99 protein-coding genes and 2 riboswitches (1 of these 101 only partly in view) are annotated in these 113,700 nt (G+C 70.4%); of the genes, 57 read left to right on the top strand and 42 right to left on the bottom strand.

Annotated features, from left to right (window positions below):
* Together Ahu01nite_RS42680 and Ahu01nite_RS42675 are read right to left on the bottom strand one after the other, a co-directional pair.
* Positions 1-130 carry the 5' portion of a hypothetical protein gene (locus tag Ahu01nite_RS42680; protein WP_203842473.1) on the bottom strand. 182 nt of this gene lie to the left of the window's left edge, so 130 of the gene's 312 nt are visible here — the first part of the coding sequence; its start codon is at positions 128-130; the stop codon falls past the left edge of the window.
* A 17-nt stretch (positions 131-147) separates the two neighbouring features.
* Positions 148-573: a hypothetical protein gene (locus tag Ahu01nite_RS42675; protein WP_203842472.1), complete on the bottom strand. Its 426-nt coding sequence runs from the start codon at positions 571-573 to the stop codon at positions 148-150.
* Positions 574-594: 21 nt separating this feature from the next.
* Here Ahu01nite_RS42675 and Ahu01nite_RS42670 point away from each other — a divergent pair, with 21 nt between their 5' ends.
* On the top strand, positions 595-873 hold the full coding sequence (locus Ahu01nite_RS42670; protein WP_203842471.1) for a type 2 periplasmic-binding domain-containing protein: 279 nt from the start codon (positions 595-597) through the stop codon (positions 871-873).
* Here Ahu01nite_RS42670 and Ahu01nite_RS42665 read toward each other — a convergent pair.
* Positions 823-1,911 carry an Acg family FMN-binding oxidoreductase gene (locus Ahu01nite_RS42665; RefSeq protein WP_203842470.1) on the bottom strand — a complete coding sequence of 363 codons (1,089 nt, stop codon included), beginning with the start codon at positions 1,909-1,911 and terminating at the stop codon, positions 823-825. The genes Ahu01nite_RS42670 and Ahu01nite_RS42665 overlap by 51 nt on opposite strands.
* 73 nt (positions 1,912-1,984) lie before the next feature.
* Positions 1,985-2,377, bottom strand: coding sequence for a nuclear transport factor 2 family protein (locus Ahu01nite_RS42660; protein ID WP_203842469.1), 393 nt, complete (start codon positions 2,375-2,377; stop codon positions 1,985-1,987).
* A gap of 135 nt (positions 2,378-2,512) precedes the next feature.
* Here Ahu01nite_RS42660 and Ahu01nite_RS42655 point away from each other — a divergent pair, with 135 nt between their 5' ends.
* The 5 genes from Ahu01nite_RS42655 to Ahu01nite_RS42635 all read left to right on the top strand — a co-directional run bounded on the left by Ahu01nite_RS42655 (position 2,513) and on the right by Ahu01nite_RS42635 (position 8,710).
* Entirely contained in the window at positions 2,513-4,309 is a 1,797-nt protein-coding gene (locus tag Ahu01nite_RS42655) for an immune inhibitor A domain-containing protein (protein ID WP_203842468.1), read from the top strand.
* A 76-nt stretch (positions 4,310-4,385) separates the two neighbouring features.
* Complete coding sequence (locus tag Ahu01nite_RS42650) at positions 4,386-6,377, top strand: bifunctional copper resistance protein CopD/cytochrome c oxidase assembly protein (protein WP_239159590.1); 1,992 nt, start codon at positions 4,386-4,388, stop codon at positions 6,375-6,377.
* A gap of 31 nt (positions 6,378-6,408) precedes the next feature.
* Positions 6,409-6,993 carry a copper chaperone PCu(A)C gene (locus Ahu01nite_RS42645; RefSeq protein ID WP_203842467.1) on the top strand — a complete coding sequence of 195 codons (585 nt, stop codon included), beginning with the start codon at positions 6,409-6,411 and terminating at the stop codon, positions 6,991-6,993.
* Positions 6,994-7,010: 17 nt separating this feature from the next.
* Positions 7,011-8,162 (top strand): Dyp-type peroxidase, encoded by a 1,152-nt coding sequence (locus Ahu01nite_RS42640; protein WP_203842487.1) that lies wholly within the window; start codon positions 7,011-7,013, stop codon positions 8,160-8,162.
* Entirely contained in the window at positions 8,159-8,710 is a 552-nt protein-coding gene (locus Ahu01nite_RS42635; RefSeq protein ID WP_203842466.1) for a copper resistance CopC family protein, read from the top strand. Before Ahu01nite_RS42640 ends, Ahu01nite_RS42635 begins: the two co-directional genes overlap by 4 nt.
* Positions 8,711-8,884: 174 nt before the next feature.
* Here the strand turns inward: Ahu01nite_RS42635 and Ahu01nite_RS42630 are convergent, their stop codons facing one another.
* The 3 genes from Ahu01nite_RS42630 to nicT all read right to left on the bottom strand — a co-directional run bounded on the left by Ahu01nite_RS42630 (position 8,885) and on the right by nicT (position 12,255).
* Positions 8,885-9,460 (bottom strand): hypothetical protein, encoded by a 576-nt coding sequence (locus tag Ahu01nite_RS42630; protein WP_203842465.1) that lies wholly within the window; start codon positions 9,458-9,460, stop codon positions 8,885-8,887.
* Between the two features lie 98 nt (positions 9,461-9,558).
* Entirely contained in the window at positions 9,559-11,007 is a 1,449-nt protein-coding gene (locus tag Ahu01nite_RS42625) for a PepSY-associated TM helix domain-containing protein (RefSeq protein WP_203842486.1), read from the bottom strand.
* Positions 11,008-11,079: 72 nt separating this feature from the next.
* On the bottom strand, positions 11,080-12,255 hold the full coding sequence (gene nicT, locus Ahu01nite_RS42620; RefSeq protein ID WP_203842464.1) for a Nickel transporter NicT: 1,176 nt from the start codon (positions 12,253-12,255) through the stop codon (positions 11,080-11,082).
* 331 nt (positions 12,256-12,586) lie between these two features.
* Between nicT and Ahu01nite_RS42615 the strand changes: the two genes are divergently transcribed.
* Genes Ahu01nite_RS42615 through meaB form a run of 3 tightly spaced genes read left to right on the top strand, consistent with a single transcriptional unit; the run spans position 12,587 to position 17,651 of the window.
* Positions 12,587-14,404, top strand: a complete 1,818-nt coding sequence (locus Ahu01nite_RS42615) for a methylmalonyl-CoA mutase subunit beta (RefSeq protein ID WP_203842463.1) — start codon at positions 12,587-12,589, stop codon at positions 14,402-14,404.
* Positions 14,401-16,608 carry a methylmalonyl-CoA mutase gene (gene scpA / locus Ahu01nite_RS42610; protein WP_203842462.1) on the top strand — a complete coding sequence of 736 codons (2,208 nt, stop codon included), beginning with the start codon at positions 14,401-14,403 and terminating at the stop codon, positions 16,606-16,608. The genes Ahu01nite_RS42615 and scpA overlap by 4 nt, the downstream gene beginning before the upstream one ends.
* Positions 16,608-17,651, top strand: coding sequence for a methylmalonyl Co-A mutase-associated GTPase MeaB (gene meaB / locus Ahu01nite_RS42605; RefSeq protein ID WP_203842461.1), 1,044 nt, complete (start codon positions 16,608-16,610; stop codon positions 17,649-17,651). Before scpA ends, meaB begins: the two co-directional genes overlap by 1 nt.
* 115 nt (positions 17,652-17,766) lie before the next feature.
* Here the strand turns inward: meaB and Ahu01nite_RS42600 are convergent, their stop codons facing one another.
* From Ahu01nite_RS42600 to Ahu01nite_RS42590, 3 genes are all read right to left on the bottom strand, one after another.
* On the bottom strand, positions 17,767-18,186 hold the full coding sequence (locus Ahu01nite_RS42600) for a hypothetical protein (protein WP_203842460.1): 420 nt from the start codon (positions 18,184-18,186) through the stop codon (positions 17,767-17,769).
* Positions 18,187-18,349: 163 nt separating this feature from the next.
* On the bottom strand, positions 18,350-20,602 hold the full coding sequence (gene metE, locus Ahu01nite_RS42595; RefSeq protein WP_203842459.1) for a 5-methyltetrahydropteroyltriglutamate--homocysteine S-methyltransferase: 2,253 nt from the start codon (positions 20,600-20,602) through the stop codon (positions 18,350-18,352).
* A gap of 118 nt (positions 20,603-20,720) precedes the next feature.
* Positions 20,721-20,927, bottom strand: a riboswitch (cobalamin riboswitch).
* A gap of 47 nt (positions 20,928-20,974) precedes the next feature.
* Positions 20,975-21,181, bottom strand: coding sequence for a helix-turn-helix transcriptional regulator (locus Ahu01nite_RS42590; protein WP_239159589.1), 207 nt, complete (start codon positions 21,179-21,181; stop codon positions 20,975-20,977).
* A 171-nt stretch (positions 21,182-21,352) separates the two neighbouring features.
* Positions 21,353-21,562: riboswitch (cobalamin riboswitch) on the top strand.
* Between the two features lie 151 nt (positions 21,563-21,713).
* Here Ahu01nite_RS42590 and Ahu01nite_RS42585 point away from each other — a divergent pair.
* The 4 genes from Ahu01nite_RS42585 (at position 21,714) to Ahu01nite_RS42570 (ending at position 28,398) form a co-directional block, all read left to right on the top strand.
* A complete protein-coding gene (locus tag Ahu01nite_RS42585; protein WP_203842484.1) occupies positions 21,714-24,044 on the top strand; it encodes a ribonucleoside-diphosphate reductase subunit alpha in 2,331 nt (776 codons plus the stop codon).
* Between the two features lie 41 nt (positions 24,045-24,085).
* Positions 24,086-25,081: a ribonucleotide-diphosphate reductase subunit beta gene (locus tag Ahu01nite_RS42580; RefSeq protein WP_203842483.1), complete on the top strand. Its 996-nt coding sequence runs from the start codon at positions 24,086-24,088 to the stop codon at positions 25,079-25,081.
* A gap of 62 nt (positions 25,082-25,143) precedes the next feature.
* Positions 25,144-26,745, top strand: coding sequence for a diguanylate cyclase domain-containing protein (locus Ahu01nite_RS42575; RefSeq protein ID WP_203842458.1), 1,602 nt, complete (start codon positions 25,144-25,146; stop codon positions 26,743-26,745).
* 36 nt (positions 26,746-26,781) lie between these two features.
* The gene (locus Ahu01nite_RS42570; protein WP_203842457.1) at positions 26,782-28,398 is read left to right on the top strand and encodes a methyl-accepting chemotaxis protein; all 1,617 of its coding nucleotides are present in this window, start codon (positions 26,782-26,784) and stop codon (positions 28,396-28,398) included.
* On the opposite strand, the gene Ahu01nite_RS42565 is transcribed toward Ahu01nite_RS42570, so the two are convergent.
* Positions 28,386-29,744 carry a pyridoxal phosphate-dependent decarboxylase family protein gene (locus Ahu01nite_RS42565; protein WP_203842456.1) on the bottom strand — a complete coding sequence of 453 codons (1,359 nt, stop codon included), beginning with the start codon at positions 29,742-29,744 and terminating at the stop codon, positions 28,386-28,388. The genes Ahu01nite_RS42570 and Ahu01nite_RS42565 overlap by 13 nt on opposite strands.
* Positions 29,745-29,843: 99 nt before the next feature.
* On the opposite strand from Ahu01nite_RS42565, the gene Ahu01nite_RS42560 reads away from it, so the two are divergent.
* Both Ahu01nite_RS42560 and Ahu01nite_RS42555 read left to right on the top strand, forming a co-directional pair.
* Positions 29,844-30,497 (top strand): helix-turn-helix transcriptional regulator, encoded by a 654-nt coding sequence (locus Ahu01nite_RS42560; protein WP_203842455.1) that lies wholly within the window; start codon positions 29,844-29,846, stop codon positions 30,495-30,497.
* The gene (locus tag Ahu01nite_RS42555) at positions 30,494-31,588 is read left to right on the top strand and encodes a threonine synthase (RefSeq protein WP_203842454.1); all 1,095 of its coding nucleotides are present in this window, start codon (positions 30,494-30,496) and stop codon (positions 31,586-31,588) included. The genes Ahu01nite_RS42560 and Ahu01nite_RS42555 overlap by 4 nt, the downstream gene beginning before the upstream one ends.
* A gap of 267 nt (positions 31,589-31,855) precedes the next feature.
* Here Ahu01nite_RS42555 and Ahu01nite_RS42550 read toward each other — a convergent pair whose 3' ends face one another.
* A complete protein-coding gene (locus Ahu01nite_RS42550; protein WP_203842453.1) occupies positions 31,856-32,563 on the bottom strand; it encodes a TetR/AcrR family transcriptional regulator in 708 nt (235 codons plus the stop codon).
* A gap of 137 nt (positions 32,564-32,700) precedes the next feature.
* On the opposite strand from Ahu01nite_RS42550, the gene Ahu01nite_RS42545 reads away from it, so the two are divergent.
* Together Ahu01nite_RS42545 and Ahu01nite_RS42540 are read left to right on the top strand one after the other, a co-directional pair.
* Positions 32,701-34,935, top strand: coding sequence for an MMPL family transporter (locus Ahu01nite_RS42545; RefSeq protein ID WP_203842452.1), 2,235 nt, complete (start codon positions 32,701-32,703; stop codon positions 34,933-34,935).
* Positions 34,936-35,288: 353 nt separating this feature from the next.
* Complete coding sequence (locus Ahu01nite_RS42540; protein WP_203842451.1) at positions 35,289-35,651, top strand: LiaF domain-containing protein; 363 nt, start codon at positions 35,289-35,291, stop codon at positions 35,649-35,651.
* A 48-nt stretch (positions 35,652-35,699) separates the two neighbouring features.
* On the opposite strand, the gene Ahu01nite_RS42535 is transcribed toward Ahu01nite_RS42540, so the two are convergent.
* Complete coding sequence (locus Ahu01nite_RS42535; protein WP_203842450.1) at positions 35,700-36,341, bottom strand: MBL fold metallo-hydrolase; 642 nt, start codon at positions 36,339-36,341, stop codon at positions 35,700-35,702.
* A gap of 173 nt (positions 36,342-36,514) precedes the next feature.
* Between Ahu01nite_RS42535 and Ahu01nite_RS42530 the strand changes: the two genes are divergently transcribed.
* Positions 36,515-37,111 carry a MarR family winged helix-turn-helix transcriptional regulator gene (locus Ahu01nite_RS42530; protein ID WP_203842449.1) on the top strand — a complete coding sequence of 199 codons (597 nt, stop codon included), beginning with the start codon at positions 36,515-36,517 and terminating at the stop codon, positions 37,109-37,111.
* Positions 37,112-37,117: 6 nt separating this feature from the next.
* Here Ahu01nite_RS42530 and Ahu01nite_RS42525 read toward each other — a convergent pair whose 3' ends face one another.
* The 3 genes from Ahu01nite_RS42525 to Ahu01nite_RS42515 form a co-directional block, all read right to left on the bottom strand.
* Positions 37,118-38,953: a serine/threonine-protein kinase gene (locus Ahu01nite_RS42525; RefSeq protein WP_203842448.1), complete on the bottom strand. Its 1,836-nt coding sequence runs from the start codon at positions 38,951-38,953 to the stop codon at positions 37,118-37,120.
* Between the two features lie 170 nt (positions 38,954-39,123).
* The gene (locus tag Ahu01nite_RS42520) at positions 39,124-41,931 is read right to left on the bottom strand and encodes a response regulator (protein ID WP_203842447.1); all 2,808 of its coding nucleotides are present in this window, start codon (positions 41,929-41,931) and stop codon (positions 39,124-39,126) included.
* Positions 41,932-42,063: 132 nt separating this feature from the next.
* The gene (locus Ahu01nite_RS42515; protein ID WP_203842446.1) at positions 42,064-42,648 is read right to left on the bottom strand and encodes a DoxX family membrane protein; all 585 of its coding nucleotides are present in this window, start codon (positions 42,646-42,648) and stop codon (positions 42,064-42,066) included.
* A gap of 189 nt (positions 42,649-42,837) precedes the next feature.
* Between Ahu01nite_RS42515 and Ahu01nite_RS42510 the strand changes: the two genes are divergently transcribed.
* Positions 42,838-45,219 carry a phosphoketolase family protein gene (locus tag Ahu01nite_RS42510; RefSeq protein WP_203842482.1) on the top strand — a complete coding sequence of 794 codons (2,382 nt, stop codon included), beginning with the start codon at positions 42,838-42,840 and terminating at the stop codon, positions 45,217-45,219.
* Positions 45,220-45,243: 24 nt separating this feature from the next.
* On the opposite strand, the gene Ahu01nite_RS42505 is transcribed toward Ahu01nite_RS42510, so the two are convergent.
* Entirely contained in the window at positions 45,244-45,420 is a 177-nt protein-coding gene (locus Ahu01nite_RS42505) for a hypothetical protein (protein WP_203842445.1), read from the bottom strand.
* 497 nt (positions 45,421-45,917) lie between these two features.
* Here Ahu01nite_RS42505 and Ahu01nite_RS42500 point away from each other — a divergent pair, with 497 nt between their 5' ends.
* From Ahu01nite_RS42500 to Ahu01nite_RS42480, 5 genes are read left to right on the top strand one after another with little or no spacing between them, the layout of a single operon-like run.
* Positions 45,918-47,618 (top strand): ABC transporter substrate-binding protein, encoded by a 1,701-nt coding sequence (locus Ahu01nite_RS42500; RefSeq protein ID WP_239159588.1) that lies wholly within the window; start codon positions 45,918-45,920, stop codon positions 47,616-47,618.
* 2 nt (positions 47,619-47,620) lie between these two features.
* Positions 47,621-48,610, top strand: coding sequence for an ABC transporter permease (locus Ahu01nite_RS42495; RefSeq protein ID WP_203842444.1), 990 nt, complete (start codon positions 47,621-47,623; stop codon positions 48,608-48,610).
* Positions 48,611-48,639: 29 nt separating this feature from the next.
* Complete coding sequence (locus Ahu01nite_RS42490; RefSeq protein ID WP_239159587.1) at positions 48,640-49,518, top strand: ABC transporter permease; 879 nt, start codon at positions 48,640-48,642, stop codon at positions 49,516-49,518.
* Positions 49,515-50,357 carry an ABC transporter ATP-binding protein gene (locus Ahu01nite_RS42485; protein WP_203842442.1) on the top strand — a complete coding sequence of 281 codons (843 nt, stop codon included), beginning with the start codon at positions 49,515-49,517 and terminating at the stop codon, positions 50,355-50,357. Before Ahu01nite_RS42490 ends, Ahu01nite_RS42485 begins: the two co-directional genes overlap by 4 nt.
* Positions 50,354-51,136 carry an ABC transporter ATP-binding protein gene (locus Ahu01nite_RS42480; RefSeq protein ID WP_203842441.1) on the top strand — a complete coding sequence of 261 codons (783 nt, stop codon included), beginning with the start codon at positions 50,354-50,356 and terminating at the stop codon, positions 51,134-51,136. The genes Ahu01nite_RS42485 and Ahu01nite_RS42480 overlap by 4 nt, the downstream gene beginning before the upstream one ends.
* Before the next feature lie 112 nt (positions 51,137-51,248).
* Here the strand turns inward: Ahu01nite_RS42480 and Ahu01nite_RS51555 are convergent, their stop codons facing one another.
* Entirely contained in the window at positions 51,249-52,409 is a 1,161-nt protein-coding gene (locus tag Ahu01nite_RS51555) for an ROK family transcriptional regulator (protein ID WP_275411824.1), read from the bottom strand.
* Positions 52,406-54,631 carry an alpha-galactosidase gene (locus Ahu01nite_RS42470; protein ID WP_203842440.1) on the bottom strand — a complete coding sequence of 742 codons (2,226 nt, stop codon included), beginning with the start codon at positions 54,629-54,631 and terminating at the stop codon, positions 52,406-52,408. Before Ahu01nite_RS42470 ends, Ahu01nite_RS51555 begins: the two co-directional genes overlap by 4 nt.
* 92 nt (positions 54,632-54,723) lie before the next feature.
* Here Ahu01nite_RS42470 and Ahu01nite_RS42465 point away from each other — a divergent pair, with 92 nt between their 5' ends.
* The 7 genes from Ahu01nite_RS42465 to Ahu01nite_RS42435 all read left to right on the top strand — a co-directional run bounded on the left by Ahu01nite_RS42465 (position 54,724) and on the right by Ahu01nite_RS42435 (position 66,562).
* Positions 54,724-57,159, top strand: coding sequence for a glycoside hydrolase family 2 protein (locus Ahu01nite_RS42465; protein ID WP_203842439.1), 2,436 nt, complete (start codon positions 54,724-54,726; stop codon positions 57,157-57,159).
* Positions 57,144-58,001: a LacI family DNA-binding transcriptional regulator gene (locus Ahu01nite_RS42460; protein ID WP_203842438.1), complete on the top strand. Its 858-nt coding sequence runs from the start codon at positions 57,144-57,146 to the stop codon at positions 57,999-58,001. The genes Ahu01nite_RS42465 and Ahu01nite_RS42460 overlap by 16 nt, the downstream gene beginning before the upstream one ends.
* A 92-nt stretch (positions 58,002-58,093) precedes the next feature.
* The gene (locus tag Ahu01nite_RS42455; RefSeq protein ID WP_203842437.1) at positions 58,094-58,705 is read left to right on the top strand and encodes a YwqG family protein; all 612 of its coding nucleotides are present in this window, start codon (positions 58,094-58,096) and stop codon (positions 58,703-58,705) included.
* A 28-nt stretch (positions 58,706-58,733) separates the two neighbouring features.
* Entirely contained in the window at positions 58,734-59,654 is a 921-nt protein-coding gene (locus Ahu01nite_RS42450; protein ID WP_239159586.1) for a cyclase family protein, read from the top strand.
* Between the two features lie 142 nt (positions 59,655-59,796).
* Positions 59,797-60,834 (top strand): alcohol dehydrogenase catalytic domain-containing protein, encoded by a 1,038-nt coding sequence (locus Ahu01nite_RS42445; RefSeq protein WP_203842436.1) that lies wholly within the window; start codon positions 59,797-59,799, stop codon positions 60,832-60,834.
* Between the two features lie 69 nt (positions 60,835-60,903).
* Entirely contained in the window at positions 60,904-61,779 is an 876-nt protein-coding gene (locus Ahu01nite_RS42440; protein WP_203842435.1) for a helix-turn-helix domain-containing protein, read from the top strand.
* A gap of 52 nt (positions 61,780-61,831) precedes the next feature.
* A complete protein-coding gene (locus Ahu01nite_RS42435; protein WP_203842434.1) occupies positions 61,832-66,562 on the top strand; it encodes a diguanylate cyclase in 4,731 nt (1,576 codons plus the stop codon).
* 28 nt (positions 66,563-66,590) lie between these two features.
* Here Ahu01nite_RS42435 and Ahu01nite_RS42430 read toward each other — a convergent pair whose 3' ends face one another.
* From Ahu01nite_RS42430 to Ahu01nite_RS42415, 4 genes are read right to left on the bottom strand one after another with little or no spacing between them, the layout of a single operon-like run.
* Entirely contained in the window at positions 66,591-67,100 is a 510-nt protein-coding gene (locus Ahu01nite_RS42430; protein WP_203842433.1) for a hypothetical protein, read from the bottom strand.
* Between the two features lie 28 nt (positions 67,101-67,128).
* Entirely contained in the window at positions 67,129-67,428 is a 300-nt protein-coding gene (locus Ahu01nite_RS42425) for a hypothetical protein (RefSeq protein WP_239159585.1), read from the bottom strand.
* Entirely contained in the window at positions 67,425-67,811 is a 387-nt protein-coding gene (locus Ahu01nite_RS42420) for a DUF1801 domain-containing protein (RefSeq protein ID WP_203842432.1), read from the bottom strand. The genes Ahu01nite_RS42425 and Ahu01nite_RS42420 overlap by 4 nt, the downstream gene beginning before the upstream one ends.
* Entirely contained in the window at positions 67,754-68,092 is a 339-nt protein-coding gene (locus Ahu01nite_RS42415) for an MmyB family transcriptional regulator (protein ID WP_203842431.1), read from the bottom strand. Before Ahu01nite_RS42415 ends, Ahu01nite_RS42420 begins: the two co-directional genes overlap by 58 nt.
* Between Ahu01nite_RS42415 and Ahu01nite_RS42410 the strand changes: the two genes are divergently transcribed.
* Both Ahu01nite_RS42410 and Ahu01nite_RS42405 read left to right on the top strand, forming a co-directional pair.
* On the top strand, positions 67,989-68,489 hold the full coding sequence (locus Ahu01nite_RS42410; RefSeq protein ID WP_275411823.1) for an SDR family NAD(P)-dependent oxidoreductase: 501 nt from the start codon (positions 67,989-67,991) through the stop codon (positions 68,487-68,489). The two genes, Ahu01nite_RS42415 and Ahu01nite_RS42410, sit on opposite strands and share 104 nt — an antisense overlap.
* Positions 68,486-68,656, top strand: a complete 171-nt coding sequence (locus Ahu01nite_RS42405; RefSeq protein WP_203842429.1) for a Rossmann-fold NAD(P)-binding domain-containing protein — start codon at positions 68,486-68,488, stop codon at positions 68,654-68,656. Before Ahu01nite_RS42410 ends, Ahu01nite_RS42405 begins: the two co-directional genes overlap by 4 nt.
* A 43-nt stretch (positions 68,657-68,699) precedes the next feature.
* On the opposite strand, the gene Ahu01nite_RS42400 is transcribed toward Ahu01nite_RS42405, so the two are convergent.
* The 7 genes from Ahu01nite_RS42400 to Ahu01nite_RS42370 form a co-directional block, all read right to left on the bottom strand.
* Positions 68,700-69,893, bottom strand: a complete 1,194-nt coding sequence (locus tag Ahu01nite_RS42400) for an LLM class flavin-dependent oxidoreductase (RefSeq protein WP_203842428.1) — start codon at positions 69,891-69,893, stop codon at positions 68,700-68,702.
* A 111-nt stretch (positions 69,894-70,004) separates the two neighbouring features.
* Entirely contained in the window at positions 70,005-70,748 is a 744-nt protein-coding gene (locus tag Ahu01nite_RS42395; protein ID WP_203842427.1) for an ABC transporter ATP-binding protein, read from the bottom strand.
* Positions 70,745-71,536, bottom strand: a complete 792-nt coding sequence (locus Ahu01nite_RS42390) for an ABC transporter ATP-binding protein (protein WP_203842426.1) — start codon at positions 71,534-71,536, stop codon at positions 70,745-70,747. The genes Ahu01nite_RS42395 and Ahu01nite_RS42390 overlap by 4 nt, the downstream gene beginning before the upstream one ends.
* On the bottom strand, positions 71,523-72,326 hold the full coding sequence (locus tag Ahu01nite_RS42385; protein ID WP_203842425.1) for an ABC transporter permease: 804 nt from the start codon (positions 72,324-72,326) through the stop codon (positions 71,523-71,525). Before Ahu01nite_RS42385 ends, Ahu01nite_RS42390 begins: the two co-directional genes overlap by 14 nt.
* Positions 72,323-73,279 carry an ABC transporter permease gene (locus Ahu01nite_RS42380; RefSeq protein WP_203842424.1) on the bottom strand — a complete coding sequence of 319 codons (957 nt, stop codon included), beginning with the start codon at positions 73,277-73,279 and terminating at the stop codon, positions 72,323-72,325. The genes Ahu01nite_RS42385 and Ahu01nite_RS42380 overlap by 4 nt, the downstream gene beginning before the upstream one ends.
* Positions 73,280-73,292: 13 nt before the next feature.
* The gene (locus Ahu01nite_RS42375) at positions 73,293-74,789 is read right to left on the bottom strand and encodes an ABC transporter substrate-binding protein (RefSeq protein WP_203842478.1); all 1,497 of its coding nucleotides are present in this window, start codon (positions 74,787-74,789) and stop codon (positions 73,293-73,295) included.
* 33 nt (positions 74,790-74,822) lie between these two features.
* Positions 74,823-75,500: a DUF1684 domain-containing protein gene (locus Ahu01nite_RS42370; protein WP_203842423.1), complete on the bottom strand. Its 678-nt coding sequence runs from the start codon at positions 75,498-75,500 to the stop codon at positions 74,823-74,825.
* 198 nt (positions 75,501-75,698) lie between these two features.
* Here Ahu01nite_RS42370 and Ahu01nite_RS42365 point away from each other — a divergent pair, with 198 nt between their 5' ends.
* A complete protein-coding gene (locus tag Ahu01nite_RS42365; RefSeq protein WP_203842422.1) occupies positions 75,699-76,181 on the top strand; it encodes an NADPH-dependent FMN reductase in 483 nt (160 codons plus the stop codon).
* Positions 76,182-76,236: 55 nt separating this feature from the next.
* On the opposite strand, the gene Ahu01nite_RS42360 is transcribed toward Ahu01nite_RS42365, so the two are convergent.
* The 4 genes from Ahu01nite_RS42360 to Ahu01nite_RS42345 form a co-directional block, all read right to left on the bottom strand.
* A complete protein-coding gene (locus Ahu01nite_RS42360) occupies positions 76,237-77,580 on the bottom strand; it encodes an APC family permease (RefSeq protein WP_203842421.1) in 1,344 nt (447 codons plus the stop codon).
* A 61-nt stretch (positions 77,581-77,641) separates the two neighbouring features.
* On the bottom strand, positions 77,642-78,562 hold the full coding sequence (locus Ahu01nite_RS42355; protein ID WP_203842420.1) for a methionyl-tRNA formyltransferase: 921 nt from the start codon (positions 78,560-78,562) through the stop codon (positions 77,642-77,644).
* Positions 78,559-79,770: an argininosuccinate synthase gene (locus tag Ahu01nite_RS42350; RefSeq protein ID WP_203842419.1), complete on the bottom strand. Its 1,212-nt coding sequence runs from the start codon at positions 79,768-79,770 to the stop codon at positions 78,559-78,561. The genes Ahu01nite_RS42355 and Ahu01nite_RS42350 overlap by 4 nt, the downstream gene beginning before the upstream one ends.
* A complete protein-coding gene (locus tag Ahu01nite_RS42345; protein WP_203842418.1) occupies positions 79,763-80,518 on the bottom strand; it encodes a HalD/BesD family halogenase in 756 nt (251 codons plus the stop codon). The genes Ahu01nite_RS42350 and Ahu01nite_RS42345 overlap by 8 nt, the downstream gene beginning before the upstream one ends.
* A gap of 365 nt (positions 80,519-80,883) precedes the next feature.
* Here Ahu01nite_RS42345 and Ahu01nite_RS42340 point away from each other — a divergent pair, with 365 nt between their 5' ends.
* Genes Ahu01nite_RS42340 through Ahu01nite_RS42330 form a run of 3 tightly spaced genes read left to right on the top strand, consistent with a single transcriptional unit; the run spans position 80,884 to position 83,419 of the window.
* Positions 80,884-81,684 carry an ABC transporter ATP-binding protein gene (locus tag Ahu01nite_RS42340; protein ID WP_203842417.1) on the top strand — a complete coding sequence of 267 codons (801 nt, stop codon included), beginning with the start codon at positions 80,884-80,886 and terminating at the stop codon, positions 81,682-81,684.
* A complete protein-coding gene (locus Ahu01nite_RS42335) occupies positions 81,681-82,673 on the top strand; it encodes an aliphatic sulfonate ABC transporter substrate-binding protein (RefSeq protein ID WP_203842416.1) in 993 nt (330 codons plus the stop codon). The genes Ahu01nite_RS42340 and Ahu01nite_RS42335 overlap by 4 nt, the downstream gene beginning before the upstream one ends.
* Positions 82,670-83,419, top strand: a complete 750-nt coding sequence (locus Ahu01nite_RS42330; protein WP_203842415.1) for an ABC transporter permease — start codon at positions 82,670-82,672, stop codon at positions 83,417-83,419. The genes Ahu01nite_RS42335 and Ahu01nite_RS42330 overlap by 4 nt, the downstream gene beginning before the upstream one ends.
* A gap of 3 nt (positions 83,420-83,422) precedes the next feature.
* Here Ahu01nite_RS42330 and Ahu01nite_RS42325 read toward each other — a convergent pair whose 3' ends face one another.
* The 4 genes from Ahu01nite_RS42325 to Ahu01nite_RS42310 are packed head-to-tail and all read right to left on the bottom strand — an operon-like array spanning position 83,423 to position 86,641.
* Complete coding sequence (locus Ahu01nite_RS42325) at positions 83,423-84,352, bottom strand: ABC transporter substrate-binding protein (RefSeq protein ID WP_203842414.1); 930 nt, start codon at positions 84,350-84,352, stop codon at positions 83,423-83,425.
* The gene (locus tag Ahu01nite_RS42320; RefSeq protein ID WP_203842413.1) at positions 84,349-85,020 is read right to left on the bottom strand and encodes an ABC transporter permease; all 672 of its coding nucleotides are present in this window, start codon (positions 85,018-85,020) and stop codon (positions 84,349-84,351) included. Before Ahu01nite_RS42320 ends, Ahu01nite_RS42325 begins: the two co-directional genes overlap by 4 nt.
* Positions 85,017-85,652: an ABC transporter permease gene (locus Ahu01nite_RS42315; RefSeq protein WP_203842412.1), complete on the bottom strand. Its 636-nt coding sequence runs from the start codon at positions 85,650-85,652 to the stop codon at positions 85,017-85,019. The genes Ahu01nite_RS42320 and Ahu01nite_RS42315 overlap by 4 nt, the downstream gene beginning before the upstream one ends.
* A complete protein-coding gene (locus tag Ahu01nite_RS42310) occupies positions 85,649-86,641 on the bottom strand; it encodes an ABC transporter ATP-binding protein (protein WP_203842411.1) in 993 nt (330 codons plus the stop codon). Before Ahu01nite_RS42310 ends, Ahu01nite_RS42315 begins: the two co-directional genes overlap by 4 nt.
* Positions 86,642-86,698: 57 nt before the next feature.
* Here Ahu01nite_RS42310 and Ahu01nite_RS42305 point away from each other — a divergent pair, with 57 nt between their 5' ends.
* Positions 86,699-88,138, top strand: a complete 1,440-nt coding sequence (locus Ahu01nite_RS42305; RefSeq protein ID WP_239159583.1) for an aromatic amino acid lyase — start codon at positions 86,699-86,701, stop codon at positions 88,136-88,138.
* A 210-nt stretch (positions 88,139-88,348) separates the two neighbouring features.
* Here the strand turns inward: Ahu01nite_RS42305 and Ahu01nite_RS42300 are convergent, their stop codons facing one another.
* Genes Ahu01nite_RS42300 through Ahu01nite_RS42290 form a run of 3 tightly spaced genes read right to left on the bottom strand, consistent with a single transcriptional unit; the run spans position 88,349 to position 91,927 of the window.
* Complete coding sequence (locus Ahu01nite_RS42300) at positions 88,349-89,413, bottom strand: saccharopine dehydrogenase NADP-binding domain-containing protein (protein WP_203842409.1); 1,065 nt, start codon at positions 89,411-89,413, stop codon at positions 88,349-88,351.
* A 52-nt stretch (positions 89,414-89,465) separates the two neighbouring features.
* Positions 89,466-90,926 (bottom strand): aromatic amino acid lyase, encoded by a 1,461-nt coding sequence (locus tag Ahu01nite_RS42295; RefSeq protein ID WP_203842408.1) that lies wholly within the window; start codon positions 90,924-90,926, stop codon positions 89,466-89,468.
* The gene (locus tag Ahu01nite_RS42290) at positions 90,923-91,927 is read right to left on the bottom strand and encodes an ornithine cyclodeaminase family protein (protein ID WP_203842407.1); all 1,005 of its coding nucleotides are present in this window, start codon (positions 91,925-91,927) and stop codon (positions 90,923-90,925) included. The genes Ahu01nite_RS42295 and Ahu01nite_RS42290 overlap by 4 nt, the downstream gene beginning before the upstream one ends.
* Positions 91,928-92,042: 115 nt before the next feature.
* Between Ahu01nite_RS42290 and Ahu01nite_RS42285 the strand changes: the two genes are divergently transcribed.
* From Ahu01nite_RS42285 to Ahu01nite_RS42255, 7 genes are read left to right on the top strand one after another with little or no spacing between them, the layout of a single operon-like run.
* The gene (locus Ahu01nite_RS42285; protein ID WP_203842406.1) at positions 92,043-93,080 is read left to right on the top strand and encodes an ABC transporter substrate-binding protein; all 1,038 of its coding nucleotides are present in this window, start codon (positions 92,043-92,045) and stop codon (positions 93,078-93,080) included.
* Positions 93,077-93,823: an ABC transporter permease gene (locus tag Ahu01nite_RS42280; protein ID WP_203842405.1), complete on the top strand. Its 747-nt coding sequence runs from the start codon at positions 93,077-93,079 to the stop codon at positions 93,821-93,823. The genes Ahu01nite_RS42285 and Ahu01nite_RS42280 overlap by 4 nt, the downstream gene beginning before the upstream one ends.
* A complete protein-coding gene (locus tag Ahu01nite_RS42275; protein ID WP_203842404.1) occupies positions 93,816-94,571 on the top strand; it encodes an ABC transporter ATP-binding protein in 756 nt (251 codons plus the stop codon). Before Ahu01nite_RS42280 ends, Ahu01nite_RS42275 begins: the two co-directional genes overlap by 8 nt.
* Positions 94,568-95,464, top strand: a complete 897-nt coding sequence (locus tag Ahu01nite_RS42270) for an ABC transporter substrate-binding protein (protein ID WP_203842403.1) — start codon at positions 94,568-94,570, stop codon at positions 95,462-95,464. The genes Ahu01nite_RS42275 and Ahu01nite_RS42270 overlap by 4 nt, the downstream gene beginning before the upstream one ends.
* On the top strand, positions 95,461-96,807 hold the full coding sequence (locus Ahu01nite_RS42265; RefSeq protein ID WP_203842402.1) for a TIGR03618 family F420-dependent PPOX class oxidoreductase: 1,347 nt from the start codon (positions 95,461-95,463) through the stop codon (positions 96,805-96,807). Before Ahu01nite_RS42270 ends, Ahu01nite_RS42265 begins: the two co-directional genes overlap by 4 nt.
* Positions 96,804-97,298 (top strand): nucleoside/nucleotide kinase family protein, encoded by a 495-nt coding sequence (locus tag Ahu01nite_RS42260; RefSeq protein WP_203842401.1) that lies wholly within the window; start codon positions 96,804-96,806, stop codon positions 97,296-97,298. The genes Ahu01nite_RS42265 and Ahu01nite_RS42260 overlap by 4 nt, the downstream gene beginning before the upstream one ends.
* 25 nt (positions 97,299-97,323) lie before the next feature.
* The gene (locus Ahu01nite_RS42255) at positions 97,324-98,700 is read left to right on the top strand and encodes an LLM class flavin-dependent oxidoreductase (RefSeq protein WP_203842400.1); all 1,377 of its coding nucleotides are present in this window, start codon (positions 97,324-97,326) and stop codon (positions 98,698-98,700) included.
* Here Ahu01nite_RS42255 and Ahu01nite_RS42250 read toward each other — a convergent pair.
* Complete coding sequence (locus Ahu01nite_RS42250) at positions 98,686-99,762, bottom strand: LLM class flavin-dependent oxidoreductase (protein WP_203842399.1); 1,077 nt, start codon at positions 99,760-99,762, stop codon at positions 98,686-98,688. The two genes, Ahu01nite_RS42255 and Ahu01nite_RS42250, sit on opposite strands and share 15 nt — an antisense overlap.
* Before the next feature lie 99 nt (positions 99,763-99,861).
* Here Ahu01nite_RS42250 and Ahu01nite_RS42245 point away from each other — a divergent pair, with 99 nt between their 5' ends.
* The 12 genes from Ahu01nite_RS42245 to Ahu01nite_RS42195 are packed head-to-tail and all read left to right on the top strand — an operon-like array spanning position 99,862 to position 113,645.
* The gene (locus Ahu01nite_RS42245; RefSeq protein WP_203842398.1) at positions 99,862-101,577 is read left to right on the top strand and encodes an ABC transporter substrate-binding protein; all 1,716 of its coding nucleotides are present in this window, start codon (positions 99,862-99,864) and stop codon (positions 101,575-101,577) included.
* A 4-nt stretch (positions 101,578-101,581) separates the two neighbouring features.
* A complete protein-coding gene (locus tag Ahu01nite_RS42240) occupies positions 101,582-102,529 on the top strand; it encodes an ABC transporter permease (protein WP_203842397.1) in 948 nt (315 codons plus the stop codon).
* Positions 102,526-103,335, top strand: coding sequence for an ABC transporter permease (locus Ahu01nite_RS50985; protein WP_239159582.1), 810 nt, complete (start codon positions 102,526-102,528; stop codon positions 103,333-103,335). Before Ahu01nite_RS42240 ends, Ahu01nite_RS50985 begins: the two co-directional genes overlap by 4 nt.
* A complete protein-coding gene (locus Ahu01nite_RS42235) occupies positions 103,332-104,924 on the top strand; it encodes a dipeptide ABC transporter ATP-binding protein (protein WP_239159581.1) in 1,593 nt (530 codons plus the stop codon). Before Ahu01nite_RS50985 ends, Ahu01nite_RS42235 begins: the two co-directional genes overlap by 4 nt.
* Positions 104,921-106,159, top strand: coding sequence for an LLM class flavin-dependent oxidoreductase (locus tag Ahu01nite_RS42230; RefSeq protein WP_203842395.1), 1,239 nt, complete (start codon positions 104,921-104,923; stop codon positions 106,157-106,159). The genes Ahu01nite_RS42235 and Ahu01nite_RS42230 overlap by 4 nt, the downstream gene beginning before the upstream one ends.
* The gene (locus tag Ahu01nite_RS42225) at positions 106,156-107,220 is read left to right on the top strand and encodes an LLM class oxidoreductase (protein WP_203842394.1); all 1,065 of its coding nucleotides are present in this window, start codon (positions 106,156-106,158) and stop codon (positions 107,218-107,220) included. Before Ahu01nite_RS42230 ends, Ahu01nite_RS42225 begins: the two co-directional genes overlap by 4 nt.
* Positions 107,217-108,410 carry an acyl-CoA dehydrogenase family protein gene (locus Ahu01nite_RS42220; protein WP_203842393.1) on the top strand — a complete coding sequence of 398 codons (1,194 nt, stop codon included), beginning with the start codon at positions 107,217-107,219 and terminating at the stop codon, positions 108,408-108,410. The genes Ahu01nite_RS42225 and Ahu01nite_RS42220 overlap by 4 nt, the downstream gene beginning before the upstream one ends.
* 8 nt (positions 108,411-108,418) lie before the next feature.
* Positions 108,419-109,453 (top strand): aldo/keto reductase, encoded by a 1,035-nt coding sequence (locus Ahu01nite_RS42215; RefSeq protein ID WP_203842392.1) that lies wholly within the window; start codon positions 108,419-108,421, stop codon positions 109,451-109,453.
* A gap of 25 nt (positions 109,454-109,478) precedes the next feature.
* Positions 109,479-110,462 carry an aldo/keto reductase gene (locus Ahu01nite_RS42210; protein WP_203842391.1) on the top strand — a complete coding sequence of 328 codons (984 nt, stop codon included), beginning with the start codon at positions 109,479-109,481 and terminating at the stop codon, positions 110,460-110,462.
* Positions 110,462-111,523, top strand: coding sequence for an LLM class flavin-dependent oxidoreductase (locus tag Ahu01nite_RS42205; RefSeq protein WP_203842390.1), 1,062 nt, complete (start codon positions 110,462-110,464; stop codon positions 111,521-111,523). The genes Ahu01nite_RS42210 and Ahu01nite_RS42205 overlap by 1 nt, the downstream gene beginning before the upstream one ends.
* The gene (locus Ahu01nite_RS42200) at positions 111,520-112,848 is read left to right on the top strand and encodes an NtaA/DmoA family FMN-dependent monooxygenase (RefSeq protein WP_203842389.1); all 1,329 of its coding nucleotides are present in this window, start codon (positions 111,520-111,522) and stop codon (positions 112,846-112,848) included. The genes Ahu01nite_RS42205 and Ahu01nite_RS42200 overlap by 4 nt, the downstream gene beginning before the upstream one ends.
* Positions 112,848-113,645 carry an NADPH-dependent oxidoreductase gene (locus tag Ahu01nite_RS42195; protein ID WP_203842388.1) on the top strand — a complete coding sequence of 266 codons (798 nt, stop codon included), beginning with the start codon at positions 112,848-112,850 and terminating at the stop codon, positions 113,643-113,645. Before Ahu01nite_RS42200 ends, Ahu01nite_RS42195 begins: the two co-directional genes overlap by 1 nt.
* Positions 113,646-113,700: the final 55 nt, after the last annotated feature.

Genomic DNA, 113,700 nt, shown 5'->3' with positions numbered 1-113,700 from the left:
CGACCGATCCCGGCGTGTTGCCCCGGGCGACCAGCAGCGCCACCATCACCGCGGGAACCACCCCGAACAGGACCACGGTGAGCCCGGCATACCAGCGCAGCGATCGGGTCGCGTCCGTCAGCTTCTCCACCGGCCGATGCTATCCGCTCACCCGCTGACCTCAGCGAGGGCCACGGGAGCCGGCGTCCTCCACGTCGCGACGACCACGATCGTCGCCATCGCGAGGATGGCCGCCAGGGCGTCACCCCCCGCGGCCATGACGCCCACCCCGACCGCGAGCGGCGCGATCGCGAAACCGGTGAGCAGCGTCGAGTACCCCTTGACGTCCTGCAGGTACTGCGCGTTGACGCAGCGCGTACGCGATGAAGACCGCGACCAACCCCACACCCAACCCGAACCCGCCGAGCGGGCGCAGGCGGTCTTCACCCCGCCCGGCCCGCCGGATCTGTCGCGCCTTGAGCGCACGTTCGCGACCCTGGCCGAGGACGTCGCGATCTCCTTCGGCCCGGAGCTGCTCACCCGTCTGCAGGCCGACGCCCCGCCGCCGGAGATCCGGGTCGAACCGCTGTTCACCGACTGCACCGTCAAGTGGCGATGGCCGTCCCGACGTACGCCGCCGCGGTCCTGGTCTGCGCCCGCACCGACCTCGTAGGACTCCTGCCCGCCCGGATCGGCCGCCACACCCGCGACACGCTGGGCCTGGTCGCCCTCGACCCGCCGATGGACCTGCCCCCGCTGGAGATCTCCCAGGCCTGGCACCAGCGCTACGACGCCGACGGCGCCCACGGCTGGCTGCGTGCCTGCGTCCGCGAGGTCGCCGGCTCACTCAATGGTGATGACCTCGCCGGCGTCGCGGCGGGGGACCGGGGGTAGCGGGCCCGCCGTCGCGGGGTGGCCGAGGCGGACGGCGAGGAACGGGATGCCGCCGTCGCCGAGCAGCTCGCCCAGCAGGCGGCGCGGCCAGGCGACCTCTGCGGCCTCGCTGAACGGTTCGGTGGCGAGACCGTCGCTGGTCGCCAGCAGTAGCAGGGCGGAGAGGGCCTCGCCGGCGCGGAGCAGGTCGAGCGGGCTCTCGGCCGGGCCGTAGAGAATCACGTACGCCGCACCGCGGTCGTTCCCCCGCCCCGCCGTCAGCCCCGCGCCACCCAGCGGTGCCAGGTCGCGGACCGGGACCCGGCGCAGCGTCTGCCGGACGGCGACCCCGGGTGGGACGCCGTCACCGTGCCCGGCCGGCCGCGACGTCCAGCGGATCAGCTCCTGCCGGAACGCCGGGTCCTCGGCCTCGGTCTCGTTGGCCAGCTCCCCGGCGAGTGCCAGCAACGGGATCTGCTCACGCGGCACCAGCCGCAGGTGCGCCCCCTCGTGCTCCACAGCGCGGCGCAGCTGGTCGATCAGGTCGTCACTGACGGGCTCACTGCTGAAACCCCGCCTGTCGGTACGCCGCAACGGGATCGCCGCAGCCAGGTCCCCGGCCCCCGGATCCGCAGGCACCGCCGCGCCGAGCCGCAACCGGGCCAGCGGCACCTGCTCGCCCAGCTCCGCCGACGGGGAGATCAGCGACGCCGGGCGGGAGATCAGCGATGCCGGGCGGGAGATCTGCGATGCCGGGCGGGAGATCAGCGACGCCGGCCGGGAGATCAGCGCCGGCCACGCTCCCGCGGGGATCCGTTCGACGACGACCTCGTGACCGGTCGCCGCCAGGGCGGTGCGGGCGTGGTGCAGGGCGGTGCCGCAGCTGATCAGCAACCGCCGGGCGTACGGGTCGGCGATGCTCAGCTGCCGGCCGACATCGGCGTACAACTCGAGGGTGTCGGCGGTGATCCGCCACCGCCAGGGCTGGGTGTTGAGCACCGACGGGGCGCGCAACGCCGCCCGCGCGGCGGCCTCGAACTCACGTGTTGATGGCGACATGACCCCATCGTCGGCCGGCGCGCGCCGGCCGGGCAGGGCGTGAGGTCCCGAACCGGCGGGCCCATCGCCTCTTCTACGAGCCGGTCGCCTCGCGCTGGATCCGGGGAAATTCCGCTGCCATGGCCGCCGACAGGGCCTGGGCCGCGGACAGGGGACGCACCATGACCGTCAGCTCGTCGATCAGGCCGTCGGCGTCGAGGTGCAGGAAGTCGCAGCCCTCGACGCGTACGTCCCCGACCCGGGTCTCGAAGACCAGGGCGTGGTCGCGGCCGTCGTCGCCGCTCAGCTCGCGCACGTAGCGGAAGTCCTCGAAGACCCGCAGCACGCCGCGCAGGATCGCGGCCGTGAGGGCCCTGCCCTGGTACGGCTTGAACGCCACGGGACTTTGGAACACCACGTCGTCCGCGAGCGCTGCCTCGATGGCCTCGGCGTCACGCGCTTCGACGGCCTTCCTGAATGCGGTCATGCAGCCAGGTTAATGCCGCGATCCCGGTGGCGCGTCCGGACAAATCGGACTAGTGGTGGCGCGTCGCGGCGGGTGGCGGGTCGCGTACCCGTGAGAATGATGATCTCCAAGTGCGTACAAATAGGAGTTATCTTCTTGAAAAGGCATCTCAGTGTCGTGCTCGCCGGGGTCCTGGTGTTCGCGCCGGTGACGGCGATCCCGGCCGCAGCCGCACCCGCCCCTCTTTCCGGTGAGGCGTCGCTCGGCGAGGACGACCTGCCGCACCCGCTCGGGGAGCAGTTGGCGGCCGAGCGCACCGAGGCTGTCGGCAAGCTCGTCGCCGGCACCGCGAAGACGCTGCAACGCACGGGCTCCGAGGTCGTCAAGCTCGGCGACAAACGGTACGTCGAGTATCGCAAGAAGGCGGCGAAGACCGACCCGATCCTCAGCTTCCTGGTCGAGTTCGGCGAGGCCACCACACCGGAGACCGCGGGTACGCCCGGCCCGTCGCACAACCGCATCCCGGCCCCCGACCGGAACTGGGACGGCAGCGCGACCGACGACAACTCCACGCTCTGGGCGCCCGACTTCAGCCCCGCCTACTACCAGAGCCTGCTGTTCTCGAAGCTCAACGAGTCGATGACGAGCTTCTACCGCAAGCAGTCGGGCGGAAGGTACACGGTCGGCGGCGACGTCTCCAGCTGGGTCAAGGTCCCGTACAACGAGGCCCGGTACGGCAGCAACGCCATCGGCGAGGACGACGGCTACTGGAACTTCGTCAAGGACAGCGCGACCGCCTGGTACGGCGCCCAGGCCGCCTCGGGCAAGCGGCCCGCGGAGATCAGGAAGTACCTGTCCACGTTCGACGTCTGGGACCGCTACGACTACGACGGCGACGGCGACTTCAACGAGCCCGACGGGTACATCGACCACTTCCAGGCCGTTCACGCCGGCGAGGGCGAGGAGGCCGGCGGCGGTGCCCAGGGCGACGACGCGATCTGGTCGCACCGCTGGTACGCCTTCGCCGATCAGATCGGCGGCACGGGTCCCGCGAACAACCGGGCCGGCGGCGTGCAGATCGGCGACACCGGGATCTGGATCGGCGACTACACGACCGAGCCCGAGAACGGCGGCCTCGGCGTCTTCGCCCACGAGTTCGGCCACGACCTGGGCCTGCCCGACCTCTACGACACGGCCGGCGGCGAGAACGGCACCGGCTTCTGGACGCTGATGTCCTCCGGCTCGTGGCTCAACCGCGGCGGCTCGTCGATCGGCTCGACGCCGGGCTACCTCGGTGCCTGGGAGAAGATCGCTCTCGGCTGGTCGAACTTCGTCACCGTGCAGCCCGGCGCGACCAAGATCGTAACGCTGAGTCCGGCAAGTGGCGGTGACGGACGGTTGCCGGAGGCGGTGGTGGTGCCGCTGAGTGACGGCTCGTACTACGCGGCCGAGTATCGCGGTTACACCGGCTTCGACGAGACGCTCAAGCTGGGCCCGTACAACTTCGGCTGGCGCGACTCCCGGCCCGACTGGGTGGAACGCTTCCCCTACCAGGATGGACTTCTGGTCTGGTACGTCAACCCCGCCGCCGGTGACAACAACACCAGCCAGCATCCGGGTACGGGCCTGACGTTACCGGTCGACGCCCGCCCGGCCCCGATCGTGTTCCCCGACGGCACCGTCCTCAACAACCGCCGCCAGCCGTTCGACGCCACGTTCGGCCTGCAGAGGACCGACCCGGTGACGTTCCACAGCAACGGGACCCCGGTCACCGTCCCGCAGCAGCCGGCGATCCCGGTCTTCACCGACGCCGACCCCCTCGCCTACTGGAACGCCGCCAACCCGGAGAACTCGGTCCAGGTCGCCCGCGCAGGCGTCCGCATCGAGGTCCGCTCCCAGCTCACCGGCGCCGTCCCGATGATGACGCTGAAGGTGACCCCGCCCGCGGTGTAGCCCGGATCGGGAGTCGTGGGTCACGCCCGGGAACTCACCGCGTCCCGTCACCGACTGTGCTGAGGTGCGTGATGCGGTGAGGACGCCGTCCGTGGTGGCGGCGGCCATGGGTACGACCGTGGTGGCCCTCGTGGCGGCCCTGCTCTTCGGCGGGGCCGTCGACGACAGCGTGCTGCCCGGCATCCCGAGCCCCGGCGCCGTCACCGAGTGGACCCTCCCGGCGCTCACCGCCCTCGCGAACGTCCTCGGCGTGCTCACCGTGGGCCTGACCGTGACCGCGGCGTTCCTGCTGCCCGGCGACGGCACCAGCGTCGCGGCACACGGCTGGCAGCTGCTGCGCCGCACGACCTGGCTCGCCCTCGGCTGGGCGCTGACCTGCGCCGCCCTGGTCATGTTCACGGTGTCCGACATCCTGGGCGTGCCGCCGGGGCAGCTCAGCCGCCAGTCCGTCCTCAGTTTCGCGTTCTCGATCTCGCAGGGGCAGGCACTGCTGACCCAGATCGGGCTGGCGCTGGCCGTGGTGATCCTGTCGCGCTCCGGGGTCTCGCGGGGGACAGCCGCGGTCACCGCCGGCCTCGCGCTGGTGGCGCTGCTGCCACCGGCGCTGACCGGCCACTCGGCCGGCGCGGGAGATCATCAACTCGCGGTGACCAGCCTGGCCCTGCACGTTGCCGCGGCGTCACTCTGGGTGGGTGGTCTGGCAGGACTGCTGACCGTACGCCGTCATCGCCGATTTTCGGACACCGCTGAGCGCTACAGCCGGTTGGCGCTGGCGTGTTTCGGGGCAACGGCGATCAGCGGCACCGCGAACGCCATCGTGCGACTGGGTCAGTGGGACGCCCTGTGGACCTCCCGCTACGGCGTCCTCGTCCTGCTCAAGGTCCTGGCGCTCGCGCTGGCCGGGGTGATCGGCGCTGTCCACCGCTCCCGGACCCTGCCGGCGCTGCGCGCGGGGGCACCGTGGGCGTTCCTGCGCCTCGCGGCGGGCGAGCTCGCGGTGCTCGGCGCCGCGATCGGGCTCGCCGTCGCCCTGTCCCGCAGCCCCACCCCCGTCGTGGAACCCGATCAGCCGGACCCGCTCGTGGAACTGCTCGGCTTCGACCAGCCCGGCCCGCTCACAGCGGCGCGGCTCTTCGCCGGTTTCCTGCCCGACATGTTCTTCCTGACCGTCGTCGCCGCAGGCATCCTCGCGTACCTGGCCGGGGTGCGCCGCCTGCACCGGGCCGGTCACGCCTGGCCCATGAGCCGGACAGCGTCCTGGATCGGCGGCCTGCTGCTCCTCGGCGCGATCACCTGCCTGGGCGTCGCGAAGTACGCGTACGTGCTGTTCAGCGTCCACATGGTGCAGCACATGGTCCTGTCGATGGTCGTGCCGCTGCTGCTCGTCGGGGGCGCCCCGGTGACCCTGGCCCTGCGCGCGTTGAAGCGGCCGTCGGATCCGCAGGTGCGCGGCGCCCGGGAGTGGCTGCTGCTGGCCCTGCACAGCCGCGTCTTCCGCCTGCTCAGCCATCCGCTCGTGGCCCTCGGCATCTACGTCGTCAGCCTGTACGGGCTCTACATGGGCGACCTGCTCGGCACGCTGATGCGCTACCACCTCGGGCACCTGGCGATGCTGGTGCACTTCGTACTCGCCGGGTACCTGCTGTTCTGGGTGCTGATCGGCATCGACCCGGGCCGCCGCCGTGTCCATCCGGCGCTGCTCACCGTCGTGCACTTCCTCGCCATGGTCGCGCACGCGTTCTTCGGCTTCGTGCTGCTGCAGTCCACGACGGTGATCGCCGCGGACTGGTACACCGCCGTGCACCCCGCGTGGGCCTCGTCCCTGCTCACCGATCAGCACCTCGGCGCCGGACTGGCCTGGGCGTTCGGCGAGCTGCCCGCCGTGGCCGTCATGCTGCTGCTGGTCCGCCAGTGGATCCGCTCCGACGAACGCGAGCAGGCCCGCCTCGACCGCGCCGCCGACCGCGCCGAAGCCAGTGGCGAGGAGGACGACCTCGCCCGCTACAACGCGTTCCTGGCCCGAGCTTCTCAAGAAACCGGGAACTTCTCGCGAGGGGGTCGCGACTAACTATGCGAAACCCCTTCAACGAACGGATATCATGCGAAACCCCTCGATTCGCCGCCGTACGCTGTCCGTGACCGTGCTGGCCGGTGTCCTCGCCACCCTGGGACTCGCCGGCTGCGGCGGCGACTCCTCCTCCGGCGCGACTCCGGCCCCGGGCCCGTCCACTGTGGCGGCGACGCTGACCGTGAAGGACCCGTGGGTCAAGGCCGCCACCGCCGGGACCATGACCGCGGCGTTCGGCGTCCTGGTCAACGACACCGGCGCCGACATCACCATCACGAGCGCGGAGTCACCGGCCTCGCCGATGGAGCTGCACGAGATGACCATGAAGGACGGCAAGATGGTCATGCAGCCCAAGCAGGGGGGCTTTGTCATCAAGGCCCGGAGCACCCACGAGCTCAACCCCGGTGGCGACCACCTGATGCTGATGAAGCCCGCCGCGGCGATCGAGGCCGGCGACGAGGTCTCGTTCACCCTGAAGCTCGCCGACGGCTCGACGGTCCCGTTCACCGCGATCGCCAAGCCCTTCGCCGGCGCCGGCGAGAGCTACGACCCGGGCATGGCCATGCCCGGGTCCGCCCCCGCTTCCGCCATGCCGATGGGGAGCACTGCCCCGTGACCTCCCGACCCTCCCCGGTGAGCCGGCGGCGCCTGCTCGCCGGGGGCGCGGTCGCCGGCCTCGGCGCCGTTGCCGCCGCCGTCGTGACTACCGACCGCGAGACGCCCGTCCAGGCTGCCGGCCCGGACACGGGTACGGCGACTGTCCCCTTCTACGGCGCCCGGCAGGCCGGTGTGGCCCAGGACCCGCCCGCGCACGCCGCTTTCGTGGCCTTCACCCTGGCCGGGGGCACCGACAAGCGCGCGGTCGCCCGGATGATGCGCCTGCTCACCGATGACGCGGCGCGCCTGACCCAGGGGGAGCCCGCGCTCGGCGACACCGACGCCACCCTCGCGGTGCTGCCCGCCCGGCTCACCGTGACGTTCGGTTTCGGCCCCGGCCTCTACGCCGTGGCCGGGCAGCGATCCCCGGTCGCCGAGCTGCCCGCGTTCGCGATCGACCGCCTCGACAAACGGTGGTCCGGCGGCGACCTGCTGCTGCAGATCTGCGCCGACGACCCGCTGACCGTCACGCACACCCAGCGGATGCTCATCAAGGACGCCCGCCCGTTCGCCGCGGTCCGCTGGGTCCAGCAGGGCTTCCGGCGCAGCCCCGGCGTCCAGTCCCCGGAACACACCCAGCGCAACGTCCTCGGCCAGCTCGACGGCACCGCCAACCCGCGCGGCCCCGCGATCGACCCGGCGGTCTGGAACGCGGACGGCTCGACCCAGCTGGTCGTGCGCCGGATCCGCGCGGAGATCGAAAAATGGGATCTCCTCTCGGTCACCGACAAGGAGAACGCCGTGGGCCGCCGGATGGCCACGGGCGCCCCGCTCAGCGGCACGGACGAGCACGACGAACCCGACTTCACCGCCCTCGACGACGCAGGCCTGCCGAAGATCCCGGACTTCTCCCACGTCACCCGCGCGCACGTCACCGACCCGGCGATGAAGATCCTGCGGCGCCCGTACAACTATGACGGCGTGCCGAACGCTCTGGGCCATCCCGACGCGGGCCTGATCTTCGCGGCGTTCCAGCGCGACATCGCCCGCCAGTTCGTACCCATCCAGCAACGCCTCGCGGACAAGGACCTGCTGAACGAATGGATCACCCCGATCGGCTCGGCTGTCTTCGCCGTCCCGCCCGGCTGTCGCGAGGGCGGCTGGATCGGCGAGCAGGTCCTGGCATGAAAAAAGTCGCCGCCGCCCTCGCCGCTGTCCTCGTCGTGCTGCTGCCGGCCACCCCGGCCTGGGCCCACGCCCAGATGATCGCCTCCACGCCGCCCAAGGACGCCACCCTCACCACGGCACCCACCGCGATCACCCTGACATTCACCGAACGCCTCAACCCCGGCTTCACCACCATCGTGCTCAGCAACGCGGCCAGGCAACGCATGCCCGCAGCACCCCCGGCCATCGACTCGGCCACCGGCACGCTCACCCTCACCCAGCCCCTCACCAACGGCCCGTACACAGTGGCCTACCGGGTCGTCTCGGTCGACGGCCACACGGTGCAGGGCTCATATCCCTTCACGGTCGCCGACCCCGCCCTGCCCGCGGCCACGGCCACGGTCGCCCCGTCCGGCGGCGCGGTCGCATCGGAGCCCGGCTCCGGGGGCGTTCCCACGGGCGCGCTGATCGGCGTGGGCGCGGCGGGGGTGACCCTCGCGGCGATCGCGCTGTTCCTGGTTCTCTCCGCCCGGCGGCGCGCAACTGCCCAACGGGCGATCCAGCCCTGACCGGTGTGACTCCGGCGAGTGCGACGGCGGCTGTGGCTGTGGCTGTGGCTGCTGTGGCTGTGGCTGTGGCTGCTGCCGCGAGTGCGGCTGCTGCGGCTGCTGCCGCGGCGAACGTGGCCGCGGCGGTCACCCCGCGGAGGCGGCCGTGAGTGCGGCGGCGGGTTGGCCGGAGGATCAGCCCGGCGGCATTCGCGTGGTGAACGTGAGTGGCAGGCCCGTCCGAGGGACGACCGCGACGGTGATGCCGATGTGCCGGCCGGTCGGCAGGGGAGCGGCGGCGAGGGCTGTGCTTCCCGCGACCGGCTGGACGGCGACGGGCCGGCCGTCGATGCTCAGGGCCCACGTGCGTACCGGCCCGATCGCCGGATCGGCGCACAGGTGCAGGAGGGCGATGCCGCCGTGCGCGGGCTCGGCGCGTACCAGCAGCTCACGCCCGCCCGCGTAGGCAGCCGCCGACGTCCGCGCCGGGCACGGCCCCTTCTCCGCGGCGGCGCCCACCCAGGGACCAGTCACCAGGAGGGTGACGCTGACGGTGAGTGCGGCCAGAGCCGCGGCAAAAGCCAGCGGCCCGCGCCACGACCTGGGCGCGGGCGGCGGCACCGCGGCGGTGCGTTCCCGGTTCAGCACCAGCCCGTCAGCGCTGTGCCGGACGGTCAGGACGGCGCGGGGAACGGCCCGGCGGGAGCGTCGGCCCCGGCAGTAGCGGGTGCCGGTCGTCGGTGACGGGGGGTCGTACCCCTCGGATCTCATGGTGGGGTAGTCGCTGGTGGGCCGCCCGCGGTTCCCCGCTCCCCGGGTTCCGCGGGCGGCCTGACGTTCCGCGGGCGGCCTCACCAGGACCGGGGCGGTCAGCTTCCCGCAGGTGCGGGCGAGACCGGGGCGGGTGGGCGTGGACTGCCTGTCCGGTTGCGGAGCGCGCCGATGATGACGTCGGCCACCAGGAACGCGGCCAGCGGGATGCCGAACAGCGGCAGCGCCCAGCCCAGGGCGAACACCACGGGGACGCCGGCGATGATGCCCCACGTGGGCAGTTGCTGCCAGGCGCCCCGGGCGGGCGGGGCGCCTGCCAGGGCCCGGCGGTCGGTGCGGGTGGGGCGGCGTTGCCACCACATGCGGTAGCCCCAGACGATGACGCAGATCAGGCCGATGGCGAGGGCGGCGAGCAGAAGCTGGTTGACGACGCCGAACAGGGTTCCCATGTGGGCGTTGATGCCCCAGCGGGTGAGCTTGGACAGGACGGGCCAGTCGGCGAAGTTGACGCGATCGGTGACCTTGGCCGTGGCGGGGTCGACGGCGACGCTGTCCCGGCCGACCGGCCACAGGTTGCGGGTCTGGGTGACCGTCCAGGCGGTGGTGGTGTCGGCGGGGACGGCGAGTTCGACCGGGCCGTCGATGCCGTTGTCGCGGGCGGCTTTCAGGACGGCGTCGGCGGCTGCCGGGTCGGCGGTGCCCGCTGCCGGGGCCGGGGCCGCACCGCCGTGGTGGCTGGGGGCGGGTGCCGCTGCGGCTCCGGCGGTCAGCTCGGTGGCCACCGACGGGGTGCCCGACTTCAGGGAGTCGAGGGCCGCGGAGAAGTTACCGCCGGCGTAGCGGGACCAGGTCAGGCCGGTGGCGGAGAGCAGGAGCAGGCCGACGGTGAGCCAGACGCCGGTGGCGGCGTGCCAGCTGCGCGTACGGCGTACCCCCTTCTTGGCGGTGAGGTCGGGGGTGAGCAGTTTGCGGCCGCGCTGGCGGCGCCACCAGAGGGCGAGGCCGCCGAGGGCGATGACGCTGAGCCAGCTGGCCGCGAACTCGGAGTAGTAGCGGCCCGTGTCGCCGAGGTGCAGGTTGCGGTGCAGGTCGTCGAGCCAGGTCTTGAACGGGGTGGTGGCGAACCAGGTGGTCAGCTGCCCGGTCACCGCTGCGGTGTACGGGTTCACGTACACCGTGTGGGAGTGTTCCTCGTCGAGCTCCGGGGACGTGAAGTCGACCTGGGTGGTCGTGTCGCCGTCGCCCGGGCGTACCAGAATCGGGTCGCCCTGGGGGTGGGTGGCGCGGGCCGCCGCGATCTGCTCGGCCAGCGGCCTGGTCGCGGTGCCCGGGTCCGAGACGGTGAGCTCGTCGGCGTAGACCGCGCGTTCCATCTGCGGTGCGAATGCGTATGCGAGCCCGGTCAGCGCCGCGACCAGCAGGAACGGCGCGACGACGATCCCTGCGTAGAAGTGCAGGCGCAACAGCAGCGGGCCGAAGCTTCGCGTGGGCGTGGGGCGCTGGCGCGGTAAGGGTGGGGCTTCGGTCTGTGTTGCGGTCGTGGACATCGGCACCTCGGGGATGATGGGTCGGCTGTGACTCGCATCATTGGTCGCCCGGGGCCGCCGAATGGTTCCCGGCTACTCGCTGCTCACCGGGGCCAGGTCGCCGTCGGCTGGGGTCACGCCGCTGTTGGCTGGGGTCAGGCCGCTGCTCGCTGGGGTCAGATTTGCGGACCAGCGCTGTTCGATGTGCCCGAACCGCCAGATCGCGATGGCGGCGATCCAGGCGAGCACGAAGAGTCCGACGATGGCGTACCCGGCGTAGTCGAGCGGGATGTCACCGATCGCCGCGAGCGGGCCGGTGGTGATGTGGGCCTGGTCGTCGAGGACGCCGATCAGCTCGATCGTGCCGATGACCAGGGCCACCGCCACGGAGATGGACGTGATGGTGATGTTGTAGAAGACCTTGCGGACCGGTTTCGCGAACGCCCAGCCGTACGCGGCGTTCATGAACACGCCGTCGACGGTGTCCATCAGGCACATGCCGGCGGCGAACAGGATCGGCAGCACGAGGATCGAGTAGAACGGCAGGGCGAAGGCGGCGGCACCCCCGGCGAGCACGAGCAGGCCGACCTCGGTGGCGGTGTCGAAACCGAGGCCGAAGAGTACGCCGATGGGGTAGATGTGCCACGGTTTGCGTACCGACCGGGTGAGGCCGCCGAGGATGCGGTTCATGAAGCCGCGCTTGTTGAGCTGGTCCTCGAGCTCCTGCTCGTCGAAGCGGCCGCTGCGCATCCGGCGGAAGACGCGGATGATGCCGAGCAGCACGACGAGGTTCAGGATGCCGAGGACCCAGAGGAACACGCCGGAGACCGACGCGCCGATGACGCCGGTCACCGAGTGCAGGCCCGACTCGCCGTCCGACACCTGACCGGCGAGCGCCTTCACGCCGGCCGACAGCAGGAACGACAGCGTGAACACGATCGTCGAGTGGCCGAGGGAGAACCAGAAACCGACCGACAGCGGCTTGCGTACGTTCTCCTGCATCAGTTTGCGGGTGGTGTTGTCCACCGCCGCGATGTGATCGGCGTCGAACGCGTGCCGCAGCCCGAACGTGTAGGCGAGCACCCCGACGCCGACCGTGAAGACGGGATGGTCGCCGCCGAGGTGAAAGTGCCTGGGCACGACCAGCCCGAACAGGATCGCGAACCCGGCCACGTGCAGCAGCACGATGAACCCCGCCATACCGGCCAGCGAGCGCCGGTCCTCGCGGGTCAGGCTCTGCCGGAAGCGGGACAAGCGGGTGCCGGCCATGCGCCTTCTTCCCAGGGAGTAGCTGTACCAAGCAGGAACCTACTCTATTGCAACTCCTTGGCGACAGCGTGACCTGGGCAACTGAAGTGATCTTGGCAACTGCCCGGCCACGCCCGCCGGCCTCGTGCAACTGCTGAGCCCGCTCGACGCCTGGGAGCGGTCGACGCCGGACGAGAACTGGGCCGATCGGGTAGGGGTGTGCGACCGCTCAAAGGTAGGGGTTGTCCGGTACGTACCGTGGACAGGAGGATGCTGTCCGGGAGCGACGTTGCTGGACCGTGATGCTGGTGGAGCACGAGAGGGCGGGCTTGTTGATGGGGGAGGGCAGTCCATGACCGCACCGGGTGATGAACTCACGCTGGGGGCGGACTTTCCCCCTGCCACCGTCGAACAGTGGCGGAAGCTGGCGCTCGCCGCGCTGCGCAAGTCCGGGGCGGCGACCGAGGACACGGCTCTGGAGCAGGTGGACGAGCTGCTCGCCACCACCACGTACGACGGCCCGTCGATCGCGGCCCTGCACACGCCGGACAGCGCGCCGGCGGGGCCGACCGGTTTGCCCGGGCAGCGGCCGTTCGTGCGGGGGGCTCGCGCGTCGGGCGGGCTCGACGGCGGCTGGGACGTGCGGCAACGGCACACCGGCGAGGACCCGAAAGAGACCCGCGAGGCCATCCTCGGCGACCTCGAGAACGGCGCGACCTCGATCTGGCTGTCCGTGGGCGACGACGCGCTGCCGTTCGACGCGCTGCCGGAAGCGCTCGACGGGGTCTACCTCGACCTGGCCGCGGTGGTGCTCGACCCCGGAAAGGACTTCGCCGCCGCGGGTGACGCCTGGTTCGACCTGCTGGCCGCCCGTGGTGTCGATCCCCGGCAGGTCCGTGGTGGACTCGGCGCGGATCCCCTGGGCCGGCTGGCCCGCACCGGCTCGTTGGCCGGAACTGGCCTGGGTTCGGCCGCGGCGCTGGCGGGACGGTGTGTTGCTGAGGCGCCGGGGATCCGGGCTGTCACCATCGACGCGACCGTCTATCACGACGCCGGCGGGTCGGATGCCGAGGAGCTGGGGTGTGCCGCCGCGGCGGGGGTCGCCTATCTTCGTGCGCTCACCGACGCTGGTCTGCCGGTCGAGGCCGCGTTGAGCCAGCTCGAGTTCCGGTACGCCGCGACGGCCGACCAGTTCGCGACGATCGCCAAGCTGCGGGCCGCGCGCCGGATCTGGGCCAGGATCGCGGAGCTGTCCGGGGCGCCCGACGCCGGTGGGCAGCGTCAGCACGCGGTGACGTCGGCGGCGATGATGACCGCCCGGGATCCCTGGGTGAACCTGCTGCGCACCACGATCGCCGCGTTCGCCGCGGGGGTGGGCGGGGCGGACGCCGTGACCGTGCTGCCGTTCGACCACGGGCTCGGGCGTCCCGACGGGTTCTCGCGGCGCCTCGCCCGCAACACGCAGACCCTGCTCGTCGAGGAAGCCCACGTGGCGAGGGTGATCGACCCGGCCGGTGGGTCCTGGTACGTCGAGAACTGCACCGACGAGCTGGCGCGGGCCGCATGGGAGTGGTTCACCGGCATCGAGCAGGCCGGGGGCATCGCCGCCGCGCTCGGCAGCGGCCTCGTCGCCGACCGGCTCGCCGCGACCTGGCAGCGGCGGGAGAGCAACCTCGCGCACCGCCGTGACCCGATCACCGGCGTGAGCGAGTTCCCGAATCTGGCCGAACGGGTCCCCGAACGCCGCCCCGCCGCCGCTCCCGTGGGTGGTGGACTGCCCCGCCACCGGTACGCGGAGGCGTTCGAGCGACTCCGCGACCGCAGCGACGCCTATCTGGCCGAGACCGGCAGCCGTCCCACGGTTTCGCTGGTCACGCTCGGTTCACCCGCGGCGTCCGGGCCGCGTGTCACCTTCGCGACGAACCTGTTCGCCGCCGGGGGGATCGCGGTGACGTCGTCCCCGGGCCCGGTGGTGTGCTTGTGCGGGCCCGACAAGGCGTACGCGGAGCAGGCTGTTGATCTGACCACTGAGCTGCGTGCGGCCGGGACGCAGCGCGTGATCCTGGCCGGCCGCGGTGATTTTTCCGGCATCGACAGGTACGTCTACACCGGATGTGACGCCGTCGCCGCGCTGACCGCGACGCTCGCCGACCTGGGGGTTCCCGAGTGATTCCCGACTTTTCCACAGCGGAGCTGACGGCGCCCGAGGCGTCGCCGTCCTTCGACTCCTGGCGTGATGCCGTGCGGGCCGAGACCGGGCGGGACGCCGGGGAGCTTCTCTGGCACACGCCCGAGGGGATCGCGGTGCCGCCGCTGTTCACCGGCGCTGACCTGGAAGGCCTCGACTTTCTGGGTACGTTTCCCGGCGTCGCGCCGTACGTGCGTGGCCCGTACCCGACGATGTACGTCAACCAGCCGTGGACGATCCGCCAGTACGCGGGGTTTTCCACAGCTGAGGAGTCGAACGCGTTCTACCGCCGAAACCTGGCCGGCGGGCAGAAGGGGTTGTCGGTCGCGTTCGACCTGCCCACGCACCGTGGTTATGACTCCGATCATCCGCGGGTCACCGGTGACGTCGGCATGGCCGGGGTGGCGATCGACTCCATTTACGACATGCGGCAGCTGTTCGAGGGGATTCCGCTCGATCGGATGAGTGTGTCGATGACGATGAACGGTGCGGTGCTGCCGATTCTCGCGCTCTACATTGTCGCCGGTGAGGAGCAGGGCGTCCCGCCGGAGAAACTGTCGGGCACGATTCAGAACGACATTCTCAAAGAATTCATGGTTCGGAACACGTACATTTATCCACCGGCGCCGTCGATGCGGATCATCTCCGACATCTTCGCGTACACGTCGCAGCGGATGCCGCGGTTCAACTCGATCTCGATCTCCGGGTACCACATCCAGGAGGCGGGGGCGACTGCTGACCTCGAGCTCGCGTACACCCTGGCTGATGGGGTGGAGTATCTGCGTGCCGGGCGGGCGGCGGGGCTCGACATCGATGCGTTCGCGCCCCGGTTGTCGTTCTTCTGGGCGATCGGGATGAACTTTTTCATGGAGGTCGCCAAGCTGCGCGCGGGGCGGTTGCTGTGGGCGAAACTTGTGCGCGAGTTCGGGCCGAAGGACCCGCGGTCGTTGAGTTTGCGTGCGCATTCGCAGACATCCGGTTGGTCGTTGACCGCGCAGGATGTCTATAACAACGTGATGCGTACGTGTGTCGAGGCGATGGCGGCGACGCAGGGGCACACGCAGTCGTTGCACACCAATGCCCTCGATGAGGCGCTGGCGTTGCCGACGGATTTCTCGGCGCGGATCGCCCGGAATACGCAGCTGTTCTTGCAGCAGGAGTCGGGGACCACTCGTGCGGTCGACCCGTGGGGTGGCAGCGCATACGTGGAACGGCTCACGCATGACCTCGCCGCGCGGGCCTGGGAGCACATCGCCGAGGTCGAGGCCGCCGGTGGCATGGCGCGGGCGATCGAGGAGGGCATCCCGAAGATGCGCATCGAGGAGGCCGCCGCCCGTACGCAGGCCCGCATCGACTCCGGCCGGCAGACGGTCATCGGCGTGAACAAATACCGGCCGGACGCCGACGAACCCATCGACGTGCTCAAGGTCGACAACGTCGCGGTGCGCGCAGGCCAGGTCGAGAAGCTGCGCCGCCTGCGCGCCGAACGTGACGAGGCGGCGTGCCGTTCCGCGCTCGACGCCCTCACCCGGGCGGCCGGCACCGTTCTTCCCGGGGCCTCGGCCGGTGACGGCAACCTGCTCGCGCTGGCCGTCGACGCTGCCCGGGCCAAGGCGACCGTGGGGGAGATCTCCGACGCGCTGGAGAAGGTCTACGGGCGGCACACCGCTCGGATCCGTACCATTTCCGGGGTGTACCGCAAGGAGGCCGGCCAGGTGGCCAACATCGACCGGGCGCGTGCCGCCGCCGCCGCGTTCGCCGAGGCCGAGGGCCGCCAGCCGCGGATCCTGGTCGCCAAGATGGGCCAGGACGGCCACGACCGCGGCCAGAAGGTCGTCGCCACCGCCTTCGCCGACCTCGGCTTCGACGTCGACGTCGGCCCCCTGTTCGCCACCCCCGCCGAGGTCGCCCGCCAGGCCATCGAAGCCGACGCCCACATCGTCGGCGTCAACTCTCTCGCCGCCGGCCACCTCACCCTCGTCCCCGCCCTCCGCGACGAACTAGCCGCCCAGGGCCGCCCCGACATCATGATCATCGCCGGCGGCGTCATCCCACCCCAGGACTACGAAGCCCTCCAAGCCGCCGGCGCCGCGGCCATCTTCGCCCCCGGCACCGTCCTCGCCGACGCCGCCCTCAACCTGCTCACCGACCTCTCCACCCGCCTCGGCCACCCCACCCCCGCCTGATGCCCCCACCCCCCATCGACGTCGAGGCAATGGCCGCTGGGGTCCGCGCACGCGTTCCGGCGTGGATCGCGCGCGCCATCACCCTGGTCGAATCCACCCGCACCGACCACCAAGCCCTCGCCCAACGCCTGCTGACCCTGCTGACCCCGTCCGACCCAGCCGAGTGGCTGCCTGCGGCGGGCTCCTCGGCGGGCAGGTCGCACCGTATCGGCATCAGTGGTGTGCCCGGCGTGGGGAAGTCGACGTTCATCGACGCGTTCGGGAGTGACCTGACCGCGGCCGGTCATCGCGTTGCGGTTCTGGCCGTGGACCCGTCGTCGACGCGCACGCGGGGCAGCATTCTCGGCGACAAGACCCGGATGGCCCGCCTGGCCGCCGACCCGAACGCCTACGTCCGGCCCTCGCCCACCGCGGGCACGCTCGGCGGCGTTGCGAAAGCCACTCGCGAGGCCATCGTCATCGTCGAAGCCGCCGGCTACGACGTCGTTCTCGTGGAGACGGTCGGCGTGGGTCAGTCCGAGACAGCCGTCGCCGACATGGTCGACTCGTTCCTGCTGCTGGCCCTGGCCCGCACCGGCGACCAGCTGCAGGGCATCAAAAAAGGCATCCTCGAACTCGCCGACGTCATCGCCGTCAACAAAGCCGACGGCCCCCACGCCGCCGAAGCTCAGCGCGCCGCCCGCGAACTCGCCGGCGCCCTCCGGCTGGTCAGCGGCAGCGCCGACGATGACGTGCAGACCTGGTCAACTCCGGTGCTCACCTGCAGTGGCCTGGACGGCACCGGCGTACCCGAGATCTGGGCGCAGCTGACCGCGCACCGCAACCACCGCGAGAAGAACGGCGACTTCCAGGAACGCCGCCGCCGGCAACAGATCGGCTGGATGCGAGCGATGGCGGACGACGCCGTCCTGACCCGCTTCCACGCCGACCCGGCGGTCCGCGCCGCCACCACCGAGGCGGAGAAGCGCATCCTGGACGGCACCCTCACCCCGGCCCAGGCCGTGCAACACCTGCTCGCGGCCTACGACACCTTCAAAGGCTGACGGTCCGGCCCAGAACCCTGCTGAACTGCGTCAACCAGTACCGGACTTCACCTTCGACGTCTTGTTCAAGGTCGACGCGGTCCAGGTACAGGGCATCCTGACGGTCGCGTTCGGTTTACGCCACATCTGGGCCGTGCCTCGGGCGCGGGGTGCCGACGGTCCGTACGCCCTGCGACCTGGTCAGCGTCCGGATCGTATCGGCCAGCTGCCGGTCGTCGACATCGGTCGCGATGACCAGCGCCTGTGCCAGCCGGCCAGGCCAGTCACCCGCCGTGAGCCGTGCGACGACGTTTCCGTGCCGGATTTCGGCGGATGACATCATTACCAGGGCGAGCTCACGACGGCTTCGGGCGAACGACAGCACGTCACGGCCCAGCGACTGCAGGGCAGCTGCGTGGTCGACCACGACTCGGTATTCGAGATCATCCGCGACCCAGGTCACCCAGCCTCGGCCCAGCGACCGTGCCTCGCCCGGGAACAGGTTGTCGCGCAGGGCCGCGGTGACGAATCCACCCGGCGTCATCGCACGCGCCAATTTCTCTCCCGAGTCCGCTTGCCCGGGCGGTAGCCAACGCTGTGGGCCGGCTGAGCACGCCGGCTCAGAACACCGATCTTAAGGCGTTTCACGTGGATGGCCCGAATGGGGCCGGGCGGGCCCGAACTGAGGAAGAGGAGGCCCGCCCGGTGGGGGAGCAAGGTCAGTGGTTGCGGATCTCGGTGGCGGCTGCGGTGAGGTGTTGGAGGGTGGATTTGACTTCGGGGTAGGTGCGGGTTTTGAGGCCGCAGTCCGGGTTGACCCAGAGGCGCTGGGCCGGGACTGCGGTTACCGCGTGGCGCAGGGCGGTGGCGAGTTCGGTTTGCGTGGGGATGCGGGGGGAGTGGATGTCCCAGATGCCGGGGCCGACGCCTCGGGCGTATCCGATGGATTGGAGGTCCTGGAGGATTTCCATTTTGGAGCGGGAGGCTTCGATGCTGGTGACGTCGGCGTCGAGGGCGTCGATGGCGGTGATGACCTCGCCGAATTCGGAGTAGCACAGGTGGGTGTGGATCTGGGTGCTGTCGGCGATGCCGCTGGTGGCCAGGCGGAAGGCTCCGATTGCCCAGTCGAGGTAGGCCTTCTGGTCCGCCTTGCGCAGGGGGAGGGTTTCGCGCAGGGCCGGTTCGTCGACCTGGATCACGCGGATGCCGGCTGTTTCGAGGTCGCGGCACTCGTCGCGCAGGGCGAGGGCGACCTGGTCGGCGGTGTCGGCGAGTGGCTGGTCGGTGCGGACGAACGACCAGGCCAGGATGGTGACCGGGCCGGTGAGCATGCCCTTGACCGGTTTCGGGGTGAGGGACTGGGCGTAGGTGGACCACGCGACGGTCATCGGGGCCTTGCGGGCGACGTCGCCGTGGATGATCGGTGGGCGTACGCACCGGGAGCCGTAACTCTGCACCCAGCCGCGGTCGGTGGCGGCGAAGCCGTCGAGTTGTTCGCCGAAGTACTGGACCATGTCGTTGCGTTCGGGTTCGCCGTGCACCAGGACGTCCAGGCCGAGTTCCTCCTGGAGCCGGATCACGCGTGAGATCTCGTCGCGGATCACCTGCTCGTAACCGGGCTCGTCGAGGGTGCCGGCGCGTAGCGAGGCGCGGGCCCGGCGCAGCTCATCGGTCTGCGGGAACGAGCCGATCGTGGTCGTGGGCAGCGCCGGCAGCCGGAGGTGTTCCTGTTGTGCGGCGGCCCTCAGCGGATAGCCGGAGCGTCGGCGGTCGGCGTGGGACAATGCGGCGAGCCGGGCCCGGACCTCGGTGTTGTGCCAGCTCGCCGGTGGTGCGGGCAGTGGCCGGGGCAGGTGGGCGGTGCCGTCGCGCAGGGCCCTGCTCAGCAGGACGACCTCGTCGACCTTCTGCCGGGCGAACGCGAGGCGTTCCCGCAGCGCCGGGTCGAGACGGGTCTCGACGGACAGATCCACCGGCACGTGCAGCAGGGAACAGGACGTGGAGACGGCGAGGTGGTCGGCCAGGCCGTAGGCCACGGCTCCGGCGGTGACGGCGGCGGCCAGATCGGTACGCCAGACGTTGTGCCCGTCGACGAGCCCCGCCACGATCGTCCTGCCTCGCAGCGGACCGGAACCGGCGAGGCGCCGCAGGTTGCCGGGGCCCGCCACCAGGTCCAGGCCGAGCGCTTCGACCGGCGTGTCCAACAGGGCGGGCAGGGCGTCACCCAGCTCACCGAAGTACGTGGCGACGAAGATCTGCGGGCGCCGGTCAAGGGCACCCAGCCGGGCGTACGCCTCCCGCAGCGCGTCGATCTCCGCGGGGATCCGGTCGGCGACGTAGGCGGGCTCATCGAGCTGCACCCAGTCCACTCCCGCGTCGGCGAGCGCGCCGAGCAGCTCGGCGTAGGCCGTGACGAGGTCGTCGAGACGGTCGAACGGGTCGTAGCCGGGGATGCTGGGCTTGGCGAGCAGCAGGAACGTGGCCGGTCCGACCAGAACCGGGCGGGTACGCAGATCCAGGGCGCGCGCTTCGGCGTACTCCTGGAGGGCTTTGGCGGGGTCCGCGGTGAAGACCGTTTCCGGCCCGATCTCCGGCACGAGATAGTGGTAGTTGGTGTCGAACCACTTGGTCAGCTCGAGGGCCGGCTCGGCGTCCACCCCGCGCGCCATGGCGAAGTAGGTGTCCAACTCGGACAGTCCGAGCCGGCGGAACCGTTCGGGGACCGCGCCGACGGCGACGGCGGTGTCGAGAACGTGGTCGTAGTACGAGAACGTGTTGGACGGGATGGCGTCCAGATCGGCGTTGCGCAGGGTCAGCCAGACCTCGCTGCGCAGCCGGGCCGCGGTCCGCTCCAGCTCGGCGGCGTCGATCCGCCCGGCCCAGTACGCCTCGACGGCCTTCTTGAGCTCGCGGTTGCCGCCGATGCGCGGATAGCCGAGCACGGTGCTCTGGCCGAAGGTGGTGGTGGTCATGGTGTCCTTCCCTCGAGGTCCCCGACGGGTCACACGAGGGCACGGGAAGGCCGCAGCCGGCAAACGCGCGCCGCGGTCTCGCCCGGGCCCTCCCGAGAGGCCGTCGGCGGCGCGCACGGATGTGCACGCGGTGCGGGCAGGTCTTCGGACTCGTGGGCGCGTGATTCCTGCCTACCGGCCGTCGCTTCCCAGGCCGTTGCGGCCCAGTGCTCATTGACGGCTTTCGTTCCCACTCACCGCTGCGGGGCAGTCCCGGTATTTCACCGGGTTCCCTCTTACGACACTCCACCGTGAAGCGGAGTGAACCAGCACTGCCGCTCACTGTACGGGTACGCCCGGCCCGTTACAGGGCCGGGCGCCGTGCGAAATCGGTCACCCGTCCTTGTCGGCGGCGTCCTCGGGGCGATACGTCTCGATCCACGTCTCGATGTCGGTGGCGCGCCAGATCTTGCCCTGGGCCAGATCCGCCACCGCGGCGGGGAAGTCACTGCGCTGCGTCAACTGATACATCCGCTGCCGGCTCACGGCACCGAGCCGCACCCGGATCTCGTGGGATCCGAGAAACTCCAATTCATCCACCCGTTCATACTAGTCATGACGCAACTAGTCTCTACACCACCCCCAGGGTGGATCGGGGCGGGCCGGGGCGTTACTTGCGGCGAGCTTCGGGTGACGGTGCGCCGCGACACGCCGTACACAGCATCTGGTGTTGTGGATTCGGAGCCGTACCCATATATGGTGTTGATCGCAGCTGGTTCGGCCGTCCCTGGTCTTGTTGATCTTTCCTGGGCGGTCGAGGCAACAGGGAACCCGGTGCGAAACCGGGACTGCCCCGCAGCGGTGAGTGGGAACGAAAGCCGTCATCAAGCACTGGACCGGTCATGGTCCGGGAAGCGACGGCCGGTAGGCAGGATGGACGCGCCCACGAGTCCGAAGACCTGCCAGCGCGCCGTGCACCGACCGGTGTGCGGCGGTCGAAGGCCGCGTGGGACGGCCGACGCCATCAGCCGGTGTGCCGTCCTTGCGAGAACGGCGGCCGGCGGCGTCCTCCTGCGCGTCCGACGATCAACGGGCTCGCGAGGAGAGAGTTTTCGTGCCGGTAAAACAAGTGATGCGGGTGCTCAAGCGTAACGGCGACACCGAGCCGGTCGACGTGAACAAGATCGTCAAAGCGGTGGAGCTGTGGGTCGCCGACCTCGACGAGGTCGACCCGTTGCGGGTGGCGACCAAGACGATCAGCGGGCTCTACGACGGGGCGACCACGGCGGAGCTCGACAAGCTGTCGATCCAGACCGCGGCGGAACTGACCGGTGAGGAACCGCAGTATTCGAAGCTGGCGGCGCGGCTGCTGGCCGCCTTTGTGGACAAAGAGGTGCGCGGGCAGGGCGTGGCAAGTTTCAGCCAGTCCATCCGGTACGCGCACCAGCAGGGACTTGTCGGCGACAGCACCGCGGAATTCGTGGCACGCAACGCCCGCAAACTCGACGTCGCGATCGACCCGTCGGGGGATCTGCGGTTCGAGTACTTCGGACTGCGTACGGTGGCCGACCGTTATCTGCTGCGCCATCCCGACACGCGACTCGTGGTGGAGACGCCGCAGTACTGGCTGCTGCGCGTGGCGTGCGGGTTGTCGCAGACCGCGAACGAGGCGATCGGTTTCTACAGGCTGATGTCGTCGCTGGCGTATCTGCCGAGTTCGCCGACGCTGTTCAATTCCGGCACGAGGCACACCCAGATGTCGTCGTGTTTCCTGGTCGACTCGCCCCGCGACGAACTCGACTCGATCTACGAGCGCTATCACCAGGTCGCGAAGCTGTCGAAATTCTCCGGCGGCATCGGTATCTCGTGGTCGCGGGTGCGTGGCCGGGGCGCGCTGATCCGGGGCACCAACGGCAGATCTAACGGCATCGTCCCGTTCCTGAAGACGCTCGACGCCGGGGTGGCCGCGGTCAATCAGGGCGGGCGGCGTAAGGGTGCCGCGTGTGTCTATCTGGAGCCGTGGCACCCGGACATCGAGGAATTCCTGGATCTGCGGGACAACACCGGGGAGGACTCCCGGCGTACGCACAATCTCAATCTGGCGAACTGGATCCCGGATGAGTTCATGCGCCGGGTCGAGGCCGACGGCGACTGGTCGCTGATCGATCCGTCCGACGCGCCCGAGCTTCCCGATCTGTTCGGCGACGAGTTCGATCTCGCTTATCGGGCCGCGGAGAAGAACGCTGTCAAGACCGTCAAGGCCCGCGACCTGTACGGGCGGATGATGCGCACCCTCGCGCAGACCGGCAACGGCTGGATGACGTTCAAGGACCCGTCGAACCGCCTGTCGAACCAGACGGGCAAGCCGGGCAACACCATTCATCTGTCGAACCTGTGCACCGAGATCCTCGAGGTCAACACCGACGACGAAACCGCGGTCTGCAACCTCGGCTCGATCAACCTCGGTGCCCATCTGCGCGACGGTGACATCGATTGGGAAAAGCTGCGGGCAACCGTACGCACAGCAGTTGTCTTTCTGGACCGGGTCATCGACATCAACTACTACCCGGCGGAGCAGGCGGCGGCGTCGAACCCGCGCTGGCGTCCCGTCGGCCTGGGGCTGATGGGGCTGCAGGACGCGTTCTTCATGCTCGGCCTGCCGTTCGACTCCGCGGCGGCGAAAGAGCTGTCCACCCGCGTGCAGGAGGACATCTACCTGACCGCGCTGGAGGCGTCGGCCGGCCTCGCCGAGCAGTTCGGGCCGCACCCTTCGTACCAGGAGACCCGTGCCGCCGGCGGTGATCTGCACCCCGACCTGTGGGGTGCGGCCGTCAGCCAGACCGAGCGCTGGGCGACTTTGAAAGAGCGTGTCGCAACGACCGGACTGCGCAACTCCCTGCTGATCGCGATCGCGCCGACGGCGACCATCGCGTCGATCGCCGGCTGTTACGAGTGCATCGAGCCGCAGGTGTCGAACCTGTTCAAGCGCGAAACGATGTCCGGCGAATTCCTGCAGATCAATACCTATCTGGTACGCGAACTGAAAGCCCGTGGCCTCTGGACCGCACCCGTTCGCGAGCAGATCCGGCGCGCCGAAGGATCCGTGCAGGGCATCACCGAACTTCCCGCCGACATCCGCGAACTGTTCCGTACCGCGTGGGAACTGCCGCAGAAGGCACTCATCGACCTGGCCGCCGCGCGGGCGGCGTTCATCGACCAGTCACAGTCGCTGAACCTGTTCATGAGCGCGCCGACCATCGGCAAGGTCTCCTCGATGTACCTCTACGCCTGGAAAGCCGGCCTGAAAACGACGTACTACCTGCGCTCGCGCCCCGCGACGCGCATTCAACAGGCCACCGTCGCGGTGCTGCCGGCCGTGACGATCGCCCCCCAGGCCGACGCCGACGCCGAAGCCCTGGCCTGTTCCCTGGAAAACCCCGAAAGCTGCGAGGCCTGCCAGTGACCACCATTCCTTCTCAGAGCACCGGCCCGGACAGGCAGCAGATGCTGCTCGACCCCGGCATGGACCTGACGCTGCGCCCGATGCGTTACCCGCATTTCTTCGACCGGTTCAAGGACGCCATCAAGAACACCTGGACCGTGGAGGAGGTCGACCTGCACGGCGACCTCGCCGACCTGGCGAAACTGTCACCCGCCGAGCAGCACCTCGTGTCGCGGCTGGTCGCCTTCTTCGCGACCGGTGACACCATCGTCGCGAACAATCTCGTGCTCAACCTGTACCAGCACGTCAATTCGCCCGAGGGCAGGCTGTACCTGTCGCGGCAGCTGTTCGAGGAAGCCGTACACGTCCAGTTCTATCTGAACCTGCTCGACACGTACGTCCCGGATCTCGCCGAAAGGACGGCTGCCTTTTCGGCGGTGGAGAACATCCCCTCGATCGCGCGCAAGGCCGAATTCTGCTTCAAGTGGATCGACTCGATCTACGAGATGCGCTCGCTGCAGACCCGCGAGGACCGCAGGGCGTTCCTGCTCAACGTGATCTGTTTCGCCGCGTGCATCGAGGGTCTGTTCTTCTACGGCGCCTTCGCGTACGTCTACTTCCTGCGTTCCCGCGGCGTCCTGCAGGGGCTGGCGTCGGGCACCAACTGGGTGTTCCGCGACGAGTCGATGCACATGGCGTTCGCGTTCGACGTGGTCGACACCGTCCGCGCCGAGGAACCCGGCCTGTTCGACGCCGAGATGGAGCAGCAGGTTCGCGACATGCTCGCGGAAGCGGTGGAGTGCGAGGTCCAGTTCGCCGCCGACCTGCTCGACCAGGGCATCAGCGGCATGTCGCTGCCGGACATGCGCGAATACCTGCAACACGTCGCCGACCGGCGGCTGGCGGTGCTCGGGATCGAGCCGATGTACGGCAGCGGGAACCCGTTCGCGTTCATGGAACTGCAGGACGTCCAGGAGCTGTCGAACTTCTTCGAGCGGCGCGTGTCCGCGTACCAGGTGGGAGTGACCGGAAGCGTCTCCTTCGACGACGACTTCTGAGGTCTGCGGCCCGGCCCGGCTGTGGCGTTCAGCGTCACGGCCGGGTTGCCGATCAGGAGTAGGTGAGCATCGTGCAGAACCGGTCGCCGCGGCGCCGATGGACCGGTGTGGTGCTCGTGGTGCTGGTGCTGCTGGCGGGTTCCGCGGTGTCGCTGGCGGCCTTTGTGGCGGTGGAGGCCGGTGAGGACCGGTACGCCGGTCAGGTGATGGACCGGTACGCCGACGACATGGCCGAGACGGTCACCGATCGGGTCGCCCGCTACGGCGCCACCCTGAGCGACCTCGCGTACGCCGTGGGAGCCCAGTCCGGCCTGCGCCGCGACGCGTTCACCCGGATCAGCGCCGGGCTCGACGCGACGCGGCTGCCCGGTGCCACCGCCGTCGGTTTCGTGGTGCCGGTCGCCACCGATCAGATCGCGGCGGCGCAGCTGCTGTGGCGTGCGCGTGGGGCGACGGGGCTGACGCTCGCTCCGACGTCCGGCACGTCGTCCCACGAGTTCGTCATCTATGAGAAGGCGTTCGACGACCAGCAGAAAATGCAGGGTACCGATCTCGCGATCAGCCCGGCCCTGACGACCGTACTGTCCGTGGCCCGGCACAGCGGCTCGCTCGCGATGAGCCCCGGATATCAGCTGCTGCGCGACCGGTGGAGGAGCCCCGAGGAGCGCCAGACCTCGGCGGTGCTGGCCGCACCGGTCTACACCGGCCTGGGCTCCACGGCCCCGGACGAGTTCGAGGGCTGGGTGGTCATGGGCCTGCGCGGGCAGGACTACCTGGCGCAGGCCCTGCTCAGCCAGGGCGATGACGCGGTGGACGTCACCGTCACCGACGTGGCCGGCACCGTCATCGCGTCCGTCTCACCCGGCACCCGGCTGGGGGATGTCTCGCTGGCCCGGCAGCAGACCGTCACCGTCGGGCAACGCCGCTGGCAGCTCGCGATGTGGCCCACGACCCGCCTGCTCACCACGACCGACCGGGGGCTGAGCCGGCTCACCCTGGCCGCCGGTGCGGCGCTGTCGGTGATGCTCGCCGCGATGACCGGGATCCTGGCCGGCAGCCGCAACCGCGCGCTGGAACACGTCGACCGGGCCACCAGCGAGCTGCGGGACGACATCACCCGGCGCGAGCTGGTCGAGGCGCGGCTGCTGGAGCGCGAGGAGCAGCTGCAGGAGCTCGCGTTCCACGACCCGCTCACCGGGCTGGCCAACCGGCTGCTCTTCTACGACCGCCTCACCCAGGCCCTGGCCAACCACGTGCGCGGCAACCGTACGTTCGCCGTGCTCTTCATCGACCTCGACGGCTTCAAACAGGTCAACGACCAGCGGGGTCACACCGCGGGCGACACCGTGCTGCGCGTCGTCGCCGCCCGCCTGCGCACCGGGTTGCGCGCCGGCGACACAGTGGCCCGGTTCGGCGGCGACGAGTTCGCCATCATCATCGAGAGCCTGACGGGCATCGCCGACGCCCGGCCCACCGCCGAACGCGTCATCGGCGTGGTCCAGGAACCGATCGACATCGACGGTCTCCCGGCGAGGGTGTCCGCCAGTGTCGGTATCGCGGTCAACCACCCCGGCGCGAGCGCCGACGACATCATCCGTGAGGCCGACGCCGCGATGTACACCGCCAAGACCGGCGGGAAGAACCAGTACGCCGAGGCCGTTTAGGGCGGTTCGCAACCTGGTGATGATGTCCTGAGCGGTATGACGCCATCGCAAGGGGCCACCGGCTGGCTGCGCTCGCTCAGGGACCGCCGGGTCGGCACCAAGATCATGATCGCGGTAGGGCTGGTCGCGGTCTTCAGCGTCTTCGACGGCCTGTACGCCATCCGCAGCCTCGGTGCCACGAACGACCAGGTCAAGACGGTGTACGGGCACAGCGTGGAGCTCGACACCATAGGGGAACTGCGCAGTGCGGTGAACCGGACCTGGCTCGCGGCCGACGACTACTTCCTCGCCGAGGACGACGCCGGGCGCACCACGGCCGACACGGCGCTCACCGCCGCCCGGGCCGACGTCGGCACCAGCGCGGCCGCGTACAGGACGTATCAGCTCGGCACCGAGGCGACGAGCACGATCAGCGCGTTCGACACCACCTGGGCACAGTATCTGGCCCTGCTGCAGGACCAGCTGATGCCGCTGGCCGACAAGGAGGACGCGACGGCGCTCAACACGCTGCGGGCGGGCACCCAGGCGGCGCTGCTGACCACGGTCCGGCAGCAGTTGAGCACCCTGTCCACGATCACCGTGACGGCGGCGAGCCACCAGGAGAGCACGGCGGAGAGCCGCTACCAGTCCACCCGTACCTGGGTGATCATCATGTTGGTGGTCAGTGCCCTGGCCGGAGTGGCCCTCGCGTTCGGGATCAGCCTGCTGATCGTGCGGCCGCTGGCCCGGTGCGTGCGTACGCTGACCGCGATCGGTGGCGGCGACCTCACCGCCCGGGTCGAGGTGGAGAGCCGCGACGAGATCGGGCAGCTCGCCGGCACGCTGAACGGGACGGGCGAGGCGATGGCGGACATGGTCCGCAAGGTGGGGGAGAGCGCCGACCTGCTGGCCTCGGCGTCCGAGGAGCTGTCCTCGGTTTCCTCGGAGCTGTCGGCGTCGGCCGAGGAGACATCCACGCAGGTGAGCACGGTCTCGGAGGCCGCCGGCCAGGTGTCGCAGAGCGTGCAGGCGGTTGCGGCGGGCGCGGACCAGATGGGCGTGTCGATCAGGGAGATCGCCACCAACGCGGGCGAGGCCGCGGGGGTCGCCGCGGAGGCTGCCCGCACCGCCCAGGCCACCAACGCGAGCGTCACGAAGCTCGGCGACGCCTCCACCCAGATCGGCACGGTCGTCGCGTTGATCACCGCGATCGCCCAGCAGACGAACCTGCTCGCCCTGAACGCGACCATCGAGGCGGCCCGGGCGGGCGCGGCCGGTAAGGGGTTCGCCGTGGTCGCCTCCGAGGTCAAGGATCTGGCCCAGGAGACCGCGAAGGCCACCGAGGAGATCTCCGCCCAGGTCGCCGCGATCCAGGCGGAGACCGGCTCGGCCGTGCACGCGATCGGCGAGATCGCCACGGTGATCAACACGATCAACGACTACACCACCACGATCGCCGCTGCGGTCGAGGAACAGACCGCCACGACCGGGGAGATCGCTCGCAGTGTCGGGAGTGCCGCTGAGGGCGCGGCGAGCATCTTCGAGAACATCACCGGCGTCTCCCAGGCGGCCGGCCAGGTCACCGCGGGCGCCAGCGACACCCAGCAGACCTCGGGCGAGCTGGCCCGGATGGCCAGCAGCCTCAGCGCCACCATCGCCGCCTACAAGGTGTGACGCAACGTCTCGAAGATCTCCTCCGCGTCCTGCACGGTGGTCCGCCAGTTGCTGAACGCCGCGCGGATCCCGGGCTGCCCGTCGTACACGGTCGGTGTCAGAAACGTCCGGCCCGTTGCGGTGACGGCTCGCAGGGCAGCCGGCACATCGCCTTCGATGGCGAAACACACGACGTTCATCCGCACCGGGGCCAGTAACCGCACGCCGGGCACAGTGCCGAGCAGCTCACCGAGCCTCCGGGCCGCGGCTGTGTTGCGCTCAACGATCTCCCGATGCCCATTCGCACCGTACGCGGTGAGCGCGAACCAGGCCGGAAGTGCTCGGAAACGCCGCGAGTTCTCCGGGGTGAGGTGCATGAAGTCCGGGTTCTCGCCGGGGTCGCCGAGGTACGCGGCGGCGTTGCGGAACACCGCCACCTGCAGGTCGGGGCGGCGGGTGAACTGGACCGCGGCGTCGTACGGGACGTTGAGCCATTTGTGCAGGTCGGCGCAGACCGAGTCGGCCTCGTCCAGCCCGTCCAACAGGGGTGCGTGCTCGCGGGACAGTGCGGCGAACAATCCGAACGCGCCGTCCACGTGCAGCCAGAACGGGTAGCGCTGCCTGAGATCGGCGATCGCGCGCAGGTCGTCGAAGTCCACGGTGTTCACGGTTCCGGCGTTGGCGACGACGATCGCGGGTCCCTCGGCGAGGGCCGCTTCCAGCGCCGCGAGGTCGACAGCTTCGCGTCCGGGCAGCGTCGGCAGGACCCGCACCTGGTTGCGGCCGACGCCGAGCATCGAGGTGGCCTTGACGATGCTGGAGTGCGGCGTGCCGGACAGCACCCGAAGCGGTGGCACGTTCCGCAGGCCGTCCTCGGCGGCGTCGGCCCCGTACTGCTCGCCGTACCACTGGCGGCCCAGCGCCAGGCCTACGAAGTTCGACATCGTCGCGCCGGTGACGAAGCTGCCGCTGAACGTGCCGGGCAGGCCGAACAGGTCGCGCAGCCAGCGGACGGTCTCCCGTTCCAGGTCCGGCGCCGCGGAGCCGGCACCCGAGGAGAGGTTCTGGTCCAGCGCGCTGGTGAGCCAGTCACCGGCGACCGCGGCGGGGGTGGCGCCACCGGTGACGAACCCGAGGTAGCGCGGGCCGGCGCTGCCCGACATCCGGTCCTGCCAGCGCTCGGCGAAGCGGTCCAGCGCGCCATCGAGGCCGGCGCCCTGCTGGGGCAGTGTTTCCGGTGACGGCGGCTCACCGGGCAGGGCGACCGGGCGGTCGTCGAGCGAGGCCAGGACCTTGACGGCCTGATCGCGTACGGCGGTCAGCAGGTCGGGGAAGCGGGCCAGGTCGCCGGCCAGGATGGGGTCCATGTGATCACGCTAGGGAGCGTCACCGCGAAACGATCGGGCCAATCGTGAACCTCTGGCCGTGGACTTTTCATCCAGGTGCTAGACATTTACTATGAGGGAGTGAGTGCGGATGCGATTCTTACGGCGTTACTGCCGGTGATCGACGGGCTGGCGGCGACGTTCGGGCCGACCTGCGAGGTGGTGCTGCACGACTACCGGCGGGGGGAGCAGTCGGTGGTGGCGGTCTCCGGCAAGGTCACCGGGCGTAAACCCGGCGGGGCGCTGAGCGAGATCGGGCTCGCTGTGCTCGCCCAGGGTGATGCCGCGGCCAACGACATCAACTACCTGACGCGTACGCAGGAGGGGCGGATCGTGAAATCGTCGACCATGCCCCTGCGCGACGAGACCGGTCACGTCTTCGGCGCACTCTGCGTCAACATCGACGTCACCGCCCTGCGCCAGGCCGGTGACCTGCTGACGGCGCTGGCCGGATCGCCGTCCGCCCCGATCCCGGCCACCACGTTCAGCGACGACTTCGACGACGTGGTCGACGCGCGGATCCGGGCCGAGGAAGCGTTCCGGGGCAAACCCGCCGCCAGCCTCACCCGCCCGGAAAGACTCACGCTGCTGCAGGCTCTGGACCGGCGCGGCATCTTCACCGTACGCAACGCGGTGCCCCGGGTCGCCGAACGCCTCGGGATCTCCCGCTCCGCGATGTACGCCGACCTGGCCGACTGCCGCCGGCCCCCGTCTGATGAGGATGCTGAATCATGAGGCTGAGCTGCGCTTCCTGCGGACGGACGTACGCGCTGAGCGACCTCGTCTGGCGCTGCGCGGACTGTCACGGGGTGCTCGACCTGACCGGGTTCACGCCGGTCATGCCCCCGCCCGGCGAGCTGGCGCTGCGGCGGCCCAGCCTGTGGCGCTACGCCGAGGCCCTGCCGATCGCCGAACCACCCGAGATCACCCTGGGCGAGGGACTGTCCCCGCTGGTCAGCGCCCCGGGGCGGCCCGGCGTCCAGCTCAAGGTCGACTATCTGATGCCGACCGGCTCCTTCAAGGACCGCGGCGCCGTCCTGCTGGTCGCCCTCGCCGCGAGCCTCGGCGTCACCCGGCTCCTGGCCGACAGCAGCGGCAACGCGGGAACTGCCGTTGCCGCTTACGCTGCCCGGGCCGGGATCGGATGCGACGTCTACGTTCCGGAAAGTACTTCGGCGGGGAAAGTCGCGCAGCTCCGGGCGTACGGTGCGGAGGTTTGTGAAATCCCCGGAAGCCGTGAGGACACCGCCGAGGCTGCCGCCCGCGCCGCCGATGTGCCTGGCATTTTTTATGCCAGTCACGTTTACCATCCGTTCTTTCTGCAGGGCACCAAGACCTACGTCCTGGAATTGTGGGAGCAGTCGGGCGGCCGGTTACCGGAAACGCTGGTGCTGCCCGTCGGGAATGGCACGCTGGTGCTCGGCGCCTATCTCGGCTGTGTGGAACTGCTCGCCCAGGGGCTCATCGACAGGCTTCCACGCATCGTCGCGGTGCAGGCCGCCGGGTGTGCGCCGCTCGCCACCGCGTTCACCGACGGCCTTTCCGGCCCGGCTGACATCACCCCTTCGGGCACGGTCGCGGAAGGCATAGCGATCGCCCGCCCGGCCCGCGGCGCGCAGATCCTTTCCGCCGTACGCGAAACCGGCGGCTCGATCGTCACCGTCACCGACGACCAGGTCCATTCCGCGCACACGGAGCTGGCCCGCGCCGGCCTCTATGTCGAACCGACGTCGGCCGTGTGCTGGGCGGCGATCACTTCGTCCGGCCTGGAGAATGCCGTAGCGCCCCTGTGCGGCAGCGGCCTCAAATCGAAACCTCCAGCCTGACCTTGTCGGAATCCCCGGTTTGGCTCAGGTCGAATACCGCCGGCCTGACCCCGGTCGAAGCCGCTGGCCTGGCGCAGGTCGAACCCCCGGCCTGACTCAGATCGACCCCCCGGCCTGACCTTGTCGGAATCCCCGGCTTGGCTCAGGTCGAATACCGCCGGTCTGACCCCGGTCGAAACCGCTGGCCTGACTCAAGTCGACCCCCGGCCCTGCTTGGCCGAAACCGACGGCTTGACTCACATCGAAACCGCCGGCCTGACGTTGCCGCTAATCGGTGGGGGTGAGCTGTGCGAGCATGGCGCGCAGGGCTGAGTCGAACAGGGCCGGGCTGTCGGCCATCGGCGGCGGGAACTGGCCGTTGAGGTCGAGCGAGATGGCGCCGTGCATGACGGAGTAGCACCACATCGAACCGGCCAGGGCGCCCGCGGGTAGCTCCTGGCCGGTGTGCTCCGCCCAGACCCGCATCGACTCGCGGAGCTTGTCGTCGAGGGTGCGGTCGAGCCGGTCCACATCGATCAGGCCGCCGGCGACGGCGTCGGCGGTGAGCTGAATGAGAATCCCGAACGAACGGCCCGCCGCGGCATACGTCTCGGGCGTGCCGTTGTAGTCGGGCAGTGACGTCGAGAAGATCAGGGCCCACTCGGTGCGGTGACTCATGGCCCAGCCGCGATACGTGTGCGCGACCGCCATGAACACCTCGAAGGCGTTCTGCCCCGCGGCACCCGCGCGGACATATGTCTCGTTGACCTGCTCGCCGAGCGACTCGTAGGCATCAACGATCAGCGCGGTCAGCAGATCGTTGCGGCTCGCGAAGTAGCGGTAGAGCGCCGACGGTGCCATGCCCATCTCGCGCGCGACGTGACGCAGCGACAGGACCGCGGGGCCGGACTCCCGCATCGCCGCCCAGGCGTGAGCCTTGATCTCCGCCTCGGTCTCCGCCCGCCGCCGGTGCCGATGCGTCGTCATCTCCGCCATCACGCCACCCTATCGCAAAGTGAACACTGTTCTCTATGTGAGCACCCGTCTTGACGAGCAGCGCTCACCATGTGAACACTGTTCTCGTTGCGATCAGTGATCGCACAACGGTCGGCCGGTCTATCGAGGGGTGCCACATGAGCTTTTTCGTCCGAAGAGGGCGCCTTGTCCTCGTCATTTCAGCGGCGGCCCTCGTCGTGATGGCGTTCCTGGCGAGCGGCGCGTTCAGCGCGTTGAAGAGCGGAGGCTTCGACGACCCGCAGTCGGACTCCAGCAGGGCGGCGGCGCTGCTCAACCGCGACTTCGGCGGCCAGACGAACCTGCTGCTGCTGGTCGCCCCGGCCAACGGCGCAGCCCTGGACTCTCCGCCGGTGACCGCCCTGGCCCGGCAGATCACAACCGGCCTCGCCGCACGAGGTGACGTCGAATCGATCAGCTCCTACTGGGACGCGCAAGCTGCCGCGTCGAAGGGTGGGGACGGGCAGGCCGGCGGGTCGAAGGGCGAAGACGGGCAGGCCGCTGCGTCGAAGGGCGAGGGCGGGCAGGCTGCTGCGTTGAAGGGTGAGGACGGGCGCTCGGCGCTGATCACCATGCATGTGAGCGGGGACGAGGCCGCGAGTGCGGAGGCGGCGAAGGCGATCGTCGCGGCGTACGCGAAGCGGGATGGTCCGGCAGAGGTCCGGGCGGGAGGTCAGCTCGGGGTCGGCGGGGACATCGGTGATCAGCTTGCCAGGAGCCTCGCGATTGCGGAGGGCATCGCCGTGCCTGTCACGCTGGTTCTGCTGATCCTCGCGTTCGGTAGCCTGCTGTCCGCGCTGCTGCCGCTGGTCATCGGGATCATCGCCGTCGCGGGTACGTTCGCCGAGCTTGCCGTCCTGGGCCGGCTCACCGACGTCTCGCTGTACTCGGTGAACCTGACGACCGCGCTCGGGCTGGGGCTCGCCGTCGACTATTCGCTGCTCATGGTGAACCGGTTCCGGGAGGAGCTGCGGCGCGGCGCCGACGTCGAGAGCGCTGTCGCCACCACGGTGCGCACCGCCGGCCGTACGATCGTGTTCTCCTCCGCGACCGTGGCCGTCGCTCTCGCCGCGATGCTCCTCTTCCCGGTCTACTTTCTCCGGTCCTTCGCGTACGCGGGGATCGGTGTCGTGGTGATCGCCATGATCGCCACCCTGACGACGTTGCCCGCGCTGCTCGCCGTTCTCGGCACCCGCCTCGCGCCCCGCCGCGCAGCCAGCGACGAGAGCGCGTTCTGGCGCCGCGTCGCCACCGCCGTCATGCGCAGGCCCGTCGCGATCGCGTTGCCCGTCATGGCCGCGCTGCTGTTCCTCGGCACGCCCGTCCTGCACATCGCCTTCGGTACGCCGGACGACCGTGTCCTGCACAGTTCCGTCCCCAGCCGTCAGGTCGGTGACGTGCTCCGGGCGGACTACAGCGCCGCCGCCACCTCTACCGTCGACGTGCTCGTCACCGGCACCGCCCCCGCTGCTGTCGCCGGCGCCGCCCCAGCTGGGTTCGCCTCCGACGTCGCCGGCAAAGCCCCGGCTGCTTTTGCCGCGGAGGTCGCCGCCCTGCCCGGCGTGGCCGGCACCCGCGCGCCCCGCACCGCGAACGGCACGACCTACCTCGCTGTCACCGCCCGAGGCGATGACGAATCCCTGGTCCGGGCGATCCGCGCGCTACCCGCCCCCGCCGGCACGACGGTTCTCGTGGGCGGTGCCGCCGCGGCGCTGATCGACGGTAACGACGCCATCATCGGCACGCTGCCGTGGGCCGCCCTGTGGATAGCGCTGACCACGCTGATCCTGCTGTTCCTGTTCACGGGCAGCGTCGTCCTGCCGGTGAAAGCCCTCGTACTCAACGTCCTGTCGCTCTCCGCAGTCTTCGGCGTGCTCGTCTGGATCTTCCAGGACGGCCACCTGTCCGGACTGCTGGGCTTCACCGCCATGCCCGTCAACACCGCGATGATCGTGCTCATGTTCTGCATCGCGTTCGGCCTCTCGATGGACTACGAGGTCTTCCTGCTCGCCCGCATCAAGGAAGCCCACGACCACGGCGCCGGCACCGTCGACGCCGTAGCCACCGGTCTGGCCCGGACCGGGCGCATCGTCACCACCGCCGCCGCCCTGCTGGCCATCACCTTCTTCGCCTTCGGCACCGCCCAGGTCAGCTTCATCCAGCTCTTCGGCATCGGCACCGGCATCGCCATCGTCCTGGACGCGACCATCATCCGCGGGCTGCTCGTCCCGGCGTTCATGCGCGTCGCCGGCGACCTCAACTGGTGGGCCCCCGCACCCCTGCGCCGCCTGCACGACCGGATCGGCCTCACCGAGAAGGACGAACCCGCCCCCGCTGCCCTCGTCCCGGCCTGACCGGCGCGCCCAGGGTTCGGGTGGCCTGCGCGCCGCGGCTCGGCCTGATCGGCGCGCCCAGGGTTCGGGTGGCCTGCGCGCCGCGGCTCGGCCTGACCGGCGCGCCCGGGGTTCGGGTGGCGGGCGTGCAGCGGTCCGGGCGTGCAGTGGTCCGGGTGGGTGGCGGCTCGGGTGGGTGGTAGGGGAGGCGGGCGGGCGTCCGGCACTTTGGGGGGCGCGCCGGACGTCCGCCCGTACCGGATAGGGAAGCAGGGTGCCGCGAAAGCTGAGCGAAACAGTCATGACATCTGTCATCGGTCGGCCGTGTGTGATGGCACAGGCGTGCGCGGGCTGATGTCCTTATCGTCATACCCATGGATGCCACAGACTCCCCGCTCTTCACCCGTCGCGACGGTTCGGCCTGGTTCGTCAATGTGCTCGGCGGTCTCAAGCGTGGTGGTGCGTGGAGGATGCCGCGGGACATGTGGTTCGTGAGCCTGATCGGTGGCGCGAACCTCGATCTGACCGCCGCCGAGCTGCCCGAGCGCCCGGTGCTGTCCAAGGTGTCACTCGTGGGCGGGGTGTCGCTGGTGCTGCCGCAGGACGTCGCCGTCGAGGTGGAGGGCTTCCGTCTTTTCGGCGGGGTCCGGGTCCAGGCAGGCACCGTGGCCGCCACTCGCACGCTGAAGATTCGTGAGTACAGCGTTGCGGGCGGCGTGCACGTGCGGCGGGGCTAGAACGCGCAACCCAGCCGCCACCGGGCGAGAGAGCCGGTGGGGGCGATGTCAGACCGTGGCGGACTCGCCGTGGGGGAGGATGTCGAGGGGGATGCCGGTCAGGCCGTCGGCGCCGAGGAACATGCGGGCGGAGTTCTGGCCGAGCTCGCTGAGCATCAGCTCGTGGACCTGGATCATCCGGGAGGGCTTGACCGCGCGGGCGAAGTCGGCCGCCTCGCCGAACTTCGTCCACGGGCCGCTCGTCGGCAGGAGCAGCGTCTCGACCGGCGCGTCGGGGACCGCATACGAGTCGCCGGGGTGGAAGACGCGGCCGTCGATCAGGTAGCCGACGTTGTCGACCAGCGGGACGTCGTTGTGGATCAGGGCGTGGCGCTCGCCGTGCACCGCGATGGTGAAGCCCGCCGCGTCGAGCTGGTCGCCGGCGTGCACCACGCTGACCTGGCCGTCGCGCTCGCCGAGCGTCTCCTGGACCGCGGCCGGCCCGTAGACGCGCAGGCCGGGGCGGCGGTCGAGCTCCAGCTTCAGCGCGGCCTCGTCGAAGTGGTCGAAGTGCTCGTGGGTCACGAGGACCGCGTCCGCGGCGGCGATCAGCTCCGCGGCGTTCGGCGTGAACGTTCCGGGGTCGATCAGCAGGGTCCGGTCACCGTCGGTGAATGTGACGCACGCGTGGGCGTACTTGGTGAGGCGCATGTGGATCTCCTTCTGGGTCTAGATCATTTCTACACACGGGCGGGAGCGCGCATGCCATCCGGCGGTGATGTGCTGCCCTTCGCCACCGGCAAAGGCCCGTCGCCACTGGATAAAGTCTTTGTACAGCCGCGTTGTACATTCACAACTATACAGCTGCGTTGTATAGTTGTCTCATGGCGTCGGACACACCCGCGGATGAGGACCTAGCCGAGCTGCTCAGGCAGGCGATCGGCCGGTTCGTGCGCACCACCAGGTCGCACGCGGACACGCTGCCGCCGGCCCAGGCCACCGCGCTGGGCGCCCTGGACCACGGGGGTCCGCGGACCATTGCCCAGCTGGCGGCGGCCCGGGGAGTGAAACATCAGAGCATGAGTCGTACGGTCGGGGAGCTCGAGACCCTCGGCCTGGTGGCCCGCGAGCCGAGCCCGAGCGACGGCCGGGCCTTCGTCATCACGCTCACCACGGCCGGTGCCACCGCGCTCGACGCCGACCGCGAGGCGCGACGGCACTGGGTGGCAGGTGCCATTGCGACCCGGCTGAGCCCTGCGGAGCGTGAGATCCTGCACGCCGTGCCGGCCCTGCTGGACCGCCTCTCGGCATCCGGCGAAAGTGCCTTGCCCGCGCTCGTCAACCGCCTCTTGGCGCCGAAAGAGGGTCGCGCGCAGCCGGGGAACGCCGCGCCGGTCCTCGGGCACGACTCGGCCGGGAATGGCGGAGGTGGAGTGGAGGCCGCGGCGGGTGGGAGCTCAGCGCCGCCGGTGAGGAACTGAGCGGGGTCAGTCCGTGGTGGAGGAGACCGGGACCGCGGAGTGGGTCGTGGCCGGGGGGTCCACCGGGTCGGTCGACGGTTCGGGGGTGTTGGTCGGCTCGTCGGTGGGGGTCGGGCTGGTGGTCGGGGTCGGGATGGGCGGCGAGGGTTTCGGTGTCGCCGTCGGGGAGCTGGTGGGGGTGTGGCCGGGGGTCGTCGGTGTTGCTGAGGGGGTCTTGGCCGGTGAGGTCCGGGGCGGGGTGTGCGGGGCCTTCGTCGGTGTCGTGGACGGGGCGGCCGGGGATGTCGTCGCGCGGGTGGTCTCGACCGGGTCTTTGATGGGGCGCCAGTCCGTTGCGCCGGTGGTGGTGGGGGTGGCGCTGCTCGGCGCGGCGGAGGGTGACGGGGCCGCGGTGTGGGGGTGCGGTGTCGGGGCGACCGCGGGGATGCCCGCGCCGCCGGCCGCCGCTGCCTCGGCCTGGCGGCCGCCGGGGGTGGAGGCGCCGTTCACCAGCTGCAGGCCGAAGATGCTGACGACTGCGGCGGCCACGGCGACCGAGGCCATGATCGCCTCGCGGCGGCGGGAGCGGCTGCGGGAACCCGAGGCCGGGTAACCCGAGGCCGGGTAACCCAAGGCCGGGGAACCGGCCGTAGCGCCGGCACCAGCAACAACAAACTCGCGAGCAGCAGCGCCGCCAGGACTGGAGCCGGAACGAGGGGCAGCAGCGCCGCCAAGACCGGTGCCGGAACGAGGAGCGGCAGCGCCGCCAAGACCGGTGCCGGAACGAGGAGCGGCAGCGCCGCCGGGACCAGAGCCGGAACGAGGAGCGGCAGCGCCGCCGGGACCAGAGCCGGAACGAGAAGCGGCAGCGCCGCCGGGACCGGAAGCGGAACGAGAAGCGGTAGCGCCACTAAGACCGGTGCGGGCACTGCGAGCAGTGGCGCCGCCAAGACCGGTGCCGGCACCGACAGTGGAGCCGGGCCGGGAGCGCTGGGAGCGGGTGCCGGGCAGCAGGACGGAGCCGGCGATCGCGGGGCGGACGGTCGGCATGAGGCCGGCGGTGCGGCGCAGGGTTTCGGCGGCGTGGGCGGCGGTGGGGCGGCGAGCGGGGTCTTCGGAGGTGCAGGCTTCGTAGAGCCTGATGATGTCGCGGGGCAGGCCGGGGATGCGGGGCAGGCGGGGGGTGCGCTGGTCGTGGCGCAGGGCGAGGATCTCGCCGACGGTCTGGCCGGGCCAGGCGGGGGTGCCGGCGAGGCATTCGAACAGGAGCAGGCCGAGGCCGTAGACGTCGGCGGCGGGGAAGGTCGGCTCGCCGCGGAGCTGCTCGGGGGCGAGGCTGGCGGGGGTGCCCCAGAGGCGGCCGTGGGTGTCGACGCTGTTCTGGCCGGCGACGGCGGCGATGCCGAAGTCGACGACCTTGACGCCGGTGGGGGTGAGCATGACGTTGCGGGGCTTGACGTCGCGGTGCACGAGGTTGCGCTCGTGGGCTGCGGCGAGGGCGGCGGCGGTGGCGGCGCAGATCTCGGCGGCACGGTGCCAGTCGAGGGCGCCCGTGCGGGCCAGCTCGTCGGCGAGGGTGTCGCCGTCGAGGAACTCCATGACCAGGTAGGGGACGCGCTCGGTGCCTTCGAGGGCCTCGCCGTAGTCGTAGACGCGGGCCACGTTGGGGTGGTTGAGGCCGGCTGCCGTGCGGGCCTCGCGCAGGACGTCGATGGAGGGCTCGTTGCCCTCGGCGCGGTAGGACGAGAACAGCTTGATCGCGACCCGGCGTTTGAGGGTGCGGTCCCAGCCGCGGTGCACGACCGCGCTTCCGCCGCGCCCGACGGCCTCTTCCACCCGGTAGCGCCCCGCGAGCGTTCGCACCCGTGACCCCCCAGTGGCCGCCGTCGATCCGCCACGGTTACTCTCCGTGTCGGCTCCGTCGTGCGGGAAATCGCGCACGGTGGATGGCACGCATACTAGCGGACCTGGGGAATCAACGAACAGTGCCGGGAATCGATCCGGCCGTCCGCCCTCTCACACTGTGTGACCGGTCACAACGGGGAACCTACGGCGGTGGGTGCGGTGTACTCAGCGACGAGGGTGGCGCAGATCTGGTCGATCCGGGCGTATTCCGCACGGATCGCGGGCATGGTTTCTTCAGAGGTGGGAAGCTCCGACCCGGACCGGGCCGCCGACTCGACCGCCCCGAGCAGGTCCGCGAGGGCGGTGATGCCGAGGTTGCCGGCGGTTCCCTTCAGCGCGTGGGCCGTGGAACGGACGGTTTCCCCGTCGCCGGCGACCAGCGCGGCCTCGAGCGCGTCGATGACGGCCGGGGTCTTGGCGGTGAAGGACGTCAGCATCCCGGCGAGCATGACGCGTTCGGCCTCGGTGGGGTCGGGGTCGGTGATGTCGGCGAACCGGGCCCTGATCAGGGCCGCGCGGTCGTCCCCGACGGGCAGCAGACCCTGGCGGACCGCTTCCTCGACGTCGCGACCCGCGGTCACCCGGGCGAGGGCCTGGGCTATGTCATCCAACCGTACGGGCTTGGCGAGGTAGTCGTTCATGCCCGCCAGATGGCACGCGGTCCGGTCCTCGATGAGCACGCTGGCGGTCATGGCGATGATGTACGGCTGCCGCCCGGCGGGCAGCTCGGCGCGGATCACCCGGGTCGCCTCGAGCCCGTCGAGCACTGGCATCTGGATGTCCATGAGCACGACGTCGTACGGTGCCTGCTGAATCGCCTGCACGGCTTCGCGGCCGTCGGCGACGGTGTGCACGCGGTGACCGAGCTTGGCGAGCATGTGCTGGGCGACCTGCTGGTTGACGTGGTTGTCCTCGGCGAGCAGGATCCGCAGCGACCGCTGGTGGGGCGCCGGGGTGCCGGTGGACGGCGTCCAGGCGGCGGCGGGTTCGGCGGGCAGGAGCAACCTGACCAGGGTGGTGTGCAGCGTGCTGGCGCGGGTGGGCTTGGTGAGGACCGCGTCGAACAGCTCGCGCTGACCGGGCTCGGGCTGCCACGTGATGCTGCTCGTGAGCAGGAGCGGCAGGTCGGCCGTGGCGGGGGCGTCACGCAGCGCGGCGGCGAGTTCGAGGCCGCTGAGTCCCGGCATGTGCATGTCGAGGATCGCGCAGTCGAATTCCTCCCCGGCTTCGATGTGCGCGAGGGCGTCCCGTCCGGACGCGGCGACCGTACAGTCCATTCCCCAACCGGCCAGCTGGCGCTGGAGAACCGCGCGGTTGGTGCTGTTGTCATCCACGACCAGGGCGGACCGGCCGATGAGCCGCAGCTCGGAGCGGTCGGAATCGGTCACGTTCTGAGGGCACGCCCGCAGCTGGGCGGTGACGGTGAACGTGGAACCGACGTTCTGCTCGCTGGTGACGGTGATGTCGCCGCCCATGGCGCGGGCCAGCCGGCGGCTGATGGCCAGGCCCAGCCCGGTGCCGCCGTAGATCCGCGTCGTCGACGCGTCGACCTGCACGAACGGTCGGAACAACCCGTCGACCTTGTCCTCGGGGATGCCGATCCCGGTGTCCCGCACGGCGATGGTGACCAGCAGCCGGTCGTCGGCCGCCGCCTCGGCGGAGACGGTCTCGGCGGACAGGGTCGCGGAGGAGACAGCCTCGGCGGACACGGTCGCGACCACCTCGCCGCGGTCGGTGAACTTCACGGCATTGGAGAGCAGGTTGATCACGATCTGCCGCAGCCGGGTCGCGTCGCCGCGCAGCACCGGCGGGCAGCTCGGGTGGACGTCGCCGACGATGTCGATCTTCTTCTTGCCGGCCGGCACCGCCATCAGCGCCAGCGAGCTGTCCAGGAACTCCCGGACCTCGAACGAGGCGTCCTCCAGATCCAGCTGATCCGATTCGATCTTCGACCAGTCCAGGATGTCGTTGATGACCACGAGCAGAGATTCACCACTGTCGCGTACGGTCGTCGCGAGCTCCTGCTGTTCCAGCGTCAACTCGGTGTCGAGCAGCAGCCCCGTCATGCCGATCACCGCGTTCATCGGCGTACGGATCTCGTGGCTCATCGTCGCCAGGAACGCCCCCTTGGCCGCACCCGCGTGCACCGCCTGGTTCCGCGCCTCCAGCAGCGCCCGGCTCGAGGCGTTGACCGCCATGGCCATCCGGGCGATCTCGGCCGGCCCGGCCTCGGGGGCGCGCGCCTCCAGGTCACCGGCTGCGACCTCGTCGGCCGCCCGGGTGACCGCGCGCAGCGGCCGGGTGATGCGCAGGGTCAGCCACCAGGCAACCAGCGCGATGAGGACCGCCGCGATGCCGGTGCCCCAGACGATCGTCATCTCCGTCCGCGCGGCATTCTGCGTGCTGAGCGCTTTGCTCCTGTCCAGCCGTCCCATCTCTTCCAGCTGCATCTGGTCGAGCGTGGTCTGGATGTCAACCATGGCGAGGGCGCCGTCGTTCTTGCCGACGACATCTCGCGCTGCGGAGAAGCCGCCCCATCGGCGCAGCGCGATGGTGCGTGCGAGTTCGTCGAGCTTGGCTCTCATCGGCGCCTCGAGCACTCGCAGGCGACTTTCCTGGCTGACCTGGCCACGAATGGAATCGCTCAGCGACTCCTGAATCTTCGGGATCACGAAGATCGCATTCTGATAAGGGGCCAGATAACCCTCGTTGCCGGTGATGATGTAGCCGCGCTGGCCACGCTCGGCGTTCGCGATCTCCACCCGCAACTGCGCGATCCCGTCCAGTACGTCGTGGGATGCCTCTACCGCGTCGCGATCCGTCAGCTGTTGCTCGATGCGCTGATAGGCGCTGGCGCCGAGGGCCACCAGCAGCGTGATGGCGAAGATGTACGCGATCATCAGCGCGCGCCCGATCGGCCAGGCGGCGCGCGGCACCCGCGTCGATGCCTTCGGCCTGACCAATGCCCTGAGGAACACCACAATCACTTATCGGCAGTCGCGCCGAACGGCTTAGCGCGCCGGCTCACCCGGCCGTGATCCGGCCGGGTGAGCAGTGGGGCGGGTGGGTCAGATGAGCCAGCGGTTCTTCTGGACCAGGGGCAACCGGGCCCACACGCGGCCCAGACCCCAGGTGTGACCCGCATAGGTCAGAGCGAGAACCACGCTGGTGACGGCGTAGATGAAGTGGTAGTCGGTGACCGGGTTGCTCGAACCGCTCGGCTCACCGGCGCTGGTGTGCTGGGCGAGCGGGAACTCCGCGAACCACATCATCGCCATCATGAGGACTGCCGCTCCCGCGGCGATACGCAGGCCGACCCCGGCGATCAGGGCGACCCCGATGGCGAGCAGGCCGAGCATGAACGCCCAGTTGGCGAACGTGGTACCGGCGAGACTGTGGAACGTGCCCTGGAACGGGCCGACGTCGACCGAGGACAGGAACCCCTTGGTGGGCGACCCACCGTTGATCCACGCCTTGGCGGACGGGGTCGAGTAGCCGAGGCCGAACAGCTTGTCCAGGAACGCCCACAGGAAGACGAACCCGGTGGCGACCCGCAGGACGGCGAGGGCCCTGGCGGCGGTGGTGCTGAGCATGGCGCCCGGCGCCTCGACCCGCTCGAGCTCGGCGGCGTGGCTGTGTCCGGTGGTGGTCATCGTTGCCTCCTCCTTGATGTCTTGTCACCTCCCACTCTGGCCGGGTCCGGGTCGCCGCACCCGGGCCTGAAGAACCCTCTCGAGGGGGTCCAAAGACCCTTACGGCGAACCCCGCGCCGCTCATAGCGTGGCGGAGAAGGACGAAGACCTGCGGAAGGAAACACCGTGACCACGGTTGCCCCCGACCTGATGCGTGCGCTCGCCGAGCCCGGTGCGGACGACGTCGCCCGGCTGGATGCCTGGTGGCGGGCTGCCAACTATCTGACCATCGGGCAGATCTATCTGCGGGACAATCCGCTGCTGCACCGGCCGCTCACCGCCGCCGACATCAAGCCGCGGCTGCTCGGGCACTGGGGGACCAGCCCCGGCCTGTCGTTCATCTACGCGCATCTGTCCCGGCTGATCCGCGACACCGGTCAGCAGGCGATCTACCTCGCCGGTCCCGGGCACGGCGGCCCGGCGCTGGTGGCCGCCGGATACCTCGAGGGCACCTACAGCGAGATCTACCCGCGGGTGAGCCAGGACGAGGACGGCCTGCTGCGGCTGTTCCGCCAGTTCAGCGCGCCCGGCGGCATCCCGAGCCACGTCTCGGTGACCACCCCGGGCTCGATCCACGAGGGCGGCGAGCTCGGGTACGTGCTGGTCCACGCGTTCGGCGCGGTCATGGACAACCCCGACCTGCTCGCGGTGGCCGTGGTCGGTGACGGCGAGGCGGAGACCGGCCCGCTCGAAGGCTCGTGGAAGGGCGTCTCGTTCATCAACCCGGAACGCGACGGCGCCGTGCTCCCGATCCTGCACCTCAACGGCGCGAAGATCGCCGGCCCGACGGTGCTCGCCCGCAAGGACCGCGACGAGGTGCGCTCGCTCTTCGGCGGCCACGGGTACGACGTGATCGAGGTCGAGGGCGACGACATGCCGGGCATGCACTACCGGTTCGCCGCCGCGCTGGCCGAGGCGTGGGGCAAGATCAGAGCCATTCAGGACGAGGCCCGCAACGGTACGTGGGACGGCGTGCGACCGATCTGGCCGATGATCATCCTGCGCTCGCCGAAGGGCTGGACCGGTCCGGAGAAGGTCGACGGCATCCAGGTGACCGGATCGTGGCGCTCGCATCAGGTCCCGCTGTCCGGGGTCCGCGACAACCCGGAGCACCTGGCGTTGCTGGAGACGTGGCTGCGGTCGTACCGTCCGGAGGAGCTCTTCGACACGACCGGGGCGCCCGTCGACGCGATCCGGGAGCTGGCACCCCAGGGGGAGCTGCGGATGAGCGCCAGCCCGCACGCGAACGGCGGTGTGCTCACGCAGGACCTCGACATCCCCGACTTCCGGGACTACGCCGTCGCCGTGAAGGATCCGGGGGCGGAGCGCGCCGAGTCGACGCGCAAACTCGGCGAGCTGATGCGTGACATCTATACGCGGAACCCGTACACCTTCCGCCTCTTCTGCCCGGACGAGACGAACAGCAACCGCCTCGGCGCGGTCTTCGAGGTCTCCGATCGCGGCTTCATGGAAAGCGTCACGGACGCCGACGTGAAGATCAGCCGGGCCGGCCGGGTGATGGAGGTGCTCTCCGAGCACAACTGCCACGGCTGGCTCGAGGGATACACGCTGACCGGGCGGCACGGGATGTTCGCGACCTACGAGGCGTTCGCGATGGTCAGCGCGTCACAGACCGTCCAGCACGGAAAATGGCTGCAGGAGGCCAGGAACCTGCCGTGGCGCGCGAAGGTCCCCAGCCTCAACGTGCTGCTCACGTCGACGGCGTGGCGCAACGACCACAACGGCTTCTCGCACCAGGGCCCGGGGCTGATCCAGGTGGTGCTCACCCAGCGTGGTGACGTCGCCCGCGTCTACCTTCCGCCGGACGCCAACACGCTGCTCTCGGTCGCCGACCACTGCTTCCGCTCGCGTTCGTACATCAATCTGATCGTCATCGACAAACAGCCACAGCTGCAGTGGCTCACCATGGACGAGGCCGTCGACCACTGCGAACGCGGCGCGGGCGTCTGGGAATGGGCCGGCACCGACGACGGCTCCACCGACCCGGACATCGTCCTCGCCTGCGCGGGTGACGTGGTCACCATGGAGACGGTCGCGGCGGCCCAGATCCTGCGGGACAAACTGCCCGGCCTGAAGGTCCGCGTGGTGAACGTGGTCGACCTGATGACTCTGGTACGCCCGAAGGACCATCCGCACGGCATGAGCGGCACCCTGTTCACCGAGCTGTTCACCGACACGGTCGACGTGGTCTTCTCGTTCCACGGCTACCCGGGCGCGATCCACCAGCTCGTCCACGGCCGCCCCGACGCCGACCGCTTCCGCGTCCGCGGCTTCATCGAACAGGGCACCACCACGACCCCCTTCGACATGACCGTCCGCAACAAGGCCTCCCGCTACCACCTCGTGATCGATGCCATCAACAACAGCAAACGCCTCCCCCGCGGCGCCGCCGATCTCAAGACCTGGTGCGAGAGCCAGCTGGCCCGGCACGAGCGCTACGTGGTCGACAACCTCGAGGACATGCCCGAGGTCCGTGACTGGTCCCTCGGCGACTGGGCCACCCGCGCATGACCGCGGTCTCCGCCGGTTGCCCGGTCAGGTGATGACGCGGACCTCGATGCCGGTGAAGGAGATGCGGAAGGGGCCTTTCTTGTCGGACGGGTCGGTGACGACGCCGAGAGCGGTGGTCCACCAGCCGGCGCCTGCGCGGGCGGCGAAACCGAGGCCGGCGGCGAGGGCCAGGGCCAGGGCGTCCGGGTCGGCGTCGAGCACCTCGGCGGTGCAGAACGGGGGGACCTGGCGGGCCCGTTGACCTCCGAGCGGAACCGGGCCCGGAACTCGCTGCTGCCGGCGAGCTCCGCGCGCACCACTTTGACCGCCACCGGGCGGCCGTCGCGGGCCCGTGCCTTGTAGACGACGCCCATGCCGCCCGAGCCGAGACGCGAGATCAGCTGGTACGCCCCGATGTGTGCCGGGTCCGAGGGCTGTAACGGGGTGCCACGCTCGCTCATCTCGACTCCCGTGGTCCCGTGTGGATGATCCGCGGCACCCGATCGGCCGCGATGTGCCGCCAGGGGATGGGACCGCTCCCAGCGAGTTTGTTTCGAAATGGGGATCGATGGGTCTCCGGCCGACATCCGCTCTTGACACCACAAACTTAAGCCACTTAATAATGTCCCGGTCGAGGGTGAGCCGCGCGCCGGTCCGATGGGCAGTGCAGGCGATCCGCCCAGTTCGCTCGCTGCCAACGGTGGCGATCTGATCGAGGGATGCAGATGTCCTATTTCGTCACTCGCGCGCGGCGGCGGGCGGGGCTCGCCGTTACGGCGGTCGCTGCCACGCTCATCGCTCTGACCGGCTGTTCCGGCGACAAGACCACCGGTGGTGGCGGCGACAGTGCCATCACCGTCTTCAACGGATCCACGGGGACCATCGTGGAGAACTGGAACCCGTTCTCGCCCACCTACCTGCAGCCGACGACGGGGCTCATCTACGAGGCGCTGTACTACTACAACCTGGCGACCGAAGCCGCGCCGCAACCGATGCTCGGCACCGCGTTCTCCTGGAGCCCGGACGGCAAGCAGCTCTCGATCACCACCCGCGACGGGGTGACGTGGAACGACGGGCAGCCGTTCACGGCCAGGGACGTCGCGTTCACGTTCGACCTGATCCGCCGTACCCCGGCGATCAACGGGACCGGGATGAAGCTGACCTCGGCCGTGGCCAAGGACGACAAGACCGCCGTGCTGACCTTTCCGGATGTCTCCTACACCACGGAAGCCGGCATTCTCGGCGATACCCCGATCATTCCGGAGCACATCTGGAGCAAGATCACCGACCCGTCGAAGACCATCAACCAGAATCCGGTCGGCACCGGGCCGTACAAGCTGAAGACCTTCGGCCCGCAGAGCTATGTGATCGAGAAGAACGCGGCCTACTGGCAGGCCGGCAAGCCGGAGATCCGGTCGGTACGCTACATCGCGCTGGCCACGGCCGATGCCGCGAGCGCCGCCCTGACCGCGGGCCAGGTGGACTGGATGAGTGCCTTCCTGCCGGGCCTGGATCAACTGATCAAGGGCAAGAAGGATCTCGGGTACGTGAACACGCCCGCCCTCACCGCGTCTATCTTCACCTGTGCCGGGGCGGACCTGGGGTGCAGCGGCCCGCAGACCGATCCCGCCGTGCGGCAGGCCATCTACCAGGCGATCAACCGCGACCAGCTGAACAAGCTGGCCGGTGGCGGGTTCGCGGCGACCGCCTCGCCGACGATGCTGCTGCCCGAGCGGGACAAGAAGTGGATCGCCGACGCGGCCAACGTGACCACACCGGCCGGCCCGGACGCCGCGAAGGCGAACCAGATCCTCGATCAGGCGGGCTGGGTCAAGGGCGGTGACGGCATCCGGAGCAAGGCCGGGCAGCGGTTGTCGATGACGATCCAGACCGTCACCGGGTGGAGCGACTTCATCTCGCTCAACGATGCCATGACCCAGCAGCTCAAGGCGGTCGGTATCGAGATCAAGCCGACCCAGCTGTCCTGGAACGAGTGGAACAACAACCAGGTGCAGGGCAAGTTCCAGTTGTCGCTGGACTCGATCGGGCTCGGCGCGTCGTCGAACCCGTACTTCACCTACAGCCCGCACTACTCCAGCGCGACCACGGCCAAGGTCGGCGAGCCCGCGGGTACCAGCGGTAACTACGTGCGGTACCGCAACGCGACGGTCGACAAGGCGCTCACCGCGGCGGCGAGCACCAACGACGAGAACCTGCAGAAGCAGCAGTACGCCGTCATCCAGACCGAGATCGTCCGGGACCTGCCGTACATCCCGATCTACGTCAACTCGATGCTGACCGAGTTCAGCACCGCCCGTGCCACCGGCTGGCCCACCAACGACAACAAGTACGCCCTGCCCGCGTCGTGGCGTAAGTGGGACAACGGCGTCGTGATGGTGAACCTGAAGCCGGTCAAGTAGCCGTGGGGTACTTCCTGCGCAAGCTCGGGTTCTACGTGGTCGCGCTCTGGGCGGCGCTGACGGTCAACTTCGTGATTCCCCGGTTGATGCCGGGCGACCCGGTCGACCTGCTGCTGGCCAAGCTCGGCCAGCGCGGGTCGGTGACCCCGGAGACCCGGCACTCGATCGAGGTGATGCTGGGGACGGACACCCAGCAGTCGTTGTGGTCGCAGTACGCCGGATACCTGCACAACCTGGCCGTCGGCGACCTCGGTGTCTCGGTGACGTTCTTTCCCGCCTCGGTCACCACGATCATCGGGCAGACCCTGCCGTGGACGATCGGGCTGATCGGGCTGGCGACGGTCATCTCGTTCTTCGTCGGCGTCGGGCTCGGCACCCTCGCCGGGTGGAAACGCGGATCGTGGCTGGACAACGTCATCCCGGTCACCACGATGTTCCAGGCGGTGCCGTACTTCTGGCTGGCGTTGATCCTGCTCTTCGCACTGGGCAGTCTGTGGCCGGTGTTCCCGCTCAACGGCGGGTACGACGTCTACAACGTCACCCCCGGGTGGAACGGGGCTTTCCTCGGCTCGGTGCTCTACTACGGCACGCTGCCGGCGCTGACGATCATCCTGTCGTCGTTCGGCGGGTGGATGCTCGGCATGCGCAACATGATGGTGTCCACGCTGTCGGACGACTACATGGTCACCGCGGAGGCCAAGGGGCTGCGGCCCGGCCGGATCATGCGCCGGTACGCCGCCCGCAACGCGGTGCTGCCGTCGATCTCCGGGTTCGCCATCTCCCTCGGCTTCGTGGTGGCCGGGTCGATCGTCACCGAGGCGGTCTTCTCGTACCCGGGGATCGGGTCGGCGCTGCTGCAGGCTGTCGGCGGCAACGACTACGCGCTCATGCAGGGCATCTTCCTCGTGATCACGTTGTCGGTGCTGGGCGCGAACCTGCTGGTCGACGTCCTCTACTCGATCATCGACCCACGCACCCGGGCGCGCGCATGAGCGCCGCGCGCGTGCGAGGGCTGCCGCCGATGACGGCGAAGCTCGCCGCCGGGCTGCTCATCGGCGGGTTCGTCGTGCTGTTCGGGCTGCTCGGGCCGCTGGTGGTGCAGGATCCGTCGCGCGTCGACGACATCGGCCTCACCGGGCCGGGGAGCGGGCACTGGCTCGGCACGACCCAGACCGGGCAGGACGTGCTGGCCCAGCTCGCGTACGCGACCCGCGGCTCGCTCACCGTCGGTGCCATCGTCGGCGTGCTGACGCTGCTGCTGTCGGCGTTCTTCGGGATCGTCGGCGCGTATGCCGGTGGCTGGGTCGACGAGGCGTTCTCGCTGTTCACCAACGTCATGCTGGTGATCCCGGGACTGCCGCTGGTCATCGTGATCTCCAGCTACGTACCCGACAAGAGTCTGTTGCTCGTGTCCCTGGTCCTGTCCCTCACCGGCTGGGCGGGCTCGGCGAGGGTGCTGCGCGGATACACGCTGAGCCTGCGCAACCGCGACTACGTGCTGGCCTCCCGGGTCGCCGGGGAGCGGCGCTGGCGCATCCTCGGGGTGGAGATCCTGCCGAACCTGATCCCGCTGCTGGCCTCGCAGGTCGTCTTCGCCGTCATCTTCGCGATCCTCGGCGAGGCGGGCCTGTCCTACCTGGGTCTCGGCGCGAGCGGGTCGTTCACCTGGGGCACGATGCTCTACTACGCGCAGAACGGGCTCGCGCTGCGGCTCGGGGCGTGGTGGTGGTTCATCCCGCCGGGGTTGCTGCTCGCGCTCTTCGGTGCGGCGCTGTCGCTGGTCAACTTCTCGATCGACGAGATCATCAACCCGAAACTGCGCAACCAGACCCGGGCCGCCCGGCGTGGCTGGCGGATGTCGCGCGCCCAGCTCGAGAAGGCCAAGGAGGCGACGCTGTGAAGCCGCAGCCCGAGGTGCTGACGATCGAGAATTTCAGCATCGACTACCTGGTCGAGCCGGTCGTGCACGCCGTCCGGGACGTGTCGCTGACCCTGCACCGCGGGGAGGTGCTCGGCCTGGCGGGGGAGAGCGGCTGCGGGAAGAGCACCCTGGCGTACGGCATAGTGCGGCTGCTCAAACCGCCGGCGTCCATCGTCTCGGGACGCGCGGTGTTCCACCCTCGCGACGGTGCACCCGTCGACTGGAACGAACTCGGCGCCGAGCAGCTCCGGGCGTACCGATGGGACACGATCTCGATGGTTTTCCAGGGGGCCATGAACTCCCTGAACCCGGTCATCTCGATCCGCGACCAGATCGAGGACATCTTCACGACGCACCGGCCGAAGATGAACAGGAAGGAACGCCGCCGGCGCTGCGGGGACCTGCTCGAACGGGTCGGCGTGGACCGATCGCGGCTGTCGGCGTATCCGCACGAGCTGTCCGGGGGCATGCGGCAGCGGGTGATGATCGCGATGGCGATGGCCCTGGAACCCCAGGTCATGATCATGGATGAGCCGACGACCGCGCTCGACGTGGTGGTGCAGCGCGAGATCCTGCGGGAGCTCACCCGGCTGCGCGACGAGCTCGGCTTCGCGGTCATCTTCATCACCCACGACCTGCCGCTGCTGCTGGAGATCAGCGACCGGATCGCGGTCATGCGCGCCGGCGAGATCGTCGAGCTTGCCGGTGCGTTGCAGCTCTACACCGAGCCGCGTCACGAATACACCAAGAAACTGCTGGCGTCCTTCCCCAGTCTCACCGGGGACCGGGGTTCCTTCGTGCGGGGGACAGTCTCGTGACCACAGTAGAGGCTCGCGGCCTCGGCAAGAGGTACCGCAAGTTCGTGGCCGTCGACGACGTCAGCTTCACCCTGGAACCCGGGCGCACCACGGCCCTCGTCGGGCAGAGCGGCAGCGGCAAGTCGACGATCGCCAAGCTGCTGCTCCAGCTCGAACGGCCCACGTCCGGGCAGATCCTCGTCGACGGCGAGCCCGTTGCGCGGCGGGGGGCTGCGGCTGCGGCCTATCGGCGTACCGTGCAGATGGTCTTTCAGGATCCCTATGCTTCCCTGAATCCCTTTCACAGCGTCGGTCATCATCTGGAACGCCCGGTCCGGTTGCATCATCGCGAGCTGACGGGCCCACAGGTACGCGAACGCGTGCTGCACCTGCTCGAAAGGGTCCGGCTGACCCCCGCAGAGGAGGTCGCACGACGCCGCCCGCACGAGCTCTCCGGCGGTCAGCGGCAACGCGTCGCCATCGCCCGCGCGCTCGCCCCCGAACCGGGAATCCTCATCGCCGACGAGCCGGTGTCCATGTTGGACGTCTCGATCCGGCTCGGCGTGCTGAACCTGCTGGCCGACCTGCAACGCGAGGAGCAGCTCGCCGTCCTCTACATCACCCACGACCTCGCCACCGCGCGGCACTTCTCGGACGACATCCTCGTGATGTACCAGGGCCGCATCGTCGAACGCGGCCCCGCCGACGACGTCATCATCAACCCCCGCCACGAATACACCAAGCTGCTGGCCGAGGCCGCACCCAACCCCGAGCGCCGGATCAAGAACCTGCAACCCTGATGTGTACGCCGTCAGCGGCTGAGCTGTGACCTCTCAGCACCCGGCCGGCGGCGTCCTCCGGCCGGCGGCGCCTTCCGGCCGGCGGCGCCTTCCGGCCGGCGGCGTCTTTCGGTCAGCGGCTCAGGTGTGATTGCAGCACCAGGGCCGCCGCGCCGGTTGCCGAGGCCGTGGCGGCCGCCAGTGAGACGGTCACGGTCACGGATCGCTGCCAGGTAAGGCGATCCGCGACCGCGACCCGGCGCATGATGGCTGGTCCGTACACAAAGGACGCCGCCGCGAAGCCCGGCCCGGTCAGCACGACCAGATCGATGTCGAGCAGGTTGAGCACGGATTCCGCTGCCGCGGCAACGTATCGCGCGGAATCCTCCAGCAGCGCCCGGCAACGCGGTGCGTCGGCGCGCGCTGCCCGGGCCACAGCGGCGAAATCCGCGATGACACTGCGGCGCGGCTCGGCGGGGTCGAGACCCGCCTCGGCCACCGCGACCGGGTCGGCGAGCGCGGCGGCGACCACGGTCCGCGGCCCGGCGAGGGCTTCGAGACAGCCGCGGCTGCCGCACACGCATTCCGGCCCGTCGACCTGGACGCACACGTGGCCGAACTCGCCGGCGTTGCCGCGGCCGCCGCGCATGGCCCGGCCCTCCAGCACGATCCCCGCGCCGATGCCGCTGCCCATGTAGAGCGCCGCGAACCCCTGCTCCGGGCCGACCCGGGCCACCCAGTACTCACCCACGGCCGCCGCCGTCGCGTCGTTCTCCACGAGGACGGGCCAGCCGGTCGCGGCGCTGAGACGCGTACCCAAATCTTGGGCGGTGGCACCCGGCGGTCCCGGCCAGACCACCCCGACCCCCAGGCAGCGCTCGCGTTCCACCCCGGCGCCGGTGAAGAGCAGCTCCACGTCGGCGAGCACCTGGCGGCTCAGGGTTTCCGGGTCCGCGGAGCCGGGCGCCGGGCGGGCCAGGCGGGACAGCACCCCGCCGGTCTGCCCGGTGAGCACGTAGGTCGTGGTGTCCTCGTCGAGGTAGACACCCACGGCGATGCGGGCGGCCGGATCGAGGCGCAGCAGCCGGCGTGGCTTCCCGGCGGTCGGCGCCAGCCCGGACTCCACCACGATGCCCTCGTCGAGCAGCCGCCGGACGGTCATCGACACGGCCGCCTCGGTGAGCCCGGTCATCGTGGCCAGCTCGACCCGGCTCAGCGGCTCGGCGGCCCGGATCGCGTCCAGGACGCGCTCCCGGGCACCCCGGCGGCGTGGTCGCACCGCGGCGTCACTCACGCGGCCACCGTCCCGTCTGTCGCCGTCACCCTGTCTGCCGCTGTCACCCTGTCTGCCGCTGTCACCCTGTCTGTCGCCGTCACCCTGTCTGTCGCCGTCACCCGCACGAGCAGGACGCGATCGGGATAGAGAACCGGCATCCGCAGGCCGGCGGCGCCCAGCATACGACCGGTCAGCGTCACCCCTCGCGGCGTACACCAGGGAAGTGCCGCACCCCACGCCGCGGCGTTCCCGTCCGGGACATCACCGGGAGGCTGCGGCCGCACGTGGTACTCCAGGTCCGGGTCGAGCCCCGGCAGACCCGCGATCCCCGGCGGGTACGAGTCGCTGGTCGCCGACGCGATGATCGCGTAGAGCGCGTCCGACCGGTCCGCCGCCACCACACCTGTCACGGCGTACGCCGGATCGGCCAGATCCGCGTGCACCAGAACCCCGCTGTGCAGCAGACCGCGCACCTCCTTGTACAGCGCCACCCACCCGGCCAGCCGCTCCCGCTCCGCCGGTTCCGCGCGGGTCAGATCCCACTCGATCCCGAAATGACCCCAGATCGCCGATCCCGCCCGCATGTCCAGCGGCAACGCCCGGCGGGTCGTGTGCGAACGCTCGGCGCCCACGTGCGACCCGATCAGTTCCAGCGGTACGAGCAGACTCGTCCACCGCTGGATCGCGAGCCGCTCGTGCGCGTCGATACAGTCCGAGGCCCACACCCGATCCGTACGCGCCAGGATCTCCAGATCCACCCGCCCGCCACCCGACGAGCACGACTCGATCTCGACGTGCGGAAATGCGGCCCGCAGCTCGTCCAGCAGCCGGTAGAGCGCAAGGGTCTGGTCGTGCACCCCGGGCCGCCCGCTGTGCGGATGCCCGGCGTCGACGAGGTCGCGGTTGTGATCCCATTTGAGGTACGCGATGTCGTTGTCCCGCAACAGCGCTGCGAGGTGATCCCGGATGTACTCGTACGCCCCGGGGTTGGCGAGATCGAGCACCTGCTGGGACCGCGCCGGTGGGGGTAGCCGGTCACCCGCCGCCATCATCCAGTCCGGGTGCGCGCGGGCCAGGTCGGAGTCGGGGTTGACCATCTCGGGCTCGACCCACAGCCCGAACTCCATCCCCAGCCCGCGCACCACGTCGATCAGCGGCCGCAACCCGTCCGGCCACACGTCGTGGGAGACCGTCCAGTCCCCGAGCCCGGAGGTGTCGTCGCGGCGGGACCCGAACCAGCCGTCGTCGAGTACGAACCGCTCCGCGCCGACCTCCGCCGCCCGCTGCGCCAGCTCGGTCAGGCGGTCGAGGTCGTGATCGAAGTAGACCGCTTCCCAGGTGTTCACGACCACCGGGCGTGGGGTGCGCGGGTGCTGGGGGCGGGCGCGCAGCATCGTGTGGAAGCGGCCGGAGATGCCGTCGAGGCCGGTGTCGCTGTGGCAGCCGTAGAGCCAGGGCGTGGTGTACGAGTCGCCTTCGGCCAGACCGATCTCGCCGGGAAGCAGCAACTCGCCGCCGCCGAGCGCGGAACGGCCGTGATAGGTGCGCTCGGCGAGGGTGCGGGCGCCGCCGGAGAATGCGGTGTGGATGCCCCAGACCTGGCCGGTGCGGCTGGCGAAACCGGGGGTGCCCGCGCAGAGGAGGTACGCCGAGTCGTAGCCGGTGCGGCCGGTGCGGTTCTCGCGCATGCGCAGGCCGTGGGAGAAGGGTGTGCGCTGGGGGGAGCGTTCCTTGAGGTGGTGGCCGGTGAAGTCGAGCAGTTCCGTCGTGGTCTCGGGGACCGGGAGGAAGAGCAGGAGATCGTCCAGCCAGTAGGTGCCCGGGGTGGTGCTGGTCAGGGTCGCCCGGGTGCGGAGGACGCCGCTGGGGTGCAGCTCGAGCTCCAGCTGAAGGTGCAACGCCGCGGTTTCGTCAGCTGCCTCGACTGATACCCGGCCGCCTTCGGTGCTCAGGTCGGTGACGGTGAAGTGCGGGGACCAGGCGCGGCCGTCGCGGTGGCCGGAGAGGCCCGGGCGGCCCAGCCAGCCCGAGGACTGCTCGGGGATGATGGACACGGGCGGGGCGCCGTCGATCGAGAAGCCGATCGGCTGGGGTGCCGCGGCGAGGGCGAGGCCGGCGAGCTGTTCCGGGGTTGCCGCACCCAGGGCGGCTCCCCAGTGCACGATCTCAGGGAGGCCGGGGCCGCCGCAGTCGAGCAGCACGCTCACCCCGGCCGCAGTCAGGTGGATGAAGCGCGACATGGTGCCCCCTGGCTGGTCGGTGACGGGCGTTGACGAGAAACTTCAGTTGCTTAAGAATGTTATCGGTCCCTTACCGACAGGAGCGATCCGACATGATCCGAACCGACCTGCACGAGGGGTGGACGCTGCGGGCGGACGGGGGGCCGGTGCCCGCCGGGATAACCGGGGTGACCGTGCCGGCTGCGGTGCCGGGGACCGTACACACGGATCTGCTCGCGGCCGGTCTCATCCCTGACCCCTACGACGGGATGAACGAGGCGGAGCTGGTCTGGGCGCACCGCGCCTCGTGGCGTTACGACACGACCGTGACGGCTACGCCCGCGGCGGCGGATGAGCGGATCGATCTGGTTTTTGACGGGTTGGACACCGTGGCGGCCGTCGAGATGGACAACACGCTGCTCGGACGGACAGCGAACATGCACCGGGGGTACCGCTTCGATGTTCGCCGGCTGATCACCGGGGCTGCGGTGCCGTTGACGGTTCGGTTCACGTCGGCGCTGAACTACGCGGAGCAGATGCAGCGGCAGTTGGGGGAGCGGCCCCGGGCGTACGGTCATCCTTTCAACGCCGTGCGGAAGATGGCGTGCAGTTTCGGCTGGGACTGGGGGCCCGACCTGCAGACCGCGGGGATCTGGCGGCCCGTGCGGCTGGAGCGCTGGCGGGTGGCGCGGCTCGCCGAGGTGCGGCCGCTCGCCACGCTGGACGACGACGGGCGTACGGGGCGGCTCGCTGTGCACGTTTCCGTTGAGCGTTCCGGGTTCGGGGCGGCGGGTGAGTTGCTTGTTTCCGTCACTGCCGGCGATCGGCCCGCGGTCACTCTGCGGCTGGCGGCGGACGCTGACGAGGGCGTGGTGGAGGTGGCCGTCCCGGACGCGGAGGTGTGGTGGCCCGCGGGGTACGGCGCTCAGCCCCTGTCCACCGTGACGGTCGAGTTGCACGACGGGGATGGTGGGGCTCTGGACGCGTACTCCAGGAAGGTCGGTTTCCGGTCTGTGCGCCTGGACGAGACGCCGGACGCCGACGGCACCCGGTTCGCGCTGGTGGTCAACGGGCAGCCGGTGTTCGTGAAGGGGCTCAACTGGATTCCCGAGGATCACCTGCTGACCCGCCTGACCCGCGCGGACTACGCGGCGGCCGTCGATCGGGCGGTCGAGGCCAATGCCAACCTGCTGCGGATCTGGGGCGGCGGCATCTACGAGGCCGACGACTTCTACGACGTCTGCGACGAGCGCGGCATCCTGGTCTGGCAGGACTTCCTGCTGGCCTGCGCGGCGTACGCCGAGGAGGAGCCGCTGCGCACGGAGATCCTCGCCGAGGCCCGGGACAACATCGTGCGGCTCAGCTCGCACGCGTCGCTCGCGATCTGGAACGGCGGCAACGAGAACATCTGGGGTCACGAGGACTGGAACTGGAAGAGCCGGCTCGGCGATGCGACGTGGGGTGCGCGCTACTACTACGAGGACTTCCCGGCGCTGCTGGCCGAGCTGGACCCGACCCGGCCGTACCACCCCGGCAGCCCGTCGAGCCCCGGCTTCGACCCGGAAGTGGTGCACCCCAACGACGCCGCGCACGGCACCCGGCACGAGTGGGACGCCTGGAACCGCGAGGACTACACCTGGCACGACCGCAACGTCCCGCGGTTCTGCTCGGAGTTCGGCTGGCAGGCACCACCTACGTGGTCGACGCTGACCGCGGCTCTTTCCGACGAGGATCTGCATCAGGAATCACCTGCGTTCCTGCTGCACCAGAAGGCCGCCGACGGCAACGGGAAACTCAACCGGGGCCTGGCACACCACGCGCGGGTGCCCGGGGACTTCGCCGACTGGCACTGGGCGACCCAGCTCAATCAGGCCCGCGCCACCACGTACGCCGTCCAGCATCTGCGCTCCCACGCCCCCCGCACGATGGGCAGCATCCTGTGGCAGCTCAACGACTGCTGGCCGGTGACCTCGTGGGCGGTCGTCGACGGGTCCGGGCGGCGCAAACCGGCGTGGTATGCGCTGCGCCGCGCGTACGCCCCGCGACTGCTCGGATTTGTGCAGCGGGACGGCGTACCCGTGCTCGCGGTGGTCAATGACACCGACACCCCGTGGCCCGCCTCTGTTCGTTTACGCCACGCGGACTTCGCCGGGGTGGTGCACGCGGATGAGCGGGTTGAGGTGTTGGTGCCGCCGCGATCTGTTCAGGTGGCTTCCGCGGCCCTTTCCGACCTCATCGTCGCCGACGCGGACGGTCTTCGCGCCACCCACCTGTCCGCCGAGGACTTCGCGATCGCCTACGACCCGAACGCGCTGTCCGCCACCGCAGCCGCGGCCGAAGGCGGATACTCGGTCACCGTGACCGCGTCCTCGTTCGCCCACGACATCGCGCTGCTCGCCGACCGGGTCGCCCCCGACGCCGTCGTCGACGACCTGCTCATCGACCTGCTCCCCGGCGAGAGCCACACGTTCACGGTCACCACCACCGCCGACGTGGACCCGAAACGCTTCCTCGACCCGGAGGTGCTCCGCACGTGCCTGACGGCCTGATCGGCCTCGTCCTGACCGGCAACGCCGCCCGCCTCGGCGTCGAGCCGTTCTTCATGGAGCTCATCACGGGCATGGAGGAGGCCCTGGCCCCGTTCTCCACCACGGTCCTGCTCCTCGTCGTCCCGGACCTCGACGCGGAACTGGCGACGTACGAGCGGTGGGCCCAGGACCACACGGTCGAAGCGGTTGTCGTCGTGAACCTCGTACCCTGCGATGTTCGCCCGGGCCGGCTCGCCTCGCTCGGCCTGACCGCCGTCCTGGCCGGCCGCCACGACGACCACGTCTTCCACAAGGTCGTCACCGACGACGCCGGCGCCATGACCGCGGCGATGCAGCTCCTGGCCTCGCTCGGGCACACCACCGTCGGCCGCGTCAGTGGTCCCGCCGACCTGGTGCACACCGCCGAGCGTTCATCGGCCATGCTCCGCGCGGGGAAGGAGCACGGCGTCACGGTACGCATCGTCGAGGCGGACTACAGCGCTTCAGCGGGCATCCGCGGCGCCCGCGAGCTGCTGGCCGCCACCCCCGCACCCACCGCGGTCATCTTCGACAACGACGTCATGGCCGTCGCCGCCCAGCAGGAACTGATCCGCAGCGGCACCCCGGTCCCCGGCGACGTCAGCCTCCTCGCCTGCGACGACTCCCCGCTGTGCGAACTGGCCGTCCCACCACTGTCCGCGCTGAGCATCGACGTCCACGAACACGGCCTGACCTTGGGGCGCGCGGTGCTGGAGGCGCTGCACGGCGCGCCCCCGCGCGACCACCCCGGCCCCCCGATCCGCATCCTCCACCGCTCCAGCACCGCCGCCGCCCCGGCCGCATCTCCCGGAGGACCGGCATGAGCTCCGGCGGCAACGTCCACGAACCGGGCCCCCGCGACCTGTACGCCGTGGTCCTCCACCCCACCGGCTGACACCTTCCGTATCCTGCTCGCGTGGTCACGCTGATGACGTACGCCGGACCGGCCGCCGCGGACGCACCCGGAACCCGCACGGGCGGCGTCCCGCACGTCCCCGCCGATTTCACCTGGCCCCTGTGCGCCGAATGCGACGGGCCCATGCAGTTCGTGGCCCAGGTGAGCCTCGCCGACGCCGGTCTTCTGTCGATCTTCATGTGCCAGAACGACCCCGGCCTGTGCGAAGAATGGGACGCCACCGCCGGAGGCAATCACGCGTACGTGTTCGGCGCCGACGCCGTCCATTTCCCCGTCCCACCTGCCGACGATGGCGTCACCGCACTGGACGAGACCTGCGCGGTCGACTACGAAGAGCTTCCTACCGGGGACTACCTGGATGCTGCGGACGACTGGCACAAGCGAACGGGCCGGCCGAAGCGCGAAGTACTCGGTCAGATCGGCGGCCGGCCCCTGTGGCTCCAGAGCGACGAGACGCCGGTGTGCGACGGCTGTAACCGCCCGATGGCGTTCGTCGTTCAGCTCGAGGAGGGCCACAACCACCGAACCTCAGCCAACTTCGGCGGCGGAGGCTGCGGCTACGCCTTTCACTGCGCCCCCTGCTCGACCGCAGCCTTCCTCTGGCAATGCTGAACCAGACCCACTACCGAGCGGGGATCCGATGACGATGCCGACGCAGGACGACGTGTTCGGGTACTTCGAGACGTTGTCGAACTGGGGGCGGTGGGGTGACGACGATGAGCGCGGCACCCTGAACCACATCACCGACGACGTCCGGGTGGCGGCGGCGCGATCCGTGCGGCACGGCAGGAGTGTGTCCTGTGCGTGGGAGGTCGGCGTGCCGGGGGACATGGAGCGGTCGACGACGACGTGCCCGTGTGCCGCCGACATGCCCGGTGGCGAGAACATGCCGGCGGCCTTCCATGCCGACCGTCGGTGGGGTTTCTCGTCGGAGAAGCTCGCGATCACGTTCCACGGCAACACGATCACCCACCTCGACTCGCCGTGCCACATCTTCTGGGACGGCAGGACGTACAACGGGTGGTCACATTCGCTGGTGGACACGGCAACGGGGTCGTCGTGGGCGGCTGTCACGGCGGCGGCGGACGGGATCGTCACGCGTGGGGTTCTGCTCGACGTGGCGCGGGCTCGCAACGTGCCGGCGCTGGAACCGGGGCAGGGCGTGTTCCCCGAGGATCTGGAGGAGGCCGAGCGCCGCCAGGGTGTGCGAGTGGGGCCCGGCGACGCCGTACTGCTGCGGACCGGCTGTGGCCGTGCCAGGCATCTCGCGCAGGCAGGATGGCACGCGTCCTGTCTCCCCTGGCTCCAGGACCGGCAGGTCGCCCTCATCGCCGCCGACACACCCCAGGACGTCCAACCATCCGGGTACGCCGACATCCTGATGCCCGTCCACACCGTCGGCCTCGTCGCGATGGGCCTGTGGTTGCTCGACAACTGCGACCTGGAAGCATGCGCGACAACGGCCGCCGAGCTCGCCCAGTGGGACTTCCACCTCGCCGTCGCCCCGGTCCGCCTCGCCGGCACCTCCGGCAGCCCGGTCAACCCGATCGCCACGTTCTGACCGCCCGGCAACCCGGTTGCGGCGTTGCCGGGGCCGTGGCACGGTGCGGATCCTGCCGGCTTCGCGCAGGTTAGGGGGTGCTCGTTCTGCCCCTATAAGTGCGACCTGTCCGTCCGGCCGCCGGGCGGCTTGCATGGACCGCATGCGAGCAACCTTTATGTACGGCGCCGGCGATGTCCGCGTCGAGAACGTTCCCGATTCCGTCGTCAAGCTGCCGACCGATGCTCTCGTGCGGGTGACGGCGTCCTGCATCTGCGGGTCCGACCTGTGGCCGTACGCCACCATGCCCCACGGCACGGGGCCGGCGCGGATGGGTCACGAGTTCGTCGGTGTTGTCGAGGACATCGGGTCGCAGGTCAGCACCGTCAAGAAGGGGGATCTGGTCGTTGCGCCCTGGCTGATCTCCGACGGCACGTGCGAGTTCTGCAAGGAGGGTTTGTACGCGTCGTGCGTACACGGGAGCATGTGGGATCTGCAGCCTGACGAAGGCGGTCAGGCCGAGGCGGTCCGGGTTCCGTTCGCCGACGGCACCCTGGTCACGATTCCGGCCACCGCCGACCCGGCTCTGGTGCCGTCGCTGCTCACTCTCTCCGACGTGTTCGGGACAGGGCATCACGCCGCGGTTTCCGGCGGCGTCACGGCCGGTAGCACCGTCGCCGTGATCGGGGACGGGGCGGTGGGGCTGCTGGCCGTACTGTCGGCGAAGCGGCTCGGGGCTGAGCGGATCATTCTGATGGGGCGGCACAAGGCGCGTACCGATCTGGGGCGGGAGTTCGGGGCGACCGACGTCGTCGCCGATCGCGGGGCGGAAGGCATCGAGGCCGTGCGGGCTCTGACGGGCGGTCACGGCACGCCGATCGTTCTCGAAGCTGTGGGTACGCGCACCGCGTACGACCAGGCCGTCGGCATTGTCCGCGGTGGCGGCACCATCAGCCGCGTCGGCGTTCCGCAGTACGAGGAGGCACCCGTCGGCATCGGCAGCCTGTTCTTCCGCGGCGTCCGGCTGACGGGCGGCGCCGCGCCGACCCGCGCGTACATCAACGAGCTGTTGCCCGAGGTTCTTGACGGCAGCCTGCAGCCCGGCAAGGTCTTCGACGTCACCACGAACCTGGCGGGCGTCCCGGCCGGCTACCGCGACATGGCCGACCGCAAAAGCCTCAAAGTGCTCGTTAACTCCTGATTCAGACGCCGGTCGAGGGGGTAGAAACGCGACCCCCTTGGCCGGCGGGGGACCTCGTACCGTGGAGGGGTGACGAAGAACGACACGCGGGCGGATGTCCGTGATTTTCTGGCGAGCCGGCGGGCGAGGCTGAGCCCGGCGCAGGTCGGGCTGCCCGCCGGCACCAGGCGCAGGGTTCCCGGGTTGCGGCGGGAGGAGGTGGCCGTGCTCGCGGGGGTGAGTACCGAGTGGTACACGCGGCTGGAGAAGGGGCACATCGCGGGTGTGTCCGACGAGGTGCTGAACGCGGTCGCGCGGGCGTTGCAGCTCGACGCGGAGGAGAAGACGTACCTGTCGGACCTGGCGCGGGTGGCGCGGCCGGCGGAGAAGGGGTGCCCGCGGCGGTCGCGACCGGTTGAGCTCGCGCCGCAGGTGCTGTGGATGCTGGATGCGATGACGATGTCACCGGCGTTCGTGACGAACGGGCGCTGGGATGTGCTGGCCAGCAACGCTCTCGGGCGGGCGCTCTACGCTCCCGTGCTGAGCGGGAACGGCAACCTCGCGCGGTATCACTTCCTCGACCCGGGCGCGCACGACTTCTACGCCGACTGGGAGACGGCGGCCACCACGATCGTCTCCCTGCTGCGCGCCGATGCCGGGCGCAACCCGTGTGACCGGGACCTGCGGGCGCTTGTCGGGGAGCTGTCGACGGTCAGCCCCGAGTTCCGCACCCGGTGGGCCGCTCACGACATTCTGCTGCGCAACCGGGGGACCAAGGCGTTCCGGCACCCCGACGCCGGGCTGCTCGAGCTGGCGTACTGCTCGCTGGAGCTGCCCACCGACGACGGGGGCCAGCTGCTGACGACCTACACCGCCGAGCCGGGCTCGCCGTCGGAGGACAAGCTCCGGCTCCTGGCCAGCTGGACCGCGCGGGGACACCACGAGAGCGCCGCCGGGATTCTCTGACCGCTCAATGTTCGCCCGCGCCTGCCGAACGGGAGCAGGGAGGACATTGCACATGGGCGAGACCATGCTGTTCGCGAGCGACCGGACCCGGGTGATCCGGTTCCGCTCGCCCGACGGGGCGGGGCTCGTGCGCAAGGAGTTGTCCGGGCCGGACTCGTTGCGGCGGTTGCGGCACGAGGCGTCGGTGCTGCGGCGGATCTCCGGGCTGCCGGGAGTGCCGGAGCTGGTCGGGGTCGACGACGAGACCCGGGCGCTGATCGTCAGGGACCGTGAGCTGGTCGCGTGCCCGCGCGGGCCGGCCGGGGCCGGTGAGGTGGTCCGCCTCGGGATCGGTGTCGCGCAGATCATCGCCGCCCTGCACGACCGGGGTGTCATCCACAAGGATGTCAACCCGGCGAACATCATGCTGACCGGCCCGGACCGGGCGCCGGTGCTGATCGACTACGACCTGGCCGGCACGTACCCGGTGGAGCGGCCAAGCTTCACCCATCACACCGACATCAGTGGCACCCTCGCGTATCTGGCGCCGGAGCAGACCGGCCGGACCGGCTGGCCCGTGGACCAGCGCGCCGACCTGTACGCCCTGGGCGCCACCCTGTACGAACTGGCCGTGGGCCGGCCGCCGTTCGGGGCGGGTGACCCGCTGCAGCTGATCCGGGACCATCTGACCCGGACCCCTGAGCCGCCGTCCGCCCTGGTCCCGGCGCTGCCCGCGATGCTCGGCGCGATCATCTGCCGGCTGCTGGAGAAGGACCCGGAGCGCCGCTACCAGAGTGCCGAGGGGGTGCGCCACGACCTGATCCGGCTGCGGGACCGCGCGGAGGCGGCGTTCCCGCTCGGCGAGCGGGATTTCCCGTGGCAGCTGGCCGCGCCGTCGCGGCTGGTGGGGCGGGAGCAGGCGGTGGCGGCCCTCGGTGCGGCGCTCGGCGGCGCGATCCTGGGTGCCGGCGCCACGGTGCTGGTCAGCGGCGCGTCCGGCGTGGGGAAGACCGCCCTGATCGACGAGCTGCGCCCGCTGGTCACGGCGGCGGGCGGCTGGTTCGTCAGCGGCAAGTACGACCAGTACCGGCAGGACCCCGACGCCGACGGGGTCCGGCAGGTGTTCCGCGGGCTCGCCCGGATGCTGCTCGCCGAGCCCGACGCCGCGATGCTGTGGTTCCGGGACCGGTTGCGTGCCGTGCTCGGGGCCGGCGCCGGCCTGATGGCGGCCGTGACGCCCGGGTTCGCGGCGCTGCTCGACGTGCCACCGGAGACCGGTGCCGCCGATCCCGCGCACGCCCAGGCCCGGCTGAACGAGGCCGGCAAGCAGACCCTACGGGTGATCGCCGACCCCCGGCGCCCGCTCGTGCTGGTCGTCGACGACCTGCAGTGGGCGCATGCCGGGCCGGTCGCGTTCCTCGACGACCTGGTCACGAACGCGGACCTGCCGGGTGTCCTGATCGTCGTGGCCTACCGCGACGCCGAGGTCGACGCCACCCACCCGCTGGACGCGGTGCTGTCCCGCTGGCGCTGGCGCCCGGATCCGCCGCAGCATCTGTGCCTGAGCGAGCTGTCCGACACCGGGATCCGGGAGCTGACCCTGGAGATGCTGCGGGGCCCGGTCGATCGGATCGACGAGCTCACCGAGCTGATCAGTACGCACACCGGCGGCAACCCGTTCGCGACCGTCGAGCTCGTCAACGCGTTGCGGCGCGGCGGGGCCCTGCTCCCCGGCGACGGCGGCTGGCGGTTCGACCCTCGGGCGAGCCGTCCGGCGGACGTCGGGGCGCTGCTCTCCGCGCAGGTCAGGACGCTGCCCCGGCCCTCGCGTACGCTCGTGGAGATCCTGTCGTGTCTCAGCGGCGACATCGACGTGGAAGCCCTGGAGCTGATCGGCGACCGGTCCGGTGATGCCCTGGAGGTCCTGCGGCCGGCTCTCGAGGCGGGAATGCTGCTGCTCGACGGCGCGATCCTGCGTTTCCGCCACGACCAGATCCGCCAGGCGGTCTACGACGGCATGTCCCCGCGGGTCCGCTTCGCCCGGCACCTGCGAGCGGCCCGGCGACTGGCCGGCCGCCCGGGGTACGGCGTGGTCGCGGCAGAGCAGTACCTGGCCGCGCTGCCGGCTATCGCGTCGGCGACGGAGGCGTACCGGGTGTCGGGGCTGCTCCGGGAAGCTGCCGTGCACAGTCGCCGGCTGGGCAACTATCCGGTGGCGGAGCGTTTCCTCGACGCGGCTGCCGGCCTCGCCGATCCGCCCGCGCGGTGGCCGATCGACGCCGAGCGGCAGGAGGTCCTGCTCGCACTCGGCCGGTTCGGCGATGCCGAGGAGCTGTATCGCAGCATCGGTGAGGACTGCCCCGATCCGCTGATCCGCGCCAGGGCGGCGCTGGTGCAGGCCAGTTCGCTCATCATGCAGAGCCGCCCCCACGACGCCCTGGCGGTCGGCTGCGCGGCGCTTGCCCAGCTGGGCTATCCGGTCCCGGACGCCGCCCGGCTCGCCGCGCAGTTCTCGGACGTCGGCGCCGAGATGGCCGCCTGGTCGCGGGACGGGAGCGCCGAGGAGGATCTGCGCCGCGGCCGCAACACCGACCCCGTCGTCGCCGCGGCCGGCGCGTTGATGGGCCGGCTCCTGGCCGCGGCCTACTTCGTCGGCTCGCCGATCGTGCACTGGATGATCGTCACCGCCACCCGGATCTGGACGGCGAGCGGGCCGTCCCCGGAGCTCGCCGGCACGATCGCCAACGCCATGCTGGTCATGGACGCCCAGGGCGGGGGCTACCGCACCGGGTACGACGTGGTCAGCCGGATGCTCACCGTCAGCGAGGCGATGGGTGCCGAACCCGACGCCTCCTTCGTCCGTTTCCTGCACGCGCTCACCGCGGCACCGTGGTTCGAGCCGCTGCCCGACGTGCTCCGCCACGCCCGCATCGCCCACGAGCGTCAGGTCGGCACGGGCGACGTCTTCGCGGCCGGCTTCACCTGGTACGCGATCAGCGTGATCCTGCTGGAGCACGCCGACCTGGCCGGTTACCAGGCCGACGCCGACCGGGGGCTCGCGTTCGCGGCCGGCACCGGCAACGAGCAGATGGCACAGGTGCTGCACTCGCACCGGGCCGTCGCCGAGACGCTCAGCCGTGGCCCGTCGGCGCTGTTCGGCCAGGAGGACCACCCGCCCGAGATGGCGGGCAACGAGCAGGCCGTGGCCTACTTCCACACGTTGCACGCGTTCACCGCGCTGATCCTGCGTGACCCCGCAGCGGTGGCCCGGCACGCCCCGCAGGCCTTCGCGCGGATCCGGTCCGTCGCCGCTACCGCTGTGACACTGCTCATCCAGCTCGTGCAGACCCTGAACTTCGCCGACCAGGCCCGCGCGGCCGCCCCCGGCGATCGTGCGGGCCTGCTCGCCGAGTTCGACCGCGGGTACGCCTGGGTGGCGGGCCGGGCGGCGGACGCCCCCGGCAACTACGGCCACCTCGACTCCTGGCTGCGGGCGGAACGCGCCTGGATCACCGAGGACTTCGCGGCGGCCGCCCGCGCGTTCGACGCGGCCGGATACGACGTCGAGAGCCGGCAACGTCCCTGGCACCGCGCCCTGATCGCCGAGCGCCGCGCCCGGTTCCTGCTGGCGAACGGCATCGAGCACGGCGGCCTGATGATGCTCCGCGAAGCCGCCCGCCGGTACGAGCAGTGGGGAGCGGCCCGCAAGGTCGACGCGTTGCGCCACGAGTTCCCCTTCCTGGACGACGGCGAGGTCACCCCGCCGTCCGGCCGGTCCTCGTCGGGCAACGTGTCGGCGCAGACCGTCGACCTGCTCGCCGTGCTGCGGGTCAGCCAGGCGATCAGCTCGGAGACCCGCATCGACCGGCTGACCGAGCAGGTCAACGAGCTGCTGCGCGGGCTCACCGGGGCCACCGCCGCCCGCCTGATCCTGAAGGACGCGGAAAGCGGCGAGTGGTTCCTGCCCGACGCCGGATCGTTCCCGTCGACCGTGGTCCGCTATGTCGAGCGCACCCGCAAGCCGCTGCTCGTCGACGACGCGACCCGCGACGAGCGCTTCGCAGCGGACCCTGTCCTGCGTACGGTCGATCTGCTGGCTCTGTTGGCCGTGCCGGTCCTGACCGGCGGTGAGCCGACCGCGATCCTGTTGCTGGAGAACGGCGACAGCCGGGGCGCGTTCGGCCTGAACCGCCTCGAGACGGTGACGCTGCTGGCCGGGCAGCTGAGCGTGTCGGTGAACAACGCGCTGCTCTACGCGGCCCTCGAACGCAAGGTCGCCGACCGTACCCAGGCCCTCGCGGAGGCCAACACCAAGCTGGAGATCCTCGCCGTCACGGACCCGCTCACCGGCCTGCCCAACCGCCGCCGCCTCGAGGAGAGCCTGGGTGCCCGGCCCGCCGCGGTCGCCATGATCGACGTGGATCACTTCAAGCTCTACAACGACAGGTACGGCCACCGGGCAGGCGACCGTTGCCTGCGCCTCGTCGCCCGGACGATCAGCGCGAACGTCCGCGAGTCCGACGTCGCGGCCCGGTACGGCGGGGAGGAGTTCGCCGTCATCCTGGCCAACGCCGACGAGGCGACGGCCCTATCGGTGGCGGAACGCATCCGCGCCGCCGTCGACGCCCTCCGCGAGCCGCACGAGTCCGCACCCCGCGGCCACGTCACGGTCAGCATCGGCGTCGCCTCGGGCGATCCGCTCACCGGCCAGGCTCCCGACGACCTGCTCGAGGCCGCCGACGCCCACCTCTACGCGGCGAAGGAAGCCGGCCGCAACCGGGTCGCCACCCGCGTCAGCCCCTGACCACACCGAGCGGCGGAAGGGTTCACCATCACAACGCGGTGTGCTCTTCTTCGACCGGGCCCGGGTCGGGGACCCCCTCCGGGCTGACCAGCCGGCCGAACTCCGTCGCCAGCATCGAGCCCACGTGGCCCGCCGCGCTGAAGGACCGGCTCTGCCCGTCGACCGTGGTCACGGAGACGGTGACCACCCCGTCGCTCACCTCGCTCCTCGCGGCGCTGACCTCGGCGGCGGTGATGGTCACCCGGTCGCTGCCCCGCTTGCGTGCCGCCGACCAGAGCAGCCAGGCACCCGCCCCGCCGGCCCCGGCGACCAGCACGACCAGGGCGAGGATCCACATCACCGTGGGCAACACACGAATCCCGCGCGCGCCGGCATTGGCGCCCACGGCGGCCAGCCCGAACGCACCGACCAGCGACCCGCCGCAGATCCGTGCCGCCCGCTGGTGGGCCGCCGAGATCTCCCGGACCTCCACCGAGCCGTCGGCGAACTCCAGCGAGACGTTCGCCCCGGTGCCGGTCGAAACCCGCGTCAATCTCATGGCCATCAGGGTAGGCCCAGCCCGGGTGTCAGGCCGCGGGGCGGGTGACGACGTAGAGGTCGAGCACCGCCGGCGGCTCCGCGACCCCGGGCCCTCCGGCCCGCACCCAGGCGGCGATGTCGTCGGCGACGAACTCGTCGTTGACCAGCCCGAGCCACACCGGCCTGCCGCCCGCCGCACGCCCGGCGGCCGACGGCTGGACCACCACGACGGTGGCCTGCGAACAGGCATCGAGGCAGCTGCTGGTGCGTACCCCGGGGATGTCGGCGATGCGGTCCGGTTTGCCGCAGAAACTGCCCCGGCAGACGGTGACCGTGCACGGGCTCACCGCGTCAGCACCCAGCGCTCGACCAGCTCGACCACCTGCGCCCGCCGGGCGGCCACCGCGTCAAGATCGGGAAAATCGATGACCGCGCGATCGGGCGAGGCCCAGGTCATCAGCCCCGTCGGATCATCGAACACGAACCCCGCGCTGTCCGCCCTCACCTTCACCCCGCGATGAAAGATCAGCTGCAGCCGCCCACGTGGCTGCAGCCGGAACGTCACCCGGTCCTCGCCGTCGTAACAGAAACTCGGCGCATTCCACTTCACATGCTCGGTGATCGCCGTGCCGGAAGCCAGGATCGCCTCCCGGAGCTGAAGCACCCCGTCCTTCAACGGATGCTCCAACCCGACCAGATACCGCTCAACCTCTGCCGCCGGAGTCCCCATTCAAGGATCCTAGGACAGCGCTCTGCGTGAGGAGCAGTCGCAGCTTCGCGGTCGAGGGTGTCGTCGTGCACGCGCGGGTCGTGGTTGGCGCGCAGGGCAGCCGCGGTGGGTGCGGCGACCTGCTCCCATCGGGGGTAGCGCGTGCGGGTCGAAGGGTCCAGGAACAGCCAGCGTGCGATGTTGCGGTCGGCTGTGGGGAGCGCGTCGAAGTCCGTGAGCAGGATGCGGGCCGCGTGGTTGGCGGCGGACGGTGCCGCCGTCTCTGTGGCCGCCCGTCGCACCGATCGGCTCGAGCAGACCGCGCGGCAGATCCGGGAGATCGGCGGAACCGCCCTGGTGGTCCCGGCCGATCTGACCGGCGCGGCGGCCGCTGCGGAAGCGGTGGACACGACGACTCGTACGCTCGGACGTCTCGACACGCTCGTCAACGCCGCGGGGGTGATGCTCAACGGGCCCTCCGAGGAGGCGCTGCTCGGGGAATGGGACCGGATGGTCGACATCAACCTGCGTGGCCTCATGTACGTGACGAGGGCAGCGCTGCCGCACCTGCTCGCCAGTGGGGGACGGCACGCGCTCGGTGGCGGACGTCGTCACCGGTGCGACCGAGGCGTGGCGGCAGGAGTTCACCACGCGGGGTCTGCGGTTCTCGGTTGTCGAGCCGGGGCGTACCGAGAGTGAGCTGTTCGATCAGAAGGGCAAACTCCGACGCCGATTTCACCGCCGCGTTCGGCAAGGTCGAGGCGCTGCATGCGGAGGACATTGCCGCCGCGATCGCTTACATAGTCACCAATCCCCGCCGGGTCGCCGTCAACGAGATCGTCATCCGGCCGGCCGACCAGCCATGAGGGGCCGGGACGCTGCACCAACCCGCAGCGTCCCGGCGGTGGGTCAGGACTGGGCGGTGGCGTAGCGGGCGTAGTCCGGGCCGTGGTTGCCGAGGTGGTCGGCCTGGAGGGTGCCTCGTTGGCCGGTGGCCTTGCGGTGGGCGATCTCCTGGCGGACCAGGGGGAGGACGTACTTGCCGTAGTCGATGGCGTCGGTGAGGGTGTCGTAGCCGCGGATCGAGACCAGGGAGGCGCCGCGGTCGACGTAGTCGAGGATGGCGGCGGCGACTGTTTCGGGGGAGCCGACCAGGGCGGTGGAGGCTCCGGCGGCGTTGGTTACCGCGGCGGTCTTGGTCCAGAGGGCGCGGTCGTAGAGTTCGGAGCGGTCGGCGAAGTTCAGGGCGCGCTGGGAGCCGACGTTCTGGGGGGCAGCGCCGCCGAGGCGGGGGGCCTTGCGGTGGGTCTCGGCGACCTTCGCGACGTATTCGTGGGCCTTCTGCCAGGCCAGTTCGTCGGTCTTGGCGATGATCGGGCGGAAGGTGACCCAGATCCGGGGCAGCGTGGTGCGGCCGGCGGCGCGGGCGATGCCGTGGACGCGGTCGATCTCGCTGCGGAGGTCGTCGAGGGGTTCGCCCCAGAAGCTGAAGATGTCGGCCTTCGCGCCGCCGATCTCGAACGCCTCGTCGGACTGGCCGCCGATGGAGATCGGGATGGGGGATTCGTAGGGGGCGAAGCCGGGGCCGAAGCCGTCGAACTTGTAGAACTCGCCGTCGTGGTCGAACGGGGCCGGCTCGGTCCACGACCTGCGCAGGATGTCGATGTATTCCGAGGTGCGGGCGTAGCGCTTGTTCTTCGGCAGGTAGTCGCCCTGGCGGGCCTGCTCGACGTCGCTGCCGCCGGAGATGAGGTGGACGACCGCGCGGCCCTCGGTCAGCTGGTCGAGCGTGGCGAGCTTCTGCGCGCCGACGGTCGGGAGCGTGGTGTTGGGGCGCAGCGCGACGATCGGCTTGATGCGCTCGGTGAGCGCGCCCACGGCGCTCGCCGTGACGAACGAGTCGGCGCTGCCCGAGCCGTAGGGCAGCAGGGTGTAGTCGTAGCCGCCGTCTTCGAGCGACTGCACGTACTTGCGGAAGTACGGCAGGTCGATGCCGCGGGACGGGACCGGGTTGAGCTCGGTGGACGGGTTCAGGTGCGAGAGGCTGATGAACTCCACGTCCGGGGCTGCGGTCTGCGGGATCGTCGGATCGAAGGACGTCATGGTGTTCCTCTCGGCAGCGCTACAAATCTCCTACAACACCTACCAAACTAGTAGGCGATGCCGGGTGCTGTCCAAGGTTGATCGGCGATCGATGCCGATCGCGAATGCTTATCAGAGGCGGGGGACGCTCTGGAGCAGGCGGCGTGTGTAGGGGTGGGAGGGAGCGCCCAGGACGGTGCGGGTGGGGCCCTGTTCGACGATGCGGCCGTGTTCGAGGACGGCGGTGTGGGTGCAGAGTTCGGCGACCACGCCGAGGTCGTGGGAGACCAGCAGGATCGTGAGGTCGCGGTCGGCGCAGAGGGAGGCCAGCAGGTCGACGATGCGGACGCGGGTGGTCAGGTCGAGGGCGCTGACCGGTTCGTCGGCCAGGAGGACCTTGGGGTCGCAGACGATGGCGCGGGCGATCGCGATGCGTTGTCGTTGGCCGCCGGAGAATTCGTGGGGGTAGCGGGTGGTGGCGTCGGCGGGGAGGCCGACCGCGTCGAGCGCTGCCGCCACCCGGGTGGGGTCCGTGCCGAGGCCGAGGCCGCGCAACGGTTCCGCGACGATGCGGCCGACGCGGTGGCGGGGGTCGAGCGAGGAGTACGGGTCCTGGAACACCGCCTGGACCGCCCGGCGGTAGTCGCGCAGATTCCGGCGGGTGAGCGGGCTCCCCGCGTACGCAATGGTGCCGGTGGTGGGGGTGGTGAGTCCGAGCAGGAGCCGGAGCAGGGTGGTTTTGCCGGCGCCGGACTCACCGACCAGGGCGACATTGTCGCCGGCGTGCACGGCGAGGGACACGTCGGTGAGGGCCGGGGAGCCACCGCGGTAGGAGTACCCGACGTGGTCGGCTGAAAGGAGAGCAGGGGAGGTCATGAGAGGTGCCTTCCCAGGGCGGCGTCGAAGCGGCGGGCGCTGTCGACGAGGGTGCGGGTGTACGGGTGCGCGGGCCGGGCGAGCAGGTCGGCGATCGGTGCCGACTCGACGATGCGGCCCTCGCGCAGCACGTGGGTGTGGCGGGCGACGCGGGCGGCCACCGGCAGGTCGTGCGTGATGAACAGCAGCGCGGTGCCGTGCGTGTCGACGAGCCGGTCGAGCAGGTCGAGGATCTCGGCCTGCACGGTGACGTCGAGCGCGGTGGTCGGCTCGTCGGCGACCAGCAGCTGCGGGCGGCAGGCGAGCGCCATCGCGATCGCGACCCGTTGACGCTGCCCGCCGGAGAGCTCGTGCGGGTAGGAGCGCGCGATCCGGTCGGTGTCGGTGAGCCGGACCTCGTCGAGTGCCGCGTGCACGGCGTCACGCAACGCGGTGCCACGCAGGCTCCGGAACCGGCGGATCGGCTCGGCGATCTGGCGGCCCGCGGGCATCAGCGGGTCCAGCGCGGTGAGCGGCTCCTGGAAGACGGTGGCGACGACCTTGCCGCGTACGCGTGTCCGCAGCTTTTCCTGTCCCTTGATCATGGAGGTGTCGCCGAGCCGGACCTCACCGGTGGCCGTGAGGCCGGGCGGGAGCAGTCCGATGACGGCGAGCGCGGTCAGGGACTTGCCGGAGCCGGACTCGCCGATCAGGCCGGCGCGGTCGCCGGGTCCGACGCTGAACGACACGTCCTCGACCAGCGCCCGCCCTGCCCGGTTGCGGATGGTGAGCCTGTCAACGGTCAGCATCGGAAACTCCCAGGCGCAGGCCGTCGGCGGTGAGGTTCATGCCGATGACGAGGGTGACGAGGGCGAGGCCGGGGGCTATGGCGGCGACGGGGGAGGTCAGTACGGTGGCCTGGGCCTCGAACAGCATCCGTCCCCAGGACGCGTTGGGCGGTGGCGTGCCGAGGCCCAGGTAGGACAGGCTCGCCTCGGCCAGCACCGCGAGCCCGGCCTGCAACGCCAGGTTGACCAGCAGCACGGGTGCGATGTTGGGCAGCACGTGGCTGAGCACGATGCGCGGCCAGGAGACCCCGGCGACCCGCGCGGCGGTGATGTAGTCGCGGCCGAGGACCTGTTTGACCAGCACCCGGACGAGCCGGGCGACGATCGCGGCCATGGCCAGCCCGATTGCGAGGATCGCGGTGCCCAGCGACGCACCCGTTCCGGCGACGATCAGCATCGCCAGCAGCAGTGTGGGGAACGCGATCAGGATGTCGAGCACCACCGCGGCCGCGTCGTCGAGCCAGCGGGTCGCGAACCCGGCGAGCAGACCCGCGCCCAGCCCGAGCACCCCGCCGACGGCGACCGCGCCCAGGGCCGTACCGAGGGCGATCCGGCCGCCGATCAACAGCTGGGTGAGCAGGTCACGGCCCAGTTTGTCGGTGCCGAGCAGGTGGTCACCGCCCGGCGGAGCCAGCCGGCCGCCGGAGGTGTCGTCCGGGGCGAAAGGCAGCCACAGGTACGACACGAGCACCGCACCGGCAACGATCAGCACCAGGACGAGCCCGATGTAGAGGTGCAGTCGTTTACTCATGACGCGCCCGGATGCCGAAGCCGGGGGTCCACGAGCCGCTGCGCGAGATCGCCGAGGAATCCGACGACGAGCACGGTGGCCGTGCTGACCAGCATGACGCCCTGGACCACCGGGTAGTCGTGCTGGCTGATCCCGCGGACGAGCAGGCTGCCGAGGCCGGGCAGCGCGAAGACGCTCTCCACCACGACCGCGCCGAGGAACGTGGTGGCAAGTTCCATGGCCAGGACCGCGATCACGGGTACGGCGGCATTGCGCAGCCCGTGCCGCCAGAACGCCTGCGCGGGCGAGGAGCCCAGCGCGCGTGCCGTACGCAGATAGTCGGCGCCGAGGACACCCAGGGTGGCGCTCCGCACGTACCTGATCAGGGAGGCGGACATGACCAGCGCGACCGTCACGACCGGCAGGACCAGCGACTCGATCGCCGTGCCAGGATCGGCCCAGCCGTCCGGCGGGAAGCCACCCGCCGGGAGGATCCGCAGGCGCAGTGCGAACGCCGTGATGAGCAGCAGTCCCACCCAGAACGCGGGGACCGCGATGCCGAGCTGGGCGACCGCGTTGAGCACCGGGCCGTACCAGCGGCCGGCGCGGGCCGCGGCGAGCACACCGACCGGCACCGCGATCAGCACCGCCAGCACGAACGCGGCCAGTGTCAGCGGCACGGTGACCGGGAGCCGGGCGGTGATCTCCGGGCCGACGGGCAGCGTGCTGATCAAAGATTTGCCCAGGTCCAGCGTGACCACGTCGTGCAGCCAGTTCAGGAACTGGGCCGGGAGCGACGCGTCCGTGCCCAGCTCCCGCCGGGCGGCCTCGATCTGCTCGGGGGTCGCGCCCACCGGGAGCAGAGCGTTGGCCGGGTCGCCCGGCAGGAGCCGCAACAGCACGAACAGTGCCACCGCGGCGAGGACGAGCGACCCGATCAGGATCGCCGTCCGTCGCAGCAGGTAGGAGAGCATCAGATCAGGACCATCAGTTCTTGACGATGTCGTACGCGAAGAACTGAGCGTTGAGCCCGTTCACCGGATAGCCGGACAGCTTCGACGAGGCGACCACGATCTGCGGGTAGAGGTAGAGCCAGTCGCTCGCCGCGTCCTGCGCGATCTGCTTGTTGGCCTGCTTGAGCAACGCCGTCTGCTCGTCGGTCGTCTTCGCTTCCTCGGCCTGCTTGATCCACGCCGTGACCTGCGGGTTGCTGTAACCCCAGTAGAAATCGGGATCGCCGTACCAGACCACGTCACGATCGTTGACGTGCTCCTGCATCGTCGCCTGGAAGTCGCGCTTCTGGTAGACCTTCGTGTACCACTCGTCGGCGGTGATCGTGTTGATGTTCACCGTGACGCCGACCTTGGCAAGCTCCGACTTGATGAACGTCGCCGCGGTCGGGTGCGGGTCGTAGCTCGGGGTGTCCAGCGTGAACGAGAAGCCGTTCGGCAGCCCCGCCTCGGCGAGCTTCTGCTTGGCCACCGCCGGGTCGTACGCGTTGACCGAGGTCAGGTCCTCGTACCAGGGATCGGTCGGCGGGACCATCGAGCCGATCGGGGTGCCGTAGTCGCCCCAGATCGAGGTCAGCAGCTTCTTGTCGTCGATCGCCGCGCTGATCGCCTGGCGCACGGCCGGCTTGTCGAACGGCGCGACCTTGTCGTTGAACGCGAGCAGCAGCTTGGTGGTTCCCTTGCCGTTGTTCACCTTGTACGCGGTGTTGCTCGTGAACTGCGCGAGGGCGTCCGGGCTCTGCTCGCCGGTGACCACGTCGACGGCGTTGGTGAGCAGGGCGTTGTTCAATGCCGTGGCGTCGGTGAAGTAATGGAAGACGACGCCGGCGTTCTTCGCGGGCGTGCCCCAGTAGCCGTCGAACCTGGTCAGGCTCAGCGTGGAACCGCGCTTCCACTCGCCGAGCTTGTAGGGCCCGGTGCCGTCCGCGGTCGTGGTGAGGTCCTTCGCCGCCGCGTTGACGACCCAGATGTAGCTCAGGTTGTAGACGAACGAGATGGACCGCGCCGACAGCTGCACGACCACGGTCGCGTCGTCCGGCGTGGTGATCGTCTTGATCACCGCGAGGTTGCTCTTGCGGGCCGACTTGGAATTCTCCGCCGTCACCCGCTCGATGCTCGCCTTGACGTCCGCCGAGGTCAGCGCCTTGCCGGAGTGGAACTTGACGCCGTCGCGCAGGGTGAACGTGTAGGTCAGGCCGTCATCGCTGACCTTCTGCTCCTTGGCCAGCAGCGGCTCGACCGTGCCGGTGTCGGTGAGCTTGAACAGCCCCTCGTAGACGTTGCCGTTCAGCGCCTCGGTCACGCCCTGGCCACCGCCGGCGGTGTTGTCGAGGTTCTGCGGCTCGTAGACCGAACCGACCTGGATGACCGCCGCCGCGCTGTCCTTGGGCGTCGCGTCGTCGTCACCCCCGCCGCACGCGGCGAGCGCCCCGGCCAGGCCGAGAGCGGTGACCGCTGCGAGCGTACGCAACATTGTTTTCACGGGTTATGTCTTCTTTCAGGGGTTTCAGTGGTTGAACAGTGCGAGCTTCTCGCCGGCCTCTACCGGGACCGCGAGGCGGTTCTGCGGCGGCGGCATCGGGCAGTTGTAGTGCTCCGAGAAGCCGCACGGCGGGACGAACGCCCGGTTGAAGTCGAGGATCGCCCGATCCGTGCCGGCGACGCGATCGACGAAGAGGAACCGGCCGGAACCGTACGTCTCCTTGCCGTTGGTCGGGTCGCCGAAGACCAGCAGCAGTGGGCCGTCGTCGTCGAAGGCGTTCAGCGTGTAGTCCTGGCCCGCGAGCGTGAGGTGCAGGTCGCCGGGAACCGGAAGATCACGGGTGAAACCGGCATCCTGCGCGTGCTGGAACGGCACTTTCCGGACGTCCGGCACCTCGGTGTAACGGGCTTCGAGGACCCAGGCCGGGTCATACGCGTACGTGTCGATGCCCTGGAAGTCACGGATGGCAGCCGAATCGGCGTCCCACAGCCGGATCCCGCGCTCCTCGGCACCGGTGAGCGGATTGTGCCGCTTCAACCGCGTGGCCGTCACGGTGGCCGGCTGCCCGGCGAGCGCGGCCTCGGGGTCGTCGGCATCCCAGCGGGTCTCGACCAGCGCCAGATTTCCCGTGGGCGCGGTGACCGCGCGCCGCCGCCTCTGCCGCCACGCCGCGTGCTCATCCACCGCCAGAACCTGTGTCATGGCTCAAACCCTATAGATTCCATAGGTTTACTGCTATCCAAGGTTGCCCTGGTCACAGGCCTGCGGTGATCGGAATATGGCTTTACCGCGCACCATCCGCTTATTGGTGACTTTCGGTAAGGACGAATTGACGGATGGTCATTCGGGGCATGGGGCCGCATGATGGGGAAGGGAGATGGCGACCGGAAGGAAGTGCTGATGACGGACGTCGTAGTGATCTGCGGGCATCCGCGTCCGGGGTCGAGGACGTTGCAGCTCGCCCGGGCCGTCGGGGAACGGCTGGCCGGGCCCGGAAAGCGCTGCACCGTGGCCCTGGTCGACATCGCCGAGCTCGGGCCCGCCCTGCTCGTCCCGGGGGACGACCGGACGGGCCATGCGCTGGCGGACGTGCAGGGGGCGACGCTGCTCATCGTGGCGACGCCGACCTATCAGGGCTCGTATTCCGGGGCGCTCAAGGCGTTCCTGGACCAGTTGCCGGCCAACGCCCTCGCGGGGGTCGTCGCCGTGCCCGTCGTGACCGCCACGTTCCAGTCGCAGGCCGACGCCACCGAGGCGTTCCTCGCGCGGCTGCTGCGCGAGCTGGGGGCGGACGTCGTCGACTTCGGGCTGACCGCGATCGAGACCGAGATGGCCGACCTCACCGGCGTCGCCGACCAGTACGCCGCCGCGATCAGCGTCTGACGTACGCGCTGAACCGGGAGCCCGGGCGCGTCAGGCGCTGATCGGGCTCGGCAGCTCAGTCACGGCTGCTCACCTCCTCGGTGCTCGGTTCCTCCGCGCTCGGTTCCTCGGCCTCGGGGGTGGTGGTCCTGCCCCGCATGGTGATGAGCAGGAACGCGATCAGGAAGAACGCCACGGCGTAGAGCAGGCTGTCGCGGAAGAACGGGATGATGACGACCGTGACCACGATGATCGTCATGTTCAGGGCGCGGATCCCGCGGCCGACCAGCAGCTTGCGGGCGGCCAGGAACGTCACCAGGAAGATGAGCAGGAACGCCGCCGACGACGCGGTGATGATCAGGGTCTCGTCGCGCCCGGTGAGCGCGAGGATGCCCAGGAAGACGCCGTAACCGGGGATCAGGAACAGCAGCGCGCCGTACGGCACCCCGTTGCGCCGCGACACCCTGGTCAGCGCCGCCGGGAGCAGTCCGTCGCGGGCGGTGGCGTAGATGACCCGGGACGTGCCGAGGACCCAGGCGTTCGTCGCGAGGATGAGCAGCACCACGGCGACGATGTTGCCGACGATCGCGATGCTCTGCCCCGAGGCGATCTTCAGCAGCGTGGTGAACGCGGTGATCTGCTCGCCGCTCGCGACGTCGGCGGGCACGACCAGGATGACCGTGACGGCCATGAGGAAGTAGAGCGCGCCGACCAGGAACACGGCCAGGAAGATGGCCCGGGGGAACGTCCGCGGCGGGTCCACGACCTCCTCGGCGACCGGGGCGGCGTTCTCCCAGCCGATGAAGCCGAAGAAGCAGATGATCAGCGCGGAGCCGAGCGCGCCCCAGCCGTGCGGGGCGAACGGGGTCAGGTTGGCGGGCTCGGCGTGCGGCAACGACACCGCGATGACCACGACGAGGAACGCGACGAGCACCGTGAGCAGGGTCGCCTGCAGTCGCGTGCTGACCTTGATGCCGAGCAGGTTGAACAGGATCGAGGCGAGGACGACCAGGAAGCCGTACCCGATGACGGTCAGGTTGCTCGGGTCCGGGTCCCAGATCGTGAAGAGGTAACGGATGGCGGCGAGACCGAGCACCGGGTTGGCCACCAGCAGCGTCAGGACAAGGAAGACCGACGAGATCTGCGCGGGCCGGCGCCCGAACGCGCGCTCGATGAACTCCGGGATGCCCCGGCTCGTCGGGTACAGCATGGACAGCCGCGCGAAGATCAGCGCGAACGGGTACGAGTAGACGATCAGTAACAGCCAGGCCACCAGCGAGAGCGGGCCGGCCGCCTCCGCCGCGTGCCCGGGGATGATCAGTACGCCGACACCGATCACCGAGCTGACGTAGTGCACGATCAGCCCGGGGGCCCGCAACGAGCGGGTCAACGAGGTGGTGGAGGTGACGGGTGTGGCCATCGCGAAGCGGTCTCCTGCCGATTACCTGTGCCTGAAAGTGCTCTCGAGGTCGTACGCCGTGCTACAGCAGGTATCCGCCCATCCGTTTGAAGTAGTCGGCGGCCGGTAGCTCGCCCGACCCGGCGGGCTGAACGGTCAGCAGCACGAGGCCCCGCGAGCCGGGTGCGCCCACGGGTCCGCAGCCGACGGTCACGCCGTCACCCGTCCGCCGGATCAGCCGGCCGGGCGTGCCGCAGATGGCCGACTCCGGCATCCGGGCGGCCTTCACGTGGACCTCGTCACCGTCGTACGTGGTCCACGCGTTGACGTACGGGTCCGACTGCGCCCGCACCAGCGCGTACGCCGCCAGGCTCGGCAGCGTCCAGTCGATCCGCACGTCGGCGGCGCCGATCCGGTGGTAGAAGGTCCGCGCCGACGGGTCCTGCGGCGTGCCGGTCGACCCTCCGGCCCGTGCCTCGATCGCCGCGTTCAACGTCGGCACGTACGCGGCGGTGACCCGGTCGTACAGGTCGCCGGCCAGCTCGTCGGGGCCGATCGGCACCACCGTGCGCGCCATCACGGGGCCGGAGTCGAAGTCCGGTTCCATGACGTGCACCGTCACACCGGTCTCCGCCTCGCCGTTGCGGATCGCCCAGTTGATCGCGCCGAACCCGGAATACTTCGGCAGCAGCGCGTCGTGGACGTTCAGCGCGCCGAGCGGGGCCAGCGACAGCAGGTCCGCCGGCAGCCGGGTGCGCCAGTTCGTGGACACGACCAGGTCGGGTGCCGCCGCCCGGATCCGGTCCGCGAGGTCCGGCTCGGCGCCGAACGCCGACAGCACCACCGGCAGGCCGTGCCGCTCCGCGAGCTCCTGCACGTCGGGCTCGCCGAGACCGCTGAAGTCGGCCGGGTGCGTGATGACCAGGGCCACGGTGTGCGCGGCGAGCAGCCCGTCCAGGGCCACCGCGCCGAGCACGCCGTACCCGAAGAAGACGATCCTCATGAAGCGCCGGTCGTGGCTCGCAGGCGCAGACCGGTCATCCGGATGTAGCCCTCGGGGTGGTGCTGGTCGAACAGCGCCGGCTGCTCGAACGTCACCATGCCGCGGTTGTAGCGGGACCGCTCGGCGGACCGGCTGCGGACGGTGACGTTGCCCTTGTAGAGCGACACCTCGACCTCGCCGGTCACGTCGGTCTGGCTGTGATCGATGGCGGCCTGCAGCATGTGCCGCTCCGGGGCGAACCAGAGGCCGCGGTAGACCAGGTTGGCGTACCGGGGCATCAGCTCGCGCTTGAGCAGGGCGACCTCGCCGTCGAGGACCATCGCCTCCACCGCCCGGTGCGCGGTGAGCAGCACCGTCGCGGCCGGTGACTCGTAGACGCCGCGGGTCTTGATGCCGAGGATCCTGTTCTCGACCATGTCGATGCGCCCGACGCCGTGCCGGCTCGCGATCTCGTTGAGCTGCGCGAACAGCTCGGCGGGGGAGCGCTCCTCGCCGTCGAGCGACACCGGGTCGCCGCCGCGGAAACCGATCCGCACGGACTCGGGCTGGTCGGCCGCATCGATCAGGTCGCGGGTCCGGGAGAACACCCCGTCGGGTGCGGCCACCGCGGGATCCTCCAGCAGCTCTCCCTCGTACGTCGTGTTCACGAGGTTGGCGTCCACGGAGTACGGACGCTCGGCGGCACCGGTCCGGTCGATGGGGATGCCGTGCTCGGCGGCGAACGCCAGCAACTCGGTGCGGGCGTGCAGATCCCACTCTCGCCACGGCGTCACGATGGTGATGTCCGGGTTCAGCGCCTGATAGGCGAGCTCGAAGCGCACCTGGTCGTTGCCCTTGCCGGTCGCGCCGTGCGCGACGGCGTCGGCCCCGGTCCGGCGCGCGATCTCGATCTGCCGGGCGGCGATCAGCGGCCGGCCGATCGCCGAGCCGAGCAGGTATCCGTCCTCGTAGACCGCGTTCGCGCGCAGCACGGGGAACACGTAGTCGCGGGCGAACTCCTCGCGCAGGTCCTCGACGTACACCTCGCTCGCCCCGATCGTGAACGCCTTGTCACGCGCCCGGTCGAGCTCCTCGCCCTGTCCCAGGTCCGCGATGTACGCGACGACCTCGCAGGAATACCGCTCCTTCAGCCAGGCCAGGATGACGGAGGTGTCCAGCCCGCCGGAGTACGCCAGAACGACCTTCTTGATCTCGCGCGGCTCAGACATGGAACAGCTCCTCCATCGTCTCGTGGTCGATCTCCTTGGACAGATCACGGGCGGCGGCGAAGGCCATGTTGACAATGGTGCGGCGGCCACCGGTCTCCACCGGGTGGACGCGGTGCAAAGTGGTGTCGGTGCGCAGGAGATACATATCGCCGGGGCGCAGCGAATAGGAAACAATCGGATTGTCGACGAGGTTCTGGAAAACGCGGGGATTGGTTTTGTCCCAGACGGTGTTGGGCACCGTCTGCACAAATCCGCCGAGCTCGACGTCGGGCACCTCGGCGACGTAGATGACGCCGAAACTGTAGTCGTCCCAATGCCATCCGTGGGTGTCGCCGGGCCGTTCCAGATGCGTGATCACGTAGTGCTCCGGCGCGTACGGGCAGGTGAGGACGTCCTCACCGGCCACGGCCGAGAGCGCGCCACGCAGTGCGGCGGAGTCGTAGAGCTCGCGGACCGGGCCGTTGTGCTGGTGGATGTCCGCCGCGGAGACGTTGCGCATCTTGCGGGGGCTGTTGCCGGTCTGGGCGAATCGCATGTCACGGCGGATCGACTGCGCGTCGATGAGCGCGGCCATCTCCTCGTCGAGGCGTTCCTTGACGTCCTGCGGGAGCACATAGGACACCAGGGCGAAGCCGGTCTCGTAGAGCGACTTGCGGGCCATCCAATGCTGCTCGCCGTCGACCCGCTCGGCCAGATGCCGTTCTATCCGGGCATCGATGGATCTGGTCTCGCGATCTTCTCGGAGCACGGTTCCCCCATTCATCGCAGCGCACGATGGTGCCGATAATGGCGCAGGCGCGCAGCAGCACAGCGATGGGTGAGATCGGTATGCGGACGCCCGCGATTGATCATGATCAAGATCGGGAGCAAGAAGAGGTGATGGGTCCGCACACCCCGTGCCTTCCATCGGAAAGGTATAGCACCCGGCAGGGGGCGTCAAACGTTTGAAGATCGATCTCGGCCGGCTCGATTTCGCTTTCCCGGAAATTATCTCAAAATCACACCCGGAATGTTGCGAAGTCATCAATGCGATGCCCGTGGTTCACCCGGCGGCCTGGCAGGGCCGGCGGCCAAGCCTAGTAAACCTGTAGGAATACTAGCTAACATGCGGGCATGTCGTCGTCGTTGCCGGGACCGGCCGGTCTGGACTTCTCGCGCGTGGGCAAGGACTTCGTCGTGAATGGACGCGGCCGGCCCGTGCTGACCGGTATCGACCTCAGCGTCGCCGCAGGCGAGGTGATCGCGGTGCTCGGCCCGTCCGGGTGCGGCAAGTCCACGCTGCTGCGGATGGCCGGTGGTCTCGAGACGACCGGTGAGGGATCACTTTCGGTCGACGGCCGGCCGGTGCGCCGGTTCGAGCCCCGCTGCGCCGTCGTCTTCCAGGAGCCGCGGCTGATGCCCTGGCGCACGCTGCACCGCAACGTCGCGTTCGGGCTCCCGCGCGGGGTCACCGGCGAGCAGGCCCGCACCGAGGTCGAACACTGGCTCGACGTGGTCGGGCTCCGCGACTTCGCCCGGCACCGCCCGCGTCAGCTCTCCGGCGGCATGGCGCAACGGGCAGCGCTGGCCCGCGCCCTGGCCCGGCGCCCCGGCGTCCTGCTGCTCGACGAGCCGTTCGCCGCGCTCGACGCGCTGACCCGGCTGCGCATGCAGGACCTGCTGGTCGATGTGCAGCGTACGGCCGGGACCACGGTCCTGCTGGTCACCCATGACGTGGACGAGGCACTGCACCTCGCCGATCGCGTCGTGCTGCTCGGCGTCACGGGCAAAGCCGCCACCATCCGGTCGGTGATCGCTGTTCCGGGTGCCCGGCCGCGGGACCGCGCCGACCCGGTACTGGCCGAACTGCGTGTCGAGCTGCTGGCCGAGCTCGGAGTAGGAACACCGACAGTCCACGGAAGGACGCAACCATGAGGACCGTACGTTTCGCCGTGGCCGCGGCGTTGTCTCTCACCCTGTTGACCGGCTGCGTCCAGGGTGAGGACGAGCCGGCGGCCGCAAAGACGACGACGCTGCGCCTTGACTACGCCTACTACAACCCCGCGAGCCTGGTCCTGCGCGAGCAGAAATGGCTCGAGACCGACCTCGCGGCCAAGGGCGTGACGGTCACCTGGCAGCTCTCCGCGGGCAGCAACAAGGCCAATGAGGGCCTGCGAGCCGACGCTCTGGACGTCGGCTCGACCGCGGGCGCGGCCGCGCTGGTGGCCCGGGCCAACGGTACGCCGATCAGGACGATCAGCGTCTTCAGCCAGCCGGAGTGGGCCGCCGTCGTCGTGCCGAAGGGCTCGCCGATCACCTCGGTGGCGGGGCTGCGCGGCAGGAAGATCGCGGCGACCAAGGGCACGGATCCGTACTTCTTCCTGCTGCGGGCGCTCGACGAGGCGGGGCTGAAACCGGCCGACGTCACGGTGGTGAACCTGCAGCACGCCGACGGGAAGACCGCGCTCGAACGGGGGCAGGTCGACGCGTGGGCCGGGCTGGACCCGCTGATGGCGCACAGCGAGACCGATGCAGGCTCGAAACTGATCTACCGCAACGTGGCGTTCAACTCGTACGGCGTACTCAATGCCCGCGAGTCCTTTCTCGCCGCGCATCCCGAGCTGGCCCAAGCGGTGGTCAACGCCTACGAACGGGCCCGCACATGGATCCAGGCCAACCCCGATCAGGCAGTCGAGTTGTACGCCCGCGACGCGAAGATCTCCCCGGCCGTCGCCAAGCTCGTGCTGACCACGCGCACCCGCCTCGACGTCGACCCGGTCCCCGGGGACGCCCAGCGCGCCGTGTTCGAGAAGATCCTCCCGGTGCTGATCGCGGACGGCAACGTCAAGAGCGAGGAGTCGGCCCGGACGGCGCTCGACACGCTGCTCGAACCGAAGTACGCGACCGCGCGGAGCACCACGTGAGCGTGCCCCGGGGCGCGCTCGGCATCGTCGTACCGTTGGCGTTGCTGGGAAGCTGGCAGCTGCTGGCGGGTTCCGGGGTCTACTCGGAGGCGCAGTTGCCGCCGCCCGGCGAGGTGGTGGCCGCGTTCGGCGAGCTGGCCGGGCGCGGGGAGCTCTGGCACCACCTGGCGATCAGCACGCAGCGGGTCCTGATCGGCTTCGCGTTCGGGGCGGGCGGTGGGCTGGCGCTCGGCGCGCTGGTCGGGCTGTCCCGCGCCGCGAACGCCGCACTGTCGCCGACCATCCAGGCGCTCCGCGCGGTGCCGTCACTGGCGTGGGTGCCGTTGCTGCTGCTGTGGCTCGGGATCGGGGAGACACCGAAGATCGTGCTGGTGGCGATCGGGGCGTTCTTCCCGGTGTATTCGACCGTGTCGGCGGCGCTCGCGCATGTCGACCCGCAGCTGGTCGAGGTGGGGCGGGCTTACGGGCGTTCGGGCGTACGGCTGATCGGCACTGTCCTGTTCCCAGCCGCAACCCCGTCCATCCTGTCGGGGTTGCGGCTGGGTCTCGCCCAGGGGTGGCTCTTCCTGGTCGCCGCGGAGCTGATCGCCTCGTCGATGGGGCTCGGCTTCCTGCTGATCGACAGTCAGAACACCGGCCGCACCGACGTGATGCTCCTGGCGATAGTCCTGCTCGCGGCGCTCGGCAAGCTCAGCGACACCCTGCTCGGACTGGCCGGGTGGCGCCTGCTCGCCGCGCGCCGCTGAGACTCAGACCAGGCCGTTCTCGGTCAGGAACGCCTTGGCGACCGCCGCGGTGTCCTGCTTGTCGACCTGCACCTTGGCCAGGTAGGTGGTGAGGTTCTCGGTGGTCAGCTTCGCCGAGACCGCGTTCAGTGCCCCGCTGACGGTGGGGTTGTTCGCCTCGGAGCGGATCAGCGGCAGCACGTTCTCCGCGGTGTAGAGGTTCTTCGGGTCCGCCAGCACGACGAGCTTGTTCGTGGTGATCGCGGAGTCCGTGGAGAACACGTTGCCGACGTCGATGTCGCCACCGGTCAGCGCCTTGACGGTGAGCGGGCCACCGGCGTCGAGCGGCTTGAACTCCTTGAACTTCACGCCGTACAGGCTCTCGAGGCCCTTGAGCCCCTGGTAGCGCTCGGCCCACTCCGGCCCGGCGCCGACGGTGAGCTGACCGGCCACCGGCTTGAGGTCGTCGATGGTCTTCAGGCTGAACTTGGTCGCGGTCTCCTGGGTGACGCTGAGGGTGTCCTTGTCCTCGGCGGCGGACTGCTCCAGCACCTCGGTGCCGGCGGGCAGCACCTTCTTGAGCGCGGCGAGTACGTCGGTCGGCGAGCTGACGCCCTCGGGCGCGCCACCGGTGGCCAGCGCGGCGAGCAGGGCCCCGTTGTACTCGGGGAGCAGGTCGATCGACTTGTCCTGCAGCGCCTTGAGGTACAGCTCGCGGGCGCCGATGTTGAACGTCCGCTTGACCTTCACCTGCTTGGCCTCGAGGGCCTGGGCGTAGATCTCGGCGAGCAGCTCGCTCTCGGCGAAGTTGGCCGAGCCGATGGTGATGCTTCCCGGCGCCGACGACGCGGAACCGGCGTCGTCCTTCAGCGGGTCGTCACCGGCGCCGCAGCCGGTGAGGGCGATCGTCGTCAGCGCGGCGATCGCCGCACCGATCAGGCGTATGCGTGTCATGAAGGACCTTTCGGAGAGGGATTCAGGCCGGGGGATACGACCCAGCGCTGCACCAGTGCGAGCAGCAGATCGAGCCCGACCGCCAGCACCGCGACGACGATGGCGCCGGCCAGCACTCGGGAATAGTCGTTGACGGCCAGGCCGTCGATGAGCAGCCGGCCGAGACCGCTGAGGCCCACCGCCGCGGCGACGGTCGCCGTCGCGACGACCTGGAGCGCGGCGCTGCGGAACCCGCTCATCAGCACGGGCAGGGCCATGGGCAGCTCGACGCGGGTGAGGACCTGCCAGGGGCGCATGCCCATGCCCCGGGCGGCGTCGACGACCCGCTGGTCCAGGCTGCGCATTCCCGCGTACGCGGAGGTCAGGACCGGAGGGATGACCAGCACGCTCAGGGCGATGAGTACGGGTGTGAGCCCGAGCCCGAGCAACGTGACCATGAGCATCAGCAGACCCAGCGTGGGCAGTGACCGGCCCGCGTTGCCCGCGTTGATGGCCAGGAACGAGCCGCGCCCGGTGTGCCCGATGTAGAGCCCCGCGGGCAGCGCGATGACCGTGCCGATGAGCAGCGCCAGCGCGACATATCCCAGGTGGGACAGGATCAGCTGGGGGATGCCGCCGGACAGCGTGGGATCCCAGTGCGCCGCGTCGAACAGATAGGAGAGGTTCACACGCGACTCCACGGGGTGATCAGGCGCTGCACGAGCACGATGGCGAGGTCGGCGACCGCCGCGAGCGCGATCGAAGCGATGATGCCGACCAGGATGGGCTCGAGGTAGAACAGCTGGAAGCCGCGGGTGAACAGCTGCCCGAGCCCGCCGACGCCGATCAGGGCACCGACGCTGACCAGGCTGATGTTGGCCACGGTCGCCGCGCGCAGCCCGGCAAGGATCACCGGCAGCGCCACCGGGAGCTCGACGTCGACCAGGCGCCGGAACCGGCGGTAGCCCATCGCGGTCGCGGACTGGGTGACCAGCTCGTCGACTGAGCGCAGCCCGTCGGCCACGGTCCTGGCCAGCAGCGCCACCGTGTAGATGCTCAGCGCGACCACGATGTTCAGCGGCGAGAGGATCTTCGTGCCGAGGATCACCGGCAGGAACACGAACAGCGCCAGCGACGGGATCGAATACAGCACCCCGCAGACGTTGACCAGCGGGTGGTAGACCCGGGGGAACCGGACACCGAGGTAGCCGATCGGCAGTGCGACGGCGAACCCGATGAGCACCGGCAGCAGCGCGAGCACGATGTGCTGACGCAGCGCGGCCAGGATGACGTCGGTGTTGTTGGACAGATAGGTGATCACGGCTGCTCGCGGCGCCGGGCGGCCAGGTGGTCGACGAGGTCGTGGTGGCGCACGATCCCGTCGGCCACGCCCTCGGCGTCGACCCGGACCGCGATGCCGGCCGGGGAGATGATCGCCAGGTCGGTCACCAGCCGCAGCGAGTCGGCGCGGGTGAAGCTGCCGTAGCCCACCGGGCGCCCGGCGTCGTCGAGCTCCAGATCGCCGACCTCGGACAATGGGCGTACGGGCAGGTCGGCGGCGGACTCGAAGGAGAGGCTGCGCAGCCCGCGGTCGCGGCCCACGAACTCGGCCACGAAGTCGTCGGCGGGGTTCGCGAGCACCTCCCGCGGCGTGCCGACCTGGGCGAGCCGGCCACCCTGGCGGAAGATGGCGACCACGTCGCCGAGCTTGATCGCCTCGTCGATGTCGTGCGTCACCATCGCGATCGTCTTGCCCAGGTCCTTCTGCAGCCGCAGGAACTCGCGGTGCAGCCCCTCCCGGACCACCGGGTCGACCGCGCTGAACGGCTCGTCCATCACCATGATCGGCGGGTCGGCGGCCAGCGCGCGGGCCACGCCGACGCGCTGCTGCTGCCCGCCGGAGAGCTGGGCGGGGTAGCGCTTGGCGAACTCCGCGGACAGGCCGACCCGTTCCAGCAGGCCCAGCGCGTCGGTCCGGGCCTGCTTACGGGTACGCCCGAGCAGCATCGGCACCGTCGCGACGTTGTCCAGCACCGTGCGGTGCGGGAAGAGCCCGGCGTGCTGGATGACATAGCCGATGCCCCGGCGCAGCAGGGCCTCGTCCTGCTCCGCCACGTCGCGCCCGTCGATCAGTACCCGGCCCGACGTGGGCCGTACCATCCGGTTGATCATCCGGAGCGAGGTGGTCTTGCCGCAGCCGGACGGCCCGACCAGCACGGTGGTCTTGCCGGTGGGCAGCTCGAGCGAGAGATGATCTACCGCGGTGCTGCCGCCTGGATAGACCTTCACCACGTCTTCGAATGTGATCATGGAACCTCCTGAAGATCTTTATTCATACTTCCGGTGTAGTGAATGGGGTGTCAACAGGTGACCAGCGAAGACACGGTGGTCCGCCTCGACGGGCAGACTTTGACGACGGACGGCCTGCTCGCCGTCGCCTCCGGTGTGGCGGGCATCGAGGTCGACCCCATGGCGCTGAGCCGCATCGGCGACCGGCACGCCGCGCTGGACGACGCCCGGGCCCGCGGCGCTGTCTACGGCGCCAACACCGGCGTCGGCGCCAACCGGCACGAGAGTACCGGCGACGATCTTGACCATGGCCTGCGGCTCCTGCGCAGCCACTGCGCGGCGACCGGCCCGGTCGAGGACGACGTGACCGCCCGCGCGGCGATGACCGTCCGGCTCAACCAGATCCTCGCGGGCGGCTCGGGCATCTCCCGCCGGGTCACCGACGCCCTCGCCGAGGCGGTGCGCTCGGGTGCCGTACCCACCCTGCACTCCTGGGGTGCCATCGGCACGGCCGACCTGGCCGCCCTCGCCGAACTGGGCCTCACCCTCGCCGGCGAACGCCCCTGGCGTTACGGACCCGGCCCGGTCACCACGATCGACGCCACGGACGCCCTCCCGATGATCAGCTCCAGCGCGCTGACCGTCGCGACTGCGGTGCTCGCCCTCGACCGCGTCCACACCCAGCTGCGCGCCTCCACGGTCATCGCCGCGCTGACATTTCTTGCATTACAGGGCAATCCGGGAGCGTACGAGGCTGTCGTCCATCATGCCCGCGCGCATCCCGGGCAGGTCGAGGTCGCGGGGATGCTCCGCTGGCTGGTGGCCGGATCCGGGGCGCCCGCTCGTATCCAGGACCCGTTCGGGCTGCGGGTCCTGCCCCAGGTCGCCGCACCCGCCGTGCATGCCGTCGGCGCGCTGCACGACGTGCTGACGGCGGAGCTCAATGCGGCTGTCGAGAACCCGCTGATCACCGCGGACGGTGTCCATCATCACGGGCAGTTCCACACCGCGACGCTGGCGTCCAGCCTGGACGCCGTACGCGGAACGTTTCTGCCCGTCCTGTCCCTGTCATCGGCTCGGCTCGGCCTGCTGATGCGCCCCGACCTGACCGGTCTGCGCGCGTTCCTGGCGGGCGGCCCGGTGGGCAGCTCCGGCCTGATGATCAGCGAGTACGTGGTCCAGGACCTCCTCACCGAGATCCGCGTCGGCATGCAGCCCGTCGCGGCCGGCACCCTGACCATCTCCCTCGGCCTCGAGGAACACGCCAGCTTCGCCACCCAGGGCGCCCGCTCCCTGCGCAGAATGTCCCACTACGCCCCGACCCTGCTCGCCGCAGAACTGGTCGCCGCCGTCCGCGCCCTCCGCATGGCCCCGGGGCGCCTCACCGACGGCCCCGTCCGCCGAGCCTTCGAAATCGCAGCGGCATCCCTGGACCCCAGCTTCGAAGACCGCCCCCTCGGCACCGACCTCGAACGCGCGGCCGCCCTGCTCCCCGAACTGGCGGCCGTCGCAGCCTAGGCGGTCAGCAGAGAGCGCCGGCTGCTCGGACCTCGGTGAATGCTTGACGGGCCAGCTCGCCGAAGCCCTCGGTGGTGGCCGGGTTGGCCAGCGGTCAAAGGCGATCTTCCAGGCGAGTGCGGCCAGCTCCGCGCAGAAAGTTGTCGCGTGCCGGTGTCCGGCGCAACATCTAGCCACGCGGCGTGGCTGCGACAACTCGGTCGCCGCGGCTCAGGACATCAGATACTCGCCACCGCACGACTCGGCGAGGGTGGTGCCGAAAAGGGCGGCCGGGGTGTACGCGCCCGGCCGGCCCTCGCCGTTCAGCAGCCGGAGGGTGACCTCGGCGGGGACGGCTCCGGTGTACTCCTGAGCCTCGCCCACCCGCAGCCACCCCTCCCGGGTCTCGCCGTCGTCCCAGGTCGCGACCGCGTGCCCCCAGGAATGCTCGCGGGGCTTGTCCTTCGCCTTCACCTGCACCCCGGCGAGGCGGCGCTGGGCGAACGACCGGGCCGGCGCCCATTTCAGCATGACCATCGCGGCCGGCATCACCGCGCGGACGAGCGTCCCCGACGGTACTTCGCTGGAGGCCGAGAGCACGTTGCGGGCGCCGCTCGCCCGCTGCGCCGCGAGCACCTCGCCGAGCGGCATGACCGCCGTGGTCACCTCGGAGCCGTCCGGCAGGGTGAGGCGCAGCGGGTCGCCGCCGATCCGGGCGGGCGCGAGGCGGCCGTCGGTGATCTGGCCGCCCGCGAGCTCATTCGGGTCGCCGAGGATCGTGCCGGCCAGGGCCTCGCCGATGGTGCCCGCCTCCATCGCCAGGGAGGGCACCATGTCGACCCGGATCCGCAGCGGCGCGGGGCGGCCCTCGCACAGTTTCACGACGACGCTCTCGGTGGCGGTCACGCCGAATCCGGCGCCGGTGACGAGGGTGCGCCCGGCGGCTGCCGCCGCGTCGTTGCGGTCGAGCGTGGCGCCCACCGCGGTGATGTCGTTGGCCAGGTCGAGGTAGTGGCTGCCGGCTGCCAGACAGGCGTCGATGAGCGGCCCGGCGGTCGTGGTGAACGGCCCGACCGTGTTGATGACCACCGCGGGGTGCAGCCGCCGGATCTCCGTGGCGGTGGCGCCGACCGACGCGGTGACCAGGGTCCCGCTGCCGGTCGCCCGCGCGGCGGTGGTCAGGCGGTCCGCGTCCCTGCCCACCAGCACGGGGGTGAGCCCGCGCCGGCTCAGTTCGGCCGCGATGGCACGGCCGCTGCGGCCGGTGCCGCCGAGAACCCAGATCTCTGCACCCATGACGCTGTCTCCCCTGCTGCGAGCGCGTCCGATGACACGCTATGCCGTCACTCTACGCAGTGATGACATGGAGTGTCAACGAACCTCCTTCGAGCAGGCCGATGATCCGATCGAGGTCGCGTCCGAACGGCCGGTCGCCGGTGCCGGGAGGCAGGGCCGCGGCGATCTCACCGAAGGGTGCCTCCCGGGCATCGAGAAGGAATGCCTGGTGTACGCCCAGCAGCTCGCACGCCAGCACGTCCCGCAGCCCGGTCACCGCCTCGCCCAGACACTCGGCAGCCTCGAACCCGAAGCTCTGCACGTCCTCCTGTCCCAGTGACGTCTCCATCGCGCCACCCAGCGCGGGCAGCGTGAAACGCCGCAGCCGATGCGTGACGCCCACGGCCCGCTTGTGCACGGCGGCCATCCCGGCGTGCAGGCCGGGGGAGTCCGACAGCTGGCGGGGCAGCCCGGTGACCGCCGGGTCCAGAATCCGGTGCAGGCGGGCCGTGCCCAGGTCGGCCAGGTGCGCGAGGGCGGTGGTCAGCGCGCCCGCCGTCGCGGCCAGGTCGGTGCCCGCGAAGCCCGCGGTGCCGACGAACCGGCCGTCGAGGTGCGCGGGGGAGTCGGTGATCGCGGTCAGGGCGCGGTCGGCGGCGGCCTCCAGCGCCGCGACCGCACGCAGTGCCATGGCCAGGGCGGGCGCGGTGACCCGGAACGACACCGGTGCCTGCAGCTCCCGTGCCGGGCCGGTGCCGCGCAGCTCCAGCAGGGCGGCCAGGACGGTACGGAGCTCGTCGCTGTCGGCCAGCGCCGGGTGCAGCGGATCGGGGCTCGCGCCGACCACGACGTGCGCCGCGGCCGCCACGACGATCTGCTGGGTCAGCAGGGTCCGGACGGCGGCGGCGTGCAGCACCGCGAGGCCGGTCAGGCCGGGCACGCCCTCCAGGAACGCGACGCCCTCCTTGGCGCCGAACGAGCGCGGACTCAACCCGGCCGCTTTGAGGGCGGGGGCGGCGCCGGTCGCGTGGCCGGCGGCGTCGAGCACCTGGCCGGTGCCGAGCAGGGCGGCGCCGGTGTGGGCGAGGGGGATGATCTCGCCGGCGGCGCCGCTGCCCCGGGCGGGGATCGCCGGGATCACGTCGTGGTTCAACAGGTCGATCAGGCTCCGGCACAGCTCGGCGGAGACGCCCGCGGCGGGATGCAGGAACGTACGCAGCCGTGCGGCGAGCAACGCCCGGGCCTCGTCCCGTCGCAGCCACGGCGCCGAGCCCACGGCCCGCCCGGACATCAGCGTGTCCTGGTGCCGGGCCTGGGCGTCGGCGTCCAGGCGTACGCCCGCCATCGCTCCCATCCCGGTGTTGACCCCGTAGACCGGCTGGTCGCCGTCCAGGTCCGCGAGCACGGCCCGGCGGTTCGCGGTGAGCTCGGCGATCAGTGCCGGGCTGAGCTCGACCCGGCACGTGCCCCGGGCGAGCTGCTCGATCACGGCGCGGTCGAGCTTGCCGGCCCGGTGCAGGATCACCGTTCTCATCGGTACCGCAAGAGTGTGCCGGTGTCGGCGGCCTCGGCGCGGGTGAGGATCAGGTGCGCCACCGCGACATCGAGGATGGACAGACCGCGGTGCCAGTAGAGGATCCGCTCGTCCGGGTGCTCGCGGCCCGGTTTGCGGCCCGTGACGATCTCGCCGATCTGGGCGTAGAGCGTCTTCTCGCTGAGCCTGCCGGTGTCGACGTGCGCGCGCAGCGCCCCGAAACGCCCGGAGCGCGACTCGCTCCAGTCGTCGACGACCACCTTGTCCATGACGTCGAGCAGATCAAGTTCCACAGCGCTGATCGTTCCGTACGGTACGACGAACGCGCCGGGCTTCACAGCAGCCGTACGCAGCAGGGGCTGGGGTTCCTGCAACCGGGACGCCTCGACGAGGATGTCCGCGCCCTCGAACGCCTCCGCGGCGGTGTCCACGGCCCGCACCGGCGTGTCCGTCACCGCGCGCAGCTGGGCGGCGAATGCCTCGCGGGATTCGGGGCGGCGGCTGGTCACCCGGATCTCGTCGAGCGGGAAGAGGCTGTCGAGCATGGTGACGTTGGAGAACGCCGTGCCCCGCGCGCCGACGTGGCCGAGGATCCGCGAGTCGGGGCGGGCGAGGAATGTGGCGCCGACCGCGGTCATCGCGCCGGTCCGGGCCTCGGTGATCCAGGTCGCGTCCATGATCGCGAGCGGGACGCCGGTCGTCGGGTCGTACACCGTGATCAGGGCCAGTTCGCTCGGGAGCCCGTACTGAAAGTTGTCGACGAAGTCGCCCACGACCTTGACGCCGCTGAGACCGTGCTCGCCGAGGGTGCTGACGTGCCCGCGCAGGACGTTGAAGTGCCCCGCACCGCCGTTGTCCGGCACGAGATGGGTCCTGGGCTCGAAGACGGTCAGCCCGCGCCCGTGCGCGTCGACCGCCCCTTGCACCGCGGTGATGACCTCGGCCGGCCCGATGCCCAGCGAGTCGATGTCCGGCCCCGAGAGGAAGCGCAATTGGATCATGCACTGAACCCTATCGTTGCTGCTCAGAGCAATTCCTGCCTAGCATGTGGGAAAACTATGTAATGCGGGCCACCGAGGCTTGGCGGGCCCAGGTCGTTTCCCGTACGTTGCCGTCGTGACCAGCACCGTTACCTCTCTGACCAGTCCCTTCACGCGTCGTCGTGCCCTCATCGCCGCCGCGACCGCCTCCGTCGCCCTCGCCGTGGCCGCCTGTGGCGGTACCGACGACAAGGACGAGGCGGCCGGCAGCGGTGGTGGTCTTCGCAAGATTCAGGTCGCCCTGGACTGGACCCCCAACACCAACCACACCGGCCTGTACGTCGCCCAGTCCAAGGGTTACTTCAAGGCGCACGGCCTCGAGGTCGAGATCGTGCAGCCCGGTGACGCCGACCCGGGCACGCTCGTCGCCGCGGACAAGATCCCGTTCGCGGTCAGCGCGCAGGAGGCGCTGACCCAGGCCCGGGCGCAGGGCGCCCCGCTCGTGTCGGTCGCCGCGGTGATCCAGCACAACACGTCCGGGTTCGCGTCGCCCAAGGACCGCGGGCTGACCCGGCCGGCGCAGTACGCGGGCAAGACGTACGGCGGGTTCGGGGGCGCGATCGAGGAGCCGCTGCTCAAGTCGATCGTCCAGGCCGACGGTGGCGACGCGTCGGCGATCAAGACGGTGAACGTCGGGGACGCCGACTTCTTCGCGGCCACGAAGAAGGGCATCGACTTCGAGTGGATCTTCTACGGCTGGACCGGTATCGAGGCGGAGCTGCGCAACGCTCCCGTCAACATCCAGTACGTCAAGGACTACAACCCCGCGCTGGACTTCTACACCCCGATCCTGATCACGAACGAGAAGCGCATCTCGCAGGATCCCGAGCTGGTGAAGTCGTTCGTGGCGGCCGCCTCCGAGGGCTACGGCTACGCCGCGAAGAACCCCGCCGACGCCGCCTCGATCCTGCTCGCCGCCGCCCCCGACCTCGACAAGGACCTGGTCGGCAAGAGCCAGGCCTGGTTGAGCCCGAAGTATCAGGACGACGCCGCGCGCTGGGGTGAGCAGAAGCCCGAGGTGTGGACGAACTTCTCCCAGTGGCTGCTCGACCAGAAGGTCCTCACCACGAAGGTCGACGCGACGAAGGCCTACACCAATGATTTCCTGCCGTGATCCGCAAGGTCGCCCCCGTGATCGCGGTGCTGGCCATCCTCGCCGGCTGGCAGGCGTACACCGCGATCTCGGGAATTGATTCCTGGTTGCTGCCCAGCCCGACGGATGTGCTGGCAGCCGCCGCGGACCAGCGGGACTCCCTGATCACCCATACGCTCGCGACCACGAAGCTGACGCTGCTCGGCTTCACCGCGGGCGTGGTGATCGGGCTGCTGGTCGCCGTGGTGCTGCACCTCGTCCCGCTGCTGCGGGCCGCGCTGTACCCGCTGCTGGTCACCAGCCAGAACATCCCGACGATCGCGATCGCGCCGCTGCTGGTCGTCTGGCTCGGGTTCGGGCTGGCCCCGAAGATCGTGGTGATCGTGCTGGTCTGCTTCTTCCCGGTCGCGGTCGCCACCCTGGACGGGCTCGGCCGCAGCGACGCGCTGATCGCCGACTACCTGCTGATGAGCGGCGCGAACCGGCGCCAGCTGTTCACCAAGCTGCAGTGGCCGGCCGCGCTGCCCGCGATGTTCTCCGGCCTGAAGATCGCCGCGACCTACAGCGTCTTCGGCGCGATCATCTCCGAGTGGCTCGGCAGCGACGTCGGCATCGGCCGTTACATGATCATCCAGAAGTCGGCGTTCCGGGCGGACCGCATGTTCGTGGCCATCGCCATCGTGGTCCTGCTGGCCCTGGCGGTCTTCGGCCTGGTCCTGCTCGTCGAGAAGCTGACCGTGAAGGGGAGGAGGTCCCGTGGCTGACACCGCTCTGGACATCACCGGCCTGTCGCACTCCTACGGCGACCTGCACGTGCTCGAGGACATCTCGCTGCGCGTCGGCAAAGGCGAGTTCGTCTCCATCGTCGGGCCGTCCGGCAGCGGTAAGAGCACGCTGTTCCACCTCATCGGCGGGTTGCTGACCCCGGCCACCGGGACCATCGGCATCGACGGCGCCCACGCCAACGGCCGCCGCGGCCTGATCGGCTACATGCCCCAGGCACCCGCGCTGCTGCCGTGGCGGACCATCGAGGACAACGTCGTCCTGGCCCGGGAGATCGGCGGCGCCCCGAAACGCGGCACCCGCCCCCAGGCCCGTGACTGGCTGGCGAAAGTGGGCCTTGACGGCTTCGCCCGCTCGTACCCGCACGAGCTCTCCGGCGGCATGCAGCAGCGCGTCGCGTTCCTGCGCGCCCTGCTCGCCGGTCGCGACCTGATCTGCCTCGACGAGCCGTTCAGCGCGCTCGACGCGATGCTGCGCGCCGAGATGCACCGCTGGCTGCTCGACATCTGGGAGCAGGACCGCCGCTCGATCCTCTTCGTCACCCACAACATCGAAGAGGCCCTGCTGCTCTCCGACACCGTCTACGTCTTCACCCGCCGCCCGGCGACCGTCCTGGAACGCGTCGAGGTGCCGTTCGAGCGCCCCCGCCGTGCCGAGGTGGTCGACGATCCCACCTTCGTCCGCTTGCGCCGCAGGCTGACCGACCTGCTGACTGCGAGCCCCCGATGACCGCCACCCACGTACGCGTGATGCTCGAGTACTTCCACCCCTGGCCCAACGCCGCCGGCTTCTACGTGGCCTCCCGCAACGGCTGGTACGCCGACGCCGGCCTGGACGTCGAACTCACCGTCTTCGACGCCCTGCGCGGTGACACCCTCGAACACCTCCTGCGCGGCGAGGTCCACTTCGGCGTCTTCCCGACCAACCGCCTGCTCGTCCGCCGCGCCGAGGGCCAGCCCCTTCAGGCGGTCGCCTCGATCAACCACCGCGGCATGGAGACCATCCAGAGCGTCACCGGCCGCGGCATCACCCGCCCCCGCGACCTGGCCGGCAAACGCCTCGCCCTCAACCCGACCCCGCGCGGCGTGGCCATGGTCCGCCACCTGGTCGCGGCCGACGGCGGAGACCCGGACGCGGTCATCCTGGTCGACAGCGGCCACCGCGAGCTCAGCGTCGACGACATCGCCGCCGGCGGGATCGACGCCACGTTCGGCGGCTACTGGGCCTGGGACGCCCTGTTCGCGGACCTCCCCGGCGAGGAGCGCATCATCTGGCCGGTCGACGACATCGGCGCCCCGCCGTACCACAGCTACCTGCTCGGCACCGGCCCCGCGCTCGCCGACGACCCCGGCGTGATCGCCACGTTCCTCGAGGTCACCGAGCGCGGCTTCCGCGCGGCAACCGACGACCCGGCCGGCACCCTGGAGATCCTCGACCGCGTCATCCCATACTTCCCCCGGCCCGTCCTCGCCCGCTCCCTCGAGCTCATCGCGCCCACCTGGTGGCACGACGGCAGCTGGGGCGAGATCCGCCCCGACCTCATGGACCCCTACACCGACTGGCTCGCCACCGCCGGCATCCTCCCCGCGGACTTCGACTGGCGCACGGCGGTGCCGCGATGACCGGCCCGTTGATCACGACCGAGCAGCTTTCAGTACGCCGTGAGCTCCTGATCCTCGACGCCACGGTCACCCTCCCCGCACCCGGGTTCGACGGCGACCACCGCGCGACCACCGGCTACGAAGGCTGGCTCACCGCGCATATCCCGGGCTCCCGCCACGCCGACCTGCTCAACGACCTCAGCGACCCGGCCGCCCCCTCGCACTTCGCCCACCCGGAGCCTTCGGTGCTCGCGGCGTCGTTGGCCCGCCTCGGCGTCACGGACGGCGTCCCGGTCGTGGCCTACGACAGCGCCGGCGGCATCTGGGCCGCCCGGCTGTGGTGGCTCCTCACCTCGATCGGCGTGCCTGCCCAGGTCCTCGACGGCGGCCTGGCAGCCTGGCGCGAAGCCGGACTGCCCATCGCATCAGGGCCGGCGCCGGAGCCTCCCGCCGGGAGACTCACGGCGCGCCCCCGTCCGGAGCGGTGGATCGAGCGTGGTGACCTGGAGGCGTGGATCGCGGGTGACGTCGACGCGACCGTGCTGTGCGCGCTGAACCCGGAGGCCTACCGCGGCGACGTTCCTACCCGGTACTCCCGCCGCGGCCACATCCCCGGCAGCGGGAACCTGCCGGCCCGCTCACTGTCCGGCCCGGACGGCCGCCTGCTGCCCGCAGAGCCGTTGACCGAGGCACTGTCCGGGCTGCTCGCCGATCCACAGCCGGTGTGGCTCTACTGCGGCAGCGGCATCTCGGCCGCGGGTGTCGCCCTGGCCCTCGCGGTGCTGGGCCGCGACGACGTGGCCCTCTACGACGGCTCCCTGGAGGAGTGGTCCGCCGACCCCGGCCTGCCGCTCACCCTCGGCCCCGAACCGGCCGCCCCCAACCCAGAATCGCCCGGCCCAGAATCGCCCGGCCCAGAATCGCCCGGCCCGGCGACGCTCGGCGCGGAGTTGGCCGATCCCGGGGTGGTTGTGCGGTTTAGTGAGGGGGTGCGGGAGTTGCTGGATCGGCCTGAGTTCGCGGTGCTGTCGACCACCGAGCCGAATGGTGTCGCTCAGCTGTCCGTGATGTGGGTCGGGCGGGACGGCGACGAGCTGGTGATGGCGACCAAGGGCGGGCGGCGGAAAGCGGCCAACATCCGGCGCGATCCGAGGGTGACCGTGCTGATCTACGACCGGGACCGGCCCACCCGCTATGTCGAGATCCGTGGCACCGCACGGGTCACCGACGAGGATGCGAGCAGCCTGGTCGACACGCTCGCGCAGCGGTACACCCGGAAGGACCACGTGCGCGGCGACGCGGCCGAAGAAGCGGATCGGGTGGTTCTGCGGATCACGCCGAGCCGGGTCGTCGAGCGGTGGTGAGCGTAGGAGATCTCCGCGTGCTGGCGGTCGAGGGGCGGTCGGGGTCCGGGAAGTCGCGTTTTGCCGCCACGATTGCGGCGGGGCTGGGCGCGACGCTGATCCGGATGGATGAGATCTATCCCGGGTGGGACGGGTTGCAGGCGGCGGTGACCGTGCTGCACGAGCAGGTGCTGGTGCCGCTCGCCGCGGGGGAGCCCGCACGGTGGCGACTGTGGGACTGGGCGGGGGATCGTCCCGGCGCGTGGCATGAGGTGCCCGCCACGGAGCGCCTCGTGGTCGAGGGCGTCGGGTGCGGGGCTGACGTGCTCACGGCGTACCGGAGCGGGCTGATCTGGATCGAGGCTTCTGCGGATGTGCGGCGCGAGCGGGCCATGGCCCGGGACGGTGACACCTATGCGCCGCACTGGGAGCGCTGGGCCCGGCAGGAGGACGCCTTCTACGCGGCGAACGACGTGCGCGGGCAGGCAGATCTGATCATCGAGAACGGCTGATCATCATGAGTGGCGGAGGGAAGCAATGAGCGGCGAGCGGATCCGGTTGAACGGGTTGCGGCAGTCCACGGTCGGGCATACGGCGATCGGGTTGTGGCGGCACCCGGACAGCCAGGCGCACCGCTACCGGGAGCTGAGCTACTGGACCGAGACCGCGCGGATCCTGGAGCGCGGGCGGTTCGACGCGTTGTTCATCGCGGACGCGCTCGGGCCGCTCGAGGTCTATCAGGGCAGCGTCGACGCGGCGTTGCGGGACGGCATCCAGACGCCGACCGATGATCCGCTGCTGGCGATCAGCGCGATGGCGGCGGTCACCGAGCATCTCGGGTTCTCCGTGACGGTGTCGTCGACGTACGAGCAGCCCTACTCCTTCGCCCGCAAGATGACCACCCTCGATCACCTGACCGGCGGCCGGATCGGGTGGAACGTCGTCACCTCGGCCCTGGACAGCGCGGCCCGCAACCTCGGCCTGACCACTCAGCTCCCGCACGACCAGCGGTACGCGGTCGCCGAGGAGTTCATGGACGTCGTCTACAAGTTGTGGGAATCGAGCTGGGCCGACGACGCGGTGGTCCGCTCTCCCGAAGGCATCTTCGTCGACCCCGCACGGGTACGGCCGGTCGCGCACGAGGGCACGTACTACCGGGTGCCGGGCATCGCGTTGTCCGAGCCGGGTGTGCAGCGCACCCCGGTGATCTACCAGGCCGGGACGTCCCCGGTCGGGCGCGCGTTCGCCGCCCGGCACGCGGAGGGCGTGTTCCTGTCGACCTATCTGCCGTCGATGGCGCGCGGCCTGGTCACCGATGTCCGCGAGCGGGCCGCCGCCGAGGGCCGCGATCCCCGCTCGCTCAAGTTCTTCGCGATCGCCACGGTGATCGTGGCCGAGACGGACGCGCAGGCACAGGCGAAGCTCGCGGATTACCAGTCCTACGCCAGTGTAGAGGGCGCTTTGGCCCGCTGGAGTGCGCTCATGCACATCGACCTGTCGGCGCTGGACCTCGACAAGCCCCTGGAATACGTGGAGACCGACGGCATCCGCGGCATGGTCGAGCTGTTCACCACGCTCGACCCGGACCGGCGCTGGACGCCGCGCGCGATCGCCGAGTTCGTCGGCGTGGGCGGTGGGGGCCCGGTGATCGCCGGCAGTCCCGCGACGGTCGCCGACGAGCTGGAGCGCTGGGTCGACGAGGCGGGGATCGACGGGTTCAACATCGCCGACCCGGTGCCGCCGGTGACGTTCCGCGACTTCACCGATCTGGTCGTGCCCGAGCTGCAGCGCCGTGGCCTGGTCTGGCGTGACTACGAGGGCTCGACGCTGCGGGAGCACTTCCACGGCGGCGGGGTGACCCGGGTCCGGGACGACCACCCCGCCGCGCGTTACCGCTTCTCAGCCCCTCAATAGCGGCAACAGCTGCTCGCCCTGGCGCTCGATCTCCGGCAGGTAAGGCGTGTCGGAGAGGATGAAGTGCGTGATGCCCAGCTCCTGGTAGCGCCGTAGCGACGATGCCACCTCCTTGGCCGAGCCGACCAGCCACGTGGTGCCGGCGCCCCCGCCCCCGAACTTGCCGGGCGCCGTGTAGAGGTTGTCGTCCAGCACCTCGCCGCGGGATGTCAGGTCGAGCAGCCGCTGCTGGCCGACCGCGGCGCGCCGGGCCTGGTCGGGCGGGGTCCGGCCGACGCCCTTCGCCATCTCCGCGACCTTCGCCTCGGCATCGGACCAGGCCTGCTCGGACGTCTCCCGGACCACCGTGGTGATCCGCAGCCCGAACTCCAGCGGGGCATGCTCCCGGCCGAGTTCGGCGCTGAGCGCTGTCAGCCTTTCGATCCTTTCGCGTACGCCGTCCAGCGGCTCACCCCAGAACAGCTGAACGTCAGCCTCGGCAGCAGCCACCCGCTCAGCCGCCTCGGAAGCCCCGCCGAAGTAGAGCCGCGGATGCCTGCGCGCGCCGCGCACGACCGGCCGGGGGACCACGGTCGAGCCGGTGACCCCGAAGTGCTCGCCGTGATACGTGACGTTCTCCTCGGTCCACAATCTGCGGACGAGCTGGAGGAACTCCTTCGTACGCGCGTAGCGGTGGGCCTGGTCACCCTCGCTGTCGCCATACGCCGCGAGATTGTCCTTCCCCGACACGATATTGATCAGTACGCGCCCGCCGCTGAGGTGATCGAGGCTCGCCGCCGCCGACGCGAAGTTCGCCGGCCGCCAGTACCCGGGCCGCACCGCGATCAGCGGCTGGAACGTCGTCGTCCGGGCGGCCAGCGCGGTGGCGACGGTGAACGTGTCGGGCCGCCCCCAGCCGGTCCCGATCAGCGCCCCGCCCCACCCGTGTTTCTCCAGCGCGAGGGCGTGGCCGGTGAGGGTGTCCAGGGTGTTGTGATCCGTGACCACGTCGTCCCCGCGATGGCCCGGCTCGACCTGGTTCGGGATGTACCAGAGGAACTCGTTTGCAGCTTCGTCACTCATGTAACCCTCATATCCTATCGGCTATATAGCCAATGTATAGAATGCTCAGTTCTACAGCTAGATCTGACGTAGGCAACAGTGAAGATTGAGAGAATCGGCATGTCAGACCTTCGAAGCTCCATCGAGCAGAGCGCACCCACCCGTCGCAAGTGGCCCTGGATAGCGGGCGCCGCGGTTGCCGTCCTCCTGGTCGCGGGCATCGGGCTCGCCGTGGGACGAGGCGGCAGCAGCGCGGAGGCCTCGGACGACGGGACACCCGTCCGCGGCGGCACGCTGCAGTTCGCGCTCATCGACTACCAGCGCAGCCCCGACCCGCAGTGGGGCACCAACTACGCCGAATCGCTGATCGGCAACAACATCACCGACAAGCTGACCTGGCAGGACCCGGACACCGGCGAGATCACGCCGTGGCTCGCGCAGTCCTGGGAGTACAACAAGGAGCTGACGCAGTTCACGTTCCACCTGCGCAAGGACGTGACGTTCAGTGACGGCACGCCGTTCGACGCGGCGGTCGTCAAGGCGAACTTCGACCAGTACGTGCACGGCGACCAGAAGCTGGGCATCAACCCGAACGGCGCGTCGCTGCTCCCGGGGTATCTCGGCACCGATACGCCGGACCAGTACACGGCGGTCGTACGGTTCGCCAAGCCCCTGGCCAGTTTCCTGCAGGCGTCCTCGTTCACCGCGAACGCGCAGCCCGGCTTCCTGTCCCTGTCGACGCTGAAGCTGAGCTCGGCCGAGCGCGCCGACCCGAAGAAGATCATCGGCACCGGGCCGTTCGTCTACGAGTCCTGGGAACAGCAGGTCAAGACCGTCCTGGTGAAGCGGGCCGGCTACCACTGGGCGCCCGCCTCGATCAAGCACCAGGGTGAGGCCTACCTGGACCGGATCGTGTTCAACACCATCCCCGAGGCCAGCGTCCGCACCGGATCGCTGGTGTCCGGCACGATCGACGCCACCCTCGACGTCGGCACCACCGACGAGAAGCCCCTGGCCGACAAGGGTTTTACGATCATCAGCCGCGGCGTCTCCGGCACGTCCATCTTCTTCAACTTCAACTCGCAGCTGTTCCCCACCAACGACATCGCCGTCCGCAAGGCGATCCAGCTCGGCTGGGACCGCGACGCGATCACCAAGACCGTGCTCACCGACTCCTACTCCGTGGCGACCTCGGTGCTCGCGCCGTCGGTCTCCGGATACGCCGACTACAGCGGCTCGGTACTGAAGTACGACCCGGAGCAGGCCAAGGCGCTGCTCGACGCCGCCGGCTGGGTGCCCGGCCCGGACGGCATCCGCGCCAAGGACGGCAAGCGGCTGACGGTCAAGCTGCTCGGCATCAGCAACCTCGTGGTCAACAAGCCGGCGTACGAGTCGGTCCAGCAGGACCTCACGAAGATCGGCATCGACCTGCAGCTCTCCGTGGTCCCGATCCCGGACTACACGGCACAGGTGGCCAAGGCGAAGACCGACTGGAACATCACCGCCGCGAACCGCTCACGCAACGATCCGGCAGTGCTCAATCTCGCGTACGGTCCGCAGCTCGGTAATGCCTCGTTCCTGACCGCCGACTCCACCGGGATCGACGTGGCCGAGGTCTCGGCGACGCTGGGCAAGCTCGAGCTCACCCTCGACCCGGCCGAGCGCAAGGCCGCAGCCAAGGCCGCCCAGGATCTACTGCTCGAGAAGTACGCCCTGGTCAGCCCGATCTACAACCCGGCACAGGTGATCGCGCACGCGGACTACGTCCACGGCATCATCTTCGACGCCCAGTCCCGGAACCACTTCGTGGACGCCTGGAAGAGCGACGGGAAGTAACATCGTGCTGCGGTATGTCGCGCTGAAGACCGGCCGGGCCGCGTTCGTGGTGTGGGCCGCGTTCACCCTCACGTTCGTCCTGCTCTTCGTGCTCCCGGCGAACCCGGTGGACCTGCTCTTCGATCCCACCGAGCTCAACACCGTGCCGCCGGAGGTGCGCGAGCAGGTCGCGGACAACTACGGCTTCAACAAGCCCGTGCTCCTGCAGTACGCCGACCGCCTCGGCCACGCGCTGACCGGCGACTTCGGCAGCTCGGTGCAGTCCGGCCGGCCGGTCGCCTCGGCGATCCTCGACGTACTGCCCGAAACCCTGCTGCTGTCGGCGGGAGCGCTGGTGCTGGCGGTGCTCGCCGCCGTCGGCATCGCGCTCGTCGCCACCTCGACCCGGCGCGCCTGGGTGCGCAACGTGGTGGAGGCCCTGCCGTCGGGCGCGGTGTCGGTGCCGGTGTTCCTCTCCGGCATCCTGATCCTGCAGGTGTTCTCGTTCAAGCTGGGCTGGTTTCCGGCGTTCGGCGACGACGGGCCACGCAGCATCGTGCTGCCGCTGATCACCCTCGCCATCCCGGTGGCCGGGCCGATCGCGCAACTGCTGGTCCGCAGCTTCGCGACCGAGTTCCATTCCGGGTACGTCACGACGAGCTGGGCGAAGGGCGCCACCCGCGGCGGCATCATCCTGCGCGACGTGCTGCGCAACGCCAGCCTGCCGGCGCTGACGATCGCGGGCATCACGTTCGGCAACCTGATCGCGGGCTCGGTCATCACCGAGACGGTGTTCGCCCGCAAGGGCATCGGCCGGCTGACCCAGAACGCGATCAACACCCTCGACGTACCCCTCGTCCAGGGCATCGTCGTGTTCGTCGCGGTCAGCTTCGCTCTCATCAATCTGTTCGTGGATCTGATATATCCCCTGCTGGATCCGCGGATGCGCGCGGTTGTGGAGGCGCAGAAATGATCACCCGCCGGCTGCAGCAACCGGTCCTGCTCCTAGCGTGGCTCGTGGTGCTCGTCGTCATCGGCTGGGCCGTCGCCCCGCAGTTGTTCACGTCGTACAGCCCGTACGCCGGGGACACCGCCGCGAGCTTCGCGCCACCGAGCGCCGAGCACTGGTTCGGCACCGACCGGCTGGGCCGCGACCTGTTCGCCCGCAGCGTCTACGGCGCGCACACCACGCTGACGGCCACGCTGCTGGCCGTGGTCATCGCGTTCGGCATCGGCACCGCCGTCGGGCTGATCGCCGGGTTCAGCGGGGGCATCGCCGACACCGCGATCATGCGGGTGGTGGACGTGTTCCTGGCGATCCCCAGCCTGCTGCTCGCGATGGTGGTCGTGTCGGTGCTCGGCTACTCCACCAACAACATCGCCCTGGCCGTCGGCGTCTCGTCGATCGCGTCGTTCGCACGGGTGATGCGGGCGCAAGTGCTGTCGGTCGTGCATCAGGACTACGTACGGGCGGCGTACGGCCTCGGCGTCGGCCGGATCGGCGTCATGCTCCGCCACGTCGTCCCGAACTCGCTCAGCTCCGTGGTCGCGCTGGCCGCCCTCGAGGTGGGCACCGCGGTCCTCGCCGTCGCGTCGCTCGGCTTCCTCGGCTACGGCGCCCCGCCCCCGCAACCCGAATGGGGACTGCTCGTCGCGGAGGGCCGGGACTACGTCGCCGTACATCCCTGGGCCTCGATCCTGCCCGGGGTCGCCCTCGCGGTCGTGGTCATCGCCACCCACCGCATCAGCACCTCGTTCCGGAAGGAGCACAGCCGGTGACCCACGACCCCCTGCTCCGGATCACCGATCTCGCCATCGACTACCCGGCCGGGCGTCGGCGGTGGACACCCGCGGTCCGCGGTGTGAGCCTGCACGTCGAACCGGGCGAGCTGGTCGCGCTGGTGGGGGAATCCGGCTCCGGCAAGACGACGCTGGTCCAGGGCGCGCTCGGGCTTCTCCCACCCGTCGCCCGGCGCAGGTCCGGCTCGATCGCCTATTCGGGCGTCGAGGTCACCGGGTGGAACGACAAGCGCATGGCACGCGTACGCGGAAACTACGTCGGTTTCATCCCCCAGGACCCGAACACCTCCTTGAACCCGACCAAACGCATCGGCCACCAGGTCATCGAGGCCGTCCGGTTCAACGCACCCCGCCCCGGCACTGCGGCCGACTACCGCGCGGCTGCGCTGGAGAGCCTGCGCACCGCGGGCCTGCAGGACGCCGAGCGGGTGTTCCAGCAGTTCCCGCACGAGCTCAGCGGCGGCATGAAACAGCGCGCCCTGATCGCCATCGCGCTCGCCGGTCACCCGAAGATCATCGTGGCGGACGAGCCGACCAGCGCCCTCGACGTCACCGTCCAGAAGGTCATCCTCGACCACCTGGCCGGGCTGCGCGAACGCCTCGGCATCGGGATCCTGCTGGTGACCCACGACCTGGGTGTCGCCCTGGAACGCGCCGACCGGATCCTGGTCATGCGCGCCGGCGAGATCGTCGAGCACGGCCCGGTCCGGCAGATCCTGGACCAGCCCACCGACGACTACACCCGCCGCCTGCTCGCCGCCTCCCCGGCCCAGCACCACGGCCGCCTGCGCGACAACACCAGCGCCACCGGCCTGGTCGCCCTCGAAGCGCGCGCGCTGTCCAAGTCCTACAAACACGTCCACGCCCTGAAAACCGCGGACCTGGTGGTACGCAAGGGAACCACGCACGCCATCGTCGGCGAGTCCGGCGCCGGCAAGTCCACCCTCGCGGGGATCCTGGCCGGTTTCACCACGGCGGACAGCGGCACCGTGCACGTGGGCGCCACCGAGCTGACCGCCCTGAACCGCCGCGAGCTCCGTACGATCCGCCGCGACCTGCAGTTCGTGTTCCAGAACCCCTACACGTCGCTCGACCCGCGCTTCACCGTCCGGCGGCTCGTCGAGGAACCGTTGCGGGCGTTCGGCGTACCCATCGAAGGCCGCGCAGCGGAACTGCTGAAAGCGGTCGCCCTCGACGAGAGCTACCTGAACCGCCTGCCCGGCCAGCTCTCCGGCGGTCAGCGCCAGCGGGTGGCGATCGCCCGGGCCCTCGCGCTGAACCCCGGGATCCTGGTGCTCGACGAGGCGGTCAGCGCGCTCGACGTGTCGGTGCAGGCGCAGATCCTGCAGCTGCTCGTCGACCTGCAGGCCGAGTCCGGGCTCAGCTACGTCTTCGTGACCCACGACCTCGGCGTCGTCCGGCTGATCGCCGACGACGTCACGGTGATGAAGGACGGTGCCGTGGTCGAGACCGGCCCGGTCGAGGAGGTCTTCCACGCACCCCAGCACGACTACACCCGGCGGTTGCTCGACGCGATCCCCGGCCGGGACCTGAGGAGTACGCGATGACCCGTCAGCTGCACATCAACGTCAACATTCTCAACGCGGGCGTGTTCGGGGGCTCGTGGCGCTTCCCGGGCACCGACGGCACCGCGAGCTACACGATCGACCACTACACGTCGATCGCGAAGAAGGCCGAGCAGGCGAAGCTGGACGCCGTCTTCCTGGCCGACGGCCCGTCGCTCGACCCGAGCGTCAAGCACCGCACGGCCAACAACCTCGAACCCACCACGGTCCTGGCCCGCATCGCCGCGCAGACCGAGAAGATCGGCCTGATCGGTACGCTCTCCTCCACCTACAACGACCCGGTCGAGCTCGCCCGCCGCCTCGGCGACCTCGACCACGTCAGCGGCGGCCGCTTCGGCTGGAACGTCGTCACCACCGCCGGCCCGGTCGCCGCCCGCAACTTCGGCCGCCGCGGCGAACTCGAACACGCCACCCGCTACGAACGCGCCGCCGACGTCGCCACCCAGGTCATCGCCGCGTGGGCCGCCCGCACCCGCCTGCTCTCCCCGCAGGGCCGCCCGGTCGTGGTCCAGGCCGGCGGCTCCACGGACGGCAAACGCCTGGCCTCCCGCGTCGGCGAGGTCATCTTCTCCGCCGACCAGGACCTCGCCCACGCCCGCGCATTCCGCACCGAGCTGCGCGACGGCGCCGCCGCGTTCGGCCGCAACCCCGACGAACTCGTGGTCCTGCCCGGCCTCTCGACCGTCGTGGGCAGCACCGAGGCCGAGGCCCGGGCGCGCAGGGAACTGCTCGACAACCTGTTACCCGATGCGTACGCCCGGAGCCGCCTGGCCGGTCAACTCGGCTTCTCCCTCGACGGGCTGTCCGACGACGAACCGATTCCCGCTTCGTTGCTCGTCGAACCCGACCAGGCCGGTGGCTCGCAGACGTTCTACCGCGTCGTCAAGGCGATCATCGACCGGGACAACCCGACGCTCGGGCAGCTGCTCAAGAAACTCTCCGGCGGCGGTGGGCACCGCATCGTGACCGGCACCCCCGAACAGATCGCCGACGACATCGAGCAATGGTTCCGCGCCGGCGCGGCGGACGGCTTCAACGTGATGCCGGACGTCCTGCCGTCGGGCTTCGACGACTTCGCCGACCACGTCATCCCCGTCCTGCAGCGCCGCGGCCTGTTCCGCACCGAGTATGAGGGCACCACCCTGCGCGACCACCTCGGTCTCGGGCTGCCCGCTGTCCCCGCTTTGCTCCCCGAGTCAGAGGTGATCCCCGCATGACCACCATCATCCAGCTGACCCTGTCGGTAGGCGACCCGCTCACCCTGGCCGACGCCGACGCGGTCACCGCCGTCGCCCAGGAAGCCGGCGTGACGACCATCCGGCTCGCCGACGACGGCAACCTCGATCCCACTGTCACGGCCGGCTACCTCGCCGGCCGTCACCACGGCATCGGCTTCATCGCCGAGGTCCCCACCACCCACCAAGCCCCCTACAACACCGCCCGCCGGATCCTGTCCCTCGACCGTGCATCCGGCGGCCGGACCGGCATCGCCCTGCGCCCGGGCGACGGCGACGAGGTCAGCGGGGGCGTTGTTGTGGGCCTGGCGGGTCGCAGGGCGGGCGAGGTAGCTGAGGACTCGGATGCGGGCCCGGCCGCGCGGTGGGCGGGGGAGGGCGGCGGGCAGGTCGTTGTGGATCGGGCCGCGCGGTGGGCGGGGGAGTGCGGCGGGCAGGCCTTTGTGGGTCGAGCTGCGCGGTGGACGGAGTATGCGCATGTGCTGAGCCGGCTCTGGGCGTCGTTCCCGCGGGTGGCGCTGATCGGTGACCAGGCAGCCGGACTGGTCGTCGACGACGAGCTGATCAGGGCGATCAACCACAACGGTGAGTCCTACCGGGTCGCCGGTCCGATCGACGGCCCGTCCTCGGTCCAGGGCCGCCCCGTCATCGTCGCCGACCTGACCGACGAACTCCCCTTCGCCGCAGCCGCCGAATACGCCGACGTCATCGTGATCGACCGCGCCACCCAGGTCGACCAGCACATATCAGGCGTCGCGCTCCTCGGCCGAGTCTGGATCGACGCCGACGCCGACGCCGACGCCGACGCCGCGCCTGTCGGGCCGACCGCGCCCGCCGGCCTCGTCGCTCTCGCCGGCGAGCTGCGTGCCTGGGCCTTGGAGCAGCGCCTCGACGGTTTCGAACTCGTCCCGCGCGGCGATCCGGATCCAGAAGACCTGGCCGCCGTACTGAAGACCTTGGTGCCCCTCCTGGCAAACGCGTCCCCGCCCGGGGCCGCCGCCGCTTCCGGGACCACCCTCCGCGCCGCGCTGGCCCTGGCATGACCGCCGAGCTGGTGACGCTGAGCGTCGAGGACATCCGGGGCGGTGTCGAGCCGATCCTGCGCCGGCTGGCGACGGGCGCGGCGGAGCGGGACCGGACCCGGACCTACGCGTTCGAGGACGTGCGGGCGCTTGCCGAGCAGCGGATCACGCTGACCGGGATCTCCGCCCGCGACGGCGGCGCCGGGGGAAGACTGCGGGACGTGTTCGACCTGATCATCGCGATCGGGCGCGCGGACTCCAACGTGGCGCAGGCGTTGCGCAGCAGCTTCCTGACCGCCAACCAGGTCGCGTCCCGCCCGGACCTGCCCCACCGCGCGACGACCCTGCACCGGCTGCGCGCCGGGGATCTCTTCGCGGGCACCGGCAACGAGCGGTCCGGCGGCGCGAGCGGTTCCGTCCACACGACCATCCGGCGTGAGGAGAACGGGTACCTGGTGAACGGCGAGAAGTACTACTCGACCGGGGGCCTCTACGCGAACTGGTTCTCCGGTACAGCCACCGACGAGGACGGCACGCTGCTGAGCTTCACCGTGCCGGTGGACCGGGCCGGGGTGCAGCGTCTCGACGACTTCGACGCCGTCGGGCAGCGGCTCACCGCCAGCGGCACCACCCGGCTCGTGAACGTGCGGGTCGGTGCCGACGAGGTGACCGTTCGGGACACGTCGCGGCTGGACAGCCCGTGGCTCGGGTCGTTCGCCCAGTTGTATCTCGCGGCGATCGAGGCGGGGATCGCCGCGGCGGCGCTCGACGATGCGGTGGTGTTCGCGCGGGAGCGGGCCCGGCCGATCAAGCACAGTACGGCGGCGACCAGCGTGCAGGACCCGTACGTGCGGGAGACCGTAGGCCGGATCGCCGTGCACGCCCACGCCGCGCGCTCAGTCGTGCTGCTCGCGGCGGAGGAACTTCAGGCCGTACGCGAGAAACAAGGCCCGGCAGCCCGCGAAGCCGGCGCCCGAGCGGCGGTGACCGTCGCCCAGACCGGCGTGACCGCCATCGAGTCCGCGCTGCACGCCGCGGAACTGCTCTTCGACGTCGGCGGGGGCTCAGCGACCGGCCGTGATCTCGGCTTCGACCGGCACTGGCGCAACGCCCGCACCGTCGCCAACCACAACCCCCGGCAGTGGAAGGCCGCGGTGGCGGGTGCCTATCACCTGACCGCCGAGGAACCGCCCACGACCGGACTCTTCTGAGGGGAACCATGAGCACAGCAGACCGCGTTCTCGGGCGCACGGGACTCCTGATCAGCCCGTTGACGCTCGGCACGATGAACTTCGGCCGGCACCAGGAGGAAGCCGAGAGCATCCGGATCATCCAGGCCGCCCTCGACGCCGGCCTCACGGCCGTGGACACCGCCGACGTGTACGCGCAGGGCGTCTCGGAACAGATCGTCGGCAAAGCGCTCGCGGGGCGCCGGGACGACGTCTTCCTGGCCACGAAGTTCCACGGTCAGGTCGGCGACAACCCCCGCCACGCCGGGAACTCGCGGGCCTGGATCGTCCGCGCCGTCGAGGACAGCCTGCGCCGGCTCGGCACCGACCATCTCGACCTCTACCAGGCGCACCGGCCCGACCCGCGCACCGACCTGCTGGAGACACTGCGGACGCTCGACGACCTGATCCGGCAGGGGAAGATCCGCTACTACGGCACGTCGGTGTTCCCTGCGCATCAGCTCGTCGAGGCGCAGTGGCTGGCCGAGAAGCACGGGCTCACCGCGCCGCACACCGAGCAGCTGCCGTATTCGCTGCTCGTCCGTAGCGCCGAACGGGAAGTCTTCCCGGTGGTTCGCAAGTACGGCGTGGGCGTGCTCAGTTACGGCCCGCTCGCCGCCGGCTGGCTCTCCGGGGGCTACCGGGTCGGCGCCGAGCAGCCCGCGTCCGCACGCGCCGAGCTGATCCCCGGGCGCTTCGACATCACGCTCGACCGCAACCAGCGCAAACTCGCCGCCGCCGACGCCCTGGCGACGCTCGCGGACGAACACGGGCTGACGCTGGTCGAGCTGGCGGTGGCGTTCGCGTTGAACCACCCCGCGATCAGCAGCGTCATCATCGGGCCGCGTACGCAGAGCCACCTGGACGCGTACCTCAAGGCCTCGGCAGTTGATCTTGATCCTGAGGTGCTGGACCGCATCGACGAGATCGTCGACCCCGGCACCCACTTCCTCGAACGTGACACCGGCCGCGACACCCCGTCCCTGCAGCCGTCCGCCCTGCGCCTGAAAGGCCTGCCCCGATGACCCTGCGCCTGAAAGGCCTGCCCCGATGACCCTGTTGCCCTACCGCCGCGCCGGGCGCTCCGGCCTCGACCTGTCCGCGTTCTCGTTCGGGCTGTGGCAGAAGTTCGGCACCGACTACGCGTACGAGACCCAGCGGGAGATCGTGCTGCACGCGTTCGACCTGGGCATCACCCACTTCGACAATGCGGACAGGTACGGCCCGCCGCACCGCGCCGCCCAGCAGTTCTTCGGGACCGTGCTCAAACGCGACCTCGCCCCGCACCGTGACGAACTGATCCTGTCAACCAAGGCCGGCAACCCGATCGGCCCCGGGCCCTACCAGCGCGGCGCGTCCCGCAAATCGCTGCTGGGCTCGCTCGACCAGAGCCTGCGCGACCTGGGCACCGACTACGTCGACATCTTCTACAGCCACAGCCCCGACCTCACCACGCCCCTCGACGAGACGGTCAGCGCGCTGGCCGCCGCCGTGCAGCAGGGCAAGGCGCTCTACGCCGGCATCTCCAACTACCCGGCCGACCGCGCGCACGAGATCGCCGGGCTGCTGCGCCGCGCCGGGGTTCCGCTGCTGGTCCACCAGCCCCGCTACTCGATCTTCGACCGGCGTCCCGAGCTGACCGGGCTCCTGGAGGTCGCCGAGGAGGACGGGTTCGGGCTGGTCGTCTACTCGCCGCTCGCGCAGGGGCTGCTCACCGACAAGTACCTCGACGGCGTCCCCGCCGGGGCACGGGCGCAGAACAGCGCGTTCCTGTCACCGGACGTGATCGACGAGACCTATCGCGAGCGGATCACCGGGCTCAACAAGCTCGCCGCGCAACGGGGCCAGTCACTCGCCCAGCTCGCCCTGCAGTGGGTGCTGCGCCGCCCCGAGGTGACCTCCGCGCTGATCGGTGCCAGTTCGACGGAGCAACTCGACCACAACGTCAAGGCGCTCGACTTCGCGCCGCTGACCGATGACGAGCTGGCGGTTGTCGACAAGTACGGCGTACACGGAACGGGGTTGCGGCTCTGATGGCCCCCATCGGAGCCGGACTGCGCGACGGGCGGCCCTTCCGGCTGGGATTCCTGCTGCACCTCGACGCGGATCTGCCGCCCGCCCGCGCGTACCAGGAAGCGATCGATCTGTTCGTCATCGCCGAGAACCTGGGTTACGACTCGGGCTGGGTCATCCAGCGGCACTTCCGGCAGGGCCGCGAGCACGTGTCGGCGCCGCTGGTGCTGCTCGCCGCGATCGCCCAGCACACCAACCGGATCGGGCTCGGCACCGGCGTGCTCGTGCTGCCGCTCGAAGACCCCCTCAAGGTCGCCGAGGACGCGACCACGCTCGACGCGCTCAGCGGTGGGCGGCTCGAGCTCGGCGTGGGATCGGGGCCGTTCCCGGGCGCGTGGGAGGCGTTCGGGAAGGACCTCGGCGACCGGCACCGGCTCTTCGACGAGTCGGTGGCGCGGCTGCACGACGTGCTCGGCGGGGCGGCGCTGAACAGTTTGGGGGAGGTGCTGCATCCGCCGGCCTCGGGCGTACGGGAGAGGCTCTGGCAGGCCACCACCGGCGACCCGGACCTCGCCCACGCAGCCGCAGCCGCAGCGGGCCGGGCCGGGGACGGCCTGCAGCTCTCCCGCGCGACCGGATGGCGCGGCGGCACCGTCCGCGACGCCCAGAGGCAGCAGGCGGAATGGATCGACGCCTACCGCGCGGCCTGGACCGACCCCGACCACGAACCCCGGGTTCAGGTGTCACGGGCCGTCTACCCGCACCCGGACCTGGCCGAGGCGGCCCGGCTCGTCACCCCGGGCGCGCGGCGCTGGCAGAGCTGGCTGTCCGCCCGCCGCGACGTCGCGGACCTGACCGTCGAGGAATACCTCGCGGCCGACCACGCGCTGCTCGGCCCCGCCGAGACCCTGGCCGCCGAACTCGCCACCGATCCCGCGCTGCGCGAGATCACCGACCTGCTGATCAGTTTCGTCCCCGGGGTGCCCGACTTCGCCGAACACCGCCGGCTGCTCGCCGCCGGGGCCCGCGACCTCGCGCCGCTGCTCGGCTGGCATCCCGCCGATTCGAGGGTGCGCTCATGACCGGATTCCACCTGAACCTGTCGCTGATGACGCCCGGTCACTTCCGGCACGCGTGGCGGTTGCCGCACGTCGACCCGTACGCATATCTCGACATCGACCACTTCCAGCGGCTCGCCCGCATCGCCGAGGACGCGAAGATCGACGCGGTGTTCCTGGGCGACGGCCCCGCCCTGCGCGGCGAGATCGAACAGGCCCCCGGCACCGGCCTCGACCCGCTGGTCCTGCTCGGCGCCGTGGCAGCCACGACCACGAACCTCGGCGTGATCATCACCAGCTCCACGACCTACAACTCGCCCTACAACCTCGCCCGCCGCTTCCAGGCCCTCGACCACGTCACCAAGGGCAGAGCAGCAGTCAACATCGTGACCACGGGTACGCCCGCAGCAGCCGCCAACTTCGGCCGCGCCACCCACCCCGACAGGGAATCCCGTTACCGCCGCGCCCACGAGTTCCTCGACGTCGTCACCCGCCTCTGGGACGGCTGGGATCCCGGCGCGATCGTCGCCGACAAACAGTCCGGACAGTACGCCGACCCGTCCCGCATCCACCGCGTCGACCACGACGGCGAGTTCTTCTCCGTCGCCGGCCCGCTCCCCGTCCCCGCCGGACCCCAGGGCCGCCCGGTCATCGTCCAGGCCGGCGGCTCCGAAGGCGGCCTCTCGCTGGCCGGACAGTACGCCGACGTCGTCTTCACCGTCGCCCAGACCCAGGCCAAGGCGGTGGCCTTCCGCGACGACATCCGCAACCGTGCCGCAGCCGCCGGCCGCCACCCCGATGACGTGAAGGTGTCCCTCGGCGTGGTGGTCCTCGTCGCGGCGACGTCTTCTGAGGCCCGCCGCCGTGAGCAGGAGCTCTACGCCACCCTGCCGCTCGAGTCGCTCACCGGGTCCCTGCTGGCCAACCTGGGTCTGGCCCCTGGTTCCTTCGGCCCGGACGACCCGATCAGCATCACGGACCTCCCGGATCTTGTTCCCGGCAGCACGTTCTCCGCCGGTTTCAGCGTCTCCACCCGCGCGCTGATCGCCGACGCACCCCGCACGCCCCGCGAGCTGATCCAGCGTGGCGCGGGTGGCTCCGGTCACCGCCTGCTGGTCGGCTCTGCCCAGGAGGTCGCCGACGACCTACGCTCGTGGTTCGAGGCAGGAACCGCTGACGGCTTCACGATCATGCCGGCCGACACCGCCGTCGACCTCCCGAACTTCGCCACCCTGGTGGTCCCGATCCTGCAGGAGTACGGCTTGTTCCAGAAGGAATACCCCCACCCCACCCTGCGCGGGCGGCTCGGCCTTCCGGCCCGTCAGGGCATTTTCGAGGTGGCCGCCTGATGCCCGCCGCCGCCCGCTACGGCGACCCGCTGGCCACCCTCGGCGTCCTCAACGACGTCCTGCGCCTGCAACTCGAGCGCCGTTCGGTCCGCAAGTTCACCACCCGCGACGTGACCGACGACGAACTCACCGCGCTGATCGCCGCAGCCCAGTCCGCGGCCACGTCCTCGAACCTGCAACCGTGGAGCGTGGTGGCGGTCCGGGACCCCGCCCGCAAGGCCCGCCTGGCCGCGCTGGCCGGCAACCAGTCCTTCGTCGCCCAGGCCCCGCTGTTCCTGATCTGGGTCGCCGACCTCGGCCGCGCCCACCGCCTCGCCCAGCGCGCCGGAACCCAGGTCGAAGCCGCGGACTACCTCGAAACCACCATCATCGGCTTCGTCGACACTGCGTTGGCCGCCCAGAACGCGGTTATTGCCGCGGAGTCTCTCGGCCTGGGCTCGGTCTTCGTCGGCGCGGTCCGCAACCACCCCGAGGAGATCGCTGCGGAGCTCGGCCTGCCGCCGCGCACGGTGGCGACCTTCGGGCTGGCCGTCGGCACCCCTGACCCCACGGAAGAAGCCGACGTCAAGCCACGCCTCCCGCAGGCCGCGGTCCTGCACCACGAGCAGTTCGACGCCCCGGCCGCTGACGCGCACATCGAGGCGTACGACAAGAGACTATCGGCCTACAACGAACGCTTCGGCCTCCGCGGCACCTGGAGCGACCGCGTTCTCACCCGCCTCGCCGGCCCCGCCTCCATGGCCGGCCGCCACCGCCTCCGCGAAATCCTCGAACGCCTGGGCCTGCCCTCCCGGTGACGGTAGTCACATGGGTTCTCCGGGGGCGTGATGGAGCCTGAAACTGTCGTACGCC

The sequence above is a fragment of the Winogradskya humida genome (genome assembly GCF_016862215.1).
Lineage (GTDB): Bacteria > Actinomycetota > Actinomycetes > Mycobacteriales > Micromonosporaceae > Actinoplanes > Actinoplanes humidus.
The sequence above is the reverse complement of the archived record's forward strand: the minus strand, read 5'-3'. Positions and strand labels throughout refer to the sequence as shown.

Bases quoted from the DNA above. Each gene is read 5' to 3' on its own strand.
- Ahu01nite_RS42670 (WP_203842471.1), top strand. From the start codon at position 595: ATGGCCGTCCCGACGTACGCCGCCGCGGTCCTGGTCTGCGCCCGCACC.
- Ahu01nite_RS42665 (WP_203842470.1), bottom strand. From the start codon at position 1,911: ATGTCGCCATCAACACGTGAGTTCGAGGCCGCCGCGCGGGCGGCGTTG.
- Ahu01nite_RS42660 (WP_203842469.1), bottom strand. From the start codon at position 2,377: ATGACCGCATTCAGGAAGGCCGTCGAAGCGCGTGACGCCGAGGCCATC.
- Ahu01nite_RS42645 (WP_203842467.1), top strand. From the start codon at position 6,409: ATGCGAAACCCCTCGATTCGCCGCCGTACGCTGTCCGTGACCGTGCTG.
- Ahu01nite_RS42635 (WP_203842466.1), top strand. From the start codon at position 8,159: ATGAAAAAAGTCGCCGCCGCCCTCGCCGCTGTCCTCGTCGTGCTGCTG.
- Ahu01nite_RS42630 (WP_203842465.1), bottom strand. From the start codon at position 9,460: ATGAGATCCGAGGGGTACGACCCCCCGTCACCGACGACCGGCACCCGC.
- Ahu01nite_RS42625 (WP_203842486.1), bottom strand. From the start codon at position 11,007: ATGTCCACGACCGCAACACAGACCGAAGCCCCACCCTTACCGCGCCAG.
- nicT (WP_203842464.1), bottom strand. From the start codon at position 12,255: ATGGCCGGCACCCGCTTGTCCCGCTTCCGGCAGAGCCTGACCCGCGAG.
- Ahu01nite_RS42615 (WP_203842463.1), top strand. From the start codon at position 12,587: ATGACCGCACCGGGTGATGAACTCACGCTGGGGGCGGACTTTCCCCCT.
- meaB (WP_203842461.1), top strand. From the start codon at position 16,608: ATGCCCCCACCCCCCATCGACGTCGAGGCAATGGCCGCTGGGGTCCGC.
- metE (WP_203842459.1), bottom strand. From the start codon at position 20,602: ATGACCACCACCACCTTCGGCCAGAGCACCGTGCTCGGCTATCCGCGC.
- Ahu01nite_RS42585 (WP_203842484.1), top strand. From the start codon at position 21,714: ATGCGGGTGCTCAAGCGTAACGGCGACACCGAGCCGGTCGACGTGAAC.
- Ahu01nite_RS42580 (WP_203842483.1), top strand. From the start codon at position 24,086: ATGCTGCTCGACCCCGGCATGGACCTGACGCTGCGCCCGATGCGTTAC.
- Ahu01nite_RS42570 (WP_203842457.1), top strand. From the start codon at position 26,782: ATGACGCCATCGCAAGGGGCCACCGGCTGGCTGCGCTCGCTCAGGGAC.
- Ahu01nite_RS42565 (WP_203842456.1), bottom strand. From the start codon at position 29,744: ATGGACCCCATCCTGGCCGGCGACCTGGCCCGCTTCCCCGACCTGCTG.
- Ahu01nite_RS42555 (WP_203842454.1), top strand. From the start codon at position 30,494: ATGAGGCTGAGCTGCGCTTCCTGCGGACGGACGTACGCGCTGAGCGAC.
- Ahu01nite_RS42550 (WP_203842453.1), bottom strand. From the start codon at position 32,563: ATGGCGGAGATGACGACGCATCGGCACCGGCGGCGGGCGGAGACCGAG.
- Ahu01nite_RS42545 (WP_203842452.1), top strand. From the start codon at position 32,701: ATGAGCTTTTTCGTCCGAAGAGGGCGCCTTGTCCTCGTCATTTCAGCG.
- Ahu01nite_RS42540 (WP_203842451.1), top strand. From the start codon at position 35,289: ATGGATGCCACAGACTCCCCGCTCTTCACCCGTCGCGACGGTTCGGCC.
- Ahu01nite_RS42535 (WP_203842450.1), bottom strand. From the start codon at position 36,341: ATGCGCCTCACCAAGTACGCCCACGCGTGCGTCACATTCACCGACGGT.
- Ahu01nite_RS42530 (WP_203842449.1), top strand. From the start codon at position 36,515: ATGGCGTCGGACACACCCGCGGATGAGGACCTAGCCGAGCTGCTCAGG.
- Ahu01nite_RS42515 (WP_203842446.1), bottom strand. From the start codon at position 42,648: ATGACCACCACCGGACACAGCCACGCCGCCGAGCTCGAGCGGGTCGAG.
- Ahu01nite_RS42510 (WP_203842482.1), top strand. From the start codon at position 42,838: ATGCGTGCGCTCGCCGAGCCCGGTGCGGACGACGTCGCCCGGCTGGAT.
- Ahu01nite_RS42500 (WP_239159588.1), top strand. From the start codon at position 45,918: ATGCAGATGTCCTATTTCGTCACTCGCGCGCGGCGGCGGGCGGGGCTC.
- Ahu01nite_RS42490 (WP_239159587.1), top strand. From the start codon at position 48,640: ATGACGGCGAAGCTCGCCGCCGGGCTGCTCATCGGCGGGTTCGTCGTG.
- Ahu01nite_RS42470 (WP_203842440.1), bottom strand. From the start codon at position 54,631: ATGTCGCGCTTCATCCACCTGACTGCGGCCGGGGTGAGCGTGCTGCTC.
- Ahu01nite_RS42465 (WP_203842439.1), top strand. From the start codon at position 54,724: ATGATCCGAACCGACCTGCACGAGGGGTGGACGCTGCGGGCGGACGGG.
- Ahu01nite_RS42450 (WP_239159586.1), top strand. From the start codon at position 58,734: ATGACGATGCCGACGCAGGACGACGTGTTCGGGTACTTCGAGACGTTG.
- Ahu01nite_RS42445 (WP_203842436.1), top strand. From the start codon at position 59,797: ATGCGAGCAACCTTTATGTACGGCGCCGGCGATGTCCGCGTCGAGAAC.
- Ahu01nite_RS42435 (WP_203842434.1), top strand. From the start codon at position 61,832: ATGGGCGAGACCATGCTGTTCGCGAGCGACCGGACCCGGGTGATCCGG.
- Ahu01nite_RS42430 (WP_203842433.1), bottom strand. From the start codon at position 67,100: ATGAGATTGACGCGGGTTTCGACCGGCACCGGGGCGAACGTCTCGCTG.
- Ahu01nite_RS42420 (WP_203842432.1), bottom strand. From the start codon at position 67,811: ATGGGGACTCCGGCGGCAGAGGTTGAGCGGTATCTGGTCGGGTTGGAG.
- Ahu01nite_RS42410 (WP_275411823.1), top strand. From the start codon at position 67,989: ATGTTGCGGTCGGCTGTGGGGAGCGCGTCGAAGTCCGTGAGCAGGATG.
- Ahu01nite_RS42400 (WP_203842428.1), bottom strand. From the start codon at position 69,893: ATGACGTCCTTCGATCCGACGATCCCGCAGACCGCAGCCCCGGACGTG.
- Ahu01nite_RS42395 (WP_203842427.1), bottom strand. From the start codon at position 70,748: ATGACCTCCCCTGCTCTCCTTTCAGCCGACCACGTCGGGTACTCCTAC.
- Ahu01nite_RS42390 (WP_203842426.1), bottom strand. From the start codon at position 71,536: ATGCTGACCGTTGACAGGCTCACCATCCGCAACCGGGCAGGGCGGGCG.
- Ahu01nite_RS42385 (WP_203842425.1), bottom strand. From the start codon at position 72,326: ATGAGTAAACGACTGCACCTCTACATCGGGCTCGTCCTGGTGCTGATC.
- Ahu01nite_RS42380 (WP_203842424.1), bottom strand. From the start codon at position 73,279: ATGCTCTCCTACCTGCTGCGACGGACGGCGATCCTGATCGGGTCGCTC.
- Ahu01nite_RS42375 (WP_203842478.1), bottom strand. From the start codon at position 74,789: ATGTTGCGTACGCTCGCAGCGGTCACCGCTCTCGGCCTGGCCGGGGCG.
- Ahu01nite_RS42370 (WP_203842423.1), bottom strand. From the start codon at position 75,500: ATGACACAGGTTCTGGCGGTGGATGAGCACGCGGCGTGGCGGCAGAGG.
- Ahu01nite_RS42365 (WP_203842422.1), top strand. From the start codon at position 75,699: ATGACGGACGTCGTAGTGATCTGCGGGCATCCGCGTCCGGGGTCGAGG.
- Ahu01nite_RS42360 (WP_203842421.1), bottom strand. From the start codon at position 77,580: ATGGCCACACCCGTCACCTCCACCACCTCGTTGACCCGCTCGTTGCGG.
- Ahu01nite_RS42355 (WP_203842420.1), bottom strand. From the start codon at position 78,562: ATGAGGATCGTCTTCTTCGGGTACGGCGTGCTCGGCGCGGTGGCCCTG.
- Ahu01nite_RS42350 (WP_203842419.1), bottom strand. From the start codon at position 79,770: ATGTCTGAGCCGCGCGAGATCAAGAAGGTCGTTCTGGCGTACTCCGGC.
- Ahu01nite_RS42340 (WP_203842417.1), top strand. From the start codon at position 80,884: ATGTCGTCGTCGTTGCCGGGACCGGCCGGTCTGGACTTCTCGCGCGTG.
- Ahu01nite_RS42335 (WP_203842416.1), top strand. From the start codon at position 81,681: ATGAGGACCGTACGTTTCGCCGTGGCCGCGGCGTTGTCTCTCACCCTG.
- Ahu01nite_RS42325 (WP_203842414.1), bottom strand. From the start codon at position 84,352: ATGACACGCATACGCCTGATCGGTGCGGCGATCGCCGCGCTGACGACG.
- Ahu01nite_RS42310 (WP_203842411.1), bottom strand. From the start codon at position 86,641: ATGATCACATTCGAAGACGTGGTGAAGGTCTATCCAGGCGGCAGCACC.
- Ahu01nite_RS42300 (WP_203842409.1), bottom strand. From the start codon at position 89,413: ATGGGTGCAGAGATCTGGGTTCTCGGCGGCACCGGCCGCAGCGGCCGT.
- Ahu01nite_RS42295 (WP_203842408.1), bottom strand. From the start codon at position 90,926: ATGAGAACGGTGATCCTGCACCGGGCCGGCAAGCTCGACCGCGCCGTG.
- Ahu01nite_RS42290 (WP_203842407.1), bottom strand. From the start codon at position 91,927: ATGATCCAATTGCGCTTCCTCTCGGGGCCGGACATCGACTCGCTGGGC.
- Ahu01nite_RS42270 (WP_203842403.1), top strand. From the start codon at position 94,568: ATGACCGCCACCCACGTACGCGTGATGCTCGAGTACTTCCACCCCTGG.
- Ahu01nite_RS42265 (WP_203842402.1), top strand. From the start codon at position 95,461: ATGACCGGCCCGTTGATCACGACCGAGCAGCTTTCAGTACGCCGTGAG.
- Ahu01nite_RS42255 (WP_203842400.1), top strand. From the start codon at position 97,324: ATGAGCGGCGAGCGGATCCGGTTGAACGGGTTGCGGCAGTCCACGGTC.
- Ahu01nite_RS42250 (WP_203842399.1), bottom strand. From the start codon at position 99,762: ATGAGTGACGAAGCTGCAAACGAGTTCCTCTGGTACATCCCGAACCAG.
- Ahu01nite_RS42245 (WP_203842398.1), top strand. From the start codon at position 99,862: ATGTCAGACCTTCGAAGCTCCATCGAGCAGAGCGCACCCACCCGTCGC.
- Ahu01nite_RS50985 (WP_239159582.1), top strand. From the start codon at position 102,526: ATGATCACCCGCCGGCTGCAGCAACCGGTCCTGCTCCTAGCGTGGCTC.
- Ahu01nite_RS42230 (WP_203842395.1), top strand. From the start codon at position 104,921: ATGACCCGTCAGCTGCACATCAACGTCAACATTCTCAACGCGGGCGTG.
- Ahu01nite_RS42225 (WP_203842394.1), top strand. From the start codon at position 106,156: ATGACCACCATCATCCAGCTGACCCTGTCGGTAGGCGACCCGCTCACC.
- Ahu01nite_RS42220 (WP_203842393.1), top strand. From the start codon at position 107,217: ATGACCGCCGAGCTGGTGACGCTGAGCGTCGAGGACATCCGGGGCGGT.
- Ahu01nite_RS42215 (WP_203842392.1), top strand. From the start codon at position 108,419: ATGAGCACAGCAGACCGCGTTCTCGGGCGCACGGGACTCCTGATCAGC.
- Ahu01nite_RS42210 (WP_203842391.1), top strand. From the start codon at position 109,479: ATGACCCTGTTGCCCTACCGCCGCGCCGGGCGCTCCGGCCTCGACCTG.
- Ahu01nite_RS42205 (WP_203842390.1), top strand. From the start codon at position 110,462: ATGGCCCCCATCGGAGCCGGACTGCGCGACGGGCGGCCCTTCCGGCTG.
- Ahu01nite_RS42200 (WP_203842389.1), top strand. From the start codon at position 111,520: ATGACCGGATTCCACCTGAACCTGTCGCTGATGACGCCCGGTCACTTC.
- Ahu01nite_RS42195 (WP_203842388.1), top strand. From the start codon at position 112,848: ATGCCCGCCGCCGCCCGCTACGGCGACCCGCTGGCCACCCTCGGCGTC.